138 protein-coding genes and 8 pseudogenes are annotated in these 115,343 nt (G+C 33.9%); 123 read left to right on the top strand and 23 right to left on the bottom strand.

Going from position 1 to position 115,343, the window contains the following annotated elements; genetic code table 11:
• The first annotated feature begins 763 nt into the window (after positions 1-763).
• The 3 genes from HWV59_RS25530 (at position 764) to HWV59_RS25540 (ending at position 3,017) form a co-directional block, all read left to right on the top strand.
• On the top strand, positions 764-1,048 hold the full coding sequence (locus HWV59_RS25530) for a hypothetical protein (RefSeq protein ID WP_102232131.1): 285 nt from the start codon (positions 764-766) through the stop codon (positions 1,046-1,048).
• A gap of 849 nt (positions 1,049-1,897) precedes the next feature.
• Positions 1,898-2,230, top strand: coding sequence for a YolD-like family protein (locus HWV59_RS25535; RefSeq protein WP_102232129.1), 333 nt, complete (start codon positions 1,898-1,900; stop codon positions 2,228-2,230).
• 10 nt (positions 2,231-2,240) lie between these two features.
• Positions 2,241-3,017, top strand: a complete 777-nt coding sequence (locus HWV59_RS25540) for a hypothetical protein (protein ID WP_102232128.1) — start codon at positions 2,241-2,243, stop codon at positions 3,015-3,017.
• A 154-nt stretch (positions 3,018-3,171) separates the two neighbouring features.
• Here the strand turns inward: HWV59_RS25540 and HWV59_RS25545 are convergent, their stop codons facing one another.
• The 3 genes from HWV59_RS25545 to HWV59_RS25555 all read right to left on the bottom strand — a co-directional run bounded on the left by HWV59_RS25545 (position 3,172) and on the right by HWV59_RS25555 (position 5,703).
• On the bottom strand, positions 3,172-3,432 hold the full coding sequence (locus HWV59_RS25545; RefSeq protein ID WP_102232127.1) for a hypothetical protein: 261 nt from the start codon (positions 3,430-3,432) through the stop codon (positions 3,172-3,174).
• Positions 3,433-3,949: 517 nt separating this feature from the next.
• A complete protein-coding gene (locus HWV59_RS25550) occupies positions 3,950-4,330 on the bottom strand; it encodes a hypothetical protein (RefSeq protein ID WP_102232126.1) in 381 nt (126 codons plus the stop codon).
• Between the two features lie 188 nt (positions 4,331-4,518).
• Positions 4,519-5,703: a tyrosine-type recombinase/integrase gene (locus HWV59_RS25555; RefSeq protein WP_175640758.1), complete on the bottom strand. Its 1,185-nt coding sequence runs from the start codon at positions 5,701-5,703 to the stop codon at positions 4,519-4,521.
• 355 nt (positions 5,704-6,058) lie between these two features.
• Here HWV59_RS25555 and HWV59_RS25560 point away from each other — a divergent pair, with 355 nt between their 5' ends.
• From HWV59_RS25560 to HWV59_RS25655, 20 genes are all read left to right on the top strand, one after another.
• Positions 6,059-6,649: a hypothetical protein gene (locus HWV59_RS25560; protein WP_102232124.1), complete on the top strand. Its 591-nt coding sequence runs from the start codon at positions 6,059-6,061 to the stop codon at positions 6,647-6,649.
• A 65-nt stretch (positions 6,650-6,714) separates the two neighbouring features.
• On the top strand, positions 6,715-7,026 hold the full coding sequence (locus tag HWV59_RS25565; protein ID WP_102232123.1) for a hypothetical protein: 312 nt from the start codon (positions 6,715-6,717) through the stop codon (positions 7,024-7,026).
• A 176-nt stretch (positions 7,027-7,202) separates the two neighbouring features.
• Entirely contained in the window at positions 7,203-7,424 is a 222-nt protein-coding gene (locus tag HWV59_RS25570) for a helix-turn-helix domain-containing protein (protein ID WP_102232122.1), read from the top strand.
• Positions 7,425-7,462: 38 nt separating this feature from the next.
• Positions 7,463-8,431, top strand: coding sequence for a DNA adenine methylase (locus HWV59_RS25575; protein ID WP_102232121.1), 969 nt, complete (start codon positions 7,463-7,465; stop codon positions 8,429-8,431).
• 548 nt (positions 8,432-8,979) lie between these two features.
• Positions 8,980-9,192, top strand: a complete 213-nt coding sequence (locus HWV59_RS25580; RefSeq protein WP_102232120.1) for a hypothetical protein — start codon at positions 8,980-8,982, stop codon at positions 9,190-9,192.
• A 52-nt stretch (positions 9,193-9,244) separates the two neighbouring features.
• The gene (locus tag HWV59_RS25585) at positions 9,245-9,544 is read left to right on the top strand and encodes a hypothetical protein (RefSeq protein WP_102232119.1); all 300 of its coding nucleotides are present in this window, start codon (positions 9,245-9,247) and stop codon (positions 9,542-9,544) included.
• Between the two features lie 49 nt (positions 9,545-9,593).
• Positions 9,594-9,797 carry a helix-turn-helix domain-containing protein gene (locus tag HWV59_RS25590; RefSeq protein WP_102232118.1) on the top strand — a complete coding sequence of 68 codons (204 nt, stop codon included), beginning with the start codon at positions 9,594-9,596 and terminating at the stop codon, positions 9,795-9,797.
• Between the two features lie 125 nt (positions 9,798-9,922).
• Positions 9,923-10,072 (top strand): hypothetical protein, encoded by a 150-nt coding sequence (locus tag HWV59_RS25595; RefSeq protein ID WP_175640759.1) that lies wholly within the window; start codon positions 9,923-9,925, stop codon positions 10,070-10,072.
• Positions 10,073-10,172: 100 nt separating this feature from the next.
• Complete coding sequence (locus HWV59_RS25600; protein WP_102232117.1) at positions 10,173-10,406, top strand: hypothetical protein; 234 nt, start codon at positions 10,173-10,175, stop codon at positions 10,404-10,406.
• Positions 10,407-10,673: 267 nt separating this feature from the next.
• Positions 10,674-10,859, top strand: a complete 186-nt coding sequence (locus tag HWV59_RS25605) for a hypothetical protein (RefSeq protein WP_102232116.1) — start codon at positions 10,674-10,676, stop codon at positions 10,857-10,859.
• A 293-nt stretch (positions 10,860-11,152) separates the two neighbouring features.
• On the top strand, positions 11,153-12,193 hold the full coding sequence (locus HWV59_RS25610) for a helix-turn-helix domain-containing protein (RefSeq protein WP_142385647.1): 1,041 nt from the start codon (positions 11,153-11,155) through the stop codon (positions 12,191-12,193).
• A gap of 207 nt (positions 12,194-12,400) precedes the next feature.
• Positions 12,401-12,673, top strand: a complete 273-nt coding sequence (locus HWV59_RS25615; RefSeq protein ID WP_102232114.1) for a hypothetical protein — start codon at positions 12,401-12,403, stop codon at positions 12,671-12,673.
• 14 nt (positions 12,674-12,687) lie between these two features.
• A complete protein-coding gene (hfq, locus tag HWV59_RS25620; protein ID WP_102232113.1) occupies positions 12,688-12,918 on the top strand; it encodes an RNA chaperone Hfq in 231 nt (76 codons plus the stop codon).
• Positions 12,919-13,100: 182 nt separating this feature from the next.
• On the top strand, positions 13,101-14,090 hold the full coding sequence (locus HWV59_RS25625; RefSeq protein WP_102232112.1) for a coiled-coil domain-containing protein: 990 nt from the start codon (positions 13,101-13,103) through the stop codon (positions 14,088-14,090).
• 189 nt (positions 14,091-14,279) lie between these two features.
• Positions 14,280-14,897, top strand: a complete 618-nt coding sequence (recU, locus tag HWV59_RS25630; protein ID WP_268921792.1) for a Holliday junction resolvase RecU — start codon at positions 14,280-14,282, stop codon at positions 14,895-14,897.
• 404 nt (positions 14,898-15,301) lie between these two features.
• Complete coding sequence (locus tag HWV59_RS25635; RefSeq protein WP_175640760.1) at positions 15,302-15,523, top strand: helix-turn-helix domain-containing protein; 222 nt, start codon at positions 15,302-15,304, stop codon at positions 15,521-15,523.
• Between the two features lie 55 nt (positions 15,524-15,578).
• Positions 15,579-15,878, top strand: coding sequence for a hypothetical protein (locus HWV59_RS25640; RefSeq protein ID WP_102232110.1), 300 nt, complete (start codon positions 15,579-15,581; stop codon positions 15,876-15,878).
• A gap of 178 nt (positions 15,879-16,056) precedes the next feature.
• Positions 16,057-16,359, top strand: coding sequence for a hypothetical protein (locus HWV59_RS25645; RefSeq protein ID WP_102232109.1), 303 nt, complete (start codon positions 16,057-16,059; stop codon positions 16,357-16,359).
• A 5-nt stretch (positions 16,360-16,364) separates the two neighbouring features.
• Complete coding sequence (locus HWV59_RS25650; RefSeq protein ID WP_102232108.1) at positions 16,365-17,144, top strand: thermonuclease family protein; 780 nt, start codon at positions 16,365-16,367, stop codon at positions 17,142-17,144.
• Positions 17,145-17,167: 23 nt separating this feature from the next.
• The gene (locus HWV59_RS25655; RefSeq protein WP_102232107.1) at positions 17,168-17,401 is read left to right on the top strand and encodes a hypothetical protein; all 234 of its coding nucleotides are present in this window, start codon (positions 17,168-17,170) and stop codon (positions 17,399-17,401) included.
• Between the two features lie 581 nt (positions 17,402-17,982).
• Here the strand turns inward: HWV59_RS25655 and HWV59_RS25660 are convergent.
• Complete coding sequence (locus HWV59_RS25660; protein WP_102232106.1) at positions 17,983-18,261, bottom strand: AbrB/MazE/SpoVT family DNA-binding domain-containing protein; 279 nt, start codon at positions 18,259-18,261, stop codon at positions 17,983-17,985.
• A gap of 241 nt (positions 18,262-18,502) precedes the next feature.
• The gene (locus HWV59_RS25665; RefSeq protein ID WP_102232105.1) at positions 18,503-18,775 is read right to left on the bottom strand and encodes a hypothetical protein; all 273 of its coding nucleotides are present in this window, start codon (positions 18,773-18,775) and stop codon (positions 18,503-18,505) included.
• Positions 18,776-19,022: 247 nt separating this feature from the next.
• On the opposite strand from HWV59_RS25665, the gene HWV59_RS25670 reads away from it, so the two are divergent.
• The 25 genes from HWV59_RS25670 to HWV59_RS25785 all read left to right on the top strand — a co-directional run bounded on the left by HWV59_RS25670 (position 19,023) and on the right by HWV59_RS25785 (position 35,864).
• A complete protein-coding gene (locus tag HWV59_RS25670) occupies positions 19,023-20,066 on the top strand; it encodes an SMEK domain-containing protein (RefSeq protein WP_102232104.1) in 1,044 nt (347 codons plus the stop codon).
• 130 nt (positions 20,067-20,196) lie between these two features.
• The gene (locus HWV59_RS25675; protein ID WP_102232103.1) at positions 20,197-20,463 is read left to right on the top strand and encodes a hypothetical protein; all 267 of its coding nucleotides are present in this window, start codon (positions 20,197-20,199) and stop codon (positions 20,461-20,463) included.
• A gap of 17 nt (positions 20,464-20,480) precedes the next feature.
• Positions 20,481-20,879 carry a hypothetical protein gene (locus tag HWV59_RS25680; RefSeq protein WP_102232102.1) on the top strand — a complete coding sequence of 133 codons (399 nt, stop codon included), beginning with the start codon at positions 20,481-20,483 and terminating at the stop codon, positions 20,877-20,879.
• 11 nt (positions 20,880-20,890) lie between these two features.
• A complete protein-coding gene (locus HWV59_RS25685) occupies positions 20,891-21,454 on the top strand; it encodes a hypothetical protein (protein WP_102232101.1) in 564 nt (187 codons plus the stop codon).
• 225 nt (positions 21,455-21,679) lie between these two features.
• The gene (locus HWV59_RS25690; protein WP_102232100.1) at positions 21,680-22,024 is read left to right on the top strand and encodes a DUF4257 domain-containing protein; all 345 of its coding nucleotides are present in this window, start codon (positions 21,680-21,682) and stop codon (positions 22,022-22,024) included.
• A gap of 66 nt (positions 22,025-22,090) precedes the next feature.
• Positions 22,091-22,309, top strand: coding sequence for a hypothetical protein (locus HWV59_RS25695; RefSeq protein ID WP_102232099.1), 219 nt, complete (start codon positions 22,091-22,093; stop codon positions 22,307-22,309).
• Between the two features lie 63 nt (positions 22,310-22,372).
• Positions 22,373-22,726 (top strand): hypothetical protein, encoded by a 354-nt coding sequence (locus HWV59_RS25700; protein WP_102232098.1) that lies wholly within the window; start codon positions 22,373-22,375, stop codon positions 22,724-22,726.
• Between the two features lie 69 nt (positions 22,727-22,795).
• The gene (locus tag HWV59_RS27350; protein ID WP_268921793.1) at positions 22,796-22,924 is read left to right on the top strand and encodes a hypothetical protein; all 129 of its coding nucleotides are present in this window, start codon (positions 22,796-22,798) and stop codon (positions 22,922-22,924) included.
• Positions 22,925-23,225: 301 nt separating this feature from the next.
• Positions 23,226-23,387: a hypothetical protein gene (locus HWV59_RS25705; RefSeq protein WP_175640761.1), complete on the top strand. Its 162-nt coding sequence runs from the start codon at positions 23,226-23,228 to the stop codon at positions 23,385-23,387.
• A gap of 359 nt (positions 23,388-23,746) precedes the next feature.
• Positions 23,747-23,887, top strand: coding sequence for a hypothetical protein (locus HWV59_RS25710; protein ID WP_175640762.1), 141 nt, complete (start codon positions 23,747-23,749; stop codon positions 23,885-23,887).
• 1 nt (position 23,888) lies between these two features.
• A complete protein-coding gene (locus HWV59_RS25715; protein WP_102232097.1) occupies positions 23,889-24,287 on the top strand; it encodes a hypothetical protein in 399 nt (132 codons plus the stop codon).
• A complete protein-coding gene (locus tag HWV59_RS25720) occupies positions 24,280-24,519 on the top strand; it encodes a hypothetical protein (protein WP_102232096.1) in 240 nt (79 codons plus the stop codon). The genes HWV59_RS25715 and HWV59_RS25720 overlap by 8 nt, the downstream gene beginning before the upstream one ends.
• A gap of 139 nt (positions 24,520-24,658) precedes the next feature.
• On the top strand, positions 24,659-24,832 hold the full coding sequence (locus tag HWV59_RS25725; RefSeq protein ID WP_175640763.1) for a hypothetical protein: 174 nt from the start codon (positions 24,659-24,661) through the stop codon (positions 24,830-24,832).
• Between the two features lie 142 nt (positions 24,833-24,974).
• Positions 24,975-25,463 (top strand): hypothetical protein, encoded by a 489-nt coding sequence (locus HWV59_RS25730; RefSeq protein ID WP_102232095.1) that lies wholly within the window; start codon positions 24,975-24,977, stop codon positions 25,461-25,463.
• Between the two features lie 77 nt (positions 25,464-25,540).
• Entirely contained in the window at positions 25,541-26,410 is an 870-nt protein-coding gene (locus tag HWV59_RS25735; RefSeq protein WP_102232094.1) for a phosphoadenosine phosphosulfate reductase domain-containing protein, read from the top strand.
• Between the two features lie 12 nt (positions 26,411-26,422).
• Positions 26,423-26,857, top strand: a complete 435-nt coding sequence (locus HWV59_RS25740) for a hypothetical protein (RefSeq protein ID WP_102232093.1) — start codon at positions 26,423-26,425, stop codon at positions 26,855-26,857.
• Positions 26,858-26,882: 25 nt separating this feature from the next.
• Positions 26,883-27,428: a hypothetical protein gene (locus HWV59_RS25745; protein WP_142385646.1), complete on the top strand. Its 546-nt coding sequence runs from the start codon at positions 26,883-26,885 to the stop codon at positions 27,426-27,428.
• An 83-nt stretch (positions 27,429-27,511) separates the two neighbouring features.
• Positions 27,512-27,763, top strand: a complete 252-nt coding sequence (locus HWV59_RS25750; RefSeq protein WP_102232091.1) for a hypothetical protein — start codon at positions 27,512-27,514, stop codon at positions 27,761-27,763.
• A 542-nt stretch (positions 27,764-28,305) separates the two neighbouring features.
• Positions 28,306-29,001, top strand: a complete 696-nt coding sequence (ltrA, locus tag HWV59_RS25755) for a group II intron reverse transcriptase/maturase (RefSeq protein WP_235991908.1) — start codon at positions 28,306-28,308, stop codon at positions 28,999-29,001.
• Between the two features lie 522 nt (positions 29,002-29,523).
• Positions 29,524-30,786 (top strand): group II intron reverse transcriptase/maturase, encoded by a 1,263-nt coding sequence (gene ltrA / locus HWV59_RS25760; RefSeq protein WP_102232090.1) that lies wholly within the window; start codon positions 29,524-29,526, stop codon positions 30,784-30,786.
• A gap of 99 nt (positions 30,787-30,885) precedes the next feature.
• A complete protein-coding gene (locus HWV59_RS25765; RefSeq protein ID WP_235991909.1) occupies positions 30,886-31,446 on the top strand; it encodes a group II intron maturase-specific domain-containing protein in 561 nt (186 codons plus the stop codon).
• 226 nt (positions 31,447-31,672) lie between these two features.
• A complete protein-coding gene (locus HWV59_RS25770) occupies positions 31,673-34,120 on the top strand; it encodes an ATP-dependent DNA helicase (RefSeq protein WP_175640764.1) in 2,448 nt (815 codons plus the stop codon).
• 332 nt (positions 34,121-34,452) lie between these two features.
• Entirely contained in the window at positions 34,453-34,869 is a 417-nt protein-coding gene (locus tag HWV59_RS25775) for a hypothetical protein (RefSeq protein WP_102232088.1), read from the top strand.
• 50 nt (positions 34,870-34,919) lie between these two features.
• The gene (locus tag HWV59_RS25780) at positions 34,920-35,297 is read left to right on the top strand and encodes a hypothetical protein (protein WP_102232087.1); all 378 of its coding nucleotides are present in this window, start codon (positions 34,920-34,922) and stop codon (positions 35,295-35,297) included.
• A gap of 285 nt (positions 35,298-35,582) precedes the next feature.
• The gene (locus HWV59_RS25785; protein WP_102232086.1) at positions 35,583-35,864 is read left to right on the top strand and encodes a PH domain-containing protein; all 282 of its coding nucleotides are present in this window, start codon (positions 35,583-35,585) and stop codon (positions 35,862-35,864) included.
• 88 nt (positions 35,865-35,952) lie between these two features.
• On the opposite strand, the gene HWV59_RS25790 is transcribed toward HWV59_RS25785, so the two are convergent.
• Together HWV59_RS25790 and HWV59_RS25795 are read right to left on the bottom strand one after the other, a co-directional pair.
• Positions 35,953-38,901 (bottom strand): Tn3 family transposase, encoded by a 2,949-nt coding sequence (locus HWV59_RS25790; protein WP_102232085.1) that lies wholly within the window; start codon positions 38,899-38,901, stop codon positions 35,953-35,955.
• A gap of 17 nt (positions 38,902-38,918) precedes the next feature.
• Entirely contained in the window at positions 38,919-39,476 is a 558-nt protein-coding gene (locus HWV59_RS25795) for a recombinase family protein (protein WP_102232084.1), read from the bottom strand.
• A gap of 292 nt (positions 39,477-39,768) precedes the next feature.
• On the opposite strand from HWV59_RS25795, the gene HWV59_RS25800 reads away from it, so the two are divergent.
• The 4 genes from HWV59_RS25800 (at position 39,769) to HWV59_RS27355 (ending at position 41,337) form a co-directional block, all read left to right on the top strand.
• Positions 39,769-39,993, top strand: a complete 225-nt coding sequence (locus tag HWV59_RS25800) for a hypothetical protein (RefSeq protein WP_102232083.1) — start codon at positions 39,769-39,771, stop codon at positions 39,991-39,993.
• A gap of 376 nt (positions 39,994-40,369) precedes the next feature.
• The gene (locus tag HWV59_RS27455) at positions 40,370-40,531 is read left to right on the top strand and encodes a four-helix bundle copper-binding protein (RefSeq protein WP_328824398.1); all 162 of its coding nucleotides are present in this window, start codon (positions 40,370-40,372) and stop codon (positions 40,529-40,531) included.
• A 17-nt stretch (positions 40,532-40,548) separates the two neighbouring features.
• Positions 40,549-40,728: a hypothetical protein gene (locus tag HWV59_RS25810; protein WP_102232081.1), complete on the top strand. Its 180-nt coding sequence runs from the start codon at positions 40,549-40,551 to the stop codon at positions 40,726-40,728.
• Between the two features lie 474 nt (positions 40,729-41,202).
• Positions 41,203-41,337 carry a hypothetical protein gene (locus HWV59_RS27355; RefSeq protein WP_268921794.1) on the top strand — a complete coding sequence of 45 codons (135 nt, stop codon included), beginning with the start codon at positions 41,203-41,205 and terminating at the stop codon, positions 41,335-41,337.
• A 62-nt stretch (positions 41,338-41,399) separates the two neighbouring features.
• Here HWV59_RS27355 and HWV59_RS25815 read toward each other — a convergent pair.
• Positions 41,400-41,531: pseudogene (locus HWV59_RS25815) on the bottom strand (aminoglycoside phosphotransferase family protein); the annotation flags it as partial.
• A 293-nt stretch (positions 41,532-41,824) separates the two neighbouring features.
• On the opposite strand from HWV59_RS25815, the gene HWV59_RS25820 reads away from it, so the two are divergent.
• Positions 41,825-42,553, top strand: a complete 729-nt coding sequence (locus tag HWV59_RS25820) for a YwmB family TATA-box binding protein (protein WP_175640765.1) — start codon at positions 41,825-41,827, stop codon at positions 42,551-42,553.
• Between the two features lie 116 nt (positions 42,554-42,669).
• Here the strand turns inward: HWV59_RS25820 and HWV59_RS25825 are convergent, their stop codons facing one another.
• Positions 42,670-42,825: a hypothetical protein gene (locus HWV59_RS25825; protein WP_175640766.1), complete on the bottom strand. Its 156-nt coding sequence runs from the start codon at positions 42,823-42,825 to the stop codon at positions 42,670-42,672.
• Positions 42,826-42,929: 104 nt separating this feature from the next.
• Entirely contained in the window at positions 42,930-45,338 is a 2,409-nt protein-coding gene (locus HWV59_RS25830) for a heavy metal translocating P-type ATPase (protein WP_102232079.1), read from the bottom strand.
• A gap of 182 nt (positions 45,339-45,520) precedes the next feature.
• Here HWV59_RS25830 and HWV59_RS25835 point away from each other — a divergent pair, with 182 nt between their 5' ends.
• From HWV59_RS25835 to HWV59_RS25935, 21 genes and pseudogenes are all read left to right on the top strand, one after another.
• Positions 45,521-45,763 carry a glutaredoxin family protein gene (locus HWV59_RS25835; protein ID WP_102232078.1) on the top strand — a complete coding sequence of 81 codons (243 nt, stop codon included), beginning with the start codon at positions 45,521-45,523 and terminating at the stop codon, positions 45,761-45,763.
• A 345-nt stretch (positions 45,764-46,108) separates the two neighbouring features.
• Positions 46,109-46,842: pseudogene (locus tag HWV59_RS25840) on the top strand (urease accessory protein UreH domain-containing protein).
• Positions 46,843-46,902: 60 nt separating this feature from the next.
• Complete coding sequence (locus tag HWV59_RS25845) at positions 46,903-47,799, top strand: cytochrome c oxidase assembly protein (RefSeq protein WP_175640767.1); 897 nt, start codon at positions 46,903-46,905, stop codon at positions 47,797-47,799.
• Entirely contained in the window at positions 47,796-48,506 is a 711-nt protein-coding gene (locus tag HWV59_RS25850; RefSeq protein ID WP_235991910.1) for a response regulator transcription factor, read from the top strand. Before HWV59_RS25845 ends, HWV59_RS25850 begins: the two co-directional genes overlap by 4 nt.
• Positions 48,503-49,906 (top strand): sensor histidine kinase, encoded by a 1,404-nt coding sequence (locus HWV59_RS25855; RefSeq protein WP_175640768.1) that lies wholly within the window; start codon positions 48,503-48,505, stop codon positions 49,904-49,906. The genes HWV59_RS25850 and HWV59_RS25855 overlap by 4 nt, the downstream gene beginning before the upstream one ends.
• Positions 49,903-50,100 carry a hypothetical protein gene (locus tag HWV59_RS25860; RefSeq protein WP_102232075.1) on the top strand — a complete coding sequence of 66 codons (198 nt, stop codon included), beginning with the start codon at positions 49,903-49,905 and terminating at the stop codon, positions 50,098-50,100. Before HWV59_RS25855 ends, HWV59_RS25860 begins: the two co-directional genes overlap by 4 nt.
• 3 nt (positions 50,101-50,103) lie before the next feature.
• Positions 50,104-51,294: a F510_1955 family glycosylhydrolase gene (locus tag HWV59_RS25865; protein ID WP_102232074.1), complete on the top strand. Its 1,191-nt coding sequence runs from the start codon at positions 50,104-50,106 to the stop codon at positions 51,292-51,294.
• A 5-nt stretch (positions 51,295-51,299) separates the two neighbouring features.
• Complete coding sequence (locus tag HWV59_RS25870; RefSeq protein ID WP_235991911.1) at positions 51,300-51,506, top strand: SHOCT domain-containing protein; 207 nt, start codon at positions 51,300-51,302, stop codon at positions 51,504-51,506.
• Between the two features lie 267 nt (positions 51,507-51,773).
• Positions 51,774-52,565, top strand: a complete 792-nt coding sequence (gene lgt, locus HWV59_RS25875) for a prolipoprotein diacylglyceryl transferase (RefSeq protein WP_102232073.1) — start codon at positions 51,774-51,776, stop codon at positions 52,563-52,565.
• A gap of 89 nt (positions 52,566-52,654) precedes the next feature.
• On the top strand, positions 52,655-52,876 hold the full coding sequence (locus HWV59_RS25880) for a hypothetical protein (protein WP_175640769.1): 222 nt from the start codon (positions 52,655-52,657) through the stop codon (positions 52,874-52,876).
• Between the two features lie 60 nt (positions 52,877-52,936).
• Complete coding sequence (locus HWV59_RS25885) at positions 52,937-53,191, top strand: DUF2933 domain-containing protein (RefSeq protein ID WP_102232071.1); 255 nt, start codon at positions 52,937-52,939, stop codon at positions 53,189-53,191.
• Positions 53,192-53,253: 62 nt separating this feature from the next.
• A complete protein-coding gene (locus HWV59_RS25890; RefSeq protein WP_175640770.1) occupies positions 53,254-55,155 on the top strand; it encodes a copper resistance CopC/CopD family protein in 1,902 nt (633 codons plus the stop codon).
• 217 nt (positions 55,156-55,372) lie between these two features.
• Positions 55,373-55,741: an ArsR/SmtB family transcription factor gene (locus tag HWV59_RS25895; protein WP_102232069.1), complete on the top strand. Its 369-nt coding sequence runs from the start codon at positions 55,373-55,375 to the stop codon at positions 55,739-55,741.
• The gene (locus tag HWV59_RS25900) at positions 55,734-57,872 is read left to right on the top strand and encodes a heavy metal translocating P-type ATPase (protein ID WP_102232068.1); all 2,139 of its coding nucleotides are present in this window, start codon (positions 55,734-55,736) and stop codon (positions 57,870-57,872) included. The genes HWV59_RS25895 and HWV59_RS25900 overlap by 8 nt, the downstream gene beginning before the upstream one ends.
• Before the next feature lie 764 nt (positions 57,873-58,636).
• A complete protein-coding gene (locus HWV59_RS25905) occupies positions 58,637-60,118 on the top strand; it encodes a DNA/RNA helicase domain-containing protein (RefSeq protein WP_235991912.1) in 1,482 nt (493 codons plus the stop codon).
• Between the two features lie 754 nt (positions 60,119-60,872).
• A complete protein-coding gene (locus HWV59_RS25910; RefSeq protein ID WP_175640771.1) occupies positions 60,873-61,703 on the top strand; it encodes an SET domain-containing protein in 831 nt (276 codons plus the stop codon).
• 364 nt (positions 61,704-62,067) lie between these two features.
• Positions 62,068-63,279, top strand: coding sequence for a DUF4062 domain-containing protein (locus tag HWV59_RS25915; RefSeq protein ID WP_175640772.1), 1,212 nt, complete (start codon positions 62,068-62,070; stop codon positions 63,277-63,279).
• Between the two features lie 2 nt (positions 63,280-63,281).
• On the top strand, positions 63,282-63,560 hold the full coding sequence (locus HWV59_RS25920; protein WP_102232419.1) for a hypothetical protein: 279 nt from the start codon (positions 63,282-63,284) through the stop codon (positions 63,558-63,560).
• Positions 63,561-64,098: 538 nt separating this feature from the next.
• Complete coding sequence (locus HWV59_RS25925) at positions 64,099-65,892, top strand: hypothetical protein (RefSeq protein WP_102232418.1); 1,794 nt, start codon at positions 64,099-64,101, stop codon at positions 65,890-65,892.
• A 174-nt stretch (positions 65,893-66,066) separates the two neighbouring features.
• On the top strand, positions 66,067-66,891 hold the full coding sequence (locus HWV59_RS25930) for a hypothetical protein (RefSeq protein WP_102232417.1): 825 nt from the start codon (positions 66,067-66,069) through the stop codon (positions 66,889-66,891).
• 427 nt (positions 66,892-67,318) lie between these two features.
• Entirely contained in the window at positions 67,319-67,669 is a 351-nt protein-coding gene (locus HWV59_RS25935) for a hypothetical protein (protein ID WP_102232416.1), read from the top strand.
• A 125-nt stretch (positions 67,670-67,794) separates the two neighbouring features.
• On the opposite strand, the pseudogene HWV59_RS27190 reads toward HWV59_RS25935, so the two are convergent.
• The 5 genes and pseudogenes from HWV59_RS27190 to hxlA form a co-directional block, all read right to left on the bottom strand.
• A pseudogene (locus HWV59_RS27190) lies at positions 67,795-68,184 on the bottom strand (IS3 family transposase); the annotation flags it as partial.
• A gap of 346 nt (positions 68,185-68,530) precedes the next feature.
• Positions 68,531-69,298, bottom strand: coding sequence for a hypothetical protein (locus HWV59_RS25945; protein WP_102232414.1), 768 nt, complete (start codon positions 69,296-69,298; stop codon positions 68,531-68,533).
• 275 nt (positions 69,299-69,573) lie between these two features.
• Positions 69,574-70,560 carry a Gfo/Idh/MocA family protein gene (locus HWV59_RS25950; RefSeq protein WP_072526549.1) on the bottom strand — a complete coding sequence of 329 codons (987 nt, stop codon included), beginning with the start codon at positions 70,558-70,560 and terminating at the stop codon, positions 69,574-69,576.
• Between the two features lie 358 nt (positions 70,561-70,918).
• Positions 70,919-71,476 carry a 6-phospho-3-hexuloisomerase gene (hxlB, locus tag HWV59_RS25955; protein WP_031538337.1) on the bottom strand — a complete coding sequence of 186 codons (558 nt, stop codon included), beginning with the start codon at positions 71,474-71,476 and terminating at the stop codon, positions 70,919-70,921.
• A gap of 8 nt (positions 71,477-71,484) precedes the next feature.
• Entirely contained in the window at positions 71,485-72,117 is a 633-nt protein-coding gene (hxlA, locus tag HWV59_RS25960; protein ID WP_031538336.1) for a 3-hexulose-6-phosphate synthase, read from the bottom strand.
• Between the two features lie 203 nt (positions 72,118-72,320).
• Here hxlA and HWV59_RS25965 point away from each other — a divergent pair, with 203 nt between their 5' ends.
• From HWV59_RS25965 to HWV59_RS25990, 6 genes are all read left to right on the top strand, one after another.
• Positions 72,321-72,686, top strand: coding sequence for a winged helix-turn-helix transcriptional regulator (locus tag HWV59_RS25965; protein WP_031538335.1), 366 nt, complete (start codon positions 72,321-72,323; stop codon positions 72,684-72,686).
• A 474-nt stretch (positions 72,687-73,160) separates the two neighbouring features.
• The gene (locus tag HWV59_RS25970; RefSeq protein WP_155986760.1) at positions 73,161-73,325 is read left to right on the top strand and encodes a hypothetical protein; all 165 of its coding nucleotides are present in this window, start codon (positions 73,161-73,163) and stop codon (positions 73,323-73,325) included.
• Positions 73,326-73,421: 96 nt separating this feature from the next.
• A complete protein-coding gene (gene zwf, locus HWV59_RS25975; protein ID WP_072526551.1) occupies positions 73,422-74,894 on the top strand; it encodes a glucose-6-phosphate dehydrogenase in 1,473 nt (490 codons plus the stop codon).
• Positions 74,895-75,092: 198 nt separating this feature from the next.
• Complete coding sequence (gene gnd / locus HWV59_RS25980) at positions 75,093-75,986, top strand: phosphogluconate dehydrogenase (NAD(+)-dependent, decarboxylating) (RefSeq protein ID WP_031538333.1); 894 nt, start codon at positions 75,093-75,095, stop codon at positions 75,984-75,986.
• A 346-nt stretch (positions 75,987-76,332) separates the two neighbouring features.
• The gene (locus tag HWV59_RS25985) at positions 76,333-76,824 is read left to right on the top strand and encodes a hypothetical protein (protein WP_031538332.1); all 492 of its coding nucleotides are present in this window, start codon (positions 76,333-76,335) and stop codon (positions 76,822-76,824) included.
• 240 nt (positions 76,825-77,064) lie between these two features.
• Complete coding sequence (locus HWV59_RS25990) at positions 77,065-78,402, top strand: glucose-6-phosphate isomerase (protein ID WP_031538331.1); 1,338 nt, start codon at positions 77,065-77,067, stop codon at positions 78,400-78,402.
• A gap of 138 nt (positions 78,403-78,540) precedes the next feature.
• Here the strand turns inward: HWV59_RS25990 and HWV59_RS25995 are convergent, their stop codons facing one another.
• From HWV59_RS25995 to HWV59_RS26010, 4 genes and pseudogenes are all read right to left on the bottom strand, one after another.
• Positions 78,541-78,978 (bottom strand): ATP-dependent DNA ligase, encoded by a 438-nt coding sequence (locus HWV59_RS25995; RefSeq protein ID WP_072526550.1) that lies wholly within the window; start codon positions 78,976-78,978, stop codon positions 78,541-78,543.
• An 868-nt stretch (positions 78,979-79,846) separates the two neighbouring features.
• Positions 79,847-81,011 (bottom strand): annotated as a pseudogene (locus HWV59_RS26000) (iron-containing alcohol dehydrogenase).
• Between the two features lie 152 nt (positions 81,012-81,163).
• Positions 81,164-81,655 carry a hypothetical protein gene (locus tag HWV59_RS26005; protein WP_090727733.1) on the bottom strand — a complete coding sequence of 164 codons (492 nt, stop codon included), beginning with the start codon at positions 81,653-81,655 and terminating at the stop codon, positions 81,164-81,166.
• 85 nt (positions 81,656-81,740) lie between these two features.
• Positions 81,741-81,863 (bottom strand): annotated as a pseudogene (locus HWV59_RS26010) (phosphogluconate dehydrogenase (NAD(+)-dependent, decarboxylating)); the annotation flags it as partial.
• A gap of 555 nt (positions 81,864-82,418) precedes the next feature.
• On the opposite strand from HWV59_RS26010, the gene HWV59_RS26015 reads away from it, so the two are divergent.
• Entirely contained in the window at positions 82,419-83,567 is a 1,149-nt protein-coding gene (locus tag HWV59_RS26015; protein WP_090727731.1) for a zinc-dependent alcohol dehydrogenase, read from the top strand.
• A gap of 336 nt (positions 83,568-83,903) precedes the next feature.
• Here HWV59_RS26015 and HWV59_RS26020 read toward each other — a convergent pair.
• A pseudogene (locus HWV59_RS26020) lies at positions 83,904-84,647 on the bottom strand (Tn3 family transposase); the annotation flags it as partial.
• A gap of 85 nt (positions 84,648-84,732) precedes the next feature.
• On the opposite strand from HWV59_RS26020, the gene HWV59_RS26025 reads away from it, so the two are divergent.
• From HWV59_RS26025 to HWV59_RS26040, 4 genes are all read left to right on the top strand, one after another.
• Positions 84,733-85,824, top strand: a complete 1,092-nt coding sequence (locus HWV59_RS26025; RefSeq protein ID WP_061794291.1) for a tyrosine-type recombinase/integrase — start codon at positions 84,733-84,735, stop codon at positions 85,822-85,824.
• Positions 85,824-87,860, top strand: a complete 2,037-nt coding sequence (locus HWV59_RS26030) for a tyrosine-type recombinase/integrase (RefSeq protein ID WP_061794292.1) — start codon at positions 85,824-85,826, stop codon at positions 87,858-87,860. Before HWV59_RS26025 ends, HWV59_RS26030 begins: the two co-directional genes overlap by 1 nt.
• Positions 87,853-88,236: a DUF6262 family protein gene (locus HWV59_RS26035; protein ID WP_061794293.1), complete on the top strand. Its 384-nt coding sequence runs from the start codon at positions 87,853-87,855 to the stop codon at positions 88,234-88,236. Before HWV59_RS26030 ends, HWV59_RS26035 begins: the two co-directional genes overlap by 8 nt.
• A gap of 214 nt (positions 88,237-88,450) precedes the next feature.
• Positions 88,451-88,885 (top strand): YrvL family regulatory protein, encoded by a 435-nt coding sequence (locus HWV59_RS26040; protein ID WP_223254552.1) that lies wholly within the window; start codon positions 88,451-88,453, stop codon positions 88,883-88,885.
• A gap of 193 nt (positions 88,886-89,078) precedes the next feature.
• Here the strand turns inward: HWV59_RS26040 and HWV59_RS26045 are convergent.
• A pseudogene (locus HWV59_RS26045) lies at positions 89,079-91,361 on the bottom strand (Tn3 family transposase); the annotation flags it as partial.
• A 144-nt stretch (positions 91,362-91,505) separates the two neighbouring features.
• Between HWV59_RS26045 and HWV59_RS26050 the strand changes: the two are divergent.
• From HWV59_RS26050 to HWV59_RS26080, 7 genes are all read left to right on the top strand, one after another.
• Entirely contained in the window at positions 91,506-92,081 is a 576-nt protein-coding gene (locus tag HWV59_RS26050; RefSeq protein WP_016204422.1) for a recombinase family protein, read from the top strand.
• Positions 92,082-92,518: 437 nt separating this feature from the next.
• Positions 92,519-93,172, top strand: a complete 654-nt coding sequence (locus HWV59_RS26055; RefSeq protein ID WP_016204421.1) for an ArsR/SmtB family transcription factor — start codon at positions 92,519-92,521, stop codon at positions 93,170-93,172.
• Between the two features lie 19 nt (positions 93,173-93,191).
• Positions 93,192-93,920, top strand: a complete 729-nt coding sequence (locus HWV59_RS26060) for an MBL fold metallo-hydrolase (RefSeq protein WP_016204420.1) — start codon at positions 93,192-93,194, stop codon at positions 93,918-93,920.
• Positions 93,921-93,968: 48 nt separating this feature from the next.
• Positions 93,969-95,186, top strand: a complete 1,218-nt coding sequence (locus HWV59_RS26065; protein ID WP_016204419.1) for an MFS transporter — start codon at positions 93,969-93,971, stop codon at positions 95,184-95,186.
• A 148-nt stretch (positions 95,187-95,334) separates the two neighbouring features.
• The gene (locus HWV59_RS26070) at positions 95,335-95,655 is read left to right on the top strand and encodes a class I SAM-dependent methyltransferase (protein ID WP_016204418.1); all 321 of its coding nucleotides are present in this window, start codon (positions 95,335-95,337) and stop codon (positions 95,653-95,655) included.
• A gap of 85 nt (positions 95,656-95,740) precedes the next feature.
• Complete coding sequence (locus HWV59_RS26075) at positions 95,741-95,914, top strand: hypothetical protein (protein ID WP_016204417.1); 174 nt, start codon at positions 95,741-95,743, stop codon at positions 95,912-95,914.
• A 12-nt stretch (positions 95,915-95,926) separates the two neighbouring features.
• Entirely contained in the window at positions 95,927-96,310 is a 384-nt protein-coding gene (locus tag HWV59_RS26080; protein WP_019380820.1) for a DUF302 domain-containing protein, read from the top strand.
• A gap of 130 nt (positions 96,311-96,440) precedes the next feature.
• On the opposite strand, the gene HWV59_RS26085 is transcribed toward HWV59_RS26080, so the two are convergent.
• Entirely contained in the window at positions 96,441-96,641 is a 201-nt protein-coding gene (locus tag HWV59_RS26085) for a hypothetical protein (RefSeq protein WP_142385654.1), read from the bottom strand.
• Between the two features lie 314 nt (positions 96,642-96,955).
• On the opposite strand from HWV59_RS26085, the gene HWV59_RS26090 reads away from it, so the two are divergent.
• From HWV59_RS26090 to HWV59_RS26120, 7 genes are read left to right on the top strand one after another with little or no spacing between them, the layout of a single operon-like run.
• Positions 96,956-97,276: a rhodanese-like domain-containing protein gene (locus HWV59_RS26090; protein WP_016204414.1), complete on the top strand. Its 321-nt coding sequence runs from the start codon at positions 96,956-96,958 to the stop codon at positions 97,274-97,276.
• A gap of 20 nt (positions 97,277-97,296) precedes the next feature.
• Positions 97,297-97,869: a sulfurtransferase TusA family protein gene (locus tag HWV59_RS26095; RefSeq protein WP_016204413.1), complete on the top strand. Its 573-nt coding sequence runs from the start codon at positions 97,297-97,299 to the stop codon at positions 97,867-97,869.
• A gap of 16 nt (positions 97,870-97,885) precedes the next feature.
• Positions 97,886-98,275 carry a DsrE/DsrF/DrsH-like family protein gene (locus HWV59_RS26100; RefSeq protein WP_016204412.1) on the top strand — a complete coding sequence of 130 codons (390 nt, stop codon included), beginning with the start codon at positions 97,886-97,888 and terminating at the stop codon, positions 98,273-98,275.
• A 14-nt stretch (positions 98,276-98,289) separates the two neighbouring features.
• Positions 98,290-98,526 (top strand): glutaredoxin family protein, encoded by a 237-nt coding sequence (locus HWV59_RS26105; protein WP_016204411.1) that lies wholly within the window; start codon positions 98,290-98,292, stop codon positions 98,524-98,526.
• A gap of 13 nt (positions 98,527-98,539) precedes the next feature.
• Positions 98,540-99,676, top strand: coding sequence for an MBL fold metallo-hydrolase (locus HWV59_RS26110; RefSeq protein ID WP_016204410.1), 1,137 nt, complete (start codon positions 98,540-98,542; stop codon positions 99,674-99,676).
• A gap of 11 nt (positions 99,677-99,687) precedes the next feature.
• Positions 99,688-99,915, top strand: a complete 228-nt coding sequence (locus tag HWV59_RS26115; RefSeq protein WP_016204409.1) for a sulfurtransferase TusA family protein — start codon at positions 99,688-99,690, stop codon at positions 99,913-99,915.
• Positions 99,916-99,975: 60 nt separating this feature from the next.
• A complete protein-coding gene (locus HWV59_RS26120) occupies positions 99,976-100,755 on the top strand; it encodes a sulfite exporter TauE/SafE family protein (RefSeq protein ID WP_019380822.1) in 780 nt (259 codons plus the stop codon).
• On the opposite strand, the gene HWV59_RS27195 is transcribed toward HWV59_RS26120, so the two are convergent.
• The gene (locus HWV59_RS27195; RefSeq protein ID WP_016204406.1) at positions 100,752-100,931 is read right to left on the bottom strand and encodes a hypothetical protein; all 180 of its coding nucleotides are present in this window, start codon (positions 100,929-100,931) and stop codon (positions 100,752-100,754) included. The genes HWV59_RS26120 and HWV59_RS27195 overlap by 4 nt on opposite strands.
• A gap of 111 nt (positions 100,932-101,042) precedes the next feature.
• Between HWV59_RS27195 and HWV59_RS26125 the strand changes: the two genes are divergently transcribed.
• From HWV59_RS26125 to trxB, 24 genes and pseudogenes are all read left to right on the top strand, one after another.
• Positions 101,043-101,444: a DUF2892 domain-containing protein gene (locus HWV59_RS26125; RefSeq protein ID WP_016204405.1), complete on the top strand. Its 402-nt coding sequence runs from the start codon at positions 101,043-101,045 to the stop codon at positions 101,442-101,444.
• A gap of 150 nt (positions 101,445-101,594) precedes the next feature.
• Positions 101,595-102,098 carry a DUF2243 domain-containing protein gene (locus tag HWV59_RS26130; RefSeq protein WP_016204404.1) on the top strand — a complete coding sequence of 168 codons (504 nt, stop codon included), beginning with the start codon at positions 101,595-101,597 and terminating at the stop codon, positions 102,096-102,098.
• Entirely contained in the window at positions 102,079-102,882 is an 804-nt protein-coding gene (locus tag HWV59_RS26135; RefSeq protein WP_019380825.1) for a cytochrome c oxidase assembly protein, read from the top strand. Before HWV59_RS26130 ends, HWV59_RS26135 begins: the two co-directional genes overlap by 20 nt.
• Before the next feature lie 96 nt (positions 102,883-102,978).
• Positions 102,979-103,350: a rhodanese-like domain-containing protein gene (locus tag HWV59_RS26140; protein ID WP_016204402.1), complete on the top strand. Its 372-nt coding sequence runs from the start codon at positions 102,979-102,981 to the stop codon at positions 103,348-103,350.
• 12 nt (positions 103,351-103,362) lie between these two features.
• Positions 103,363-103,626: a metal-sensitive transcriptional regulator gene (locus HWV59_RS26145; protein WP_016204401.1), complete on the top strand. Its 264-nt coding sequence runs from the start codon at positions 103,363-103,365 to the stop codon at positions 103,624-103,626.
• Positions 103,627-103,750: 124 nt separating this feature from the next.
• Positions 103,751-104,230, top strand: coding sequence for a DsrE/DsrF/DrsH-like family protein (locus HWV59_RS26150; protein ID WP_016204400.1), 480 nt, complete (start codon positions 103,751-103,753; stop codon positions 104,228-104,230).
• Between the two features lie 44 nt (positions 104,231-104,274).
• Entirely contained in the window at positions 104,275-104,637 is a 363-nt protein-coding gene (locus tag HWV59_RS26155) for a rhodanese-like domain-containing protein (RefSeq protein WP_016204399.1), read from the top strand.
• 15 nt (positions 104,638-104,652) lie between these two features.
• Positions 104,653-104,949: a rhodanese-like domain-containing protein gene (locus tag HWV59_RS26160; protein WP_016204398.1), complete on the top strand. Its 297-nt coding sequence runs from the start codon at positions 104,653-104,655 to the stop codon at positions 104,947-104,949.
• 60 nt (positions 104,950-105,009) lie between these two features.
• Positions 105,010-105,585 (top strand): sulfurtransferase TusA family protein, encoded by a 576-nt coding sequence (locus HWV59_RS26165; protein WP_016204397.1) that lies wholly within the window; start codon positions 105,010-105,012, stop codon positions 105,583-105,585.
• A gap of 16 nt (positions 105,586-105,601) precedes the next feature.
• The gene (locus HWV59_RS26170) at positions 105,602-105,835 is read left to right on the top strand and encodes a glutaredoxin family protein (protein WP_016204396.1); all 234 of its coding nucleotides are present in this window, start codon (positions 105,602-105,604) and stop codon (positions 105,833-105,835) included.
• A gap of 12 nt (positions 105,836-105,847) precedes the next feature.
• Positions 105,848-106,240, top strand: a complete 393-nt coding sequence (locus tag HWV59_RS26175; protein WP_016204395.1) for a DsrE/DsrF/DrsH-like family protein — start codon at positions 105,848-105,850, stop codon at positions 106,238-106,240.
• 52 nt (positions 106,241-106,292) lie between these two features.
• Positions 106,293-107,420, top strand: a complete 1,128-nt coding sequence (locus HWV59_RS26180; RefSeq protein WP_016204394.1) for an MBL fold metallo-hydrolase — start codon at positions 106,293-106,295, stop codon at positions 107,418-107,420.
• Between the two features lie 26 nt (positions 107,421-107,446).
• A complete protein-coding gene (locus HWV59_RS26185) occupies positions 107,447-107,674 on the top strand; it encodes a sulfurtransferase TusA family protein (protein ID WP_016204393.1) in 228 nt (75 codons plus the stop codon).
• A 52-nt stretch (positions 107,675-107,726) separates the two neighbouring features.
• Positions 107,727-108,503: a sulfite exporter TauE/SafE family protein gene (locus HWV59_RS26190; protein ID WP_016204392.1), complete on the top strand. Its 777-nt coding sequence runs from the start codon at positions 107,727-107,729 to the stop codon at positions 108,501-108,503.
• A gap of 52 nt (positions 108,504-108,555) precedes the next feature.
• Positions 108,556-108,903: a DsrE/DsrF/DrsH-like family protein gene (locus HWV59_RS26195; protein ID WP_016204391.1), complete on the top strand. Its 348-nt coding sequence runs from the start codon at positions 108,556-108,558 to the stop codon at positions 108,901-108,903.
• 14 nt (positions 108,904-108,917) lie between these two features.
• Entirely contained in the window at positions 108,918-109,298 is a 381-nt protein-coding gene (locus HWV59_RS26200; RefSeq protein WP_016204390.1) for a peroxiredoxin family protein, read from the top strand.
• 319 nt (positions 109,299-109,617) lie between these two features.
• Complete coding sequence (locus HWV59_RS26205) at positions 109,618-110,010, top strand: rhodanese-like domain-containing protein (protein ID WP_019380827.1); 393 nt, start codon at positions 109,618-109,620, stop codon at positions 110,008-110,010.
• A gap of 225 nt (positions 110,011-110,235) precedes the next feature.
• On the top strand, positions 110,236-110,898 hold the full coding sequence (locus HWV59_RS26210) for a hypothetical protein (RefSeq protein ID WP_016204387.1): 663 nt from the start codon (positions 110,236-110,238) through the stop codon (positions 110,896-110,898).
• 19 nt (positions 110,899-110,917) lie between these two features.
• Positions 110,918-111,643, top strand: coding sequence for a cytochrome c biogenesis CcdA family protein (locus HWV59_RS26215; RefSeq protein WP_019380828.1), 726 nt, complete (start codon positions 110,918-110,920; stop codon positions 111,641-111,643).
• Complete coding sequence (locus HWV59_RS26220; protein WP_016204386.1) at positions 111,640-112,206, top strand: peroxiredoxin family protein; 567 nt, start codon at positions 111,640-111,642, stop codon at positions 112,204-112,206. Before HWV59_RS26215 ends, HWV59_RS26220 begins: the two co-directional genes overlap by 4 nt.
• 26 nt (positions 112,207-112,232) lie before the next feature.
• Positions 112,233-112,832 carry a class I SAM-dependent methyltransferase gene (locus HWV59_RS26225; RefSeq protein ID WP_016204385.1) on the top strand — a complete coding sequence of 200 codons (600 nt, stop codon included), beginning with the start codon at positions 112,233-112,235 and terminating at the stop codon, positions 112,830-112,832.
• Positions 112,833-112,879: 47 nt separating this feature from the next.
• Positions 112,880-113,029, top strand: a complete 150-nt coding sequence (locus tag HWV59_RS26230; RefSeq protein WP_019380829.1) for an SHOCT domain-containing protein — start codon at positions 112,880-112,882, stop codon at positions 113,027-113,029.
• A gap of 22 nt (positions 113,030-113,051) precedes the next feature.
• Positions 113,052-114,224 carry an MFS transporter gene (locus HWV59_RS26235; protein ID WP_235991913.1) on the top strand — a complete coding sequence of 391 codons (1,173 nt, stop codon included), beginning with the start codon at positions 113,052-113,054 and terminating at the stop codon, positions 114,222-114,224.
• Between the two features lie 124 nt (positions 114,225-114,348).
• Positions 114,349-115,300 (top strand): annotated as a pseudogene (gene trxB, locus HWV59_RS26240) (thioredoxin-disulfide reductase).
• Positions 115,301-115,343 lie beyond the last annotated feature (43 nt).

Below are 115,343 nucleotides of genomic sequence, written 5' to 3' on the forward strand. Positions count from 1 at the left end.
TCGTATCAAGGAGAGAGTTATCGCTTAACGAATGCATTATCTAAAAGAAAATAAAGAAAAGTAATTCGGGTGACAAACCTCTGTACTTTTCTTTGCATTTTTCTGCACTTTTCTATTGCAAAATACAACAAGCAAGCTAATAAATAAATGTGATGAAAAAGGAGTTGAATTTACAGACATTGAAGTATCGGCTATTTCAAGAGTTGGTCATGCAGAATCAATAAAAGATTTGTCTTGGTTAGTTATTGATCAAATAGAACGCATTTTTGATAAATATAAAATTCGTTAATACATAATTCGCTTAGAGAATCGAAGAAAATATCGACATAAAGGAGTTATTATTTTGAGTGGATTTATAAATAAATTCTTTAGTTTATCAAAAGAAATGTTTTATCCTGATTCCTTTTCTAATAGTTATAGGGGTTGCGATTTCCGTAGTTATTCTGATTATGGTCTTAAAATATTTCACAAACAATCGCATAGCTTACATATTATTTATAATAGTTTTTAGGAGTGGTAAGTGGTATAGCTGCTATAGGATTAAATATATAAACAAATTTTGACTATGCTGATTAATTCTTAATTTGCTTTTCGCTTAAAAGGAGTTGCTTAATTTGGATGGAAAAGAAGTGGTTATTCTAGTTTCGGCATTTGTTTTATTTAACTTATTATTTTTTTGTTTTTTAGATTTATTGGGATATGTTTAATAAAATTATTTTCTTAATACGAAGTTCGCATAAAGAATTTAGAAAGAGGTAGAAAAATGTTTAGGAATTATAAAGATTCAATATTTTCATTAATATTAGTACCACTAGCGCTCGCGTTAACAGTAGTTTTTATATATCTTATAATACATGTTGATACACAACATGTAACAATACCAGATTGGTACAAGCCACAACTTCTTGAACCTGCACCAATAGATGATTTCATTCAATATTGGAAAGATAAGTCTTTCAGGTATGGAGTTAATACATTTGCAATCACATTTGGTTTTATACTACCGATTTATTTTATTAAAAGAAAGATAAAAATAAAAGTAAAGTAAGTTCGTAGTATGTTCTTTTATGTTATGGATCTTTATTGCAGGTTCGATTTTTCAGTTGGTTTGGTACACGACGATTAAGAAAAAGAAAATAGAGTTAAAATTACAAACTAGAGGTGTATTAAATGAAGATTTTCATTAACAAAGTGCATGGAATTGACAAAAGATGAATTGGCCGTTTGTTTTAGGTTCGATAGGTTTAGTTATATTGTTTATTTATTACAGATTTTATTCTGGTGCTATTGACCGACAAGTTGAGACTATTTATGAATACTTTAACGAACGTAATATAGAAGTTCTATATGTTGATTTTAATCCTCTTAAAAATAGAAGTTTAACCAAAACATATAGTGTACTCACTAGAGATGGTGAATATTTAATTATTATAAAAAGGCTTCAAATACTTATAGTTCAAAGTGGAAATAGTCGGTGAGAATCTTCTTTTATAGCCTATATTGGCTTAATGACAAGGTTCTTGCTGTAGACCGCAAAGTAAAGTATCCAAGAGCACTCTATAGTTATGGTAAAAGTATTTGGTAATACTTTTGGACATCTGTTTTGGTAATTATAGAATTCAATAACAATCATTCAATTGCTAAATGGACTAAGTAGTTACAAAAACCGTGGTTATTGGTAATAGCCCAAACTTTTACTTTGCTCTTGGTTACAAGTACGCCTGGTATTAGTATTAGTTCAAGGAAGTACTTTGCGGTTCGTAGCAGCAACCCTGTCACTAAGCCTATATTAAAAGAGTCTCTTTATAACAGAACTAACGTTCTGTTATAATTATTATGACGATTACTCATTTTTGTCCTGGCATAGTCAGGACTTTTTTATAGGGGGAGCAGCAATATGTTAAGAGACAGAGGTAAACAAAAGAAATGGCAAGGCTTCTTTATGACAGAGCATACATCAATGCTTAAAGAGTTAGAACATGATCTTCTTAAGCAACCACGCCCTCAAATTGATGAAACACAGATAGAAGAGTTTGAAAATTTGATACAGCAGAGTATAGAATATAAGAAACTATTATTGGTAACAATTTGGAAAGATGGTTATATAAATAAAAGAGCTGGGATTGTAAAAAAGATAAATCCTATTGCAAAGTCTATCTTATTTGAGGATGAATTAGGTAGTAGATTTAACGTTGATTTTTATTCAATTATTAATGTAGAGATTGTTTAAGGGGGATATTATGGTTAATCAAAACCAAGAGACTAGAGAAATGCATATCGCAAGAAAAAGAAACATACTTGTTTTTTCAGCATCAATAATAGAATGCATATTAATAGCTATCTTTGGTATCATTTTTTTACCAATCATAACTTACTTTATTCCAGCATGGTATCTAATCATTCCGCTAATTAGTTATGTAATTTATAGGTTATTTCAAATTAATAAAACATACTTCATAGAGTCAATAACTCAAGAAAAATATAAGGAAATTAGAGATAGGAAATTGATACACTATACAAATAAAATTACAGATAAAGATTATCAATCCTACTTAGAAACTGGACTGATAAAATTAACAGGTTCTAATAGAGCTGCGTCTAACTATGTAATGAGATTTAAAGATAAAAAACAAAAATTTGTTTGGTTCCATTTGGAAGATAGACAAAATACACATGAACCGGAGTTTTTATCGTTTATATTCTCCCATGGTCATGAGTCAACCAAACGTAAATACAAGGTCATCGTAGATCCAAAAGAAATAGATATTAATAGAATATTTTTTAGAAGGGATAATGGAAATATTATCGTAAAAGATGATTTGGAAATCCCCGCAAAGATAGAAACCGTTTTTCGTTGGTATGATGATAAGTTATACATAAAACATCTTATTGCGGGTGTAATATTAACACCGTTCAGAGTATATACATACTGTTATTCATTTCATCAACTTATAGGTAAGGTTATTGACCTCATGTTAGAAAGTCGAGATTTGATATATAGAAGAAGATTAAGATGATACAGTAATTTAATAGTTAATTCCATCTTTAAAACTACTTTGGGAGTAATTACTGCATCCTCTATTTCTTTTGGTGTTTCTTTAGGTTTGGGATTGTTGAATATCACCGTACTAAGAATATTGAATAGATAAACTCACTTATGGTCTAATTATTTTAATTAGTATACTGTCTAAATAACTCCTCGGATTCGCTAGATCTTATAAACTCCAGTATTTTTGACAATTCCCAATTGGAATTGTCTATCTTACCTTGCTCCTTAAATGTGTAATACATTTCTTCTAACATTTGAATACTAAAATTACTAGTGAATATAGTTAATTTACCTACTCGTTTGTTTAAGACTTCTAATAAATATCCTATTTCTCTATGTGTCGTTCCTAAGTCATCTAAAACAAGACAGTCAACCCTCTCCATATATTCTCTTAGCTCTCCACTCATAGGAGTAGCTGTTGTTTTAAAATAAAGTTTGGTCGTTTATAAGAAAGTTGCACCGTTTTGAAAAAAGATTGATCAAAATAAGGGATTAATTACTCGTGAAATGCTGATTTAACAATGTTTATAGTATTTTTTGATCAAACTTTCTTATAAAAACTGACTTGCTCCATTAAGGAGTGAAGAGTGTTTTGATCGATCTTTTTTATAAAATGCAATGTGCCTTTAATCTTCCTAATTCTTCAAACCAACTTTTATCATTGGTTTCTAATGCTAAAAGTTGAAGATTATGAATTGCATCATTTTCTAACTGAAATTTAACTGGAGATATGTCGTCTTTTGTGTAAACCTTACTGTTTCTGTAACCAAATTTAACCTTTATAGATGTTTCAGTATGGTTTTTATAAACGATAAAACCGACTTGATTTTTAGCTAAAACTCATTCGCCAATGTTCATGATTATCCCTCCTACACAAATATGAAAAATGATCAATCTTTTTTATAAAGAAACAGTAGCTGGTGTATAAATATATAAAGCAGACTTATCTTGTTCCAAATAATAATTACATGCAGCTGAAGCTAGAAATGATTTACCAGTACTTAAATTTCCATGAAGGTAAATCCAATTGTTATTATCCATAGCATCATAGAGTTTACCCGCTGCACGTACCCTAGAAAAATCATCAGTTCTTAAATAAAAGTCATCTAATTTTGCCTTTCTTAAATCATCATTGATATTACTGTATTTAGAATATATTTCTCTAGGTTGAATCACCTTTAGATTCAGTTCTCTTTTAATTGTTTTTAATAAATGTGACCCAAAAGTTTCATCTGACTTTGCACGTTCAGCACACTCAATTGCAACGTTAGAAAATTCCAAATCTTCAAACTCATGATAACTTATTATGAATAAGGTATATCTCCTCAATCTTAGCGAGGACATAGTCCGTAAGCTTTGGATTAGGATATTCCGTATGTAATAAGTAGTTTTTCAACCCCAAAGGAAGGTTTAAATTTTCTATATTCATCTCTACACCTCAATTTTATAATAGTAAGTATACATCAGTGCTAGATATATTCTGCAAGATCACCTTTATCCCACATATGAGTAGCGTGATTATCTTTTTCGAATTCCTTCTGCAGATAGATTTTTGTTGTTTCAATTGATTCATGGCCAAGAGATCTCATTATTTTGTATATATCAGCACCACTATTATAAGAAATGATTGAAAATGCATGACGATAGGTATGAGGACCGATTGGGTTTGATCTTTTCTTTATAAATTCAAGACTGGTTCTTGTAATTGCCTTATTTAAGTATTGGGACAAGTAAGAAGGTGTATATGCTTTTAAACTAGATGTAACAAATAAAGAATTTTTATCAGATGAATCAAGATTAGTTTCCAATCCTCTCATTCTTCTAAATTCTACAATACTTTGAAAAACTTTAGGTTTGATAGGTACTGTTCTTTTCTTATTTCCCTTACCATCTACTAGTAGATAATATTCAGATCGCCCTTGATCATAAGTTAAGTCACATATCCTCGCTTTGCAAAACTCACTATTTCTTATTCCTGTTGTAACAAGTACATGTATGATCCCATATATAATAGGATGTTTTTCATCTTTGAAAAACTTAAGGATTTGAATTACTTCATTTGCACCCAGGTCTTTGTTTGGTCTCTCATCAATACTCACTGTAGCTGTTCCCATCTCAGTATGGATAGGTTCAATTAGATATCTCTTTTCATATAAAAAAGATAGAAAATCTTTTATAATCGCATTTTTTCGAGAGATAGTTGCTGGTGAATATGACTCTTTTCCAACTAATTTTGGAGCTTTCTTGACCATCCATACTTGATAAAGGCTCAAATGCCTTGGTTCCAAGCTTTTAAATAGCGACCCTTCATAAATTTCATTAATATCTATTCCAATATCAGCTGCATATTGGGCAATATTCTTTGCAAAATGTAAAAGCTCTCTTAAATATTCTTTTCGTGTATTATCTTTACGATTTTTGTTTTCGTCTATATTTTTTTGCTCATGTACATAATAGTAGAGAATTTCATAATCATTGAAATCGTGAAATTTTTCCTCCTTATTCTTTTCTGCTAGATGGATCTTTTTTCTTAGAAGAGGATAGAATGATTTATCCTTCATCTGAAGGACTAACTCTGATATGGTTTTTGCATTTGAGTTTAAAAAAATATTAGTTTTATCTTCATTTATTAAAACTGAATTACCTCGAACCAATCTATTAACACCCCACTTAGTCATTATCTATTATATTCAAACATCTTTACAACTAACTCTATTATCGAAGTTATAACTATAAATACCAATATTTATCTATTTATTTTAATTTTATCTTTTTGATTTTTACAAGACAACTAAAAAAATAGAATATTTGTTTATATACATAATATAAACTAAAATATTTTTAAATTATAACTATATGTACATGAAGTTATAATTATATTGTAATTTTATATATGTATAGTTATAATTAGACTATAAGTTATAAATTCGCTTTTGAACGAGTTGTTCGTGAAGGGTGTTTTTATAATAAAAAACTTTTAGAGTAACTTTTAGAAAGGGTGTTCTACTAATGTCAACAAAAACAGTTTCATTAACACTATCACCAATCCAAGTAAAGGTAAGTACTAATAGTAAAATGTCAGATCATGATATTTTAGAACTTGCTAAAAAAGAAGCATTGAAACAAATGAAAGAAAAATTCCCAAAGATAACTTACTCAATTGCAGATGGAAATGTATTGAGCTTGGAAACAGCAAAGATCGGTCAGATTATCTTACATAATGAGAATTTAGGTGTTATCACTAATATCAAATCTCGTAATAAATACCCAATTAACATCGCACTTGAAAATAACGAGAGGTTAAAGGTTATCCCTATAGCAATTAGTAAAGTTGATGATGAATCAGCGATAAATAAAATTATGAACCCTCAACCAGAATGGCAAAAAGCAGACAATCTTTGGTATGAAGGTGATTGCGCATATTTAGTTGCAAAAGATCAGATTATACCAGTTGTTTATGGAGGAGCTAAAAAAACGAAATATAGATTTTACATAGTTAGCACACAGGCTCAATCACACTATTATGACTTAACACAAGCACAACTACGATTGGTATTTGATACAAAGGAAGAAGCTGAATTGTCACTAAATAGTAAGTAGTGATAGAGAATGGCTTAGAGTTCTAAGCCATTCCATTCATCTAAAATTAGATGTAGGAGGATGTTATGAGGAAGCTACATATAAGTGAAATGGAAGAAGGTAAGATATATATAATTAAATCGTATGGTAGTTCAGAATATTCTCTAGTGAAAAAGCAGGAAGAAGAGATCGAGGTTATCTACTGCGGAGGAGAATTTAATCAACCTCAGACAGTCAAGTTCAAAATAGAGGTTATTCACCTCATTGAAGGTTATGAGTCTTTAACACTAGAGGAATTAACTATTGATATGTTAGATGAAGTTTCTGTTTCTATTTATAATATCTACATGTCAAATAATGTATCAAGTGATTTATCAGGAAAAATTAGCGTTATATAAAAAGAGAAATTTCTAAGAAAAGATATATATTAGTTTAATTGATGATGATGAGATAAAGATAAAGAGATAACAGTGAAATAGCTAATTGCATGAAGTTATTTTATATAAATTTAAAAGTTATAAGTTACTATATGTAGGTTTGAATAAACGATATAATTATAAAAGGAGAAATTCACATGCATTTAAACATAATAGGAAAAGATTTGAAATTATTTAGAGAAGAAAATAATTTAACCATTAAAGAGTTTGCCAAAATTACAAATTTAGATTTCAAAAAGTATAAGAGGATTGAAGGGAGTATTAAGAAGGTTGACTTAATTACCTTAAGCCATATTTTAAGCACATTTAAAATAGAAGGAAAAAGTTTATCAAGATTAGCTACCAATAATAATCATTAGGAGTATTAACTTATGCTTGTGCAGAGTGGGGGGAGAATATGTTTAATTGCCAATTTTGTGGTTTGGTTGATAACTGTTATATTCAATTAGATAAGTATAAACGAGGATTTTGGTGTGAGATATGCGATGGATACTCCTACTTGGAAGCAGATTCCGAGAAACATAGATTCACACTTATCTTAGAAGATAAATATAGAGAAAAGAAATCATATAATCCCCCAGCTGTAAAGTTGAGTAAGAGATTATCTCCTTATAGGTATCCAGGTGGGAAATCGAAAATAATAAATTTTCTTTTTATGCATCTACGAGAAGCGAAGACAAGCGAACTTATTTCTCCATTTACTGGTGGAGGTAGTTTTGAATTAGCAATGTTGGATGCAGGGGTTGTTGAGAAGCTTCACCTTAATGACATAGACACTGGAGTCTATTCACTTTGGTGGGTATTAAAACATATGCCCTATGTTCTAATTGACCGAATAAAGTCAATACAACCTAACCATAAAGATTATTTTAATGCACAATCCATAATTAAATCAGATTATATCGGTGTTGATCTGATTGAAGCAGCCTGGTCCTCATTATTAGTAAATAGATTAGCGTACAGTGGAGTAGCAAAGGCAAACCCACTTGGTGGTAAAAACGGAAAAACGCATGATTTACTGTCCAGATGGAATCCTGTTGAGCTTATTAGAAGAATCGAGAAGATACATTCAATGAGTGATCGAATTGAGATAACCCGAGAAAATGCAGTGGAATTAATTGAAGAATCATATTGGAATGATACGGCCACCATTTTTATCGATCCGCCTTATGTCATAAAGGGCAAAGACTTGTACCATTGTTATTACACAGAAAAGGATCACATAGAATTATCCTTTCTTTTAGATACACTTCATTTTGGATTCCCCGGAGCCGATATTCTAGTAACCTATGATTACAATGACTTAATAAACAATATATATACATATCCCGATAAAGAGATTATAGGTAGAACGTATTCAGCATAAATCCACTGAGGTTCTGGTCATTAAAGATTATATATTAAAGCTTTTGAAAGGCGAACTTATGTTAGACATAGCAACATGAAAAGAAGGTGAAATTATAGACATTTTATTATTGATATTTTCTTTATTTATATTTTCTATAGTAGTTATGATTTTTACTTTAGTGCTGTATTTGAGAACCAGGGAGATAAGTAATATAGAGCTATTTCGCTTTATTGGTGCAATTATCTGTTTCTGCACTACAGGTATATGGTTGATCATGAAGGAAACTGTTGAAACCACCTTTAATAATGGTATTTCTTTACTTAATAACATTTTGGGAATTTCTTTAAATCAACTTATTACTTGGATTTTGTTTTTTATTATCGTTCTAGTATTTATGAGAGTTTTTAAAAGATAATTAGTTTTTCACTTTGAGAAGTAAGCATAAAAAGGCATATAAAGAGATTTTCATAATGATTATTAACATTACTATTCTGTAGTTATGGTTTTGTTTAATGGAATTGATGTGAAATAAGTATCGACGAATAGCGAAGTAAAGAGGTGTCCTTATGGAGATACCAAAGTACATTCAAGACAGTCTTGAAAAATCTTCAAAAGCATTTGAGAAGGCGAGAAAACACGAAAAAATAGTTAGAGATTGGCTTGTTGATAAAGGCTTTGAAAATGATGAATCGGTTAACGATAGTTGGATTGATAACATTGAATATGGTCATGGACTTCATAAAAATTTTATTGAGTTTTTAAAGCATCATAGTTCGTAATTCGCTAAGAGTATCGAACAAATAGCGACACAAAGAAAGGGAGTGGATTTAGTTGAAAAAACGTCAAAAGAAAAAGAATAAGAAAAAGTATTTACCTATCATTGCAGATGAATTTAATTTAACAACAATGACAAGAGAAGAACTTGAACAAGCAAATAAAGATTACCAAGAATATAGAGAACGCTATGCCTTTCGTAAGAAATACAAGGATTTAAACGAAGGAAAATCACTATATCATTCTTTTCCAGTAGGACAAAAAGTTACTAATACTCTTAAAGAATTATCTTCTATTGCTAGAAGTGCAAGAAAAAGCTCTACAGTTACTCAAAGTATTGATGATTTCAAAAGTTAATGCGTAGTTCATATACAGACCTAAAAATTAATACAAGGAGGATTTTAAAATGATTAATGTTAAAGGTTATAATTTAAGGAATTTTAGGAAGAACAAAAACCTAACTATTCAAGAATTCGCAAATGAGATCGGCATAGAGGTTACTAAATATATCTCTTTTGAAGAAGGTTTAAAAAGAGTTGATGAAGATACATTAAGTAAGATTTATTCTACTTTTAACGTAAATGAAGATGAATTGATGAAAGAATCATAAGAAATTTTGTATAAAAAGAATCGTGAAGATGTCGCATTGTGTTACTGGTGCAATAAAAAACGTGAAAAAGCATTAAAAGTTAATGCATAGTTCGCTTTAAATAGAAAGGGAAGGAGAGTTATGTAATGGGAGGAGAAGTTATGTCTTTTTATGAAGTTTTGGCTCTTACAGTAATTTCTTTAATTATTTTTTGTGGAATTGGATATTTCTGTTACTTTTTTAGACTTGTTGATTTTGGGCTTGTTGTAATTGAGCTAGAGAAGCTTTTAAATTAATTCGTTGTTCAAGACCTAAAAACGAACATTATTTGGCGCTATTGAATTAAATTTGATACAAATTTGATGAAAAATGCGAATTAAAAAGGAGAGAGTTAAAATGTTTCCGGTTGATAAGAATAATATACAGGTCAAAAGGTATCGAGAACATTTAAAAGAACAAGTAGAGAGATACAGAAATATAGGGAAAACAGAAGACGACATTATATATTGGATAGAAAATGTATTAGATAAAGAAAAAGGAATGAGTGTGTCGAATAATTTTGATTCAACGCACGAATTAGCAAACTTTTTGAATCTACCTGTTTCAAAGTTTAATGTTTTTTGGATGTGAAAAATTAACTAAGTACTTCGCTTTTCGCAAAAAAATTGATGGAAATAGAGAAGTAAGGAGGGAGATAGATGTTCCCGATGTTTGTAGGCGATAAAAGAGTAATGGTATTAAGTTATAAACCTACTGTCAACGATCTGATTAGGGATGATGATACTTATAAATGGTATAAAGTTTTGAAAATTGATGGCAGGAAAGTTTATTCTCGCAGAACAATAGACCCAAGATTCTTAGGATTATAAGGATGGATATTCCGAAGGAGGAAAAGTGATGAAACAGATTATTAATTCTTTAAATAAAAATGATAAAGTTTCGATAGTATATGGAGAAAATGAAGATATTTTTGAAGGTTATGTAGATTCAATTACAGATGATTATCTAATAATTCATGAATATGTTTCTGTTATTTATAGAACGTTGAATCAAGATCAGATAATAGAGATACAAAAGATTTAATGCGTATTTCAAGGAAACTGTGCATTTGATGGAAATTGTGAATTAAGAAGAAGGTAGTCATAAAATATCACCTCCTTTAATTATATGTTGTTGATCTTCAGAAACAAATAGTGATCGAAAAATCAGTAGTTTTGAGATGAAAATCATAATTGACTCTTATAGTTCATGAAATCTATATAGACTTAGTAAAAGTCTGGAATGAAAGAGAATTAGATATGTTAAAAGCAATCTACTAAACAAAGGTGTGAAAAATTGTGAAAAGATGTATCGGTTGCCACAATGAATTCGAATATATGGCAGATAAAGAAGCTCAATTATGTGAGTCATGCGCAGACAAGGCTTTGCAAAGTAATAATGAGACACAAAATGGTTATGTTTCTACCAGCGATGCTGCCAAAATATTAGGTGTATCAACCCAAACTATATATAAGTATGAAAAAGAAAACAAACTAACATCATTATATGATCATAAATGGCGGATGAGGAAGACAAAGCTTTTTAAGTTAGATGAAGTAGAACAACTTAAAAAGGAATTTAATAAGCCGGGATTAACCACTGGAGAAGCAGCTGAACGTGTCGGTGTTACTTCGGCTACAATTCTAACTTATATAAAAGAAGGGAAGATACCTGCAACAATTGAACGCTATAAAGGTAAAGACCTGTATTTTATTACTGAAGAGGATATTGAAGATTTTATTTCGTCTAAAGAATTTCAATCTCAAGAAAGAAAAAAAGAACGAAAACAATTTTACGATAAAGATACAGGTCATATACTATTTCAATCTTTTACTTTTAATGATGGACAATTCGGAAGAATACTTGAATTAAAAGGAGAATACAGCAAGGTTGTAACAAAAGATGGTGAAGCCTTTACTCTTCGAGAAGCAATAGAGCTAGGAGCTACTCCAAATTATAAAATAGATGAAAAACCTTATAGCACAAAAAGAGGTTATGCTAAATTTAGATTTATAAAACCTCATAGTGTGCAATCAGATATATATGAAATTATAGAGAATTTTTATAAATATGCTGGTCCTCAAAATATTCGTCTAACTTTAGAGGATGAATATATACAAATGGAAGTGAAACCTGTAGCTTTACCATTTTCACCTCAATCTCACCAGTCCGTTATAAATCTAATTGATCACTATTTAATAGAAGGGAAGATCCTTTCTGATATAGACAGCATATTTATAGAGAGTGATTTAGAGCCATTCATAATCCATATACCTTCTGAATTGAAAGAGTTTATACGAAAGGAAGCGTCATCCAGAAAAGTATCGATGGAAGAACTTGCAATTGAGGTATTTCGTGAATATTGGAAGTTAAACTAAAAAAATTTGTAAATTATGAGAGTCACAATGGCTTTAAAGAGAAAAAAATATAGGAATAGGTAAAGTTACAATGACCATTGTTAAAAGATGTGAATCTTGTAGGACAATAGAAAATCCCTTTGTTATATTGAAAAATTTGATGAGCTTAAAGATCACGAATTATTGTAATTATTACATTAAAGGTGAGACCTAAGAGAGGGGAAAACGATGACTCAAATTACTTTTTTTGATCCTCAAGTAGAGCCTGATAATAGGCTAGTTAAAGAGCAAAATAAACCTTTGAAACTAAATCAGCTGGTACAAGTAAAATTACCCATTGAGAGCAACACTAACCTTGAGGATTATTATTATATATTGCAATTTAAAAGCAAAAAAGGAAATATCTCATATATACATAACGGTAAGGTATTATCCTACAGTGTTTTGTTCGAAGGAAATAAAGAAGGTATCTTTTACCATGATGACTTAATATCTTTATAGAAGGGAGAATAGTGGTGAGAAATAAAAAAGTTAATATTCAAGATAGATTCTTAAATGAAATAAGGAAACATAAGGTACCAACAACTATTTATCTGCAAAGTGGCGTTCCAATAGAAGGAATAATTACTAATTATGATGGGTTTACAGTGACATTAGAGTCTAAGGGTAAACAACAACTTATATATAAGCACGCTATTTCTACATTTACCCCTTCTAAAAGAATAGATATTAATTTAAGTATTTAATACATTAGAACACCCAGCATTTCTTTTGCTGGGTGTAATTTTATTCATGTAATACGCATAATAAAATGTATTACATATAATATCCCCTCTTAATTAATGTTTTTTCATTATTTTAAAGAAGGATATAATTAAATAGTATAGAATTTAAGTAATACATAGTCAAAAACAAAGGGTGAAATGTAATGCAAAATGATGATTTAAATAAACAATCAGAAGAATCAGGTATTACACCAGAAAAAAGCAGTGACGAGACAAGAAATCGTAGTATTCGTTGGTCCGATGGTGTATATGAGGAAACGAGGAATGCTGCACAAACATCTGGTAAGTCATTAGAGGAATTTCAAAAGGAATTATTGGCCATGAGAGCAAGGATCTCATTAGAAGCAGATCAAGAATTTGGTTCTCAAATTAATATTGTAAATGAATTATTAACTCAACTTGGAGAACGGTTTTCATCCATTGTTACGCACGCTAATAGTAAAATCCAAATACAGGCTACAAATTATGAAAAATTAAAAGTTCGAAGTGATAGTCAAATTAATGAATTAAGTGATAAAATTGATGAACTTAATAAGAGTATTACTTCTCTTGAAAAAGAGAAAGAAAAGTTAGAAGAAGAGTCAAGAGCCGCAAGGATAGATAAATGGAGAACCGAAGAATCTTTAAAAAAACAACAAACTGACTATGATGAACGGATTAAGGAGTTAAAGGACTCTATCCACGACAAAGACACTAAAATAGCAGATAAAAACGAAAAAATTGATCAACTAGAAAATGAAATAAAATCAATGAGAAAATCAATTTCTTTAAACGAAGAACTTAGAAGTACTGTAGAATCTCTTCAACAAGAAATCCAACTCCAAAAAGAATCTCATAAACGTACTCTCAAAGATTTAAAAAGAGATCATGAAATTTCACTTAAAAATAAAGAATTAGAAATTCAAACATCCCTTCAAGATGCATTTAGACAAACATTAGAAGATAAATTAGAAGAATATGACCAAAAACGAGAAGTTTTAAGAACAGAGCTTCGCAAGACTTACGAGCAAGAATTGGAAAAAGAGCGTCAAAAAAGGGTTGAATTAGAACAAGAAATTAAATTGTTAAAAGAGGAAAATGAAAAACAAAACGGAAAACAAAATCCTAAAAATCAAAATGAACAAAATACTTAATCATTATAAATTTTTCTTAGTAAAAAGATCTTTGCTGTTATGCAAAGATCTTTTTTTGTGGAAGTAATATCTAGCACATTATTTAACCTTATAAATTCTTATATCCATATGACAATATAATTATGCACAAATCGTTCTATGAAAATAAATTCAGCATAATCATATACAAAAAAGGGGGAGGGATCTAAGTTGATAAAATATCCCACAGGAAAAAAATATACATCTCCAACTAGTTCCATCAAGAATAAGGTTTCCACTACGAGAAAAGAAAAGTTAAATTTCGGAAATCGAGGGATGGGATTGGAAGAAATTCTAAACCGAACTAATAATTATTATAATAATGTTGCAAAATGCGCTGTTATTCATAAAAAACCGACTCCTATTCAAATTGTTAAAGTGGACTATCCAGTTAGAAGTGCAGCTACAATCCGCGAAGCTTATTTTAAACAAGCCTCAACAACTGATTATAATGGTGTTTATAAAGGTAAATATATAGATTTTGAGGCGAAAGAAACTAAAAATAAAACTTCATTTCCGCTCTCTAACTTTCACGAGCACCAAGTGGAACATATGCGCCAGGTAAAAAGTCAAGGAGGTATTACATTTATTATTGTACAATTTACTGCAATTAAAGAATATTTTCTACTCGATGCAAAACATGTTATTTCGTATTGGGATGACCAATGTTATGGTGGACGAAAATCAATACCAAAGAGTTTTTTTGATGAAAAGGGCCATGAAGTTCTTCTAAAGATTACACCAGAACTAGATTACCTATCAGTGATCAACGATGTATATTTAGACTAATAATTAAAAATTAAATATTATAGTTAACCCGAATGGAGGTACGCACAATCTTTAAAGTGTGTACCTTTTTAATTCAAAGAAACTCAATAAAATGTAATCCACCCTGCAAACACTTAGCATAAAGTCTTTGCGAAGTGTTTGCAAAACTATATGCAGCTCTACACATAATAAGAACGTTCACCAAACACTTAGAATGAACGAGAAAAAACAACAAAATTTTATATAGGATTGCTATGAATCTATGAATCTCAGGACTTTTAAAACGCCCATCGTTATTCTTACGAGGAATAATAATATTCATGCTAGGAATAAAATTTTTTATGGTGCTTTTGATAAGTTAGTTTAAAAGTCTTTTCCTCTGTCCAAACTGATTACAAAAAATAAAGTTTGGGAGAGTGAGTTGGGTGTTTGGTTTAACTTCCACTAAAAAAACTAAATTTGGAAGATATCTAGATCGAAATGGTATAAAGCAAAGTTGGTTAGCTCAAAAAGCGAAGGTTTCTCAAGGATATATTAGTAAGCTAGCTAATGATCAAGAATTATATCCATCTATTCCTGTTGCAAAAAGAATCATTAAAGTATTAAAACAAAAAGATAGCTATATAGAATTCGATAAATTTTGGTAATAATCTTTGTGGTTCATTCATATATAGTATTAATACTATGAAGCGGGGGAAGACAATGTTTATTACTAGTCCAGTTGTTCTTAGTGACCGTATTTACAATAAAGAGGTCCCTTCAAGCCAAGTAAGAGAATTAGTAATTGAGGCAATATTTCATCCATTAGAAACGTATCAAGCTAAGATGTGTATCTATAAAAATATGGCTTTAAATGAAGAATGGAAAGTTAAATATCTAGCGATATATGTTCCTGAGAGTAATGGGTATCAAGAGATTACCTCCTTATATTCAGAATCAGTTATTAATGATATTATTCAATCTACATTGTTACAATTAGAAGAACTATCGGAAGTCGCATAAATAAAGAAAAAGCTAATATTCCCCTATAAGTATGTGCTATAATAATCTATGTTACAGGCAATAATACAATTTAGTACAATTTAAATATATGAATGGGAGCACCCCACAAGAATAATGGAAGATCTTTATCTTTCAATATTCCTGTGGGTTTTTTTATTTACAAAGGAGTTGATTTTTATTGAATAACATTGAAAAAGAAGTCCTTCTAAAGAAGAGAAAAGAAAAGATTGATAAAGTGATAAATCATAGAGTAGAAGGAGAAGGTTTTATAAATGAACCTTCTTCTATGTGGAAAGAAATCATTTTGTATAACTATAACAAAGTCTGCAGAGACGAGATCTCTATAGATCAGCTTATAAATATGATGGAAAACAAAGGCGTTACTTTCAACCAAGATAAATCCTTAATTCGATATCCTGTTATCCAGTGTATTGAATACATTTCTAAATTATCTAATACAAAATTCACTTTGAAAGGGTAGGTTATATGAGGAAATTAAAGTACTTTTTAGTCATAACTTCCTTAGCAACAACGTTAATCGCCTGTAGTCCTAATAAGACCACTCCACCTGACATTTCTACGAACAATATTACACTAAAAGAAGGAATTATAGGGAATAGCTTAGAGTCGGTTAAAGCAACCGTAAAGGATACATATGATGGAGATACAATTGAAGCTATAACAGAAAATGGTGAAGTCATTAAAGTTAGGTACCTCTTAATAGATACACCGGAGTCTGTAGGCTCACGAGCACCTATGGCTTACGGAAAAGAGAGTTCTGATTTTAATAAAAAATTAGTTGAAGGTAAGGAAGTTACTTTGATATACGACAAGGGTGATAAAACAGACAAGTATGGTCGTCACCTTTGCTATGTTATGCTAGATAATAAATTGGTACAAGAATTAATTTTAGAAGAAGGTTATGGAATCATTCAATATGTTAACCCGCCAAATACTACATTCTTAAGTTATCTTAAAGAGTTTGAGAAATCAGCAAGAGTAGCACACAAGAATGTATGGTCCATTCCAAATTACGCAACCGCTTCGGGATATAACAATGAAGCGGTGGAGGGACAGATATTTCAAGATCAGCTCACAGGTGATGCTATTAATGGTTCGGGTGAAGTAGCCAAGGAAGTAATTGAAACTTATATAGAAAAAGAATTAGGAGGAGTAGCTGGTGAGGTATATGACCATTTTCTAGAAGATGAAGTAGAAGATCAGATTGATGAGGGCGTTAAGAAAGTTCTTGAAATCTTCAAATGAAATTCTGACTAGGAGGGATTTAAATGATTAAGAAGTTTATCGTGGTGAAATGTACAGCTGAAAAAGATTACTTACACTCTATCATTAAAGCAAATAACATTAACGAAGCTGCAGAAAAATTGTCAGAAGAAATTGAAAAAGGAATAGTTTATCGCTTGTATCCGTTAGTAAATTTTTATTTTGACGATAAAGGGAGAATAGTCTTGCCTGAAGGGACAAAATCCCAAATGATTATGTCTTTAGAAATAAATAACTGACAATTACATATTTTATAGGTGGATCTCTATTTTTTTACGATGGTAATTTCATTTTAATATTTATTTTTGTATATGGTCTATATATAAAACCGTCTCTTAACATTATCTTAAATAGTTTTTATAATACTCAATTGTTTGGTATAAATATCTGGTACTTATTGCTGAATGGAGTATTATATTTATTCTTTACTACCATATTACTGTTCTAGTTGTACTAATAAACTGCATTATTTTAAATCTGAATAAGAAATCTCAAAGTAATTAAAAATATTTAGAAACTCATTTTTAAAGAAGTAAAAAATCGACTGAAAGATTTTTTCTGGTTATGCTGCAGGAGGATAACTTAAATTGTCGTAGATTGTAGCGTGGTCATCCGTTAAAAAGTTGGGTAACTTTGTCAGTCGGATATCAAGCTTTCCAAGTGGTTTTTACCCTATGATAAATCTATTAAATACTTTTGTGCTACTCCTCGAGACAGTTCCTGAAACTAGAGCATAAACGATTATCAATTCAAAAGAAATAACAGTAAGAGAGCAAAACCTTTGGATCTTTAGGTTTGGCTCTTAGTTTAATCGTATTTTTTAGTTCTCAAGATATTCTTTTATATCATTTATTAGCAGTTCAACTGCTTCAGGACTTAAATGGATTTTCCCATTTAATAAGGATATGTTTTGGTCTGATATTTCTCCTGTTACAAGGCACTCTTTCTCTGTTTGATAGGTTTTTAAGATAATTTGATCTTCATCTACGAAAATAGCCAGAGCATCACCCACTCCAATCTTCATTCCTCTACGAACTTCCTTAGGAATCACTATCCTTCCAATTGGATCAGTTTTTCTTACAATACTAGTTGATCTCATTGATATCTCTCCTTATCCATCACTCTATTTAAAAATTATTCCAAATGTTGATTTGAAATAAAGTTTGATCGTTTATAAAAAAGATGTACCGTTTTGAAAAAAGATTGATCAAAAATACTGCTGAATTGAAAGTAAAACTTTAATCTATCAGGATTTTAGATTTATTTTGATCAAACTTTCTTATAAAAAATAGGCTGATTCTATAAGATATAAAATAGGTTTTAATCAATCATTTTTATAATTAGCCAATACAATTATTTACGTGTTCTTCTATTTTAATTTTAATTAAATGGTTATCTGTAAGGTTCTTTATTTCTTCTAATAAGAGAATACTGGTTATGAAATCATGATGTGATTTCACTAGACCTTCAGTAATCTCAGGACTATTCGTAATAGCTATATCGACTCCATTTTCATTAAAAATCTTTTTATCAATACCACTTATTTTAGATAAATTTGTTTCTTTTAGATATTGTCTAAAATCATTAAATTCATTGTTTGGACTGACTTGCATAAAAACACTCCCCTAGTTAATTTTGATCAATTTTTTTAAAAATCTACAACGAAGCGAGATTGCCTTTAGAATACCAAAATAAATATTTCTATTAAACTATAATCCACTAATTATTTTAAATACTTTAATACTTTCACTTATTATTCAACTATTCAGATGTTATCCTTACTTTAATATATTATTTTTATAAATCACCAATAAAAATATGCTAATCCTTTAATAATTAGAATGAAAGAAGGAGATTGTTTTGATCAAAAGACTTAAACAAATTGAGGAAATAATGGAAGGTTTGTCTCTACTTCAATACTATGTAAAATTCAGTTCAAATAAACTCGGCTTACATGATATTAATAAGGTGTGTGAACCATTTTTTTGTGAATTATTTAATTTGATGTGGGATCTTAAATTTAAGAGGTTGGAATATGAAGAAGGAAAAAATTTCCCAGGTATAGACTTAGGAGATAAGAAAAATAAAAAGTCCATGCAAATTACATCCGATGGCAGCAATAAAAAGCTTTGGGACACTATAGAACAATTTGAAAAGCATAATCAATACGTTAAATATGATGACTTATACCACTTTGTTATAGGGGAGAAGCATTTCAAACCTAAAAGTAAGCACGAAATAGAATTCGAAAAAAAAATACATAATATTTATCTCGCCACTAGAAACATTGACGGTTTTGAGTATCAGATTCACATAATAGATCTACTAGATTTAATACTGATAATAGATTCACAGGAAACTAGCACTGTAATTTCAGAAATTCATGAATATATTACTAATAACATAATTAAACCTATTGGTGTATTTAAGGGTGAATTATATAAGTTAGAACCTGACGAATTGATTCAATTTACAGCAACTTCATTCATCGAATATTGTTCCGTAGAAGAAGATTATCAAGAACAATTCCTTGAAGATTTAACGGAAATGGCAAAAAGGATCAATACCTTAGATAGGAATACTACTCGTACATTCTTATATACTGCTTTGGAAAAATACAAAAACAAGAAGAAATCATATTATCCAACCGATATTGAGGTTGATCATATGTTAGTTTCAGGACACCTTGGAATTGGCGATGAAACAACATATCGAAGTATGAGAATACTTTTTGGGGAAGAATTAGCGGATCTAGATTCCTTTGAGTATGATGGTGTCCTAAAGTTAAAATACTCGGATTCGGAAGGAGAGGATTTATTAAGAAGAGTATTTGAATTCTGTCTTGAAACTGAAAGATCCTTAAAAGAACTAATTTTAGAGGTGGACTTTTCTGTTCTAGACTAGATTAAATATTTGTGTTTGTTTTAAATAAGGAAAATAAATTAGGGTAAATAAAATCACTTTCTAGTCATATTAAATATATCTAAGCCATATAGTTTTAGTAATTAGTCTGACAGTTAAGGGGGCAATGATTGTGATTGAAAAAAGAGAACGAAAAAGTGTGAGTTTCAATGTAAACGATCCTATTGAAAAGGAGTTATTCAAATTTTCCCTTTCTCAAAGAGATGAAAAGGGAAAAGAGAATTTTTCAGGATATGTCAAAAATCTTATAATTGCAGATAAAACCCTAAAAGAACAACGATCAAAGCAAAAAATAATAAAGTTGCAGTCAACCGGAAGTATTTCTATAAGTGCAGAACAATTTGAAGATATCTTTACAGTTAAAAAAAGTAACAAATAGAGAGGTGGTTTGTTTGTATGAGTAGTACTTTCACCCCCATGTTTGATAAAAGGGCATCTAAGCCTAACAATTTCAATCACGAAAAAAAGCCAAGAAAACCAAGAAACGATAAAAAGATTCAAATTAAGGTTCCAGTAACATTAGATGAAAAAAGGTTGATTGGTAAATTGAGTTTAGAAAATGGTTACCAGGGTGAAATTCATCCGTATCTAGATATGATTTTTTCTACCGCAACTGAAAGGAATTTCACAAAATATGCAAAGCAATATGTTTATAATGATACCAGTCTTTATGTTTCAACTAAGATCACAAATGAAGTACACCAGAAGATTGTAAGCTTAAAGGTTGAATGGGGCCTTCGTAGTATTCGCCAAGCAGCACATAGGATTTTAATGAATGAGATACATGTTAGCTAGGAGGTTTGCATTTGCTAAAACAGTACAGCCAATATAATTTAATAATGAAAGAAATGGCACTTTTAGAAGAAAAGAATCCGTTTAAGAAGATACTTGACTCTGTACTAAGATCAAGTATGCTGTCCTTTAAAGTGACCGTACCTAATGACTTATATTTAAGATCAGACACCCTATGTGATGATATAACTCGTCTATATGATGAAGATATAGATTATAGTCAATGTGATCTTATCGTTCATATCTTTGAGGACTTTATTGAACAAATACGTCGTCATGATACAAATGTTGGCAGTATTTATAATCGTTTGATTGTAAGAAGACAGCAATTTCCCTTAATAAATAATCAACCACTACTCCCTAATAAGAGTTCAAATATAGTACATACTAAAATCCCCCGCGAATACGTTTATAGAGCAGAGGTTTTATTAAGCGATCTAGCCAGATTTACTCCTAATCATTCACTCCAAGTTGAAGATCTCGTTGAAATAGTTTATTTGGATTTCTTATTAGAATACCAAAATGGTAGAAGAACGAATGTGATAACCGAGATTTTAGAAATACTAGATGAAGATTAAAAGAAAAATTAACCATAACTAATTCTACTATGGTAAAATTTTTATGTACTATTTTTTCTTTTATCTTTTTTATGCAACTCATTATCGAGTTAGCTGTTACTTAACAAACTACTGCGATCTTTGGGTCGACTCTATGAAACACACAATCTTTGTGTTTTCATTTATGAGACGTCCTAAAGGTCGCTTTTTTGTTTTGTGCGATTTTATTTTAGGAGAGTGATATAAGTGTTCACATTAACAAATGTATTGTTAGCGGGAGTCATAGGTGGAGTTACTGGTTTAGTAGCACACTTAATAAGAAACAATAAAGTACTTGTACTACCAAAGAGAAGACAACGTCCTTTTGGCTTGTATTTTGGCTTCATAGCGGACTTCTTCATTGGAGCTCTTGCAGCTATTTTTGCTACTACGTACCTCTTTAATCCAAGTGATATTCGCGAGTTGCTTGGAATTTCTATTATGGCAGGGATGGCAGCAGAAAATGTTCTTCTTAATCGAGAACTCAATGCAGAAAAGACTAAATCTGAAGAGTTAGATAAACTTCAACAACGATTAATCGGTAAGAAGTAATTGTCTATCTCTTCTCCTTTTTGGAGGAAAATAATTTAATAAAACTACATAAAGAGAGGGAAAAAAATGAGAGGGTTAACCGAACTAGATATTAAAAAGATTGATGTCTTAAGAGAAAAAATGATTCAAGCAACAAATGAAGTTGAAGTAAAACATTACTCGTCTCAAATTCACGAAATACTTGATCAAGTAGACAGAAGGTTAGAATCAGTACAAAAAGCAGAGTCTTTCATTAAATTAGTTAATAAAAAGAAATGGCGATTAAGTATTCCTATGAGGGCTTAATTGCCTTTTTTTACGCAATTGATTGTAAAGCAAGATTAAAAATAAACAAGGGAGAGTTGAAAAATGAGTTATAAAGCAGTTGAGTCCCTATCAAGGAAATATGACGGCATAGATTGTCTTTTTATATTTCCAAATGAAGAAGCATACAATGAGTTTGATGTACCATTTCCTACATTAAAACCAAATGATCGAGTATCGATAACTGGTTGTAAAAAAGTTTGGACGGTACGGAATGTAAATGAACATAGTGTATTTAAGAAACCTGATGGTTCAATTTGGGCATTAGGAACAGTGACCATCTCTGACGAAAAAGGGTATTATGCTTCAATACATCGTTCAGATATATCAGAAGTATTGCATACAAAAGAGGAAGAAGAAATATTTAAAAACAAAGGACAATTAACCTTTTCATTTTAATCAATTCTTACTATAACAAGGTTAATCGTGACTCGTTTATTAAGTGATAAGAAAATAGAAGAGTAAAGGATGACGAAATTGATGAATAAAAATGAACGTGAAGAACATCTCGAATTACTTGCAGAATATGGTTTAAGTGAAGACGAAGATGATGCCTTAACTGACATCATGCACAGTCATGATTTCGATGGATGGTAAGTTAATCGTGTAATAAACTGAAAAATATAATAAACAGAACATATAATTGTTGCTGCTGTAGAGGGATAGTCTGTAAATAACTAGACGTCCCTTCCTTTTTATCTTTAAAAGTACCTCATACAATTATCTCTAATCTCCAGATTAAAGCCTATTTTTTATATTCATTTCTCTTTATACCTAGTTCAACCCTTTATTACAATAACTCTCAATTGTTTTTCTTTTATGAAAAATGGTATATTAAAAGTGGTATTTATTCCCTCTACTACATATACTATTATAAATCGTAAGGGGTGGAGAAGTTATGAAAAAAATATGGGACTTAATGAACCAAGAGCAAAGAAACAAATACGAATCCATAAATTCAGCGATGATGGATGCTGTTACAGCAGATGAAGTACGTTATTATGCAAATCAGCTCCATGAATTACTCGACCAGATCGATATAGAAAAAGTTAATTCTTAAAATACACTAGGCTTAAAACTAGTCATTTGATATACTTAACTATATAAGTTTTTTCTTTTTTATTTTCTTTGCGACCAGTTATTCCGGTCAGCAGTTACTTATTAAACAACAAGGCAACCTTTGGGTGCGTTTTTCATACGCTAGGCGTATGTCTACCAAACCCTTTGGTTGCTTTTTTTGTTTATATTAAACTTTTAGGAGAGTGTATTTATGATTAGAAAAAACAGATGTAGGATTTACCAATACTTCTGAAGGAGACAATTACTTAAAACTAAATATGATGAGTAAAGGAACGATTGCTACCTACTTATAGGACATCGTTCTTTTTTTATTTAAAAAACTTTTAGGAGAGGTTGATCATGATGTTATTGAAGACTAAAGGATTCTATCACTGTAAATTATCAACTACTAAACAAATGGAACTAAGCACAAATTTAATCGAGGAATTCGGATATTTTCTTCAATTAGATGACATCAATTGTTCCCAGGAGGATAAATAATATGAAACCATTTAAAGGGAGATCAGTTGAGTTGGGGATGCTAGTCGATGTGTACAGAAATTTACACCAAGAAGGCTATAGTATCCGAGATTCAAGAAAAGGTGTTGTCTTGGCCCATTGTGATTCAGTTAGATTAATCTCAGCTTCATTTAAGGTATCCGAAAGTGGGAGACTTAAAACAGTTCATGAGAAGCGCAGAAGGGTTCACGCATTCATTCGAGGAACATTAGTAGGTATTGATGAGCCAATGGGTGAAGGATTTAGCAAGGTATACTACAATCCATTTCACACAGAGAAGTTTATAGATACCGCTACAGAAACAAACATTGATTCTGCAGAAGAGGTTTATTGTACTGGAAAATTCGCCTTTGCAAAAAGGAGGATTTTCTCGTATGAATAATTATGAAATTATGAGTGGAAATTGGTCTATTTCTATTGTGGTAAAGGATTGTATTCTGCCAGATAAGGTAGAAAGCCTTGTCCAAGAGCATTTTGATCAAGTTTTGAAAGTAAAAGGAAGATTCGTGTTAGCGAATGAAAAGTTTGTTTCTTTTCTTAATCAAAAGCTTGGTCATGAATCCGCTACATATGCACCAGCGTCCGTTTCTAGTAGCTTTACTATATTTTTGTAATAAGACACTACTAGAAAAGAAATCTATTAAATATGAGAGATATAAGCAATCTTCTAACACAACTTGTTGAAGATTGCTTTTTTTATTAAAGAGGAGGTCTTTAAATGAGAGATCAAAATATAAAACAGGATTATAACCTATGAGCGAATCTGTTCAGTTGATGCTTGATTGGTCAGAGGTTACAGAAGAAAAAACATATGGAAAATGGATTGTTACTCATAAGGGAGACCAGAGTTGCCCTATGCTTGCGGATAAACATTACTCAAGGCAAAGATTGGTTCACCACTCTTTACAAGACCAGGAGAAAATTTGATTCTTAGGACAGCAGATGGATCAGCTGTATGGGTATCTTGGCGATCAAAATATAAACGGAAAGATGGTTATGGTTATTGTATTGAGAACACTATTTTCCGTAATGAATCAACCCATTTAAGTAGTGATTTAATCAAAATGCCATGTATGCTACTACACAAGAATGGGGAGAGTTCTATGATGGTTTCTTAACCTACGTTGATCCTAAATCTGTTCAATCTAAGAATGCCGGTTACTGTTTCGAGAAAGCTGGATTTCGTAGGCAAAAGAAACGAAGTACAAGAGGTTATATTCCATATTTAAAAGATCAAGAATCTTTAAACCTTGTACTAGAAGAAATGGGAGCTGTTAGATTCTTAGAGTGCTGCCATGAACAAATCATCCTTGCATTACATAGTGGGGAGCACATGGAAGCCTATGAGTTGCAAGAAATGGCAAGAGAACAATTATCTTTTTTAGATTCCTTAAAAGAAAGAATGAAACGTCAAGGATTAAAAGCTTGGAGTCAATATGAACTTCCTTTAACAGCGGAAGACCTAGACCTGCTAACTGACACTGATTTAGGTTGGATGTTAGATAAGGAGTATCTTCAAAGAAAAGGTTTTTCTAATGAAATAGATGATTTAATCTGAGAAAAAAATCAACATAACATAAGGAGGATAGCCCTTTAACACTATGGCTACCAGCCAAGTGTTATGGGGATCTTAATATGAATAAAGAAAAATTAATAGAATTAGCAGAGAGATTAGCCATTAAACTTCCGAAGGGTATGCCTTCTTTCGATAACTATGATGAATTACACTTCAATATGAGCGGTGGAAACGACAGCATTGCTTTAGCACTTTTAATGATATATGGATATAAAGTGCCGAAAAAGAAAGCAAAACTAGTCCACATGAGAGTTGATGGAAATTTAGATCAACCTGCCTATTTTGACTATCCCGAAACAGATCAACATTTGCAGTATTGTAGTCAAATGCTAGATCTTAAATTAGTTACAATTGCTTCAGATAAGGGGTTAAAACAAAGGATTGAAGAAAGAGGAAAATGGCCTTCAGCTTCTACGCAGTTCTGTACCTCTTATCAAAAACGTGACGTTTACGCTAAATGGGTTAGATCAAAAGGACCAGGAAGGTACCTATGTCTTTCAGGAGAAAGAGCGGAAGAAAGTTCACGTAGAGCTAAAAATCTAGCAAAGGTGAATTTCCGTGAATACAAGGCAGCGAATGCACCAACGAAGCAAAGGTTCGTTGATTGGTACCGACCCATTCACCATCTAAGTAGCATTGACGTGAGATTACTAATGGAGTATGCAGGAATAAAACAACATCCTTGCTACACAAAGTATAACGTTTCTAGATGTTCATGTAAGTTCTGTATTTTCCTTTCTCCTCAGGAGATGAGCAACATAAAAGAGGCATTTCCAGAGCAGTTTAATGAACTAGTCCAATTAGAAGAACGAATAGGTCACACCATGAAATACGAAAAAGGACAAAATCTAACACTTAGTGATTTCGTTAAAAGAGCAGAGAGTAAATCTAACCAATTACAATTAGAGCTTCCTTGTCTAGATTGGTGAGGGATCTAATTTATGGGATATAAAAATAAAGCGACTATGAAAGAATTAAGAAAAAAAGAGAAATACCTTATTAAGAAACTAAAAAGTGAAGGGTTTGTTATTCAGAAATATTCGAGCATTACTACTAATAGTATTTATCTAAAATTAGATTACGGTGTTTCTAATAGCATTAGAATAAGTGATCATAAAGGAAAAGCTCACTTATCATATAAATTCAATTTACTTTCCTGCTGTCCATACAATATAACCTCTGTTACTAAAGATGGTTTTTATAGACACTATTATCCTTTAGATGAAATCGATGAGATGATACAAGCTATCGTTTCATCTAGGAATGAAAAAATTCATCAATATGGGGAACAGAGTTATAAAAAATGGATGCAGATAAATTTTAATGAAAATAAGGATAAGAAGAAAGGGTTTTGGCAATCTAGTGTTACTGTATAACGCCAAAATGTCCGGTGATCTTACAATGGATACTAAAGCAAATAGATCAGGTTTTACATTAAAAGGGTTTTCTAAGAGTGGTTTTGGCTGCTGCGGGCACCATAATGTGTGTTCAATGGGGAAACTAGACTGTTTTTACGAACATACTGATCCCGAAGTAATGAAGTATTGTGCGTGTTATCAACGTAATCACAATACTTCATTACAAACAGATACCAAAAATAAAGAAGAAAACGAAAAGAGTCTACAATCCGATTCTAAAGAGTCTTTGTATATTTTTGACAGTGAGAACAGTAGATTGATAGGGCAATCCTTGGTCAATTCATATAATTTAAGGCTAGGAGATCAATATATTCTACGACCTACTAACAGCAATTCAGGCACTCATTTTTTCGTTAATCGAATTAGTGATAATGAATGGTTAGGATCCTACAAAGTTTCTGATTTTAAAATCGTTAAGGGATTTTGTTCTGAAGATTTGAATGAAAATAATCATTTACATTCAATTGAAAAACCGACTGTTGAAGAGGAAAAACCTTTTGTGAGTATGGAACAATTAAGCTTGTTTTAATGAAAATTATTCAGAGATTTTGAAAAACAAATAAATGTTAAATAGCCATGACACTAGTTGCTATTTAAGGAGGATATTAATAAATGGAAAACCCTAATTGGATAGAAGATGATTTTAATAATTACTTTAGTCATCACATTTTAACTGCTCACCGAGGAGAAAAGATACCCACGTATCACGTTTTACAGAATCCTGATGGAGATGGTTGGGTAATAGGCATCTATTTCCCTTTTATTCGTGAATACGCACCATTAGAAGAGGAAGACGAAGAACGATTGACGTTTGAATCTTCTGAGGAAGCAAAAAAATATGTAGATGATGTCCTAAATAATTAATAAATCGTAAGAAGTTGCAGTATTCCGCAACTTCTTTTTTTTTTAGTGTGCCAGGCATGGCAACTATCTAGGTGGTGAAAGTCCACTGTGGGGGTACACATCGTCAACCACTAAGGAAGCGCAAGGTACTTATCGTGAGGTAAGGGCTGGAGGAAGCGTGGAATAAAATCTTGGCTCGACGTACAGAAATCTGATACTAAGGCTTTATAAAGGGATGAGGCTCCTAGACAAGTCAAAGTCCAAAAGATGTGCGTAACTTTATACAGTAAATCAGGCGAGTAAAAGAGGAAAGATAGTTGTCTTACCCTGGGAGGTCTTGCGGATGTACAGAAGTACAGTCGAAAAAGGTTTGTCGCAAGAAGTCAGCAGAAGCCATAGTAATGAGTAAAATCATGAAGGGCTGAACAATTTGTAGTGTTTCAACACCACGAATGCGTAAGTGAAATACTCCGAATGTGTTAATGGTGAAAGTATGGGCGTATCCCAAAGGATAACCAAAATGGAGCTATCACTTACTACGTGAAAGGCTAGGAGAAACGAGTGTGAAACTTTTAGAACAAATTTTAAGTAATCAAAACATGAATGAAGCCTACTTACGTGTCTATAAAAACAAAGGTGCGAGTGGTATCGATGGGGTAACAGTCGATGAACTAAAGCAATATCTGAAAGAGCACAAGGAGGAGCTGCGTCAGCGCATCAGAACTAGAAAATACCAACCACAAGCTGCCTTAAGAGTGGAGATCCCAAAAGAAAATGGCAAGATGCGCAAATTGGGAATACCAACAGTAGTGGATAGGGTAGTTCAACAAGCCATTCATCAAATACTCAGTCCGATATTTGAAAAGCAGTTCAGTGATTTCAGTTACGGATTTAGACCAAAAAGAAGTTGTGAGATGGCAATAATTAAAAGTCTAGAATTTCTGAATGATGGACAGGATTGGGTAGTGGACATTGACCTCGAAAGATTCTTCGATACAGTCCATCACGATAAACTCATGCGAATTATATCTAACACAATAGATGATGGAGATGTCATCTCGCTAATCAGGAAATACTTGGTCAGTGGGGTTATGGTGAAAGGAAAATATGAAGAAACACCAGTCGGGACTCCGCAAGGAGGTAACCTTAGCCCACTATTGAGTAATATTATGTTAAACGAACTCGATATGGAACTATCAAGTAGAGGACTACGATTCGTAAGGTACGCTGATGACTGTGCGCCACGAAAGTGTGCGTGAGTAGCGAGACTACTCAAAGCAGCTATGCTGTACAAATGATGACGGTGGGCCCGTCGGAATCGCCATACAGGTGGAGATTTCAAACTACCTTAAGGTGCTGTAGTCAAAAGCTATGGTATTGAGCGTTAAGGAAAAGGCAGTCAAGAACTGTCAAGTGCGTGTTATGGAGATGAACGAACATGTGAACCACTTACGGAAATGTCGAAAGCGTAGAGATTCCATCAAAACTAGGGGGTAGTCGTTAACCTAGGACGAGCTTAGAGGAAACCTGTTTACTGACTAAGTGATGGGCGGCATAGAGGTGGCATGAACATAACACAGGCGTTTGTACGGAACGTGGGAACCTACGGGCTGATGTTAAGGGAGTATTTCAAGTGGAAGACCCACGAGAAAAGAGTACCGATGCAGTCATAGGGGCAGATTGGGTTGTAGTAGTGTTGAAACTTCTGTAATTGAAGAGGAGCGAAGAACCCAAATTATTCAGTTTTAAGGATAGGTCAACTTTGAAAGGAGGAGGAACCTATGCAAGAAACAAAACCGTTTAGTATTTCAAAGAATGCAGTAATGGGTGCATTTGAGCGAGTAAAAGCTAATAAAGGGACATACGGGATTGATAAACAGTCTATTGAAAGTTTTGAACTAGATTTGAAGAATAATCTGTACAAACTATGGAATCGTATGTCCTCAGGAAGTTATTTTCCAAAACCAGTAAAAGCAGTAGCTATTCCCAAACAGAATGGTGAGACAAGAACACTTGGAATACCTACAGTCGAAGACCGAGTGGCACAGATGGTTGTGAAACTATATTTTGAACCAACAGTGGAAAAATTGTTCTATGAAGATTCTTACGGATATCGACCAAACAAATCGGCAATTCAAGCTATCGAGGCTACAAGGAAAAGATGTTGGAAGAAAGACTGGGTGTTGGAGTTCGATATTAAGGGACTGTTTGATAATATCCGACATGACTATCTCATTGAAATGGTAAAACGTCATACAAATCAAGAATGGGTCATCTTATATATAAAAAGATGGCTAACTGCACCTTTTCAAATGAAAGATGGAACGAAAACAGAGCGAACATCTGGAACTCCGCAAGGAGGTGTTATCAGTCCAGTTCTTGCGAACCTGTTTCTTCATTATACGTTTGATGATTTTATGACGAAAGAATTTCCAAGTATTCCTTGGGCAAGATACGCCGATGATGGAATAGCACATTGTGCTTCATTGAAACAAGCTAAATTTCTTCAACGAAGACTGGAAGAAAGGTTTCAACTATTTGGATTGGAGCTAAACTTGGAGAAAACGAAAATTGTTTACTGTAAAGACGATGACAGACAATTGAACTATCCGACTATCTCTTTCGATTTTCTAGGATACACTTTTCGACCAAGACAATCAAAGAATAAATACGGGAAATTTTTCACAAACTTCTTACCAGCTATTGCCGATAAGGCAAAGAAAGCAATCAGAAAAGAAGTGAGAAACTGGCGCTTACAGCTCAAAGCAGATAAAACCCTGCAGGATATTTCCAACATGTTTAATAAGAAAATCCAAGGATGGATCAATTATTATGGACATTTCTATAAATCAGAAATGTATAGTGTATTGCGTTACATCAATAGTTGCTTGGTGAAATGGGTTCGCCGAAAATACAAGAAGCGAAAACATCGAAGAAGGGCAGAATATTGGTTAGGAGCTATAGCACAGCGAGAACGCAAGTTATTTGCACATTGGAAATATGGAATAATACCGGCTATGAATAATGGGAGCCGTATGAGCTGAGAGGTTCACGTACGGTTCTGAGAGAGACTGAGGGGGAGGTTCCCTCGGTCTACTCACTCCCTCATTTTTGTGAAAAGCGAGAAAGCAGCGAACAGAGTGATGAAAACAATCGTTAGATTTATAGAAGAGAAATTAGGATTACTAGTCAACGTAGAAAAGAGCAAAATCTCCCGCCCAAAAGAAATAAAATTCTTAGGATTTGGGTATTACTACGACTTCAAAAACAAGAGGTACCAAGTGAAACCTCACCCAAATTCAGTACAGAAATTTCAAAGGAAACTTCGACAACTGACAAAGCGAAATTGGAGTGTCCGGCTAGACTTTCGAATTTTAAAACTAAAGCAAGTCATACTTGGGTGGGTTAATTACTTTAGAATCTCCAATATGAAAAAAGCAATGACTGAGATAGATAAGAAGCTTCGCTCCAGAATTAGAGTCATCATCTGGAAGCAATGGAAGGTATCGAAGAAACAAATCAAATCGCTTATTCAATTAGGGATTCCTGAGGAAGAAGCGAAGGGATTAACCTACTGTCGAAAAGGTTACCGTTACATTGGATTATCAAAAGTCGTACAAAAAGCAATTTCAAACAAAAGATTAAAGCAGAGGGGACTCCCCTCTGCTTTAGAACATTATCTAAAAGTACACACTGTAATATAAATTGAACCGCCGTATACGGAACCGTACGTACGGTGGTGTGAGAGGGGCGAAAATAATTAACTTATTTTCCCTCTACTCGATTATATTCTTTATGCCCTCATTTTTGCGAATCTCGATCACTTTTTTAAATTCCTCACGATATACCAAATAAAGTATAATAGAATTAGAGAAATCTTACATGAAAGGAATTGAGTATTTGGCTACAAAAGAGGATATTATTTTTGATTTGTTTGAAAATAAAATTACTGCATATTATGGAGCACCTACAGTAAGGCAACAACAAATTCAAATGGCTTTTGACATAGCTCATTTTCTACAAGAAGGAAATAAACGCATACTATTAGTTGAAGCACCAGTTGGAACAGGAAAGTCTTTAGGTATCTTAGTTCCTGCATTAGTTGATATACATCAAGATATATTTAACACTAACAAAAGGATTCTTTATGCCACGTCAACAATCAGTCTTCAAGGGCAGCTTATGAGTAGTGAAGTGCCTCTACTTAAGAGTACAAAATTAGTGAAAAATCCACTATTGGCAATTGGTAAAACACACTATTACTGCCACCATAGATTAAGCAAGTTGAATGCTAGTAATAAGTTCTCTCCATTGATATCAGATAAATTAGAGGAATTCTTTAATTTCTCTAAGACTGGTCAACGTAGTGAATTAGAAGAAGCATATGATCTAGATTTAGAAGATAAAGATTGGAGTAAGATAGAACTTCTTGCTACACCGTACGAATGTGATAACTGCCCTTTTTCATTGTCCTGTCCAACAAGATTACACAGAAAACAGTTTAGAAGCAGTAAAAATGATCTAACTATCACAAATCATGATCAATTAATTGTATCTTTACTGGGTGCAATGGAGGAAGGAAGAAGCCAAGTTCTCAATATTGATCCTGGCATAATAGTCATAGACGAGGCCCATCACTTTTTAGAAAATTTCTTAGGAAGAATAGAAGAGAACAAGAGATTAAGAAACATAAAGGTTATGAGCAAGTTTATTCGTAACACCGACAAAAAGACCTTAGATAATAATGTAAGGGCATTAGAAAATTGGATAGAGACGATAAAGCAAGACAAAAAGGAATCGGATAAAGGAAGAAGTTCTATTCCTTCACATATAAAAGATAAATTACGTCAGATAAAAAAAATTATTGACGACAATCTAATCAGTGCTGATTATGCTGCTGAAGATGCATTGGATGATATCTCGCTCTTTTTAGATAAAATAAACAGGGAAGAGTATGTAGGTTGGTTTGATTTTGAAGATGACAAATTTTGTTTAATCCCGAGAAACTTTAAAGAAAAGTTTACACGATTAATTGACACAATGAAAAGATACAACAGAGTAATTTTCACATCCGGAACGATAACAGTTAATGGTGATTTTACATCAATTTTAAAACAATGGGGATTAGAAAGATCAGATGTATTAACTTTGGCATTTGGGACACCATTTGACTATAAAAATCAGTCATTAATTTACATCCCTGACACATTAGTTAAACCTGATCACGTCCAGTTTATAACTACTGCTAACAATGAAATTCATAGATTACTAAAATTAACAGATGGTAGGACACTAATATTAAATACATCAAAAGTACATATGTTGGCTTTTTATCAAGGGATAGAATCATATCTTAATGAATCTAATATTCCTTTATACCTCCAAGGGAAGATGGGGGTAGATAGACTAACAAAGAAGTTCAAAGAGAATGAGAATAGTGTCTTAATTGGTTCCGGTAGCTTCTTCTCTGGATTTTCTGTAACAGGTATGGCTTTAACCTCAGTTATCTTAAATAGATTACCATTCCCTGTTAAAGATGATCCAATATATGAACTATTGAGTCAAGGTTTAACCGAACAAGAAACTTTTTCCTATGTTACTTTCCCTACTATGATTAATAAATTAGATCAGGCTGTAGGAAGATTAATTCGTAGCATTGAGGACTTTGGAATTTTTACATTATTAGATACGCGAGTATTTGAATTTGACTATGGAAAATCAGTCAGAGTTTTATTAGAAGAACAAGGTTATACGATAACAAGAACCTGGGAAGATGTAGAAAAATTTTATCAAAGAAAAGTCAAATTAGGAGCTGAAGCTACGTACGAACAATATAAACGAGAAAAAATAAATGTACACCCGTCCCTAATTAAAGAGTTAAAAGAAAAACGAACAGCTCCAATTGTAAAAGCAGCTAAAGCCGTAAATCAGCCAAAGAAAAACGGTCTGACTAGAAAGCAGAGGGAATTTTTGAAGGAAATTAGTGAAAAAGAAGGGATTAAATTAAAATTTAAAAAAAGCACATCAGATTCCTATAACGATATGTTTCAAGAACTTTATTATAGTTGGAAAGATACACAGCATTTAATAGACCATTTTCCTTACAGAGATGAGGAAGAAAGAAATGCTCTAAGTGAAATTACAGGGGTAAAGAGAAGAACATTTTTCCCTAAATGTACTCGTTTTGGTTGTAGCGGCAATTGTAAAGAAGAAGAGCATGACAAAATCGTTGACCACCTTTATAAAGAGTATGGCGCTACGGTAATTAATTTTATTAAAAACAGAGGATTCTCACTTATTGAAATAAATCCTGTAAGTCTTTTAGAGACATATCCATTTAAACCAGAAGAATCACAATTAGTTTTGACTAGCCGATGAGGATTGGATTCGGCAGACAGTCATAAAACATACTTCTATATTTATTCTTCTTAAGAAAATAATTTACCACTTTCTAAAAAAGGTATGCTATATTATATATATAACTATTTTCCTTTTTTATTTTTTTGCGACCATATTGGTCAGCTGTTCACTTATTAAATTTATAGAGCCTTTGGGTCCATGTCGGAGTTTACTCCTTATGAGTCCAGGGCTCTTTTTGCATTTTTTGGACCTTTACTAAACCATATGTGTGTATCTAGACGATTAACAAAGATTTTTCTTTGATAATCGTCTTTTTTATTATAAAAAACTTTTTGAAAGGGTGTTTCCAAATGGAACTATTACAAAACAAATCAAATGAAAAAAATGAGGGGAAGGTTGCTGAAGCGCAAGAATTAGCAAGTAAGTTAGTAAATCAAACGCAAATTCCAAACCAGTACTTCGAGTATGGCACTATCTTACTCATTAATAACTCGTACACTGAGGATAGCTTACAGGAGTATAGCTTTTATAAGAAAGATGATATTACAGAGCATTATTATAAATTTGAAAGCATCACTGTAAGTTGGTGTACAGTGGAAAAGCTTAAAGAATGGTTATTAGAGTACGATCAAACTCCTGTTGAGAAAATGAAGTCAATTTCTGGTCAACCTTTAAGAGAGTCAAATCGGAGTATTGATCATAAAATTTCATTCGAAAAGTTTGAATTGTATAAAAATGCGTTTACTGATTTTGCAGCTGCATACTAAACCCAATTTATTTAATATAAGCTATTACATTAAAAAGGAGATAAATTAATATGACTAAAGAATACTCATTAGCACAGGTAATTACAGCAATTGTAGGTGTATTTGCTTTTATAACAATTTTGTCTATCTTTTCATTAAGCTACTTTAACCAAGAGTTAGTTATTGAAGAAGATTATGTTCATGTTATAGGAGTTCCTAATGCGGGTCGAGCAGAGGTAATTTACAACGATGAAAGATATGATGTCATTCTACCGATTGATCATTATACAGAAGAAATGAACAGATTTGCTCATTCATTATTAAATAATGGTGGTATTTATCTGAGAAATTTTACAATTTCTAAAGATAAACATGAACTATATCCTTCAGAAGTGACAATTGATGGAGAGAATGTTGTTCAGTTACTTTTAGATACTGATAATTATTAAACCTAGTATTGATTTATGACAACACAATTGACAAAGGACTAAATGATTTGCGTGTAGACCTATATAGTACCTTACAATATAAGTTGTCATAAATTCCAAAGTAAGGGGATAGTGAAATTGATATTTAAAGAATGTAGCGTTTGTAGAAAGTTTTACTTTGAGAAGAGATTTACAAATAAGTGTAAGGATTGCAGAGATAAAACTAAGAAGACAAACAATGCGTAATTTAAGGTGTATTTCGAACAATCATTGAACAAAAAGTGACATAGAAAAGGATGATATTGAGTGAGTGGATATGTAATTAGAGGCAAAGACGGAACAGGTGGTGCTGATGGTGAATTATTATTACAATTCCCCTTCGCATCGACAGATACTTCTGCCTTTTTAAACAGTAGAAAATCAAATAAACAAAGACAAGTATTTCTGAAAAATGGTGTTAGGATAAAAGCTCCAGAAGAGATGAGTACTATTGATATCATCCGTCAAAACTTAAAGTTTTTAATGAATTTAGAGTCATTCTACGAACAACAACAAATAGATCTATTTGATTGTATGGATATTGCTTAGAGTTACCTCCTAAAGGGGTTCAGCCGAGATACGTGTAAAAATGGGTCATAGGCTTACTTTTATTTCCAGTCTATGACCCATTTTATGTTTATACCGGTATATTCTCCTCTACTGGTTGAGGGATGTTTTGTAAATCGATGACATAATCACCAAAACGTTTAATGTGCCTTGTAAGGTATGGACTCAGCATAACAAGATCTTCTCGCGAAAACTTATACCCTTCCTTTATGAGAGACCATAAAATTAGCGTTATATCAACAACATTCTGAAAAATAACAGCATTAGCAACGAGATCATTATATTTAATACGTTTTTCTTGTTCTTCCGGATCATTTTCAGAAATAACCCCATCTCCACCGAAAAAAAGCCATTTTGAAAAGCCGTTATATGCCTCAACTTTATTTGTACTAGCTGTTATTTGTTCCCGTAATTTAATGTCGGAAATATATTTTAGGAGAAAGACAGTTCTTACAACGCGACCTAGTTCTCTAAATGCTTTATAAAGTCGATTTTTTTTACTATCGTTACTGAGCTTTCTGAGCAAGGTTGAAGGTAAAATTTTTCCGGATTTAATGGATAAGACAACCTGCAGTAAATCTTGCCAGTGAGTTTCGAGTAAATCCCAATCGATTACATCACCAAATAAAGGATCGATATGATTGTAACAAGCATCCCTATCTGGTCGAAAGAACGTTAGATCTTTCCAGTTACGAATTCGAGGCATTAAGTTGATTCCTAACAAATAGGAAAGAGCGAAAACTGGTGTAGATTGACCCTGTGTGTCTGCATGCAAAGTATCCGGCTGGATTTCAGATTTATTTTTAAGTAATCCATCAATAATATATACAGCTTCCCAAACACCACAGGGTATAAAATGGCTAAACAATGCAATATACGTATCGGAAACATGATGATAGGCAATCCCACCGTAACCACCATAACGAATATGGTATTCCGAGAGTAAGTTTTCTTCGTATAAATCATATTTCGTGCCATCTGCAGCAGCTGATTTACCACTTCCCCACAATTTAGGAAGACTAAAAAGATTATAATGGTTAAGAATATCTCGAATAGCATCATCAAGTTTTTGAACATTTATATGTCGTCGATTGACAAAAGAAATCATATGTGGCGTCACTGTATTTCGCATATGTTTAGAAGTTTGTGTCGATCCCAAATTACAACCATATCCAAATGAAGTAACGATGTAACGTTCAATCGGATTTTCAAGCTTGGGATCAGAACCGGATAAGGGACCAAAATGCCTGGTCCAATGAGTCCAGTGTTCAACATTGCAAAGTATATCAAGAACATTTCTTTCAGGTAAGCGCTGAATTATGATATTTTCCAATGCTTTACTGCTTCTTGAAGGCTCCTTGCGTACTAAACGTTTAAGAGTTGGTTCTCCATTTTGGTTTATCATAACCTGTCCATTTTCAGGATAATGTCGATCTATCGTTTCTGCAGTCTGCGTTAACCATTCTTTTAATTGAGTTACAAACCCAGTTGAAGAGGAATTAAATCCCAACTCATTGCAGTAATCAGCAACCATAGGTTTGCATTCTTCCCATGAAAGCAATTGTTCTCGGTAATCAGCATATTCCTCAGAACCTTTTATACCAATATCCCCCGTTTTTAATTCTGTAGCCAGACAAGAAAATATACAGATTTCAAGACGTTTACGATAGAACAGGTCAGTATTTTTTCCAACACGAATGGTGTTTTTCCATTGCTCGTTTGCAAATGATAGATCTATATTAGCCGGTACGTGTTCGACCTTTCGGTTTTCATTTTCTAATAGAATTTGCAATGCATTTACAAGTGAGCGATCTTGGGTAGTGGAGTCAATTTCCAACAATCTGACCAATTGATACAAAGCTTTTCGATGCCCTCTATAGAATTTCTCCAGTAGAGGTAAATAATTATTTCCATTGTATGAAGAAATAGATTCACAATCACTTTTTAAAGCCATAACGCCACCGTTAGCGATGAATAATTCCCTTACTTTTTTACCAACCGATGTATCGTTATCACCCATATCTGTAGCCTCTAAAACCTCTTGTAATACGGAGATAAGGTTTTCAGTCATGGATCGATGCTTTTCTCTAAGAAGTGCCAATTCCTCTTTTCCTTTTTTGTGGATTTTACCCATTCTTTTTAGGAACATTCCCACGAGATTATCTCTGGTTGTAACCTGTGATCGGTGAATCATACATAGTACTAATGTATATCTTTTCGGAGCAGCGAAGTCTTTCATTTCGGCAGCATCTAATACTTTGGCTTCAGCTGCGAAATGCTTAATTTTGGAATTAGGCACTCCTTCTAATAATTGGTCAATGATTGGGATAAAGGTTGTTAACCATGATAATCTGCTTTGTAAATCTTTCATATGAGAAATAGAAGGGCTTTTTGGTAAATCTTTGAGATAATTATAATCAGATTTTTGTAGTTGCATTGAAGTATTCAGCAATTGATCAAGTTTGCCTCGCTCCTCGGTAGACAAACGGTTAAGGATTGTATTAAAAAATCGATAGTTTACAACAGTTCTAACACGGCGTGCTAATCTATCCAACGTACTGAACGCTGGTAATTCACAGCGTTCTTTAATTAATTCTGCAATAGCAACGTTAATAAGATCAGCTGGGTTATCCATAACTTGAGCTGCTTTATATATAGCAGTCGTAGCAATATCTAGAGGAATCTTTCCAAATGGTGTAACCTTCAAGTATTCGCGTATTGCTTTTTGATGCCGGTAAAGTGCTTTGGTTTGAAAATTTGGTTCAGTATCGTTTGGTAAATGCAAACAGGTACGAACATGACTGATAACTGTAGCTGGAATATCCTTTGGCCGTGGAAAATAGCCCAAACGTTGAAAGCACTTCATCATAATTAAAAAACTAAGAACAGGAATAGATCCACGCGCCATGCTATGTGCAAACTGGTTTTCCTCAGTGGTAATGGTATAGATTTCTCTGAGTTCTCTACGAGTTAAATTTTTCTTGAATCTTGGATAGGCTGTTCGTTCGATTGCTGCCATGTCTGTCTCCCTTTATTTTATTTGCCGTCTATTTGATTCAAATAACGGTATAGTGTTGTCTTACCTAGTCCCGTTGCTTCTGTAATTTCTTTAATACTGTACTCTTTACTGCCATACATCTTCAGTGCCATCTGTACTTTATCTGTTTTTTTTGAAGGCCTTCCCCCTTTTTTCCCCCTAGCTCTCGCAGCTTTTAATCCTGATTTCGTCCGTTCACTTATAATATCTCGCTCTAATTCTGCAATACTTGCCATTGTACGAAAGAAAAATTTCCCCATTGCCGTTGACGTATCGATGTTGTCATGAATAGAGACAAAGTCGACGCTCATTTCATTAAAAAGTTCACTTAATTCAATAAGATGTTTTGTTGAACGAGAAATTCGGTCTAACTTGTATACGACAACTTTATCTCCTTTGCGCAATACCTTTAACAACTCCTCAAGCTGTTGACGGTCTTTTCTTGTTCCTGTCATTTTTTCCTGGTATATTTTCTCTGCACCATACTGATGCAAAGAATCAATTTGCATATCCAAATTTTGTTCTTCTGTACTTACACGAGCATATCCAAAGATCAAATAAATCCCTCCATATCAATTCAGTTACAAAAATAGTACCAAAAAGGGGGTATAGTAACAATAAGTAAACTTTGTTTTAGGGAATGAGTTTTGGAGCGTAAAAGAAATAGATTTTAGTAGTTTTGTAGATTCCAATCTAAAAGTTCCGTAAACGTTCGTTTTAGGGAAATCTTATTTATTGAATTATATACAAACGTGGGAAAAGTGATAAATGGTTGAGCTACCCCCTTACATAAGGGGAACGCCTAAGTTTAATATTACATAAATATATATACTATGTGTGGTTAATCTAATGGAGGTGAGTGTATGCACCAATGCCGTTGTTGTCACGGTGCAGGATGTTGTCGTTATTGTGGTGGAGCTGGTATGTGCTGTTGTTGTAGTGGGCGTGGATGTCACCACTGTCAGGGAAGTGGATGTTGCCCTTGTTGTCACGGTGGCAAAAGATGTGGTTGTTGTGGTGGATCAGGTGTTCAACCAATGTAAAGCTTTATTAAGACGGGAGCTTAGAACTTAGCTCCCGTTTCTTGTAGATACACATGAATTTAACCTGTTTTATGGAATCCATTTTGTAGGATGATGAGTGAATTACAACATAGATTATAGTGTTTTCTATCTTGGTTCGTCCTTAAAATTAAATTTCTGGACACTCAGAAATGAATAAAAAAAGTAAAAAACAAAAAACATATACTTGAAAGGAGGTGTTGAAAATGCCAGTCGCAAATCCTTCTGTCCATCAATATCAATCCTGTATTGATGCATGTAACGATTGCTTAGTAGCTTGTGAAGATTGCCTAACGCTCTGTTTACAGGAATCGGATGTACAAGCCCGTGTCACATGCATAAATTTGTTGCGTGATTGTAACGACATTTGTTCTTTAGCTGCTCGATATATGTCTCGCGGAAGTACATATGCAAAGCAACTTTGCAATTTGTGTGCAACCATCTGTGATGCCTGCGCATTAGAATGTGCAAAGTTCCAGGATCCACATTGTCAACAATGTGCTGAAGCTTGCCGTAAGTGTGCTGAGGAATGCCACAAAATGGCGAGCTGATAAAAAGGAGTAAAAATATGTGTCCATGTATGATGCTAAAGAATATGGATAGTTCAATGGTAGCCATAATGGCGTTATCCCTTGGACTTGGACTTGCTCTTGGATTAGCTTCATTAGTAGGAACCTTTTACTTAATCTGGCGTTTCATACGAGCCATTGAAAAGCGTGATGCAAAGCCAAAAGAGGATTTACACTAACGTGATTAATACTTTTTTTGCTACAAAAAAGGTGAGTCTTAACATAAGAAAGCCGGTATCCCTTAGCGTATAGGAAACTGGCTTTCTTTTCCGAAACTATCCAAACGAAAGATTCCTTACGGAAACATGTCCCCAAGGAATGTATCTTATCTTAATTATTGAGTTGTACTGTAATTAGTTTTAAAAGGAGAAGAATAAATATATTGGTTCTTACCAAAAACACCTCATAAACCAACATTTTACGATAAATAAAAAGAATCCATTTTAAAAAAAGATCTGATCAAAATGAATTTAAGTTTGGGTTTTATAAAAAAGATTGATCTTTTTTTGCCTGTGTTGCTCCACAATCGCGCACTTTCTTGAATAAGTTACTATATAAATTTTTGCGAAAAGTTCATTATTTGTATATAAAAAATGTTGTTTTAATCCATTTCATATTGGCAAATACTAAGCAAAAAGCTAAGGTGTGGTTTTATGAGTGATGCTTGGTGGTATGTTGAGAATTTCCTATTAGGTGCAGTACCTACAACTGTTGTTATTATTGTCGTTATGAAGGTGTTTGTATTTCTCTGTCAAAAATTCTCTGACAATCCAAAATATAAAGATTAACGTCGCTCTTTGTGTCAATATGAATTTCGAAATCTTTGTTAAGGAAATGCGCCCTTTATTTGATAAAGACGGAGCATTTTCGCTATTTCTATTAAGACATCATTAGACCATATGTATTTTTTAAAAGGATAATTACCAGCTTCTCCTTCAATAAATGATAATATCTCTCTTCCTTTTTTATCAATACCTAAAAAGTTTCCAGTTTCCACAGTTCCATAATCCACCTTTCAATTCAGATGTTCTATTCCTTTCACTATAAAACACCCTTTTAACTAAATCCAAAGAGGGGAAAATGGTGCAACTTTTTTGCGAACGGTATAACTTTCTTTAAAACGGTAAGTCTTTGCTTCAAATTTACATAAAGGATTAACATATTGGAATTTGACTATTAATTTCATAAGAGATTCATAGATTAGGACATTTTCTAGTGTTCTATGTATATATCTTTGCTAATTGGTTAATGCTTTTCCTGAAGGGGGAGAGATTAATGTTTAAAAAAATTATGACCATATTGGTTTGTCTATTTATAATAATCTTTTTTTCTACAAATCATGTTGAGGGAAGTAATGAGTTGGAATTAGAAAAAATGATGGATATTGCTCATAAAAATAATATAATAATTACTTCGTGGCAGGGGTATATTAAAACCAATTTAGGACAGGCAAGGGATATCGAGGAAGTTTATAGAATAGTAGAAAGCACTAAATTGAGATTTCCTTTTGTGAAAGAATGGACAGGTTTTGATCAGAAAAGCCACCACTTTACAGTTGAAGGTTACATAAACAATACTTCAAGTCAATTATTCAATAAAATTCAAATTTATGCTTACAAAAATGATGATAAATATCATTTATTTTTAACTTTAGAAGTAATTGGAGAAAAGGGGGATGAAAAGTTATACGACAGTATATTAAAGGAAATAGAATCCTACATTGAAGTTGATAAGGAATATTATACAGTAAAGGGTTTTGTAACGAATAAACTAGACATGGAATACATGGCGAAACAATTTTTGAATGATTTTCAGGCTGATTACATTGAGGGTCTTAAAGAAGAAGAGTTTCTTTCAGTTTCTGCATATAATCCTAAATGGAAAAGTAGCATTCCATCTAAGAATAATAAAAATATAAATCTACAGTTTGGATTACGTTATAATCCAAATGTGAACGAAACGAATATAACGATTGGTACACCAATAATAGTAAATGAGTACTAACCATGTTGAAAAACCTATGTTTAATTGATTACATATTCAATTTGGCCAAGAGGCTTTAAATATCCTATTTTTAAGCCTAAAAAGACCACCTATAATAAAATAGGTGGTTATGAAGATTATAACATGCTACGGCACTCATTGATGCACTCTTGCAAGTCTCTTGAAGCGTGTTGTAAACGTTCATTGTTCATCTTGGTCATAGCGTTGTTTAAGTGTCTTAGCGCACTTTCACACTCATTAATACATTCTTGGAGTTGTTGTTTGTTATCCATGGATAATCCCTCCTTTCCAAATATTTATTGTTAACGCTAAGTAAGAAATTATTCGTTTGCACTATTTCCGTTTTAGTTATAGTGACACGTATATTATGCTGTGGTTAGATTTTTACATTTTTTAATCTAAGAGCATTTGTAACAACAGTAACAGAGCTAAATGCCATTGCAGCTCCTGCAACCCAAGGAGCTAACAAGCCAAATGCAGCAATAGGCACTCCTACTGAATTATAAAAGAAAGCCCAAAAAAGATTTTGTTTGATATTTCGCATTGTTTTTCTACTTAGATTAATGGCTTGTGGAAGATGTTTCAGGTCGCCACCAACTAAAGTTACATCTGCTGTTTCAATCGCAATATCTGTACCTGTACCAATTGCAATCCCGATGTCCGCCAACGCCAGTGCGGGTGCATCGTTGATACCGTCACCGACCATTGCTACTTGTTTTCCTTCACTTTTCAATTTTTTAACCATTTCTGCTTTGTCTTCAGGTAATACCTCAGCGAAAACTTGATCAACTCCAACTAAATTAGCGATAGCTTTTGCTGTTCTTTCGTTATCACCTGTAATCATATAAACTTCAATTCCCTTGGACTTTAATTCGTTTATGGCTTCCTTTGATGATTCTTTAACTGTATCAGCTACTGCAATGATTCCTTTTAACTTATTATTTACAGCTATCAGCATGGCAGTTTTGCCTTGTTGTTCTAATTCAGCCATTTTGTTTTCATGTTCTTCAAAAGTAATCGAATGCTCCTTCATTAATTTCCTAGTTCCGATAAGAACTTTTGAATCATCTATAGTTGCTTCAATGCCATGTCCAGGAATTGCTTGAAAATCAGTTGCTTCAGGACTTATTACTTGCTTATCTTTTCCATAATTAACAATAGCCTCTGCAAGAGGGTGTTCAGATGATTTTTCAGCTGAAATGACATATTCTAATAGCTTTTTTTCATCGTTATCTTCAAAGACAAGAAAATCTGTCACTTCCGGTTTCCCTTTTGTAATTGTACCTGTCTTATCAAGTAAAATAGCATCGATTTTATGGGTTTCTTCTAGGTATTCTCCACCTTTAAATAAAACACCATTTTTTGCTCCTTTTCCTGTGCCGACCATAATAGACGTAGGGGTAGCGAGTCCAAGTGCACATGGGCAAGCAATCACTAAAACAGCGATAGAAGCTTCCAATGCTTCAGCGATATTTCCTGGGTCTGCAAAGAAATACCAAGCAATAAATGTAACGATAGCAATGACGACAACAATGGGAACGAAAATACCGGATATAATATCCGCCATCCTTTGAATAGGGGCTTTGGATCCTTGTGCTTCTTCCACAATTTTTATGATCCCTGCTAGAGCTGTATCTTTTCCTACTTTTTCAGCTTTTATTGTTAAGGTACCATTTTTATTTATCGTTGAACCTATAACAGGGTCATCTTCATTTTTTTCAACTGGAATCGATTCACCTGTTATCATCGATTCATCAACTGCTGATTTTCCTTTGGTCACTTTTCCATCGACCGGAATTTTTTCACCAGGCTTTACAATAAGTGTTTCACCTACTTCAACCTGTTCAATCGGAACTTTCATTTCTTCACCATTTCTAATAACCGTTGCTTCTTTTGCTTGAAGGTTCAATAGTTGCTTAATGGCTTCTGTCGTTCTTCCTTTTGATAGATGCTCAAATAGTTTCCCAAGTAAAATAAGTGTGATAATGATGGCGCTTGTTTCGTAATATAGTTCTGGCATGTACCCAGGAATTATTTGAGTTATTATTGTTTCATACAAACTATAAAAGTAAGCAGCAGACGTACCAAGTGCAACTAGAACGTCCATGTTTGCACTTTTATTTCGTAAAGCACGATATGCCCCATTATAAAAAGGAGCACCAATATAAAACTGGACTGGTGTTGCCAAGGCGAACTGAAACCATGGATTCATAAAAATATGAGGAACTGGTATTCCAAAGTCCCAAGGAATATGTGCAACCATCGTATATAAAAGTGGCAGGGAAAGGATAGTTGAAAGGATTATGTTTCTTTTTTTTCTTTTTAATTCAACTTCTTTATGATCCTTGCTCTCCTCTTGATCCTTTTTTAAAACTGCCTCATACCCCAAATTCTTTACCTTTTTCATAATATCTTGTATTGAAACGAGACCAGGATTGTATTCAATCGTAGCCTTTTCAGAAGCTAGATTAACAGTAGCCTTTTCGATTCCTTCCGTTTTGTTTAGTACTTTTTCAATCCTAGAAACACATGATGCACAAGTCATTCCATGAATATCTAATTCCACTTTTTCTTTGGGTACATTATATCCTAATGTTTCAATTTCTTTTATGATTTGATTTAGTGCTACTTCACTTTCATCATAGGATATTTTCACGCTTTCTGTTGCTAAATTCACATTGGCATGAACACTTTTCATTTTATTTAATACTTTTTCAATTCTGTTTGCACAAGAAGCGCATGTCATACCAGTAATTGAAAGAGAAAGTTCTTTTGATTGACTCATTTATTTCACCGACTTTCCTGAACTTTAATCTTTACTTTTATTTATCCGCCATTTAATTAGTTTTAAACAACTTATACTAATAGTAATTAGAAGTTTTGAAAAAAATATGGAAAATATCAAAAAGATGTTATCGTTTCAAATTAACTATTTTGGGAAGTAATAAAATAAGGAGGAGAGTTGAAATGGAAAATCAAAAAGTTGAAATATATACAACCAAAACTTGTCCAGATTGCAAAGCAGCGAAAGAGTTTCTCTCAAGTCATTCTATTTCATATATAGAAAACGATATAGAAGATGATTCAAAAAATATGGACAACCTTATTGCATTGACTGGTAAACATATTGTACCTACTATAAAATTTGGTGATGAAGTGTTTATTGGTTTTTCAATTAATCGTGAAAAAATTGAGTCTTTGCTAACATAATAATGAAATTTTAAAAATGGAGTCAGTATCTGATTCCTTTTTTAATTGTCTAATTATGATAATGGAAAGATTAATAATAGTAACTAATGTTAAAAATGACCTCCTAAATTTCATTTTAGTTTTTTACGTTTGTTTTGGCTGTATCTCCATATGTTCCATACTCCAAAAAGACCAACGAGAAGTGCAATTAAATATAATAATTCATCCAATGCATACACCCCCCAATAAATTAATAATTATGGTAATTTTATCTTCCCCGATAGTTAAGATTTTATCTCCATATTTTCTTCAAACTTTTTAAATAGAATCATTCACAGTAATATTTTAAGAAAATGGTGATAAAAGATGTATGAATTTTTCAATCAAATAAGTAATGTTATGATTCAACCTTTTTAAACCTTGCGCGGAGCTTTGAAAGCATACCTATCTTATTTGCGTTTTTACTTGGGATTGTTGGTGCTATGGCTCCATGCCAATTCACAGGAAATATTGGTGCAATTACTCTTTATGGAAATAAATCACTTCAAAAAGAACTTGCATGGGTTGATGTTTTCTTCTTCACCCTAGGAAAAATTTTTGTATTTACAGGTTTAGGACTTCTTGTTTGGTTTTTGGGAAGAGAATTTGAATCTCAACTTACATTATATTTTCCATGGTTTAGGAAAGTAATTGGTCCGATGTTTATTATTGTCGGTATATTCATGCTCGGCTTTATTAAGATGAAACGGACGTTAACACTATTGGAATTACCGAAGAGATTTTTTCAAAAGGGAAAAATGGGTTCATTTTTAATGGGAGTTAGTTTTTCACTGGGTTTCTGTCCAACCATGTTTGTTTTATTTTTTGTTACATTAATGCCAATTGTTTTTTCAACGTCGTACGGGGTTGTTTTGCCTAGTTTGTTCGCAATTGGCACATCCTTACCTTTATTTCTAGCTATGTTCTTAATTTGGTATTTCGGAGCTAGTGGTGCAGTGATGAAAAAGGGAAGAAAGATTGGTCTATATATTCAAAGAGTTGCTGGTGTGATCTTGGTTGTATTAGGGGTATTGGATACAATTACCTACTGGACAATATAGACTCTCCATATTTTCTTCAAAAATATTTGGGAAAATTATAGTGTAGAAGAGGGAAAAATGATGAAACAAATTAGGGTATTTATTGGAGTATTATTATTTTCTATATTTAATCTAACAAAAAGTGTTTTAGCTCATAATGGCGTTGATGAACAAAGCAGCACAACTGACATATTTGATCAATGGAATTTTATATTAGCTGGAGCTTTGGTCGTTATTTTAGCAATTTTTATCTATCAATTTAAAAAAGATCGAGAATTTTTAAAGAAGTTTTTCTTTTTCTTTTTTGCTCTAGTCGTCTTTTATCTTGCAATGGGTAGCCCTTTACACCTATTAGGAGACCATTATTTATTTAGTGCTCACATGTTAGAGCAATCTTTAATTTATACGGCCTTACCACCATTGCTTTTGTTAGGCTTTCCAAATCGTTTTCTTGAACCAATTATCCATTTTGGATTGGAGTACAAAATACTAAGTTTTTTAAAGTATCCATTGATTCCATTACTATTATTTAATGTGTTGTTTTCTTTTTATCACATCCCATTAATATTTAATGCGGTAATTTCAAATAATATCTTGCATAATCTAACACATATTATTTTGACTATTACTGCTTTGTTTATGTGGGTCCCACTTATCCCAATGGTTAAGGAATTAGATAGATTAACGGATGTTCAGAAAATTGGTTATATCTTTGCAGCTGGCATTTTGTTGACTCCTGCTTGTGCCCTCATCATTTTTTCAGACCAAGCGTTTTATCCTGTATATTCAGGAGCACCACAACTATTTGGTATCCTCCCACCATTAGAAGATCAAAGAACAGGTGGAATCATAATGAAAGTGGTACAGGAAATCGTGTATGGAACAATGATCGGCTATATTTTCTTTAAATGGGCAAGGAAAGAAAGGTTAAAAGATGTCATTCCAGTTAAATCCGTTACAGAGGTTGTGAAACAGTGAAAAAAAAGGAAAGCGTCTTAGTGATCGATGATGAATGGAATATGAGGAATTTACTTAAAATTCATTTATCTACCCACTTTGAAGTCGAAGAAGCTTCAAGTGGGGTAGAAGCGTTTAGTGTACTAAAAAAAAAGAAAGTAGACTTAATAATACTGGATTTAATGATGCCTGAAGTGGATGGTTGGGAAGTTTGTAAGAAAATAAGAGAAACAAGTCAAGTCCCAATCCTTATGCTTACAGCACGTGGAGAAATAAAGGACAAAGTTCAAGGATTTACTGTTGGCGCAGATGATTACCTTGTTAAGCCTTTTAACACAGAAGAATTACTTGTAAGAGCTAAAGCTCTTATTAGACGTTCAACGTTATCATCAGAATCTAATTTAATCTCTGATGGAGTAATTCAAATATCAGATTTGAAAATAGATCAAAAAGAAAGGCAAGTTTATATAAAAAATAACGCTTTAGAGTTAACTCCTAAGGAATATGATCTTGTTCAACTTCTCGTGTTAAATCCAAAAACAATCTTTACACGAGATATGCTTATGGATCACATTTGGGGGATTCATGACGTTCTTGATATTCGTACAGTTGACTCTCATGTTAAAAATGTACGGGAAAAGTTTCGGAAACATGATCTTTCGTTCAATCCAATAAAAACAGTTTGGGGAAAGGGGTATAAATTTCAAGCCCCTGATGAAGGACAATGAAGTGGAATAGTATTGTTGTAAAATTAGGTGCAAGTATCTTACTTCTAGTTTTAGCTATTTTACTCCCACTAGGTTTTATTATGAATCAGATCTTTTCTGGTTTTTATTTTAGCAAAGTACAGGAACAAATTGATCATTTATCAGATCGTTATGCAGATTCGATAAACTCATTAGATGAACAACACCTTAAAATGTTCGAATTGCTTGCAACCATGATCGATCAAGAAATCGTAATCGTTGATGACATGGGAATCGTTGTTGCAAATTCGGGAGTACCAAGTTTACCAAAGGGTGAAAAAATAAATTCGGATAAGTTTGACTCGCTGGCTAATAACGCTGCTTCTCAAAACGAGTATTACGATGACATAAATAATAAACGTTATTTAAGTATTGGAAAGCCAATTTATTCTGATAAGGTGTTCATCGGCGGGATCTTCGTTTTAGCTTCAATCGAAAACATGTATAAATCAGTGGATATGATAGAAAAGTCAGTGATTTTAGCAGGAATAGGTGCTATTTTCTTAGCACTCGGTTTTACCTTTATCTTATCACGTAAATTATCAAACCCACTTTTGGAAATGGAGAAAGCAACGCGTAAAATCGCAAAAGGTGATTTAAATACTAGAGTTTCTAAACGCACAAAAGATGAAATCGGCTCATTGGCAACTGGTATAAATGATTTAGCTGTTGAATTACACCGATACCGGTCGAATAGAAGGGAATTTCTCGCAAACATTTCGCACGAGTTAAGAACTCCAATTACGTATTTAGAGGGTTATGCAAATGCATTAGAAAATAATCTATATCAATCTGAAGAAGAAAAAAAGCAATATCTTCAAATCATACAACAAGAAGCAGTCAGAATGTCTAAATTAGTTAATGATTTGTTTGAGTTATCTAAAATGGAGGAAGGAAAGGTTGAATTACTTTTTGAGGATGTAGATTTAGTAGAAGTAGTTGAAAATGCACTTTTAAAGACAAAAATGAAAGCTAAAAGAAAAGGATTACAATTAGATTTTACTAGATTGGCCGGTATTCCTAGTATATATGCTGATGGTTTAAGAATGGAACAAATCGTTATTAATTTAATTGAAAATGCCATCCGATATACGGAAGATGGTTTGATTAAAGTTACATTATCAAGTGATTCAAATACTGTAAGGTTGACGGTTGAAGATACTGGTATTGGTATCCCAGAAGAAGATGTCCCCTTTTTATTTGAGAGATTTTATCGAGTTGAGAAATCAAGATCAAGAGAATCCGGGGGAACAGGGCTTGGTTTGGCGATTGTTAAACATCTCGTCGAACTTCAAGGCGGGACTATTTCGGTGAAAAGCAAGGTGGGAAAAGGGACATGTTTTGAGCTTACATTCCCAATCGATAAGGGGGATGCTCAGTGAAAAGAATTGAAGTGGTTTTATCCATTTTGTTAATTGCAGCTGGACTGATCTGTTTAACAATGTCTGGTTCATTAATGTTTAAGCAGGGAATAGATGTTTATTTAAAAACGTTTGTTCAAATCTGTTTATGGATGGGAATCCCCATTATTTTGGTGGGAGTATTCTACTTAATGTATGGAAAAAAGAGGAGATAAATTATGAAGTTAAAATCACTATTTACATTTTTGATCGTATCTTTATTTACTATTCCGGTCGGTGTATTTGCACATGGTACCGAGGAAGAACATCGACAAGAAGTTGTTGCTAATACATTTTTAACCTCTGGCATTGTTATTTCAGCCATTTTATTAGCTATAGGGGTATTTGTATTATTTACAGTAAAGAATCGTTTAAAGACTGTTAATGTAAAAAAACAAGAAGGAAGAATCAAAAGAGATAAGTTAAACAAATGGTTAAAAATCAGCCAATGGGTTTCCCTTATATCCCTATTATCCTTTATTGTTACAGGTGCTTTTGTAATATTAAACGATAATACAAATGATGATAAAGTTGAATTTATGCATATTCATGGTTTAGGTATCACGAATGATGGATCTGAAGTTTATATACCTGCACATGATGGCTTAAAAGTTTTTAAAAACGGTATGTGGGGTAATGCAGAGGGTGAAAAACATGACTATATGGGCTTTTCTATGGTAGATGATGGTTTTTACAGTAGTGGACATCCAGGTGAAGGTTCTTCATTAAAAAATCCATTTGGTGTTATTAAAACGAATGACATGGGTAAAAACCTGAAGATGTTAGACTTGTACGGGGAAATTGATTTTCATGGAATGGCAGTAGGGTATCAATCACATGCGATATATGTAGTAAATCCGCAAGGAAATTCAAGAATGGATGATACTGGATTATATTACTCAACAGATGATACTAAAACTTGGACAAAAAGTGAAATGGAAGGTCTAAGTGGTCAAATCTCAACAATAGCAGTACACCCAACAAATGAAGCCATTGTTGCTTTAGGAACGAATGAAGGCCTTTTTGTATCACAGGACTACGGTCAATCATTTGATTCAATTTCAGATTCTCCAATAACAGCCGTTTCGTTTTCTTTAACAGGAGAATTATTTGCTGGAAGTGTTTCTAATGAGTTTACTCTTTCTAAGTTTAATATTGAAACAAATGAAGAAACAACATTATCAATCCCATCATTGAGTGGTGAAAATGCAATAGCCTATATTGCAGTTAATCCAAAAGATGAAAAACAGGTCATTTTTACAACATTTGAAAAAGATATTTATATGACAAAAGATCTCGGTGGAAGTTGGAATCAAATAGCTGAAAAGGGTGAGGGGATTAATCTTAAGTCAGATACAGAAGAGGAGTGATTATTATGATGATGGGTTATGGAATGATGTTAAATATGTTATTTTGGATCGTTTTAATTGGATTTGCTATATACGGGTTTATATTACTAATTATGAAGCCATTTGAAAAAAATAACTCTAACAATGCTCTTACTATCTTAAAAGAACGCTTTGCACGTGGAGAGATTGATCCAGAGGAATATAACGAAAGGAAAAGTCTCTTGAAAGATTGATTGTAACCTTCATATTAAACAAAATTAAGTTAGCTAACGTTGTAAGTTAATAGTCTTACAAAAATTAAATAAAACTATAGTAAATAGGACTAAAAAGGGAGAATTTGTTTCTCTCTTTTTTTCTTCCTGAAAATAAAAATTCAAAGTTAGACAGACCAGAGATTGTTAGTTCTTACCTTTATTTTTAATCAGCATTTCTTCCATATTTTCTCCATACTTTTTATGTACTCTCTAAAATAAAGAATAAAACATAGGAGGTCATCTAAGATGGGCACAATTCAACCAATTGATCGGATAGCATTCGAAATTGGACCTATAACAGTCTATTGGTATGGCATCATTATCGCATTTGGTGTTTTTCTAGGGCTTTATTTAGCCACAAAAGAGGCAAAGCGTGTAGGGCTAGATAAAGATATTATTGTAGATTTAATCATGTGGGCTATTCCAATTGCACTTATTAGTGCAAGAGTGTATTACGTCATTTTTAAATGGGAGTATTATTCTAAGAATCCTACAGAGATCATTGCAATTTGGGAAGGTGGCATTGCCATCCATGGTGCACTTATTGGTGCGACTATTACTGCTATTGTATTTGCTAAAAAAAGAGGAGTGTCATTTTGGAAATTAGCTGATATTATAGCTCCAAGCATTATTTTAGGGCAAGCAATAGGTCGGTGGGGAAACTTTATGAATCAAGAAGCACATGGTGGACCTGTAACTAAAGAATTTCTTGTTAACTTACAGTTACCTGATTTCATTATTAATCAAATGTTTATTAACGGGCAATATTACCATCCAACCTTTTTATATGAATCAATTTGGAATATAGCCGGATTTATTGTTCTAATAATGTTGCGGAGAATCAACCTTCGTCAAGGTGAGTTATTTTTAAGTTATATAACCTGGTATTCTATTGGGCGTTTCATTATTGAAGGGATGCGAACAGATAGTCTGATGTTAACGGAAACACTAAGAATGGCGCAATTTATTTCTATTGTGTTAGTTATTTGTAGTTTACTGATCTTAGTTTATCGAAGAAAAGCAGTGCATACTCAATAAAAATAAGACATTTTAAGGTGTGTTCTCCATACTTTCTTCAAACTTATTATCTATTATTTCTTTGAATAAACAAAAAGGAGGTAATCTTGATGAAAAAGAAAATTGCATTCGTTTCATCTTTTGCATTAGCAACATTGCTTGTAGCAGGTCAGTTTACTTATGCAGAAAAACCAGACGGTATGATGAACGGTAACGGTATGTCGAAGATGATGGAAGCTATGAATTCTCCTGAAGGGCAAAAAATGATGAAAGCTTGCGAGAAATTTATGGAAACTAGTGATGATAGTGAAGTGAAAGACACATCATTGTAAAGACTAAAAGACCTTCTACTGAAGGTCTTTTCAACTAATTAGTAAAGGGGATAAAAAACTATGGAATGGTTACTATATTTGTTATGTCCTTTAATGATGTTGTTCTGCATGAAGGGAATGTTTACTGGAAGTAAAAAGGATTGTCATTCAAAACAAGTAAACAACTCAACAGACGACATGAAGTCATTGCAAATGCAAGTTCAAAATTTACAGGAGCAAAATATGAAACTCATGGATGAGATGAAATCATTTAAACAAGCAAATATAATCTCTATTTCTAATAATAAGGATACTAATCAAAAAATCACATCCTAATTGCAACCGAAATCTGGTTGCTTTTTCATATTTAACCCCTTAACGTTTAAGGAGGAAGTTTTTTGTTGGCCTTTCGTAATTTTTTTACTTTATTAATATTTGCATTTTTAATTCAGTTTCTGATATCAGGATCATTAGGGTTTGCTCATTCTACCTTGCAACAAACATATCCAATAAAAGGGGACAAGCTATCTGAAAGCCCATCTTCGATTGAAGTGTGGTTTCAGGATCCTGTTGTTATACATCCCGAGTCCATTCAGTTAGAGGATGCATCTGGAAATCATATTGATTTAGAAAAAACAGTGGTTGATCCCGACAATAAATCTCATATAATTGCTAACCTAACTGAAAAATTACCAGCTGGTCATTATGTTGCAAGAATAAACGTAATCGCATTAGATGGTTTTGTCCTTCAAGAAGAATTGAATTTCCAGGTGGTAAAACAAAAGAATGAACAAAAGAAAGAGGAATTAAAAATACTTAAATATTCACCAGACGATGGTGAGATTGTCGAGGGTTCTCCTCAGAAAATGGATCTTTGGTTTAATCAGCCAACTGAAATAACTGCTATTGGTGTCTTTGATGACAACCAGCAATCAATTAGTACAAAAGAACCTTTCGTAGATCCTAATGACCCTAATCATATAATTATAGAGTTTGCTGAAGAGTTACAACAAGGAACATACCAAGTAACATGGTATGCACGTCCGAGCACTTTAGATGGTAAAAATCAACCAGATAATCTTGATGTTTTTTACTTTGCTGTAAATGAGTTTACACCAATAAAACAACTAAATGTAGGCGAACCAACAAAATCCTTTTGGTTTGAGAGTATAGGATTTAAACAATTAGGTTACTGGTTACAATTTATAGGAATTACCATTCTATTTGGTAGTACATTCTTTCATTCAGTAATATTGAAAAAATACAATTCATTAAAATGGAATAAGCTTTCTTCTGTTTTATTGCTTTTTGTAATATTTGGTATCTCTATTATTTTTATAGAACAAAAGGGGGAATTAGAAAGCCTCTCATTAACACAATTTTTATCATTAAAGTTTGTATGGATACCTATATTGCAAATTGTCCTATTGTTAACTGGACTACTGTTTAAAAAAGCTAAATTATTTCTTTATGGAATTGCACTATTATTAATGACATTTATAACCGGGCATGCTGCTTATCCTCGTTATGGTGGTAATTTATCAGTCATTGTTAATGCAGTACATTTATTAGCAGCATCGATTTGGATTGGAGGATTATTTGCAATCATCACCGTTCCCAAAAAAGAAGAAATAAAGGAATTACTAAAAGATGCTCTTCCGAATTACTCGAAATGGGCACTTATAAGTCTAGTGGTCATTATTGTTACTGGATTATATATGACAAATCAATATGTCCCTTCTTTTTCAATTAGTAGTTTCATCAAAAGTGAGTGGGGAAAGGCAATCGCGGTAAAGATTTTAGCAACTCTTATCATACTGATTGTTGGATTTTTTCAAAGAAAGAAGATAAAAAAATTAACAACAAAAGCTTTAAATACAGTTATTAATCGAGCAAGAGTAGAACTTGTTTATGCAGCACTTATTATATTGTTTGCATCCTTATTAGTTGTTTCAACACCAGGAGCAGCTGAGCAAGGTGTTTATCCTTCTTCAATAGAAAAAGAAAATATCGAGTTAAATGTAAACTTTACTCCTTTGCATCCTGGATTAAATGTTTTATCAATGAATTTCAGTGGTGAAGAGGTGGAGAACGTTGAAGTTACATTGTCGATGCTGCCAAATTACAATGTAACCTACAAGGCATTCAAAATAGAAGATGGAGTATTTAAAATCACAGGGAATCTTCTCCATGCTGCTGGAACAATGGGTATGAATGTAAAAGCAATAAATGCGAATGGAGAAGAAATAGAGTTTCCTTTTGAAATTGTTATCCCAGGGGAAACGAGATTTAATGAATAATGGAAAGAAAGTTCAATTTTATGACGATGGTTTCGCCTCGACTATAAAACGCCCAGGGATACTTGGAGCGTTTTTATTTTTGTTCAATTAGGGTTTTTAGAATTGGATAATTCCAATTCTTTTTTATTCACTTCATTCAAATAAATATTTGAATGAAGTGAGGGAAAGGGGTATACTATATTCAAATGGATATTTGAATGAAAATGGAGTGATGATAATGAGCAATAAAGATACTTGTGATATTTATTGTTATGACGAAGAAAAAGTCAATCGAATACAAGGTGAACTACAAAAAGAAGACCTTTCTAGTGTTGCTCAACTATTTAAAGCAATTGCAGACGAAAACAGGGCAAAAATTACCTATGCCTTATGTCAGGATGGGGAGTTATGCGTATGTGATGTTGCCAATATCATTGGTTCTTCTATTGCAACAGCATCCCACCACTTACGAACCCTTCATAAACAAGGGGTTGTGAAATACCGAAAAGAAGGAAAGCTCGCATTTTATTCTTTAGATGATGAACACATTAAGCAATTAATCTTAATCGCATTAGCACATAAAAAAGAGGTGAAAATTAATGTCTGATCAACAAACAAGACTATCTGAACAAGAAATGAAAATCTATCGTGTTCAAGGATTTACTTGTGCAAACTGTGCAGCGAAATTTGAAAACAACGTTAAACAATTACCCGGTGTTCAGGAAGCAAAAGTAAATTTTGGAGCATCTAAAATTACGGTTCAAGGAAATACAACGATTGAGGAATTAGAGAAAGCTGGGGCTTTTGAAAATTTAAAGATTCGTGATGAAAATGAACAAAGAATTGAGCGTGTTCCTTTCTGGAAGCAAAAAGAAAACATTAAAGTCTATATTTCGGCTATTTTACTTGTCATTAGTTGGTTTTTAGGAAACCAATACGGAGAAGAACATATTCTTCCTACGATTGGATATGCAGCAGCCATTTTAATTGGCGGGTATTCACTATTCATTAAAGGTTTGAAAAACCTACTTCGCTTCAACTTCGATATGAATACACTTATGACTGTTGCGATTTTAGGTGCGGCTGCCATTGGTGAATGGGGCGAAGGAGCAACGGTTGTGATCTTGTTTGCAATTAGTGAAGCATTAGAGCGTTATTCGATGGATAAAGCTCGTCAATCCATTGAATCATTGATGGATATTGCTCCAAAAGAGGCATTAATTCGTCGTGGAAATGAAGAAATGATGGTACACGTTGAAGATATTCAAATCGGGGATATTATGATCGTGAAGCCTGGGCAGAAATTAGCAATGGATGGGAAAGTTGTTAAAGGAACATCAACTTTAAATCAAGCTGCCATTACAGGTGAGAGCGTACCAGTAACGAGAACGATTGATGATGAAGTTTTTGCAGGAACATTAAATGAAGAAGGGTTGCTAGAAGTTAAAGTAACAAAGCGTGTCGAAGATACGACGTTATCTAAAATCATTCACCTTGTTGAAGAAGCCCAAGCAGAGCGAGCGCCATCTCAGGCGTTTGTGGACCGTTTCGCAAAATACTACACACCAGGCATTATTATTTTGGCTCTTTTATTAGCTGTAATCCCACCATTATTTATGGGGGCAGATTGGAGTGAATGGATTTACCGCGGTTTAGCTGTATTAGTGGTCGGCTGTCCTTGTGCATTGGTCATTTCAACACCTGTATCGATTGTTACAGCGATTGGAAATGCTGCGAGAAACGGTGTCTTGATTAAAGGTGGAATCCATTTAGAAGAAACAGGAACTTTAAAAGTTATTGCTTTTGATAAAACAGGTACGCTTACAAAAGGTGTTCCAGCTGTAACAGATGTAGTGACATATGGTGGTAATGAAAATGAGTTGATGACCATTACAGCAGCCATCGAAAAAGGCTCACAGCATCCACTTGCTTCAGCAATTATGAGAAAAGCAGAAGAAAACGGATTGAAATTTAATGATGTGTCTGTTGAAGAATTCCAATCCATTACAGGTAAAGGTGTAAAAGCAAGAATAAATAATGAAATGTACTATGTAGGCAGTCCAAACCTATTTGAAGAAATTTTATTAAATGGTATTAAAACAGAAATTAAAGGACAAATTACAACCCTCCAAACACAAGGAAAAACAGTAATGGTTTTAGGAACAGAAAACGAGATCTTATCTTTAATTGCTGTAGCTGATGAAATGAGGGAATCATCAAAAGAGGTTATTCGTAAACTTCATCAAGTTGGAATTGAAAAAACGGTTATGCTAACAGGAGATAACCAACGAACAGCAGAAGCGATAGGAAAAGAAGTTGGCGTTTCCAATATTAAAGCCGATTTACTTCCAGAAGATAAATTGAATTTTATAAAAGAACTTCGTGGTAAGCATCAAAGTGTGGCAATGGTCGGGGATGGAGTAAACGATGCACCAGCACTTGCAGCTTCGACGGTTGGTGTTGCGATGGGTGGTGCTGGAACCGACACAGCATTAGAAACGGCTGATATTGCTTTAATGTCCGATGATTTAAGCAAATTACCATATACAATTAAATTAAGTCGTAAGGCTTTGGCGATCATCAAGCAAAACATTACCTTTTCTTTAGCTATTAAGGCAGTTGCTTTATTACTCATTGTTCCTGGATGGTTAACTTTATGGTTAGCGATTTTTGCAGACATGGGAGCAACATTAATAGTTACTCTAAATAGCTTACGACTATTGAAAGTTAAAGAATAAAATGTTTAAGCCGATTTCTCTTAACGTAAGGAAAATCGGCTTTTTCTATGTAAAAAATCGCTTAGCGTACAAAATTCGCGTTAATTGCTCTGGACCCCATATAGTCCCATCCTCAAAAAAATGGCTTTTACATAAGTACATTTTTGTAAAATTATATTTGAACAACATTGACTTTTCTGAATATTTGTGGATAATAATTATAGTTAAATAGTTTGTATGTTGAGCACTTACGAGTGTAACTGCAGCTCCATCTATACCAGTAGCAATAATCTTACTCCTGTTAGCAATTTTATTAAGAATTATCAGCATAAAAATATTGACGGGAGAGATGTCTATGAAAAAATTACCAAGTCTTCTATACGTAAAATTCCTTATATCTGTTGTAACGGAAACAGTTTGGACAGGATTAGCTGGTATCGCTGTAAGTGCTGAGTATATGAGCGAATAAGTTTTAAAAAGTCGTCATTTGACCACTTTTTTTGTTTCCATTTTTAGAAGCGCATTATCTAAGGAAAAGGGTTTGTTATTAAAGTAAAAGATTGCAAGGAAAAGATGAAGGGTATCTTTGTCAAGGCATATACTTAAACATTCGGATGTTTTGGTTGAAGAAAAGCTTTCTCTTTTAGGAAAGCTTTTCTTATTATCCACAAGATTTAGTTCGAAAAAGTGTACTTTTCCAACGCTTTAATATAAATTACATGAGCCACACTATTAATTTTATAGTTATATGGTAATATATACTAAAAAAGCAAAAAAATGCGTGGGTGAGATTTTTGAAAAAACCAATGGATTTAAACTCTTTAGTAAGCAGTTATAACTTTTTATCAAAAGAGACTTTTGATGAACTACTGAGATTTTTCGATTTTGATTTAAGAAAAGATGAAATTGAACAAATTTCAAAGTTTATAGATAACTTAACAATTGAAAATAAATATTTTGGGTACTTTTATTTGGGTTACAAGATACCTCAAATAGACAAAGAATTTGATTTACTTAGATTTGGAGAAAACTATATCTTAAATGTTGAAATAAAATCTATCTTAAAAGTAGATGCTGCAAAGGAACAACTAATTAAGAATAGGTATTATTTAGCTTCCTTAGGCAAGAAAATAAAGTCATTTACTTATGTCGCAGAACATAACAGTCTTTATCAACTAGATGATGATGAAAACTTTCAACAAATAGAATTTGATGTATTTGAAAAACTTTTGACTAGTCAAAAATTGGAGCACCATTCAAATTTAGATGACTTATTTGATCCATCTGATTATCTAGTATCCCCCTTCAATGATAGTGAAAGGTTCAATAGTGGTTCTTACTTTTTGACTAAACAACAACAGGAGTTTAAAGATGCTATATTAAATAGTTCCGCAAAATTTACAATTATAGAGGGTCTACCAGGAACCGGAAAGACATTAATGCTCTACGATTTAGCAAAAGAATTTAATAAGAATCATGATATTGTAGTTATTCACACGGGCACCTTAAATACGGGGCATTTGATATTGAATCAACAATATAAATGGAACATCATTCCTATTAAAGCGTGTAAAGGGATTGAGCAAATAAAACCACAATTTATTTTTGTTGATGAGACTCAAAGAATGAGACCTTCACAACTTGACTATCTTATTAGATATGTAATAGAAAATGATATATTCTGCATTTTCTCGATTGATCCAAGGCAAATTCTCTCTCTTCAAGAATGGAATTACGATAATAAACGTACACTCATGACCTTGGAAGATAGTGAAGTATATAAATTAAGTAAAAAGATTAGAACAAATAAAGAGCTTGGAGCTTTTATTAAAGGTTTATTTAACTTAAATCATATGAAGTATTGCAATAACACCGATAATATATCTATTCACTACTTTGATGATATTAATCGAGCTAGAGGATTTGCAGAAGGATTGGAAATAGAAGGATGGCAGGTTATCGACTATACAGGAGAAAATTGGAATGGGCATTTAATCGAAAAGATGAGACTATACAGAGGATTAAATGCGCATGGTGTTCTGGGGCAAGAGTTTGATAAGGTTCTTGTTTTAGTAGGATCTACTTTTTACTTTGGTGAAGATGGTGGTCTTGCTGTAAGAGGAAAAAATTATTATGATCCGGAACGTATGTTTTATCAATCAGTTACCCGTGCAAGAAAACAAATCATGTTGCTTATTGTAAATAATCCAGAATTCATGACTAAGCTCATTAATGCACTGAATAACAAGAAAAAGCAAATGTCTTAATAAAAATTACAGAGTTTTCTTCAACTAAAGGTTAGCTTTAGTCTAAGATTAACCTTCAACAATCTAAGCGCGAGTGTTGAAGGTCTAATTAAAATTCTAAATTGAAACTTTAGCAGTTGAATATAATAGTAATCAGTTTTTAAAAAAAGAGGGAGGAAACTCCCTATTTTCCTCAGAATATAACTTCGTGTAAAATCTCTGTTTTATGAATTGAACATTTTAACGCCAAACCATGAAGAATCCTGTGTTTCTTAGTGGGGGAAATGGAAACTACCAGCAAAACTCAAATGCAAATAGCCTAGAAAAAATATATCTAATGCTAAAGATTTTATAGAAAATAAAAAGATATAGTTAAGACCCATAACTTAGATTTAGCAGGTTATCAGGAATTTAAGCAGAGAGACCAAGATTTAAAAATTGGAGACAACATTTACGACCATCTTGACAAAATCTCATTTTTTATTTGTAGGTTCAAGTATTGGAACAATGAGATTGTTCTTGAGGAATGGATTAGAAGGCAAATAAGGTTATTAAGAATTGATTTAAACAATGTACTCGAGAAAAAATGGTAGTATTTGGATTGTTGGTGAGGTAAATGAAAAAAAGGAAAAAGGTTTTATCTAAAGCCTTATACTTATAATAGGGATAAATATACTGATAACTAAGAGATCCTTTTGAACTAACAGGTGCGTTAGTTGAATGAAAAACAATTGGCTCTTTATAATATGATTTATTTCAAGGGGAGAGAGTGCTTTTGAATGAAGAAAAAAGAAAAAATCTAAAAGAAACTGGCAAAGGACTTACTCTAGAAACCGCTTTAAGTGTTGGTAGTGATACTGCAGCTGAAATTGCTAAAAATTCTATAACAAGTGTGATAGGAGATATCTTGGTAGATACAGCAGGTTCACTTATCCCTGGCGTTTCAGGTGCGGTTCAAAATTATAAACGTAATCGCTTTGAAAGAAACATAACAACTTTTACTGAGTATTTATACACCAAGATAGAAGACATACGTGTTAATTTAGAGCATAAATCAGATGAACAAAAAGAAAAGATTGATCAACTCTTTCATTATGTAATGGACTATGTCATTGATGAGCAACAAGAAGACAAAATTGAGTACATGGTCAATGGATTTGTAAACATCACAGATCACGAACAAGTGTCGGATGATTTTATCCTAACGTATTATGATGTGCTTAAAGAGCTCAGAATGGTTGATATTTCCGTTTTAAGGCTTATGTACTCCTCACGGTTTATGTTTGACCAAGAAACCCGGGAAACGTTTCATGATGTAATGGAAATGCATGGTATAAGTTACGAACAATATGAATCGGTCAGAAGAAATTTATTAAGGGTTGGGCTACTAACAACAAAAACAGATTTAAGCATTACAGATGATCTTAATGAAATCGCGAAGAGGTTTAAAGAATTATACACATACCTTGATAAGTTAACAAACCCAAGACATAAAGGATCATTACCTAAGTTAAAAGAACCAAAAATGAAGTCAAAAGAAAATTTCGAGATGTCCAAGTTTGGGCGAGATTTTGTTGAGTTTTTCTTAGGTTTGGATAAAGAATAAGTCATCTTAGCTCCTCATAGGACAAGCTTATCACCTCATACATTGCCATGAATTGATTTAGAATTGGCAAAGCAACTAAAATTCGTCTATCACCCAAGCAGTATTGGATGAGGAGAAAGTAAAACAGTTATAACAAAAGATCCTCAATAACAATGGCCACTGATCCTATGCAGAAGGAACAGTGGCCATTATTGTTGAAGTAAAGGAGCAGTAATGTGGAATAAGCAAGTCGTAGATGCGTAGAAGACCCTTACTGTGCAATATACAATTTCTTTTTTAGAGGACTTCGAGAAGGGTTACAAAAAATGAATGGAAAAATTAAGAAAAATGGTATAATTGAATTTGGAATCGTTATATTCAGGGGGTGTTACGACTGATTAATAAAACAAGAATCTTTATTAGTTCTGCATATGAAAATGATTTAAAGGAACCTCGGAAAATAATTAAGAAACAATTAGAGGAAAACGGTCATGAAGTCCCTATATTTGAAGATGGTGATTTTGGAACCTGGGAGAAGGACACGCTAAAACAATGTTTGGATGTAGTAAGTGAATGTGACATCTTTGTACTGTTAATCAATAACAAGTCAGGTGCCAGCTCTCGACTTTTAGATGGCAATGTCACTCCAACATATCTAGAGTATAAAGCCGCTTTGCAACATAATAAACATATACTTGTTTTTGTGTCCCCGTTTGTTAAGCATAATTTTACTCTTTTAAGGAAAGAATTTGACAAACTGTACAAATCCTATCAAGAAACACACCATAGGATACCAAGTTCCCCATTTGACCCTCTGTCTGATTGGATAAATAGCGAGTTAAGTCAGGAAGGGACCTTTAAAGACCTGTTGGCTTTAACCGACCCATTTGTTTGGGCTTTCCTTTACGAAGTCTACCGAAATGGAAATTGGGTTTATGACTTTAATGTTGCAAGAGCAGAAGAACAAGCAAAAAATATATCTTCAATGCTAAGTACAACTCTACGATCTGTAGTAGGTTTAGTTTCTGAAAGAGAACAAATAGAGGAATTAAAAGGACAAGCATCTTACTTATTAGCTTATGCTGATTATACTTTGCAATTATTAGAAATAAGAAATGATATCTCTGAAAATGGAGTGAAAACATGGTCCTATTTCCTTGAACAAGGTATTCGCTTTTTAAGAGGACCATTAGAGATTATCCAGGCTAGAGATATAAATCCTATGGCAGTAAATTCAAGTAATGGATGTTTTGCTGCTTCACTGTACACTATAGATAAAGATTCAGACAGAATGTTATCTTTAGTAGGTTCAACCGATGAAATAGATCCAGATCATTTTTACAAGTTAGATGAAAAAGACGTTTATGTTGTAGAAGCATATAATAACCAAGTAAGGTTAATAACATTCCGTGAAGAAAAACAAATGTTATACGTCACCGAACCTCTAGGGAATTTTGTTTTGTGTCTTCATTTTAAGTTAAATGTACCTTGGAATGTGAATCAGGTTAAGGCTTACGAAGATGAGATCCAATATGCTATAATAGACCAACACGAATACTTCTTTGATTATTTCAAAGGGTTAATTTTAGGAGGGTGAACATGAAAAAAGAATTTGTAAATTATAAGAGTGATGACACAATAATTATCAAGCGTTCCCCTGTTCTAAGTGCAAAAACTAAAGCTACACGGATGACAGGGGGAATTAAAGTATCACCTGCTTCTTCAGTATTAAATGGAACTGTAAGATCAAACTTTAAAGCTGGAAAGAGCTTACGAAATTCCATAAGTGAAAACATTAATTCTCTTGATAAAGTCTTAGTGGAATCAAACAAGATACTACCATATAGAAAAAAGGTTAAAGTTGTAGGAACTAATTAAAGAATATGTAAAAGGGATTTGAAACAATTCAAATCTCTTTTTTATTTTATGTGGGAGTTCGTTTTTATATTTGTTTACTTACTTAAATTTATAAATGAAAACTACTCTTGCTATAACCCATATAGAAAAAGGACAATCTAAAAAATCAATCATACTTATATAACCCAACGAGGGCTAATAAAGAATTAGAAAAACAATCCTATTAAATTTATTTGCATCACAGTACAACAATACTACGCAATTGAAAAATGCTATTCATCAAATAATTGTCCGGTTGGAAATAACAGTGAAAAGACTTTTAAAAACAGAAGAGGGAGGAAACTCTCGCTTAATTTTCAAAATAAACTTCGTGTAAAATCTCTCTTTTACGAATAGTTAAATATAGATAAGAAAACAAATGTTTGGTATAATTAAACGAGAAAAGGAACTTGGGCAGGCATTTATGCTCAGCACCAAGTTCCTTCAAATTCTCTTTTTATATTAGTATAAACAAATAATAACAGAACATTTTTGACTTTGCAAGCCAAGGAGTTGTCAAATGAAAGCTAAACTCAATAACTCATTACTAATGGAACATTATAATTTAGAAACTGAAGGTCAATGTTTATTTGTACAAAAATGGAGTGAAATGTTTTTTTTCAAAACCATAAATACTTATCAATTTAGACTAAGGAATGCTCATACAATATTAATTGAAACAAAGCAAGTACTAACGATGGTAAAAGAACAATTAATATCTCCTTCAAACCTAAAAGACCTAATTCAAGAGTGTAAAAAGCATTTAGAAAGAGATTTATGTCTCAGGATGTATTACACAGATCTTTTACCTACCCTTATCAAGGGATTAAAAGTAAGTTCGAATTTTGCAGAGAATAAAAGCGACATTCTACAGCTTGAATATCGACTTAATAACGCTTTACAAATAATTTCAAGTACATATAGTAATAATTTAATTGCTCAACTCGAAAAATCCATTGCTCAAAATCATCAAGAAGAAATTGAACACTTTTCTGAATTGTTAGCCAGCGAACTAGTTTATTTTGGTTGGGCTCCAAGAAGTTTATCTCGCCTTGTAAATCTACATTTTTTGCCTAGATTTAATAAGACTTCTACATTCAATGAGAAATGGAACCAATTTATATCTGCAATTACTCAAAGTACAGGAATTTTCCATTGTTACTTCAAATTAGATAATTCTGAACAAGAATATATAACAAGCCTAATTGCTTCAGATATTACTGTTGTTAGTGGTGAGGAAATACTAAGAACATTCGCAGGTATAAATACACTTATACAGGAAGATAGCAAATATATAATGGAAAGAACGGAAGCATTTAAAGATGATTTACATACTGCTGTAGAAAATTGTTTATATCAACTGTCTACAAAACAGTCTGTTTTATCATATTTCAATATAGATCTAGAGAATTTTATTAATACTCTTGTTGTGTTCCCTAATGAGGATAAAATTACTAATTACTCAATTGAACAGGAAACAAACCTTGAAGTAGAGCCAAACGATGAAAATATTCAATCAGTATTTAATTTACTCAGAAGAGAACTATTTCAACCAGAAGACAAAAGAAGGTTAATCAACTTCTTTAGGCAATATGATTTATCTATTAATGCTATATCAATTGAAACCACCTACTCAAATTTATGGAGTTCTGTTGAATCATTACTTGTTACTGGACACTATGGTTCCAATATTGAACACATTAAAAAAATTATACCTTCAATAATGTGTACTAGATATGTGCAGAGGTTACTTAAGAATTTTTTAGAAGATTGCTATCGAGCAAATTTAATACCTGTTTTTGACGGAACTCCTATTAGCAAGGATGATCGGAACTCAATTAAGTCATTATTTATTATCTTTAATTATGAAGAAGAATTGTTTAATAGTTATCTAGAGACATTAAATGACTATTCTCTTCTTAAGCAGCGTGCAGTAGAGATTTACAAAATCTTAGCAAATAGTCAAACTTTAAGGGATTTAATGAATAATCATTATAATACCATTACTTGGCAGGTTCAAAGGCTATATAGGGTTAGAAACAATTTAGTTCATTCTGCTTCTGCTGAAAAAGATATTAACTTACTAATTGATCACTTACATTTTTATATTCGTTCAACCATACACGAGCTACTATTTAGATTAGAAAGCAATGAATTTAAAAGTCTGGGTGATTTATTCCTAGCGATTGAAGATAATTACTATACATTGATGGAAATCCTTAAGAAGAATATTAGTGATTCTCCTAAAGGAAAAATAAAAAAATATGATCCAGATTTAGTATTCAAGGGTCCTATTTTTGGTTTTACAAATTAATATATAAAATACTTCAGGTTATAGAAACAAATTCTTTAGTGGTTAAGAAGATGATGGAACAACGGATATAATAGTGAACAGTTTTTAAAAACTTTGTGTAAAATCAATGAGCTTTTTCAATTACATTGAAGCCAAAAGGACTTTTGTGTCACTAAGCTTTAACGGAGGGTTAGTATGCTAATAAATAAAGGCAGTAGTTTCGGATGGGCACCTGAACAATTAGAGAAATCAAAAGACGCATTGGGATTAACGTTAATAAGTGTTTTAACTTCAATTCGTAAGTCCTGGAATATAGAACCTTCTGTGAAAGAGGGTGATGATACTGTTTCACCTAAAAATAAAGGTCTAATTATTGAAGCTTTTGAAGCGATGTATCATGATTTACATGGGTTAAGTATTCAAATTGATATGATTAAACATTTTTTCGATCACAAAAATGGAATTACAAGACATAGAGACTTTCTTTTTGTTACAGAGGTAATTGAAAAGTACTTTGCAAATATGCGTTCCATATATGACTTTATGTCAAAATTACTTATGTTGTCGGTAGATCAAAAATTACTTGGACAAATTAACTTTGATTCACTTAATAGTTTAATCACCTCTGTTGAGAAAGGTAAAACTAAGGGAAAATTAACATCAGACTTAGAAAAAGCACTTTTAGAAATTAAACCGTCTTTCCATGCATTACGAGACATTCGAGATTTTATTATTCATAACGGAAAACAACTTAAAATTATGACGGATGAAAATGAATATTTAATAGAAAACTTCATGAAGAAAGAAAAATCCGACGATTACGTTCCATTGCTACCTTACCTATCTCATATCACAAAAGAAATGCTAATATTTGGAGAAGTAATTGCACATATCATTTATGAACAATATACAAAAAGATATGGTGAGGTCCCCTATTTTCTTGTAGCACTTGAGGGTGTTTGTATCCCATCATTTATTGATTTTCTTGGATTATTTGAAAGTGAGACAGAAAGTAGTTAAGAAGTTTCCTTATTAATTATCGTTGGCCCTGCTGGATTTGGTTTAATTGTCACTCATTTACATCGTTCATTTTTGGATTTCTATAGAATATTTATAAGTCATTTGAATAACTTTAAAAGTTTTAAACCTAATATGATTACTTGGGCTTCTAGTGATATTATCTACTTTGATGAAAAATAGACTACATTCTTCTATTACCCTAGTAATCTGAAATACTCGTAAAAATTGTATTTTACACGTTTGGCATTCAATATAGCGTTTTACCTCTATTTATATTAGGTCCTATATTTATAATATTTTTATTTACTATTGGGCTATTTCACTTTTTAATTACCTATTTTATAGGTAAGAACTTATATTATTCAATTCAGCAAACATTAAAGTGAATTAACCTTTTCTAGCTACCTAATCTTGAGATGAGAATGAAGTGAACAAAGATATAATTGATCTTACAGAATTATTTATTGAGAACGCTGTAATACAGGGGGAATCAACTATTAATGGTGATTCTAAAAGGGGCAATAAAGCCAGTGATAATCTATACAAAATTTCTATTGTAATGAAAGAGGATAGAGAGTTAGCCGAAGAAATGCTTGATATACTTTTGTGTCATACAAAGCCGAATGTGATTATTTGGGCTTGTGGAATAGCTTTGGATATAGACTATCAGGCAAATGAAGCTGAAATTATATTAAAAGAAATATCTAATACAACTGAATTAGGTATTCTGAGTTTTAATGCTGAAATGAGTTTGAAAGTGCGTAAAGGTGAGTTATAGCTTATTTAACTGGGTGCTTTAGTTTAGATCAATCTTCAGCAATCAAGCGCTTATCTTGAATAAAGATAAGTATGCCATGTTAAGTGCTAGTTTAAGATTAATTAGAAAGAAATGGAGATTGTGAAGGAATGTGGCTTGAATTGTGCTAGAGTATAGGAAGACACTAGGCCTTGTGCTTTCATTATTCGTCCGATTCGACGTCTAGAAACAACCTTCCCACGTTTTGCTAGTTCCTTTTTAATTTTACGAGTGCCATAGTTTTGAAAAATCTCAACAATATCTGAACTGAAGTCATCTTCAGCCTGACGCTCTTTTGCTTCATAGTAATAAGTACTTCTAGGTATTTGTAGGGCTTTGCACATTGCTGATATCGAGTATTTGTGCCTTAATCACATTTACTGTCGTCCTAGTATCAGCGCGGCTTGCTTTAAAATGTCATTCTCCATTTCTAATTGCTTATTTCGCTTTCTAAGTTCAGCTAGTTCCTTTTGTTCAGCTGTTAAATTGTCCTTTGACATGCTCACTTTGATAGACGAGATTTGTAACAAACTCGCCTTTAACACCGACCCACAAAAGTTATTTCCCCGTTGGCGTATCGTCATCTATATAAATGTCGGTTCGTAAAGTATGCATTCCAAGTTCAACGGTTGCAGTACTCTCCTTCAACATTTCTACAATGTAATTGTTGCTTTCCTACGTAGCATCTTCTGTGAAGTTGCTTGTATTTTCATAATGCCTCGATGTCTTCAAGTTGCTGAATACGTTGTTTCATTGTTTTATTTTCTAACATGAGATTCTCTCCACTTCGTATAGTCATATATGATGACTAACCTTTATTGCCATTATTCTCTAATTATAAAATTAAAAATTTAAAAATTTAAACGAAGGTAAAGTTAACTCATGAAAGTGAGTGAATAGAAACTGACTCTCTAAATGACCGTGGTATAATTCAAGTGCCGTCATTGCCTCGCTTTCTATTGCCTTAATTCTACTGATTTCATAAAGAATATCGGCTTTTAAAAGACCTTCATAGTCATTATCCAAAAGATCCAAAGCATTGTAAAATAGAGAAAGGGCTTTATTGGTATCATTCAATAGGTTTTTATAAAATTTTCCTTCTAAGTAAAAGTTTCTAGAGCGAATTAATTTACAGTCTATATCAATTAGAATAGTTTTTGATTTATTAATTAATTTTTTGATAAATTGAATATCAGGGCTGTTTTCTAATAAAACATAGATTCCTAATTGGTCTATGGATAAAATAGTTTCTTTAAATTCATCCATTTGAAAAACCATTTCAGCATCAATCCAAAATGTTTCTTTTAATTTAGTAACTAATTCTGCTTCTGGATAAGAAGTCATAATAGTATAAATAGTTAAAGCCCAGCCTCTAAAAATTCCCTCTTTATCGTTCTTTAGATGAAGTTTTTCTCTTAATAAGAGCAATTCTTCTCTAATATCCCCAATTTTTATATTCTCTAGATACCTAATAGGGGTACGACCGAGGTACTTGTAAAAAAGGGTCATAGCATGGATTTTTTTTACATTTACAACCCTTTTTACTCTGTAGGGTAGGGTGGGGTCAGAAAAGTGCGGTTGTTGGTAGGATCCTAATAGGGGTAGTGTCATTGTCGCTACTCCTATTAAGGAATACTTAAACTAAATCACAAATTAAAGAAGAAACACATCTTAAAAAATGAGCATTGAACCTTTGCATAATAAGCAAAAGTCCTTTAAAATTTGTTAGCCGGGTAGAAAATGCTATAATGCTCTTATAAAAAAGAATGGATGCAAAATAGTTTAGGTAAGTTCTAAAACGATTTCTTTTATTCTTCGACAAACAGGCCAGATTCGTAATTTCTCAAGAGAATAATACAAGTCGCTGTAGGGGTTTTTGTGTTTTTTCACTTATGATCACTTTGATATACAAGACCTATTTCATCTCTCACTTTATCCAACACTTGTATCGTGGTGTATGAATTTTTATATGAGTTAGTATCAGACTCTGTTTTTCCTCGGTTGATTAATTCAATAAATTCTTTCACTTCGTAATACATAGCTGGATGAGATTGGTCGACTGTTAATTGTTCAACCGTGCCGTCAGTGTAGTGAATTTCTACTTTTTCAGCCGTATGAATCTTATCAATCATGATACTTCCTTTTTCGCCTTGAATTTCGCTTGGTAAATAAGAGTTCGTTATTTTGGAATACATCACAATCGCATCTTTATCATCATATTTTAAGATGACGCTACCTTCACCATCCACACCCGAATCAAGCATAATGCCAGTTGCCTTCACTTCTTTTGGTTCACCAAATAATGTAATAAGTGGATACAAACAATAGACACCAAGGTCCATTAATGAACCGTTCGCAAACTCTGGATTGAAGGCATTAAGGACAATTCCTTCTTTGTATTTATCATAACGAGATGAATACTGACAATAGCTTGCAAAGTATCTACGGATAGGACCAATTTTATGTAAATTATCTTGAATGACCTTGAAGTTTGGAAGTAATGTTGATTTCATTGCTTCCATTAATAGGGCGTTATGATCTTTTGCGGCTTGAATCATCCTCGCTACTTCGGTTGCATTAACAGCCAGTGGCTTTTCACATAACACATGTTTGCCATTTTGCAAAAATAAAATAGCTTGTTCTGCGTGATATGAATTGGGAGTAGCAATGTACACCGCGTCAATTTCTTGACTAACTGCCATTTCTTTTAGGTTTGTAAATATTTTTGTTACTCCATATTTACTTGCAAATTCTTCTGCTCTACTAATCGTGCGAGAATAAACAGCAGTTAGTTTAAAATCTTCTACATCATTTGCTGCTTCAAGTAATCTTTCTGTAATCCAATTAGTACCGATTACGCCGAATCGAACCATTTATTCAACCTCATTCCTTTGTTTTATAAAACGAAGAGTTTTGTTTACTACACTTATGAAGCGTTTTTCATCGCCAATAGGATTTTATTTTCCCATAAAAAAACTTATATAGACATGGGGCCTACCAGTGAAATATTGGTGATAACCCAAATAGGGCTCATACTGTGAGTGATGGCTAAATTCTTGGCTGTGCCCCACCCAATAATGATCTCTGATCCGGCCATAGAAGGGACTGAATCAGGGGCTATTTTTTCTTTCCTGTATGGACTGTGTTATTTGTAATATGCAGTAAAGACCGCAATTCATAAAAGAAATAAATGCGGTCTTTACGATGTTTCCATATTTTTTAAAGTGTACTCTATTCGAGATTGGCATGTTTGCCGTACATTTTAGTAGAGTCTAAGCCTTTTTTTTCCATAAAACGCAAGATCAATGCATCATAAAATAATAACATCGTTTGCTCAAAAAGTGACCCCATTGGTTGTATGGTCTTATATTCACTTTCAGATTGATCTTTCGGTGATCCAGGCAATTTAATGATAATATCAGCTAATTTTCCAATCGTGGAGTCAGGGGAAATCGTTACAGCTGCGACCGTCCCACCTAAACTTTTTGCTTTTTCAGCGATTGAAACCAAGGTTTTCGTTTCACCTGAACCTGAACCGATGATCAACAAATCACCTTTTTCTAAATTTGCTGTTACAGTTTCACCGACTACATAAGCATCGATCCCCATGTGCATCATTCTCATCACGAAAGATTTGCCCATAAATCCAGATCTGCCCGCACCTGCAACAAAGATTTTTTTGGATTCCAGAATCTTATTAACCAACTTCTCTGCTTCTTCGTCAGAGATTAAGTCGACTGTCCGACTTAATTCTTGAACGACTTCAGCTAAATATTGAGTAGTTTTCATAGTTATAATTAACCTTGTTTAATTAATTCTTGCATTTTAGCTGCAACTGCTTTTTTATCGTCTTTGCTTGTGATACCGCCACCTACGATGACAAGATCTGGTTGTACTTTAATCACATCTGGAAGTGTTTCTAATTTGATTCCGCCTGCAATAGCAGTTTTCGCATTTTTTACAACGCTCTTAATGGTTGCAAGGTCTTCGAAAGAATTTTTTCCTACAGCTTGAAGGTCATAACCTGTGTGAACGCAGATATAATCTACTCCTAGTTCATCCAGTTCTTTCGCACGACCTTCAATGTCTTTAACTGCGATCATATCAGCAAGGATTTGTTTACCTTGTTTTTTTGCTTCTTCTACAGCACCTTTAATGGACTCGTCTTCAGCTGTACCAAGAATGGTGATGATGTCAGCGCCTGCTGCAGATGCTTGGCTAACTTCATATCCAGCTGCATCCATGATTTTAAGGTCAGCTAATACAGTTAAGTTAGGGAAGGCAGCTTTCACTTCCTTTACTGCTTTAAGGCCTTCATTAATCACAACCGGCGTGCCGATTTCTACAACATCTATATGATTTTCTACTTCTTTCACCAATTCAATGGCTCCTGGAATATCTACAAGATCTAATGCTAATTGTAATTTCATTTATTACTCGCTCCTTATATAATAGTATATTGTGCCGTATAGCTTTCTTTTGCACAGTGTTATTGTATCCAATTGATAGCTATTTACTAACGGTATGATACTCAGTATACTGGGTATGTTACTAAATTAAAAGTATGCACTTTTTTATCATATAGTAACAAAAAGTATACTATTGGACATAATAAGGGTTGGAGGTGAAATGAATGCCGAATCTTGGGGAAAAAGTGTTTAATTGTGAAAAAGAATTGACTCTTTCGATTATTGGTGGAAAATGGAAAATGTTGGTATTGTGGCATCTAGGAAAAGAAGGAACCAAACGTTTTGGTGAACTAAAGGCCCTCATGCCGGGTATCACTCAAAGAATGCTTGTTAATCAATTGCGCGAACTTGAAGACCATTTGATTGTTCATCGTGAAGTCTATCCTGTCGTTCCACCAAAAGTTGAATACTCACTCACTGAGTATGGAAGAAGTCTGATGCCTATTCTGGATGCTATGTATGACTGGGGTAAAGATTATATTGAGAATGTATTGGAAAAAGAAACAGAAAACAAATCGTCTATTCAGTAGAAAAAAGAGTTTCTCCTAGGGGTTCGAAAAAGTGTAAAAAAGTTCATATACTAACAAACCACGGTTAGCTATCTTAATAAAGATGCTGTCCGTGTTTTTTTATATCTCTACGTATTTAAAAGGTTGAAAAAACACAACATTTAAACACAACATTTAATAAAAGAATCAGTTACTAAAAAGCCAAGGGCAGCGAATCTTGTATAATCGCTGTCCTCGGCTTTTCACTCTTGGTATTGGATTCAAGTTTATAGTATTATTTTTAACACTATGTTATACAAATGTATCTATATGTTAATAAAGTGCGTACTTTCAAAAGTATAACATACGTAATATACTGATTTTGCTCAAGTAATAGCGAGCTTAAAGAATACTACCAAACCTTAAGGGAATACTGCTACAAGCATGGTGAGATGAAGTGAAACTTCATTTAATAATTTATACATGTTGTTGCTTTTTACGAAAGGAGAGATCCGCATGGAAAGGTTCAAAACTAAGCAGCGAAAAGTTTGTGAAAGATGTCTAATCATCACCATAAATAATGAAACCTGTCCAAAATGTGGACATTCTCAATTAAGAGATATCATTATTACCGGACAAGCTGGGAGAAATAAACGAAACTTACATCCAAAAGTAGGATAACGCAATAGCGAAAATCCTTGTTGTTTTGTAGGGGAAACGAAGAAAATCAGACATTTTTCTATTTGAAAATGCTTTGAAAAAGTGGAGGAATGAAAAGTGGATTCTATGACGTTTGTCTTATTTGGGGCAACTGGGGATTTAGCTAAGCGAAAAATCTACCCTGCCTTGTTTAATTTATATTTGAATCAAAAATTACCAGATTCTTTTTTGATCATTGGTGTAGGAATAGACGAAATGTCTGATGTTGATTTTCAAAACCATGTAACAGACTCGCTATACACTTTTTCTAGACACTTGATAAATGATAAATCCGAAAAACAAGAGTTTGTAAAGGCATTTCGTTATTGCCAGTTAGATTTCACGAATGCTGAAGGGTATAAGAAGTTAGTTGAAGTCGTTCAACAAAATGAAAAAGACCAGAGTATTGAAGAGAATCGAATGTTTTATCTTTCTGTTGCTCCTGAATTCTTTGATGTAATTGCTTTGAACATCAAGGAGAGTGGATTAGGCTCGACAAAAGGATGGAAACGATTAATGATCGAAAAACCATTTGGGCGTGATTTAAAATCTGCTCAAGATTTAAATGAAAAACTAAGCAAAGCTTTTGAAGAAGACGAAATTTTCAGGATTGACCATTATCTTGGAAAACCGATGGTTCAAAACCTTGAAGCTTTAGAATTTGCCAACCCTGTGCTGCAATCACTATGGAACAATCGGTATATTGCCAATGTGCAAATAACGGCTAGTGAAACGGTTGGTGTAGAAGAGAGAGCTAGTTATTATGAAAAAGCAGGGGCTATTCGTGATATGGTCCAAAATCATATGATGCAGCTGTTGATGATGACGGCCATGCATCAGCCAAAACAGATGAGCACGAACGATATCCGTACAGTGAAAAGAAAAGTTATGGACTCTCTTCGGCCTGTACAGAAAGATACTGTAGGTATCCACGTTGTTCGTGGTCAATATGGACCGGGGGAAATAAAGGGTAAACCTGTAGTCGGATATTTAGAAGAACCTGGAGTGAATGCTTCTTCCACAAACGATACATTTGTGGCTGCTCGTTTATGGATTGATAGTTCATTCTGGGATGGGGTGCCATTTTATATCCGGACAGGAAAAAGAATGAAGGAAAAGTCGACGCGGATTGTGATTGAATTCAAGAATCCAACGAAAAATGTGTATACTAACGAGAATCAATTTGCAGAACCCAATCTATTAGTTATCAAAGTAAGTCCAAATGAGGGTGTGTCGATGCAATTAAATAGCAAAAATTTAACAAATGGAAATTTGGAGCCGATAATTGTTGACTTCTCAGCAAGTACAAGAGACATACCAGAAGCTTATGAACTCTTAATATTCGATGCTCTGCGTGGGGACTCTACCTTCTTTGCTCATTGGGACGAAGTTGAATTATCTTGGAAATGGGTACAGCCCGTTTTAGAGGCGTTTGAGGAAAATGCCCTTCCACTCCACCTATATCAAGCCGGTTCGATGGGGCCACAAGCTGCTTCGCAATTATTGGAGGAGGATGGTTTTAAATGGTGGGAAACTAGGGGGGGAGTTTAATCCGCACCTCCCTGGAAGGCTATTGGTATGAAGAGAGCAAACCGAGGTTGGATTTGACAGATAATTGTTACGCGATTTACCCAAGGAACTTAAAGTATTTGTTGAATCCTTATGGTTCCATAAGGAGACCATGAAGAACAACAAATGGGTAGCATAATAATACAGGCTATTTTTTGTAATTTAAAGGAGGAAACTCAAGTGAAAGTAGGATTAATTGGATTAGGGAAAATGGGTATGAACTTAGGAAAAAACTTAATTGACAATAAACACCGTGTAATGGCGTTTGATCTAAATACAAATACTATTGAAGAAATTAAAAAATACGGAGTTGAAGGAGCATCCAGTTTACAAGATCTTGTTCAATCATTAGAAAAGCCACGAGTTGTTTGGATAATGGTCCCACACTCCGTCGTTGATTCAGTTATTAGTGAAATCACACCATTTCTAAGTGAAGGAGATATCGTCATTGAAGCTGGTAATTCGCATTATAAGGAATCCATTCGTCGTTACGAACAGTTGAAGAAAGTTGGAGTGAGCTTTATGGATGCCGGTACTTCTGGGGGGATGGAAGGTGCTCGCTATGGTGCTTGTTATATGATTGGTGGAGATCCTGAAGCATGGAGCATTGTCGAGCCGATTTTTAGAGATACAGCTGTAGATAATGGGTATTTATATGCTGGGAAATCTGGTAGTGGCCACTTCTTAAAAATGGTCCACAATGGAATAGAATACGGAATGATGGCCGCCATTGGTGAAGGATTCGAAGTCCTGGAAAAAAGCGATTTCGATTTTGACTATGAAAAAGTGGCACGGGTGTGGAATAACGGTTCTGTCATCCGCTCATGGCTCATGGAATTGACAGAACGCGCATTTTCTAAAGATGCAAAATTAGATGAAATTAAGGGCATTATGCATTCTTCTGGGGAAGGGAAATGGACAGTTGAAACCGCTTTGGATCTTCAAACAGCTACCCCTGTTATCGCTATGTCTTTACTAATGCGTTACCGTTCATTAGACAATGATACATTTACAGGTAAAGTGGTAGCTTCCCTTCGTAATGAATTTGGCGGACATGCTGTGGAAAAATCATAAAGTCATCTGCTGTATATGTCTTTCGTTAAAATGAGCCGGAAATTCATTGGATTTTTAGTTTGGTATATCCCAAAAATTGGTAGATTTACTTAAGTCGTTGATAGTGCTAACTATGTTGATTGAAGCGGAAGGAGCGAGACTCCTCGAAAATGCATTCACATTTTCTCGTGCGGTGCCTATTCACGGATGATGATTCAACGTCCTGTGGGAAAAACAGGACAAGGGAGACCCCGCAGCCGCACAGCGCCGAGGAGGCTCCCGGCTCGCCCGCGGAAAGCGAGCACCTGGAGCCAACAGACAAGTTTAACAGAGCCAAAAAAATAAAACAATATTGAGGTGTGACATCATGAACGTATTGGATGCAAAAATCATTAACACACAATATGGTTTAGAAACCTATTTAGACATGGTGAAGAATATCGAAGTAAAAGAACTCCATTCTCCATCAGATAATGAGCCCTTTTATGAAATAGTATTAGGGATAGAGTATTTTCTTCTAAGGGACGGAAAATATTATGATAGTGAAAGGAATTATTTTCGGATTCAAATGAGCGAAGATTTTAATTCAATCACGTTAAGAGAGACAGATACCGAAAGTTTATTTGCTGTCAAAACCGAACACGAGAGAGACTCAACTAAGCTACTGGTTGGAGAATGGCTTATAAAAACCAATGCTTTCAAGCAAGTAATAAGTGAACTGATCCAACAAAAGAAAATGGAGAATGTTCAAAATGAGGGAGACACTCGAAAAGTATTAGGAACGATAAGATTCTTGGAAATATTACTTGAAATCAAAACAGAAGACATACTAAGTGCCGATGTAGAGAGGGACCATTGAGTTTTCTTAATACTAACTATCTTTTAATGTACGCTATTGATAATTACACGGTCCCACTAAGGATTTTTCAAAATTGAAAAGGGGGAGTTTAAATGTGTTTTTAAAAACTTCCCTTATATACTGTAGAAAAGGAGAATGCACTAACATGAAACGTTTTACTATGCCGAGAGATCTTTTTTACGGAGAAGGATCTCCGATTGAAGCAGCTAAGCTAAATTTGATTGAAAGGGGAAGTAATGTATGACTATTTCGTTTGATTACTCCAATGCATTAGCATTTATGAAAAAGAGTGAAGTAGATAATCTAAGTGAATTTGTAAAAGTGGCTCATAAAATGCTACATGAAAAAACAGGCCCCGGCTCTGATTATCTTGGTTGGGTCGATTTGCCACTAAACTATGATAAGAGTGAATTTGAAAGAATTAAACAAGCTGCTGAAAGAATCAAGAAACATTCAGACGCAATGGTTGTAATTGGTATTGGTGGTTCGTACCTGGGGGCAAGATCGGCTATAGAATCTCTGTCCCATAGCTTTCATAACCAGATGAACAATAAGACACATGTTTATTTTGCCGGTCAGAATATCAGTTCTACTTATATATCTCATTTATTTGAACTATTAGAGGGGAAAGATATCTCTGTTAACGTCATTTCTAAATCAGGAACAACGACAGAGCCAGCCCTTGCTTTCCGTATTTTCCGTGACTATATGGAGAAAAAATACGGAAAAGAAGAGGCGAGAAAACGTATTTTTGCTACTACAGATCAGAAAAAAGGCGCATTAAAAAAGCTTGCGGACGAAGAAGGATATGAAACGTTCGTTATTCCGGATGATGTTGGTGGAAGGTATTCTGTGCTAACAGCAGTTGGTCTCTTACCAATTGCCGTAGCAGGACTTGATATTGATCATATGATGGAAGGGGCAGCAGCAGCAGCCCGTAAATACAACAATCCTGATTTATTGACAAATGAGAGCTATCAGTATGCTGCGGTCCGAAATGTACTCTACAATAAGGGAAAAGCAATTGAAGTGCTTGTTAACTATGAGCCCTCCCTTCACTACGTATCGGAATGGTGGAAGCAGCTGTTTGGGGAAAGTGAAGGAAAAGATCAAAAGGGGCTATTCCCTGCTTCCGTTGATTTTTCAACGGATTTGCATTCCATGGGGCAATATGTACAAGAAGGTCGACGAAACCTTTTAGAAACGGTTTTACAGATTAAGAAACCTCGAATTGAAGTGACTATTCAGGAGGATCCAGAAAATATTGATGGATTAAACTTCCTGGCAGGTAAGACGATGGATGAAGTCAACAAAAGTGCATTTCAGGGTACCCTTATGGCCCATATAGATGGAGAAGTACCTAATCTCGTGATTGAACTGGATGAAATGAATGAATACACTTACGGTGAGATGGTTTACTTTTTTGAGAAGGCATGTGGGATTAGTGGCCATCTATTAGGAGTTAACCCATTTGACCAGCCTGGAGTCGAAGCATACAAGAAGAATATGTTTGCTTTACTTGACAAACCTGGTTTTGAAGCAGAAAAAGCTACTCTCATGGAGCGTTTATCAAAATAATTATATCTGATTGGTTTTGTATTAATAAAAAGATTGTTACCAAAAACCATAAAAAGTTGTGTTTTTACTTTCAGTAAGGTTTTCGCGCAGGTTAAAATTCAAAGAAAAAGCGCTGTAGGAAAATTTCAGCGCTTTTTATCAAGTGGTCCATTTCTCGAATGAGGGGATGCGTAAATAACCTTTTTTCGTTAGGTTCCGATATTTTACAATGCCTTTTAGTTTAGGATCTAAATAAATAAAATCATCGGTTTCTGTCCGGATGAATTTTTTGTATTCTGCATACAATTTCTTCCGATCAGAGGGTTTCATAAATTCCATTAAGCCAGCTGGTGATCCATCTTCAAAGGAAAGCAGCACGCCAAATTCCTTTTTACGTAAGCCGGTAATCAGGACATTTTCATACTGATAATTAATGACTTTGAGCCAATTTTCGGAGCGAGTGCCAGGGCGATAGATAGAGTCTGCTTTCTTTAAGACAATGCCTTCAAGTCCTTGTTCCTTAATTAACTCAAAGTATTCGCTGCCGTGGCCTTCTATATGCTGTACGTAACATTTTTTGTCAACAAAAAGTTGCATACTAATAAGACGTAGTCTTATATTGCAATCCCCTTCTTTTGTTTATTTTGGGTAGACTCTATGAGAACAAATGAAAGTATTGTGAATTTTAATTTTATTTTGCGCAGTTTTTAAGCATTAATTTGCGCCATAGAAACATAAGAGGCTCATGATTATCTCGGTGGTAATCATGAGCCTCTTTCTTACTTATTCAATTATTGTTCGACAGTAGATAGGAACAGTGTATTTGGCATTTAACTGATGTACCAAATAGCAGTATATTTATTCGTTATTAATAAAATTTATTCATTCTGATTTTGTCGCTTGACATGGAGCCTCTGCGGACAGATTTTTTTGAAAAGACCAGAGCAACAAGCTTTTCTGGGCAATTAGCCTAACCCATCCGCCACTCCATGTAAAGCGCAGCGTATTCAAAAAATATACTGCCACGAACAGCATTTTTTAAGTGCCACAAACAGAACAGTGCATCCTTTATACAGTATAGGTTTTCAACACGTTGATCCTCCGTTTGAGTCATGATTTTCCTCATCCTTTCAAGATAAGCTTCAGCATATGTGCCTGATAAAAAGCTTAATGCAGCACTTTTCTAAAGGTGTGCGACGGGTTTCAATAAGGTTTCCAAGTATGTTTTTCACTTATGTGTTAAGTTCGGTGAATAAAAGTGAATGCCCTTTTACTAAATTTGTCTTTTCTTTTTTGGTGTATTTTCTCTTCGCATATCTTGTAGATAAGTACACTTTTACGCAAGATTTGTTATGAGAGCCAAACACCTTACTGAAAGATTAATAAAGCTTAGATTTAAGAGAGGTTTTAAAATGATTGAAACGAACAAAAACGGAACTGCCCGGGCAGTTCCGTTTTGATTCCATCAAAAAGTTACTTTTTCACCTTTAAATGCAGCAATATAAAGTTTTTTCATTTCTTCTACAGATACTTCCCGGGGATTGGATGATGTACACGGATCTTCAATCGCTCCCGCTGCCATTCGATCCAGCTGTTTTTCAAATTCACTCTCATTTACACCGAATTCCTGCAGCGATAACGGAAGGTTTAGCGATTTATTTAAACGGCGAAGCAAATCCGTTAAGGAATCGATTAACTCGTCTTCTGTGTTTCCAGAAAGGTCAAGCATCTTAGCGATATCAGCAAACCGGGAACCGTCCGCCTTTTTATTAAAATCAATCACGTATGGCAAATAAAGAGCATTCGCAAGGCCGTGCGGAATGTTAAAAATCGCGCCACTCTTATGTGATAGGCTGTGTACAATACCAAAACCCGTTCGAGAAAGCCATTCCCGCAATAGCCTGGGCATAATGCATCTCTGCTCTCGCTGCTTTATCTCCAACTACTGATTTTTCAATATTATCCACTGCCATTTTAACCGATTGTATCGCCAACGGATCACTAAATGCGTTATGCATCGTTGATACGTAGGCCTCGATTCCGTGCGTTAATGCGTCCATTCCCGTATAGGCGACAATGTCAGCCGGCATCGAATATGTCAGCTCCGGATCGATAATGGCAATATCCGGCGTGATCTCATAACCAAATACCGGATATTTCGTTCCTGTTTCATGATCCGTGATAACAGAAAAAGGTGATACGTCAGTACCTGTGCCACTCGTTGTAGGAATCGCCGCAAAGCGTGCTTTTTTCCGTAAAGCCGGTAGTGGGTTCGGTGCTTTAACTTTATCAAATGCGAGCTCCGGATTCTCATAAAAAATCCACATTAATTTAGCTGCGTCGATCGGTGAACCGCCGCCTGCGGAAATGATCCAATCCGGTTGAAATTCCTCCATCTTTTTTGCACCCTCTAAAGCGGTTTTTGCAGATGGGTCATTTTCAACACCATCAATGAGCTGTGTTTCAAATCCAGATTCACGTAAATAAGCATCTATTTTATCAAGATAGCCTGATTTTTTAATGGACTGGCCTCCGATAACAATAGTTGCCTTTTTCCCTTCAAGGGTTTTCAAAACTTCTAAAGATCCTTCTCCATAATAAACATCCCTCGGAATAGTAAAACGGTTCATGTGTGTAAATTCTCCTTTTCTGCATTAAAGTAGGCAAGCGTTCAAAAAACATTCAGTGTAAATTTCCCTTATCAATTTTTTTAAAACATTAGTGGAACCATGTAACGTTATCAATAGTATTTTATTAAAAAGGTAGTTATTATTAAGAAACCTCAGTTATCCCTCTCTACAACGGCACTTAATATCTCTTCTGTTTTAATCTTAAGTAATTTTTCCAAGAACCTTGTCGTTCCTAAAACTATTTGAATGTCTTCCTCTGTTTGAACGTTTTCCATTTTCTTTTTTTGAATCAGTTCATTTATAACTTCTTTGAAAGCATTTGTTTTTATAAGCCATTCTCCAACTAGTTCCTTAGTTGCGTCTCTCTCGTATTCGTTTTTGACAGCAAATAAGCTTTTCGTTTTTGTTTCTCTCAGTATTATTGAACTAAATTCAGAATTCATACGAATGCGAAAATAATTCTTTTGACTGTCATAATATTTTTCTTCCCTTAGCAAAAAATACTCTATCCCTAAAATTATTTCGTAATAAGGGTCTATCTCTGTAGGATAATGAAGCTTTTTTACGTCAAGATTTTTCACAAAGTCTAAATAGGTTTCCAATCCATAATGAGTATTAATTATTTTTGCATCCATTACATTCATGATTTCACTCCCTTTTCACCATCCGGAAATTGTTATGATATCGGATACATTTACCGAATTCACACAAATTAGCCTAGTTGCTTTTTTACACTGCATGTCCACCAAACTCGTTCCGAAGGATAGCTATGACTTTACCGGTAAAGGTATCCCTATCTAAAGACCGGTACCGCATAAAAAGAGACATGGCGATGACTTGAGTAGTACTTTGTTCTTTTTTCAGAACTTGCACGAGTAATGATTTGTGCTACTCTCAGTTTACTGGTGATACGTTAGTATAATAAGTATATTCCAATATTGAAAGTTCACACTTTAATTTCACCTAGTAACAAAAAAGGAATATAGTATCAAATTGTATACTATTAAAACCTAAAGGAATAAGTCCTTGATAGTAGGATCCTGCGGACCAACAAACTAAGTAAGGAAATTATGTTGCATTTGATCAATAGCGAAAAAACAAGTGCCATCTTCATTTTTTTATTCCAACGTCTAGAATTTACAAATTTTAAAAGCGCAGATTTTTAGATTTATTTTAACTGTTCTCTCAAAGATTGTGGCTATTGCGCACGATTTAGGTAGTTGAAAAGGCGTACATCTGATAACAGATTAGTACGCTTTTTCCATCTCATTTTTAATGTCAAATCGGGAGTTGAACTGGAGTAAACGCCCTATTTAGTTAAATAGAACTAAAAATAAAAAAAAGTATATTAATTTCTTCAATGGGTATTATAAGAGTTATATGAATTTATAATAGGAGGTTTTACTTGTGAAAGCAGTTACTTTTCAAGGTTCCAAGGATATGCAGGTGAAAGAAGTTCCAGATGCGAAGCTTCAACAAAAAGACGATATTGTTGTGCGCATTACATCAACAGCGATATGTGGGTCTGATTTACATATTTATCAAGGTGCCTTGCCAGCTGAAAAAGATTATGTAGTTGGCCACGAGCCCATGGGTATTGTAGAAGAGGTCGGACCAGAGGTAACAAAAGTGAAAAAAGGGGATAGAGTGGTCATCCCATTTAACATTTCATGTGGAAGCTGTTACTATTGCCAGCATGATTTGGAGAGCCAATGTGATAATTCTAACCCAAATCCAGAAGTTGATACAGGCGGATATTTTGGATTTACGGAGCGTTACGGGAATCATCCGGGTGGACAGGCTGAATATTTGCGTGTTCCCTATGGAAATTTTATGCCTTTCGTGATTCCTGAATCTGTTGAACTTGAAGATGAAGCATTACTGTTTATGTCTGATGTACTGCCAACTGCTTATTGGAGCATTGAAAGTGCAGGAGTGAAAAAAGGGGATACAGTTGCCGTGCTCGGCTGTGGACCCATTGGTTTGATGGCGCAAAAGTTTGCCTGGATGAAAGGCGCAAAAAGAGTCATTGCCGTCGATAATCTTCCCTATAGGCTTGAACGTGCCAAAAAAATGAACAATGTTGAGATTTTTAATTTTGATGAATTTGATGATATGATTTCTATGGGTTCCCATATTAAAGAAATTACAAGTGGCGGTGTAGATGCCGTCATTGATTGCGTAGGGATGGATGGGAAAAAAACACCAATCGAAGCTGTCGAACAAAAGATGAAGCTTATTGGCGGAACCATCAGCCCGATCGAAATCGGTATGAGTGCTGTGAGAAAATTTGGAACGCTGCAGCTGACGGGGGTCTACGGCTCTAAATATAACCAGTTCCCTTTAGGAAACATATTTGAAAGAAATGTAAAAATAAAAATGGGTCAGGCACCAGTCATCCATTACATGCCAATGCTCTTTAAAATGATTACGGAAGGAGAACTGGATCCAACAGAAATCGTCTCTCATAAATTGCGTCTAGACCAGGCGAGTGAAGCCTATCAAATCTTTAATGATCACGAAGATGGGTGTGTCAAAGTTGTTCTCAAACCCTGACCTTCCCAAAAAGTTATAACCATGTTTTTAACAATGAAGAACATTAAAAGCCCCGTTGGTAAAAGTGTAATTTTACGAACGGGGCTTTTTTATGCAAAAACAGCTATTTTAACTTTCGTTTAAGTCTAAAATCATTTTACGGATTCTCTAATTAGGGAATCGATTTTTTTAATTAGGGGTACAGCCAACATTTCGCATAAAACATACGTTAAGCACATTTCGACATAGAAAAAACTCATTTTCTATACGCTAAGCCCATCAAGGGGAACCGTCAGGAAAATGCGGATTTACAACGCTAAGCACATTTTCGGGATGATTCCCCCATTTTTAACAACGTTAAGAAAGTTTCAATGGTCTTAAAGAATCTAACGAGATCATTTTCTCTGAATTAAAATGGTATTCTCCTAGCAAATTAATATGTTCCCACCCTAGAGGCGACATATGGTGTAATAAATCTTCATTAAAACTAGCAGACTGTTTTTGATATTCAACTGCTTTTGTTAGATGTAAGGTATTCCAGATACTGATGCCATTGATGATTATATTTAAAGCACTGGCCCTTTGCAATTGATGCTGTATGGTTCTTTCCCTAAGTTCACCTTGTTTTCCAAAGAAAATAGCTCTTGCTAATCCATTCATGGCTTCTCCTTTATTCAAACCTCTTTGTATTTTTCTTCTTAATGATTCATCCGATATATAATTCAAAATAAAAATCGTTTTTTCTATTCGGCCCATCTCACGTAAAGCAGTAGCTAAGCTATTTTGTCTTGAATAAGAACCTAGTTTCCCCATAATAAGGGATGCTGAAACTGTTCCCTCCCTTATAGAATGAGCTAATCGCAAAACATCCTCATAATTTTCTTTAATGACCTTTGTATTTATTTGCCCACGTAAAATGGCTTCTAATTTTGGATACTCACTTGCTTTATCTATTGTAAATAATTTTGAATCTGATAAATCTCTTATTCTTGGAGCAAATTTAAATCCTAATAAATGAGTCAGTCCGAATATTTGGTCTGTGTAACCAGCTTTAATTGTACTAGTATTAGAAGTAGTTATTAACGTATCTTGCGATAGTAACTACTTCTTTTATATTTCATTAAAGAATTATTATTTGTACTATTAAATTTATGAATATATAGTATCTTACGAATTAGGGGGTGGAATGTTGAAAGTACAAGAAGTTCTCATTCAAGAGAAGAAAAGATATCTGTTAATTGATAAGAGAGGCTATCCGGTCATACCGGTTGCAAAGTATATAAAGTATTTAGATAACATTGGAAAAGCTGAAAATACACTAAAGTCATACTGTTACCATCTAAAGCTTTATTTTCAATTCCTAGAGGAAAGTCGGTTAAGATATCAAGAAGTGAACCTTGATATCTTGGCTCAATTCATCGGTTGGCTGAGAATTCCCGATCAATCTACAAAAGTCATTTACTTTGAAGAAACCTTAGCTAAACGATCAGAAAGAACAGTCAATACCATCATAACTTGTGTCATAGGATTCTATGACTATTTGACTCGTAATGAGGATTACGTGGGAAATGTAAATAATCAATTAAAAAAGCAGGCCCCAGGGCGTTTTAGGACGTTTAAACCCTTCCTCCATCACATTACAAAAGGGAATTCTTATGATAAAAACATTTTAAAAGTTAAGGAGCCAAAGCGTACAGTTAAAACGTTAAATAAAAACCAATTACAAGTAATTCATAATGCTTGCAGCAATATACGGGATGAATTATTGTTCCGTATTTTATATGAAGGTGGATTACGTATTGGAGAGGCCCTTTCTCTGTGGGTAGAGGATTTTGATATTGGTAAAAATGCTATTTCGGTTAGGAGATCCAAAACATCCGATGGAGAAAAACGAAAAGTCTATGTATCTATTGAGACTATGAATCTCTTTCAAGATTATCTAATAGACTTTCATTCTTACGAAATTGATAGCAATTATGTGTTTATCACCTTAACTGGACCAAATCGTGGTAAACCAATGACTGATGGTTCTGTACGTTCTTTAATTAAACGGATGAAGAAAAAAACAGGAATAGATTTTACCCCTCATATGCTTCGGCATACATATGCCACAGAGTTACATGAAGCAGGAGTAGATATTGCCATCATACAGAGATTATTAGGGCATGCACACGTTCAAACAACGATACAGACTTATATCCATGCATCCGATGAAACCATACGTGGAAGCTGGGAACAAGCTCAATCAAACAAAAAAATAGGAAGAAGAGATAAATAATGACACAGAGTACATTGAAAATAAAACCCCTTCCCCACCATCTGGAACAGATAAATGAACCATTACATGGATATTGGGCAAATGATGTATGGAATGTACAAGAATGTCCCATCCTGGATAAACATTATGATTGGAATAGAAAATTGATTTTTGATAAGGTACACAATCTTAGATTGAAAAATGAATTAAAATACTATTTTTATAAGGGATTAAAGGAGACAAGGATTTCGATTACCTATGCTTTCATGCATTATTCTCCATGTCTTAAAATTTTTACAGAATTCATCTCTCGATACTATGCCAATTTAGATTCTATTATTGATATACAGAAGGAAAAGTTTCTAACAGAATATCGAACATTTCTTGTAGAGAATGGAAAATCAGTTGAAATTGTACACCGGAAAAAGTCATCACCATGGTTGTCACCAACAGTTCAACCATCTTTGTATATTAGACTCTTTCTTCAAGTTTATGAATTTTATTATCAGCTTTATGATGAACGTGATGAAACAGACAAGGATTGTTGGGATGTACGAAAATTGAATATTAATTATAACAATACAATTAGTAGATATTCATTAGACTTTTCGAAGGTTCCACAACCTTATAGACAATTATTTAAAAAATATATAAAGACTCGCCTAGTTGTTCAGCAATCCATTAGCTTTTCTACAGCAATATGTTATTTAAATAGACTTTCGTTTTTCTTCACCTTTTTGAAGGGTAAACATCCTGAGTGGAAAGAATTAAACCAGCTATCCAGAATGGATATTGAGGAGTACATTGAATACTTGCGACATTCCACTATTAAAAAGGGAAAATATTTAATTAATCCAGATCACAATTATGTAAATCGTTTTTTAATAGACCTTAAAACGTTTATCTCATACATACAGAAATTCGAATGGGAAGAAGCTCCGACAAAGTCAGTAATTTCACTATTGTCAATTGAAGATATCCCTAAAAAGAAAAGAGCAAAAGCTGATGAAATTAAATATATCCCGGATGAAGTATGGGAACAGTTAATTTACCATATTAACCAACTTTCCTCAGATCATATACCTATAATTCTTCTAATGGAAGCTACAGGTTTTCGAATAAGTGACGTTTTATCACTTAAAATTGACTGCTTAGTAAATCAAGAAGATGGCTGGTGGATTATCGGAGATCAAAGAAAAGTAAGTTATAAAAATCATAAAGTTCCTATTTCAGAGGAAATTGCAAATGTGGTCCTAGCGCAGCAAGAACTTACAAAAAAGAGATCAACTTTGGACACGAACCCTAAGAAATATTTGTTTCCAACACTTAAAGGGAAAAGGATGGGTAATCCCATATCGCAAGATTCCATTAAGTTGAACCTTAATAAACTAGCTAACAGATGTAATATTAAGGACAAAGATGGAGAAATTTATTGGTTTAAAAATCATGCGTTCCGACACCGTTACGGTGTTAATTTGATTAATAACGGAATGAATATTCTTCATGTTCAAAAACTGATGGCTCATGCCAGTCCTGAAATGACGTTAGTCTATGCCCAAATTCATGATCAAACACTCCGTGATGAATGGGAAAAGGCTCGCGATATTGGCGCAGTAAGACTAGATACACATGGAGAAGTTATTGTCGCTAATTTAGCTCAACAGGCTGAAGAAAACGGAGTTGAACTGGAATGGATACGTCATAACATGGACTCCATTCGTTTAGATCATGGGTTTTGTGTAAAAAGCCCTAAACTTCATTGTGATTTTCTTGAACAGACATTAGAACCACCCTGTATTAAAAACAACTGCCGAAGTTTTCACGTTGACAAGACGTTTCTCGACTATTACCAAGAACAGATATCTAAAATGGAAGCTGATATTGGAGTATACAAAAAATCCGGAAGGTTACGTTCCGTTGAGTTAATTGAGCCCAAATTAAAAAGATATAAAGAATTAGCAAATGGTTTACTACATACTGGTGGTATCTTTGGTTTAGATAAAACCAGGCGTGAGTATGTTGGAGATGAACGTGAGAAGGTGATGCAAAATGTCTAATGAAAACCCAAATACCGAAGGTATTATAAAACATGCAAAGTTAAAAACGGAAAAGACCATTCAAAAAGTTGAAGAAGCGATCAAAAAGATGATAAAAAAACAAATAAAAATCAATTTTAACTCTGTTTCTGCAGAATCAGGGGTTTCAAAAGCATTTCTATACAGAAATACAGAACTCCGAGAACGAATCGAAACACTTCGCAATCAACAAGAAGGTCTCCCTTCAATAAAACAAGCTAAAAGAAATATGAGTGACGCATCTAAAGATGTAATTATTTCTTCCTTACGGAAGAGAATCAAAGATTTAGAGAAGGAAAATAAAGAAATTAAAGAACAAATGAAAATTAAATTTGGGAAGATTTATGAGGGAATTTAAGATCTACGATTTTCCCTCCCTGTTTGATTTTCTGTGTAATATGACAATGCCGTTAAAAGATAAGTTGTATTCAGCAATCGGGCCATTTTCTGGAACAATAGCTTTAAAGAAAATTGAATATAATGATAAAATTTAAGAGAGGTTGTGAAGCGTTGTACTTAAATTAACGGGCAAATTTAGGAAGGAGTCGTTTAAGATAAATAAAATTAAAACAATAGTTATCTGTACATCTATCGTACTAATAATTTTGTTTGGTATTACCTTTTTTGAATACATATTTTTAAGGTTACTCGGATTACAATATAATTCAATCAGTGCTTTAGTATTTTTCTTTGTTATGTATGTATTCCTTGAAATACCTCTCTCACTCATTACAAATGCGATACCAAAAGCTTTGAGATCTGTTGGTATTATTCAATCAAGCAACGGCTGGTTGTCATTTATTTTGAATACAGGTCTCACTTTTGTGTTAATGGAGTTACTCGATACATTTATGGTGAATATTGAGATTGCTTCGCAAGGTTCACTCATATTTGCATTGATTTCTGGATTTTTTAATTGGACATTAAGAGAAAATGATAAAGAACCACCAGATATTGATAGCAAAGACTTCAAGGAAATAGAGAATAAATTTGGCTCTCAAAAGTAAAGGAAGCGTTAGTAATAACTAAAGATTAATTTTGAAGCTTTATTATTTTTTAAAATCTTCCACAATCGAGCGCGATTGTGAAAGATAATGGCTAACGACTTTAAATCGTTAGTCATTTTTAAATCTTTCGTTAAGTACATGTCTACAATGAAAGAACACATAATAATTTTAATTTTTTTACAAAAAGGTATTGATAACCGGCTGTGTCTGTATAATGCTCTTCTATATTTAGATCCGTCTCATGGTGCAACAATCCATCCAAAACATGAATCGCATCCCTTGAGTTTGTATGAATAATCTTTGTGTAGTAAGAAGAGAATTGATCACTAGTAAAACGATAAATGGTGGCTCCTTTTCCAGTTCCATAATGTGGATTTGCATCTGCATGTAGTGATGAAACACCTAGCTGCATTCTCATACCGTCTGACGAGGATGTTGTACCGTCGCCCCAATGGGAGGACAATTGCAATTTATGATGAAAATTTACTAATATGGCTTGGGCTTTATTCATTGCATCTTCATACATGCGCCATTGAGATACATTGGCTAGTTGCTTATATGTAAGTCCGGGTGTGGCTTCGGCCATCTTGCTCAAGCCAATATTCATTCCCATTCCTAAAAGGGCAGCCATGATAATGATTGTTTCTTCCTTATCAGGTTTTCGATTATTAGAAGCATGAGTGAATTGCTCATGAAATCCAGTTATATGAGCAACATCCATGAGTAAATCGGTTAATTTTACTCTTGGTAGCATCTGATAAAGGCTTGCACTAAACTTTTTTGCCTCTTCTGGAACATCTTTTTCTAAGCGTGCGAGTGATAGCTTTCCTTTTTCAAGAGAAACTCCATCCAACTTGTTGGAATTGGAAGCTAACCACTTTAACCTTTCATTAAGGCTGCTGGTTCTCTCCGTTATATAATCTTCGAATGATAAACTAACTGATAATCTCGTATTGTCCCTCGTTTGATTCCATGTATCTTCCGAAAACAAATATTCCTCAAAATCTCTATATTGTCTGCTGCCAATAATGGAAACATCTCCTGCCCGAACATGCTCCCGAAGTTCTGTTAAAACAGCCATTTCATAGTAATGACGATTGATTGTTGTACCATCATCCTCGTATAAATGCTTTTTCCACCGTTTTGAAATAAAATCCACAGGTGAGTCATCAGGCACTTTTCGTTTTCCGGATTCGTTCATTCCTCGGATAATCTCAACAGCCTTTAAAAGTGGCTCATTTGCCTTTGTGGAATGGAATTCCAATACTCTTAATAGCGTTGGCGTATATTTTCTTAGTGAATAAAACCGTTTTTGCAGTAAGTCTAAATAATCATAGTCGGCAGGACGTGCAAGTTCCTGAGCTTCTTCGACTGAAGAGACAAAAGAATTCCATTCGATAACGGATTCTAAAACCTCAAAAACGTCTAATTTTTCCTGTTTTGCTTTGATCAAAGCTTGTCCAATGTTCGTAAAGTGTATAACTTTCTCATTCAGCTTTTTACCGTTTTGTTTCTGAATTTCCTCTTGAGCCTTACGGCCTTTTGATAACAGACTGAGTATTTGTCTGTCATGGATTTCAAAAGCTTTATCAGTTAACTCCTGAGTAAGATTTAATAAATAGACGGTTAATATCGAATAGCGTTTATCTTCTTGAAAGTCACGGAATGCATAAGGCTCATATCTTGAACCTAAACGAGATAGCTGTAATAGACGATTGCGATGCAAATGACTAATGCTAACTGTTTCTAATCCTATGCCTCGTATGTATTCAAGTCGTTCTATCACTTTCAGGAATGTTTCAGGTGAAGGATGACCCGGTTGTTCCTTTAACCAACCCAATATTGTTTTATTGGATTCGGATGGATGCTGCAAAGTTATGATCTCTTCAAGTTTTTCTTTTTGCTCATTTGTTAGAGACTGACTAACCGTATTAAATAGCTTCTTTTCAGCCATTGCTCTTGCCTCCCACACGATTCTTTCAAGTGTGGTGATAGCAGGCAGTATGATTTTGTTTTTTCTTAGAAAATCTATGCATTCATGCAGTAGATGAATAGCATCACCATTTTCCAAAGCTAATTGATGAAGGTGCTTAAATGTCATTCGATATTCTCTCAGGGTAAAAGTTATAAAGTCGTATTCACTTCGAATTTCTTTCAAATGATCCCAAAGTGTATTTTCCCTTTGAGGATAATGACTAAGCGAAGATGGACTAGCACCGATCTGTTTCGATATATATTGTAAGACCGAATTTGAGATGCTTTTGATATGAGTGTATGGCCAACCGGGATACCGAAGAACAGCTAATTGAACGGCAAATCCTAAACGGTTTTCCTCCCTCCTTCGCTTATTAACTATTTCTAAATCCCGTTTGGAAAAAGTGAAGTAGGTCCCCAGTATCCATTCATCTTCAGGGATTTGCATTAAAGCCTGTCTCTGTTCCGTTGTAAGCAATTCTCTACCTCTCGCAATTTTCATTCAGTATCACCCATTTCTGTATTTTCAATTAATTAGTTCAATTATATATCAATAGAGTGTACTCTATTGATACAAGTATAGTAGACTGATAAAATCATAGTTAAGAGTGTCTCATAAGACTTGTCTCAAAAACGAGGTGAAATTTTGCAGAAAATCGGTTATATACGCGTCAGTTCGACTAGCCAAAATCCTTCAAGGCAATTTCAGCAATTGAACGAAATTGGAATGGATATTATTTATGAAGAAAAAATTTCAGGAGCCACAAAGGATCGTGAACAACTTCAAAAAATGTTAGAGGATTTACAGGAAGGTGACGTTATTTATGTTACAGATTTAACTCGGATCACTCGAAGTACGCAAGATTTATTTGAATTGATTGATTTAATACGAAATAAAAAGGCAAGCTTAAAATCACTTAAGGATACATGGCTAGATTTATCAGAAGATAATCCATACAGCCAATTCTTAATTACGGTAATGGCTGGTGTTAACCAATTAGAGCGAGACCTTATTCGTTTGCGTCAGCGTGAAGGAATTGAGCTCGCAAAGAAAGAAGGGAAGTTTAAAGGACGGTTAAAGAAATATCATAAAAATCACGCAGGAATGAATTATGCAGTAAAGCTATATAAAGAAGGAAATATGACTGTAAATCAAATTTGTGAAATTACAAATGTATCTAGGGCTTCATTATATAGAAAGCTGTCAGAAGTGAACAATTAGTCACTCCTTATTCCATATAAGGCCCCGATTGTGGAGTATCTCTAATTACGTAGTAGACTAAATACTGCGCAATAAATAATGTCTTAAATTAAGTTATTGCAAGAAAGATAGCAGAAATAAAAAGAGATAAACAGCTATCCATTATTAATGGTTTTTCTTTTTCCACCGTGGTTTGCGGTGTTTTTTTATAAATAAAAAGACCCTATACCTCTTCGGAAAATCTAACGATTGCAGCAAACATTTTGGCTAAAGCATATCCTTCCTAGTTTCATTATTAACTTTATATATCATTTAATCTTCTCAGCTTGGTTAATAATAAAATACATTAAATTTTTCAAACTATATTTTTCCACTTAGCAAACCACTTTACAAATTAAATCATATATTATACAATTCAACTATTCAATCAATAAGTTGAATAGATTAGAGGTGATTATATGGAACCTAGAGAATTTAAAGATCTTGTTTACAGTCAATTTGCTCGAATTAGTAAAGCTCTATCTAGTCCTAAGCGCTTTGAGTTATTAGATTATTTATCTCAAGGACCAAAAACAGTGGAGAGGTTATCCAAAGAAGCAAAGATGTCTGTAGCAAATACATCAAAACACCTTCAGGCACTACTAGAGGCTAGATTAGTTAAATTTAGTAAGGATAAAAACTTTGTATTCTACTCTTTAACAGATGATAACGTAATTGAACTCCTGCATTCGATTAAAAATTTAGCCGAAATGCAGTTTAGTGATATTACACACGTAAGAAAAGGTTATATAGGAAGAGATGAAAGGATTAAAATGGTTCATCTTAAAGATATGTTGAAAGAGATACAAAATGGTGAGGCTGTTCTAATTGATGTTAGACCAGAAGATGAATATAAAAATCAACATATTACGGGAGCTCTATCGATACCTGTTGAAGATCTAGAGGAGCATATTTCTTCTCTTCCAAAAGATAAAAAAATAATTGCTTATTGTCGTGGACCTTATTGTGCTTTTGCAACACAAGCAGTAGAAACATTAAACTCCCTTGGATACGAAGCTTATCGCATGGAAGAAGGGGTTCATGAGTGGAAACAATCTGATTATATTCATTAATTTTAAGGAGGAATTAAAAATGTTATTTCGTCAATATTTACACACTAATCCAGTAGCAGCATCATATTTTTTTGGGTGTGGAAGTCAATCACAAGGAGTGGTGGTAGACCCACTAGAAGATCAAGTTGATTTTTATGTAGAAGAAGCTGAAAAGTTAGGCATGAATATTGTTTATGTAATTGATACACATCTTCATGCTGACCATGTATCAGGTGCAAGAAAATTAGCTGAGAAAACAGGTGCAAAATATGTCCTTCATTCTTCAGCAGAAACAAGCTTTAACTTTACTCCAGTAGAAGACGGGGATGAATTATTAGCTGGAAATACACTATTAAAGTTCTTGCATACCCCAGGTCATACACCAGAGCACATTTCTATCGTGGTTTCTGATAAACGTCGAGCTGATGAACCTTGGTTTGTCTTAACAGGTCATACGTTAATGGTTGGAGATGCAGGTAGAACTGAATTGGCTGTATCTATTGAAGAAGGGGCAAAAGATTTGTATCAAAGCTTAAAAAAGATCACTCAATTAGAAGACCATGTTGAAATTTATCCTGGAGCGTTTTCAGGATCAGTTTGTGGACGTGGTTTAAGTGGGAAACCTTCTTCAACCATTGGATTTGAAAAACGTCACAATGAAGCAATGAGATTTGATAACGAGAAGGAATTTGTTGATTTTATGACAACGAACGTACCACCACAACCAGAAGGTTTTAAAGAGATGAGAAAAACAAATCAAGGAAAATAATAAAGTGGAGAACCTCTATTTGGTTCTCCCTTTTTGGAGGTGAATGGTTTGAGTAAAGTACAAATTGGAATTAAAGAAAATTTAATAAATTTCATACTTCTAGTTGTTACGAACTTCTTTGTTGGTTCAATGGTTGGTTTAGAAAGAACCATTCTCCCGATTATTGGTGAAGAAGATTTTGGTTTGGCATCGGCTAGTGCGGCATTATCTTTTATTATTAGTTTTGGATTTTCAAAGGCTATTGTGAATTATTTTGCAGGTGCTATCGCAGACCGATTAGGAAGAAAGAAAGTCCTTCTTATCGGTTGGAGTATCGGCTTATTAGTTCCTTTGCTGGTTATATTTGCGACCTCATGGTGGATGATTGTAGTTGCAAATATTTTCTTAGGTATCAACCAAGGATTATCTTGGTCCATGACCGTAAATATGAAAATTGATTTATCGAAACCTACTCAAAGAGGTTTTGCTGTAGGGTTAAATGAATTTGCAGGGTATATAGGAGTAGCTGTAATGGCTGGTGTCTCTGGTTTTGTTGCAACAAATTTTTCTAACCGCCCCGAACCATTTTATTTAGGTATTATTATTGTGGTAATCGGTTTTATCTTATCATTACTTGTAAGAGATACAGAAGAACATATAAAGCTTCAAACAAAATCATCCAATAATGGTCCGACTTTATCTGCAAAAGAAGTGTTCAAAATAACTACGTTTAAGAATAAAAGTTTATCTAGCATCACTTTTGCAGGATTAAGCACAAACCTTAAAGATGGTATGGCTTGGGGACTCTTCCCATTATTCTTTACAGGTGTTGGCTTAACCGTATCAGAAATTGGAGTGTTAGTTGCGATTTATCCAGCTTCATGGGGATTTTTCCAACTGTTTACCGGAGCGTTAAGTGATAAGATCGGACGAAAGTGGTTCATTGTTGGTGGAATGTGGCTTCAAGCTCTTTCTCTGTGGATGATTTTATTTGTAAACGAATATAGCCTATGGTTCATAGCAGCTATTCTTCTAGGACTAGGAACCGCAATGGTATATCCAACCTTACAAGCTTCAATTAGTGATATAGCACAACCAGAATGGAGAGCCTCATCAATGGGAGTTTATCGTTTTTGGAGAGATAGTGGATATGCATTTGGAGCATTATTTGCAGGATTTATTGCAGATATGCTTAATATTAGTTGGGCAATTGGTTTAGTTGCTCTATTACCTCTAATTGCAGGAATCATAACAGCAGTTCGAATGAATGAAACATTAATAAGGTAGGAACAGAGTATTGAATCAATATAAAAGATTTATTGAAAAATCCTACTCAATGTACGACAAAGACCAAACTTAAGGCTTGTAGTATCTTATTACTCATTTTATAATTAATATATACCATTACGGGTATACGTATATAATGGAAGGGGGGATGATTCTGTCTCATCGAACTGATCCAAATAGAGCATATAGGCTCTTTGATCCAAAGAGAAAAAAGCTTATAACACCCAATAAGGCATTGGAATTATTAGAACTTGAAGAGTTTGAAAATGTCGCTGATCTAGGTGCGGGTAACGGCTATTTTACACTTTCACTAACGAAAAAATCTAAGATGGTTTATGCTGTAGATATTGAACCCAGGATGTTGAAATTATTAATGGAACGTGCAGAAAAGGAGAACATAAGTAATATCAGGTATGTTGAAAGTAATCTTGAGGATATAAAATTGGAAAAGAATATTGTAGATAGATAAAGCGTTAATAGCTTTTGTCATACATGAAGTGCCTGATATAAAAGCTGCACTCGGAGAAATTCGTAGGATTATAAAGCCAGGTGGAATGTTTGTATTGTTAGAATGGGAAGCGGTGGAATCAGAGATAGGACCTTCAATAGAACAGAAAGTACCGTCTATAACCATGAAAAAGTTATTAGAACAAAACGGCTTTCATCCAAAACTTGTGCATTTAAATCAATCAATTTATGCAATAATTGCTAAAAACATTAAATTTTAAGGAGGATAAAAAATGTTTGACTATACCGTTGAAACAAAAAAGAGTATTAATGAAGCAGTAACAAGTTTAGAAACTAATTTGAAAGAAGAGAAGTTTGGCGTTTTGTGGATGTTTGATATCAAAGACAAACTTCAAGAGAAGGGACTAGATTTTAATCAGGAATATAAGGTCTTAGAAGTCTGTAATCCACATGAAGCTCAGAGAGTTTTAAATGAAAACTTATTAGTGGGGTATTTTTTACCATGTAAAATTGTTGTTTACAGTGACAATGGGCAAACTAAGATAGGGATGCCTAGACCAACAGCACTTATTAAGCTTGTGAATAATGATGAAATCATAAAGCTTGCAAAAGATATTGAGGATCGTTTAATTAATTGTATTAATAAAAGTATATAGAAACTGTGAATTTGCCAGTCAAGAAATAAATATTTTATAACTACTTTGAAAAAAACGGGCGACGATAAAAAACTATCGCCGTCCTTTTTTTTATTTTTCGTTTACTATTTTATTTATCGTATCTATCATTTCAGGACTTTGAAATATTTCTATCATGCCATCTTGCATTTCCGGTACTGCCATCATGTCCAGCATACATATTTGGGCTTATGCCACCAGAGTACATCATATGATCGATGCCACCATATCCGGCAAGAAGGAGTAAGGCTAAAACGGCAACGACACGTTGATTTGTTTTTATTTTCATTTGTTTTCCTCCTTGTTTAGACATTCACTTTTACTGCTTTCCCGAATAAATGTCTTTTATAGCCCTAAGGTTAATCCACCTAATATTTCAAACAAAATTAAACTCCACCTAAAACTCCACCTACTATTATTATTTTTTTATTCATTTTAATCACTCCAGTTCAACTTTATACCCCTGTTAGTATTGTGATATTAACATTACTAAAATCAATTAGTGTGATAAAAGTTACAATTAGAAGCTTATTTTGGATTTATATGGACGTGGCAAATAAACATATTTAACCGATAAAAGAGAATTCTAAGTATGACTTGTATTACTTCAACATAAGGAGTGACGAAATGAATACTAAGTCAAAAGTTGCTGAGATTTTACCAAAAGAAGTATCTGAAAAAGTAAGGCAAGGAAAAGCACAAAGTATTATCGATGTTCGTGAACATGAAGAAGTTGCACAAGGGAGAATCCCAGGTGCTTACCATATTCCTTTAGGAGAGCTTGAAAATCGATTACATGAAATTGACAAAGACAAGGAGCATTTTATGGTATGCCAATCGGGGAATCGGAGTGGAATGGCTGCTGAATTTTTGCAAGATAAGGGGTATAAAGTGAAAAATATGGTTGGTGGAATGCTTAATTGGGAAGATGAAGTCGAAAAACCGTAACCCAAGAAGGAGGAATCTCAATGGAAGTTACAGTTAATAGGGTGTTAGATGCAAAGGGACTGGCTTGCCCGATGCCAATTGTAAAAACAAAAAAAGAAATGAACACCCTTGAACCAGGTGAAGTGATGGAAATTCAAGCTACCGATAAAGGTTCAACAGCTGATTTAAAGGCTTGGGCTTCTAGTACCGGTCATCAGTATTTAGGAACTGTAGAAGAGGGAGAGACCTTAAAACATTATCTTCGAAAAGTTCGTTCAGAAGAAGAAAAACCTGAAGCAAAACATCCGGATGTGGTTCATTTAGATGAATTATTAAAGAAATTAGATGGAAATGAAAAAATAACTGTTTTAGATGTGAGAGAACCGGCTGAATATGCATTCGGTCATGTACCGGGTGCTATTAATATCCCACTTGGTGAATTAGAAAATCGGTTTGAGGAACTTAACAATGTAGACAATCTACATGTCATTTGTAGAACGGGTAGTCGTAGTGATTTTGCTGCACAAAAGTTAACCGAAAAAGGCTTTAACAACGTTAAAAATGTAGTTCCTGGAATGAAAGACTGGACAGGACCTATCGATAAAAATCATTAAACAAGGAGGAATAATAATGAAAGTAGCTATCATTGCCTCAAACGGTGGGATGTTTGATGCCTATAAAGTATTCAATATTGCAACGGCTGCAGCTGCTACTGATGCTGAAGTGGGAATCTTTTTTACATTTGAAGGCTTAAATCTCATTCATAAAGAAGGTCATAAAAATTTGCCAATGCCTACAGGAACAGAACATTATCAAGAAGGATTTAAAAAAGCGAATGTTCCACCAGTTGAAGAGCTTGTTGCAATGGCGAGTGAGATGGGTGTGAAAATGATTGCGTGCCAAATGACAATGGATGTTATGAGTTTAGAAAAAGAGCATTTTGTAGAAGGGATTGATGTTGGCGGTGCAGTTACCTTTTTAGCGTTTGCTAAAGATGCTGACGTAACGCTAACGTTCTAAAGGAGTGAAGAATGATGAATAAGAATGTTACTGTCTATACCACAAACACTTGTCCCTATTGTGTAATGGTAAAAAACTTTTTAAATGAGCAAGGTGTCGCATTTAAAGAAGTAAATGTGCAAGAAGATCCTGCAGCAGGAGATAAATTGGTTGAAACAACAGGTCAGATGGGAGTCCCTCAAATTGAAATTAGTGGTGAGTGGGTTTTAGGGTATGATCCGGAAACGATTACTCAACTTTTAGAAAAGTAAAAGGAGGAGACACATGGGAACAACAACAGCTCTGAAAACAATATCTGTTAAAGATTTAGCCCAGAAAGTCATTAATCATGAAGACCTTTTCATCCTTGATACCCGTAATACCAGCGATTTTGACGATTGGAAAATAGAAGGGCGCAATATAGAGGTAATCAATTCTCCTTACGTTGAATTATTAGAAGGAGTCGATTCAATATTAGATAAACTACCAAAGAGCAAAGAAATTTATGTCATTTGTGCTAAAGGTGGTGCATCAGAATTTGTCGCCGAACAAATAATGGAACAGGGGTTTACAGATGTTTACTCAGTAGAAGGCGGAATGAAGGCTTGGAGTGAACACCTTGAGCCAATAAAGATTGGTGATTTGAAAAATGGAGGAAGCATCTTTCAATTTGTACGGATTGGAAAAGGCTGCCTTTCCTATTTAATTGAGTCTGACGGAAAAGGGGCAATAATTGATACTAACAGAATGTTGTCTCCATATGAAGAGATGATAAAGGAACATAATATTACGTTAACACACGTTTTAGATACTCATTTGCATGCTGACCATATTTCTGGTGGTAGAGAACTTGCTGAAAAACATGGTGCAACCTATTATTTACCACCAAAGGATGCTAAAGAAGTCACATTTAACTACTCACAAATTAATGACGGCGATGAATACAAGGTTGGACAGACAACCATAAAAGCCATTTACTCTCCTGGGCATACCATTGGTAGTACATCTTTTGTCGTTGATGATCAATATTTGTTAACAGGTGACATTTTATTTATTGATTCCATTGGTCGCCCTGATCTAGCTGGTAAAGCTGAAGACTGGGTAGGAGATTTAAGAAATACCCTTTATCAACGTTACAAAGAGCTAGCTGATAATCTTCTAGTCTTACCTGCCCATTACATGGGAATTAACGAAATGAATGATGATGGAAGTATTTCAGAAAAACTTGGTGTACTTTATCAACAAAATCATGGATTAAATATTAATGATGAAGCTGAATTCAGAAAAACGGTGACAGAAAATCTTCCGCCACAGCCGAATTCATACCAAGAAATTCGTGAGACAAATATGGGTAAAATCAAACCAGAAGAAGAACAACAAAGGGAAATGGAAATTGGACCAAATCGCTGTGCAGTGAGATAGGAGGAAAAGAGATGGAAGCAACAAAAGTATTAGATGCAAAAGGGCTAGCTTGTCCAATGCCAATTGTAAAAACAAAAAAGGAAATGGATTCATTAAGTTCAGGAGAGATCCTTGAGATTCATGCAACAGATAAAGGGGCAAAAAATGACTTGACTGCATGGGCACAATCGGGTGGACACGAATTGCTAAAAGATGAAGAAGAAAATGGTGTTTATAAGTTCTGGTTAAAAAAAGGATAGAATTTAGGGGAAGGTACCTTTAAACGGTTACCCTCCCCCTTTGATTGGAGGAAAAAGAAAGTGGATATTGGATTTATCGTGGTTATATTCCTTATCGGTTTTATTGGATCCTTCATATCCGGAATGGTAGGAATTGGTGGATCGATTATTAAATATCCCATGCTTTTATACATTCCACCACTGTTTGGATTAGCTGCATTTAGTGCACATGAGGTATCTGGAATTAGCGCCGTACAAGTTTTTTTCGCCACAATAGGGGGAGTATGGGCTTATAGAAAAGGAGGGTACTTGAATAAAACGTTAATTATATACATGGGTGTTGCCATATTAATTGGTAGTTTTATTGGTGGATATGGCTCAAAGCTCATGACCGAAAGTGGAATTAACATTGTATATGGAATTCTAGCTTTAATCGCCGTTGTGATGATGTTCTTACCTAAAAAAGGAATCGATGAGATCCCACATGATCAGGTGAAGTTTAATAAATGGCTCGCAGCTGTTCTTGCATTAATTGTTGGGGTGGGTGCGGGAATTGTTGGTGCTGCTGGTGCGTTCATTTTAGTTCCTATCATGCTCGTAGTGCTGAAAATTCCAACTAGAATGACGATAGCGACCTCTTTAGCTATTACGTTTATCTCGTCTATTGGTGCAACTGTTGGGAAAATTACAACAGGTCAAGTCGAATATTATCCAGCGTTAATCATGGTTGTAGCAAGCCTAATCGCTTCGCCACTTGGTGCTAATTTTGGTAAAAAAATAAATACCAAAATCCTACAATGGATTTTGGCATTACTCATATTAGCTACTTCAATTAAAATTTGGTCTGATATTTTATTTTAAGAGACCTTATTACTTTCAACGTATGTCTCAAGTGCAGGATGATATTCCTTTTGAAAATGATTATCTGGACATGATTTGATTACAATTGAGAGTAATGAGTTCGTTTTATCGCTGACTAAATTTTTATTACAAGTAGGGCATTTTTCATTGAAAAAAGATTTGAAAAAACGTTTCATATTAGGTTCCTCCTATACCCATTAATTCCTATTGTTATACTAGGTATTGTAGAAGATTTATTTAAAAAACTCAATGGGTTTATATACCAATCAACGAGAGGATGGGAATGTATGAGAGATCTATTTCCACCAACTACGACTAAAGTAAAGTTAAACACAGATGATAGAATCAATAATGATATAGAACGAAAAACTGCACATAATATCAACAATTACTACGGGAAAACTGAAAAAGAAATAGATAAACGTATTAAAGAATTAAATTATGAATGGGATACCGAAAGAGTTTTAGAACTTAACTTTGCATCAATTGTATTGATATCATCTTTACTTGGATTATTAAGCAATAAAAAATGGATGGCATTGTCAGGAATAACAAGTGTATTTATGATCCAACATTCTTTACAGGGGTGGTGTCCTCCATTACCACTGATAAGGAGACTTGGCGTTAGGACTGCAACAGAAATATTTGAAGAGAAGGAAGCATTAAAGAAGATACTAAATAAAAGCTGATATTGGGTTATTTTTTATAGAACACTCGTGACTTTATGAGTGTTCTTTTATTATGAAAACAGAATCAAAATCCTTCTTCATCACCTATTGTTTAAAAGTAATGGTTGAATGGACAAAATAATTAAATATGAACATATAGGAGGGAAATGGATGAATATTATTAAAAACTCAAAACAAAAGTTTATTTTTGCGAATCGCAATTTATTTGGTGGCTTTTTATTTGGGCTTGGTCTTGTAGCTTTTATTGATGAAACGGTTTTTCATCAACTACTACACTGGCATCACTTCTATGATAAATCAACAACTGATATTGGACTAGTTTCGGATGGTCTGTTTCATGCTTTTAGTTGGTTTGCGACCATCTTTTCAGCTTTTATGTTTGCAGACCTTCGCCGCAGAAATGCTTTTTGGCTTGCAAGATGGTGGGGAGGAATATTGCTTGGGGCTGGAGGCTTTAATTTGTATGATGGTATCATCCAACACAAGTTCATGAGAATACATCAGATTCGTTACAATGTAGAAATACTTCCTTACGACTTAGTGTGGAATTTAGTTGCTGTAGCACTCATTATTGTTGGGGTGATTCTCGTATTTCGCACAAGAAAGCAATTATCCCAAGGGGAGGAAATTCTTAGTGGATCACAATCACATTGATAGTTCCGGTTATAGTTATTTAGATTATTTCTTCATTTTGGTATTTGTGTTAATGATTATTCTTTATATAATGGGAGTTGTTTTATCCAATCGAAAGCATAAAAAATGGTCGCCATACCGAACGTTATCTTGGCTTTTAGGGGTTCTGTTTGTAGCACTTGCTGTAGTGGGACCGGTAGCTGAACAAGCCCATATGGATCTTAAAATACACATGCTAGGTCATTTATTTCTTGGGATGTTAGGACCTCTACTTATTGCGCTTTCTGCACCGATGACGCTTTTTTTAAGAACTCTGTCTGTGAAATTAGCACGACGGTTTACACAGATATTAAAAAGTTACCCGGTCCGCATTGTAAGTGATCCTTTTATCGCATCGCTTCTAAATATTGGAGGACTATGGGTACTCTATACAACGGACTTATACGCACAAATGCACGGGAATTTATATCTTTATGTCTTTATACACGTTCATGTATTCATAGCAGGATACCTTTTTACAGTATCCATGATCTATATTGATCCAGTTGCCCATAGAACAAGTTTCCTCTATCGTTCTATTGTTTTAATAATCGCCTCAGGCATCCACGGTATTCTATCAAAGTATATTTATGCCCATCCCCCAAAGAGTGTACCAATTTCCCAAGCCGAGATGGGTGGAGTGCTAATGTATTATGGTGGAGATGTGATCGATATATTTCTAATCTTCATTTTTTGTTATCAATGGTATATATCCACAAATAAAAGAAGGGTATCTGATACATCAAAATTATTCTTACAAAGTTAAAAAGAAATAAATTTAAAGGTATTGACAATATACCCTAATGGGTATAATATAAACGTTGTAAGACATTCCTTTTTTTATTAGTAAAGGAGACAGCATATGATAGTTGCTATAATAATGAGTGCCATTATTGTTGCTCTTTTTAAAAGACATTTTCCCGTTTTTAGGGTTGAAAATATAACTAATCACGTTGATATGGGAACATCAATAGTCGTAGATGTAAGAGATTATATTGAGTCTCATAACAGCCCAATAGAAAGAGCCATCAATGTTCCAGTGGCATACCTTAATAGGTTTTATTCAGAAATCCCAAAAAGTGACTTGATTGTAGTGGCATCAAACCGCCTTGAAAGGAATCTAGCGATTCGTTTCTTACGCAAAAGAGATTTTAAGGTCGTTGGCTATTTAATTACAAATCAAACACAAACAGTATTAAAGGAAAATCAATTAAATAAAGAAAGTTATTGTTAAGGGGGAAAACAGATGGAATACAACGACCAAATGAAAAACAGAGTAAAGCGCATTGAAGGACAACTTAGAGGAATTTTGAGAATGATGGAAGAAAATAAAGACTGCAAAGATGTTATTACTCAGTTGTCTGCAGCAAGAACAGCGATTGATCGGACGATTGGAGTTGTCGTCAGTTCAAATTTAGTGGAATGTGTTCGTAACGCCGAAGAAATTGGTGAGAAAAATACAGAAGAACTATTAAAAGAAGCTGTCAATCTGCTTGTAAGAAGTAGATAGAAATAAAGGGGTTGACACTCTCTTTTATTTTTAATAATATTATACCCATAGGGGTAAAGGTAAAAGGAAAATTTTTTATACAGAAAAATACCCTAATGGGTAAACAACAAGAGGAGGAACAAACATGACAGAAACAAAAAAAACAACAATCGTATTATTTAGTGGTGATTATGATAAAGCAATGGCTGCTTATATTATTGCAAACGGGGCAGCTGCCTATGATCATGAAGTAACTATTTTCCACACATTTTGGGGATTAAATGCTCTACGTAAGGATGAAGATATTGAAGTGAAAAAAGGTTTCATGGAAAAGATGTTTGGCAAAATGATGCCAAGAGGTGCTGAAAAAATGGGTCTGTCAAAAATGCACTTTGCAGGTTTCGGTCCTAAAATGATTAAAGATGTAATGAAAAAGCATAATGCAATGCCACTTTCAGACTTAATTGAAATGGCAAAAGAACAAGATGTTAAGCTCGTTGCTTGTACGATGACAATGGATTTATTAGGACTTCAAAAAGAAGAACTTTTAGATAATATCGAGTATGCAGGTGTAGCTGCATATTTAGCTGATGCAGAAGATGGAAATGTAAACCTATTTATCTAAACACGTTAGGGGGATTATCCCCTACATAAAAGGAGGGAGTAAGTTTGGAATATCTAAATTATTTAATCATTGGACTCTTTCTGTTATTTATCATTAAACGAATCATCCCGGCTAAAGGTGTTAGACAGATTTCAACAACAGATTTAAAGAATGAATTAAAAGATAGGAATAAACAATTTGTTGATGTACGTACTCCTGGGGAGTTTAAGGGAAGAAACATTAAAGGATTTAAAAATCTCCCACTCCAACAACTTGCGCAAAAAGCGGAGAAGGAACTATCAAAAGACAAAGAAGTAGTTGTTATTTGTCAAAGTGGAATGAGAAGTCAAAATGCTACTAAAATATTAAAAAAATTAGGATTTACGAACGTGACAAATGTAAAAGGTGGTATGAGTGCCTGGAGATAAAAAGGAGGAGAGAAAATGAAACAACTAACAGCAAAAGAAGTGGAAACATCGTTAGTAGAAGGTCAACCATTAAACTTGATTGATGTTCGTGAAGTGGATGAAGTTGAAACTGGGAAAATCCCAGGAGCGATCCACATTCCACTAGGGTTATTAGAATTCCGTATGCATGAATTAGATAAGTCTCAAGACTATATCATGGTTTGTCGTTCTGGTGCACGTAGTGGTCGCGCCTGTCAATTTCTTGAAAGTCATGGGTTTAAGGTAACCAACATGACAGGCGGAATGCTTGCGTGGGAAGGCGAAACAAAATAAGGTGATTTTTTTTAGAAGTCAATATACTCGTAAGGGTAATAAACAGGAGGTTTTTATATTATGAATTCATTAAAAACAGATCTTTTATTAGATGCAAAGGGCCTAGCTTGCCCAATGCCTATCGTCAAAACAAAAAAGGCAATGAATGAGTTACAATCTGGTCAAGTCTTAGAGGTTCAAGCAACAGATAAAGGGTCAAAAGCTGACCTTGAAGCATGGGCAAAAAGCGCTGGACATCAGTATCTAGGCACAATTGAACAAGGAGATGTGTTAAAGCATTACCTTAGAAAATCTTCCAATGATGGAACAATTGAAAGAAAACATCCTAACATCACAAGCAATGAAGAGTTGGAGAAAAAACTAGATGTTAACGAGAATATTGTTGTTCTCGATGTTAGAGAAGCAGCGGAGTACGCATTCAACCATATTCCAAACGCCATCTCTATTCCGTTAGGAGAGTTAGAGGATCGTCTTTCAGAGCTTAATACAGCTGATGAGATTTATGTGGTGTGTCGAACTGGAAACCGTAGTGATCTCGCAGCTCAAAAATTAGCTGAAAAAGGTTTTGCAAATGTGATTAATGTTGTGCCAGGGATGAGTGCTTGGTCAGGCAAAACCAATAGTTTAAATAAATAAGGAGGGGAAATTTGATATGAGCACAGTAACGGTATACACAACCACACGCTGTCCGTATTGTGTTATGCTAAAGAACTTTTTGGCAGATCAAACTATACCTTTTAAAGAGGTAAATGTTGAAGAAAACCCAGAGATTATGAACCAACTAGTCGCAAAGACCGGACAACTGGGTGTGCCTCAAACAGAGGTAAATGGCAAGTGGGTTGTTGGTTATGATCCAAATAATATAATGCTAGCATTAAGAAACTAGGAGGAATTAAGAATGAGTAAAGTAGCAATTATAGCAAGTAATGGTGGATTATTTGATGCATATAAAGTTTTTAATATCGCAACAGCTGCAGCAGCATCTGATCAGGAAGTTGCCATATTCTTTACATTTGAAGGATTAAACTTAATTCATAAAGAGGCATACACACAACTACCAATGCCAGAGGGGAAAGAGCATTTTGCTGAAGGGTTTGCAAAAGCAAACGTACCAGCTATACCTGAGTTAGTGGCAATGGCACAAGAAATGGGTGTCAAATTCATTGGTTGCCAAATGACAATGGATGTGATGGGATTAGAAAAGGAAGCATTTGTGGATGGAATTGAAGTGGGTGGAGCTGTAACCTTTTTAGAATTTGCAAAAGATGCAGATGTAACTCTTACGTTTTAATAAAAATTAATTATTTTTTTGAATTTAAATATACCATAGGGGGTAAAATGATATGACTGTAAAGGCTATGACTTCAAAAGAAGTAACAAAAAAAGTATTTAATAAAGAACCATTATTTATTCTAGACGTTCGTAATGAAAGTGACTTTCAAGATTGGAAAATTGAAGGAGAAAACTTCGACTATTATAATATTCCGTATTTCGAGTTACTGGATGGAGTGGAAGGAATCTTAGATAAAATCCCGGCTAATCAAGAAGTTTTAGTCGTTTGTGCAAAAGAAGGATCTTCATTAATGGTGGCAGAGATGTTATCAGAACAAGGATTAACGGCTTCTTACCTGCAAGGTGGGATGAAAGCGTGGAGTGAGTACTTAGAGCCTGTGAAGGTCGGGGACTTAAACGATGGAGGTGAAGTGTATCAGTTCGTTCGTATCGGTAAGGGCTGCCTATCTTACATGGTCGTCTCAAATGGGGAAGCAGCTATCATCGATGCAACTCGTATGACTGATATTTATCTTGATTTTGCAAAAGAAATTGGTGCAAAAATTACGCATGTATTTGATACGCATCTTCATGCTGACCACATTTCTGGTGGAAGAGTCATTGCTGAGAGAACAGGTGCTACGTATTGGTTACCACCAAAGGATGCAACAGAAGTCACATTTGAGTATAAGCCTTTAGAAGATGGAAATGTGGTAACAATCGGAAATACTGCCATCGATATTCATGCCCTGTATTCTCCAGGTCACACAATTGGTTCTACATCGTTTGTTGTGGATTCTCAGTTCTTATTATCAGGTGATATCCTATTCATCGATTCAATCGGCAGACCAGACTTAGCTGGGATGGCAGAAGACTGGGTAGCAGATTTAAGAGAAAGTTTGTACATCCGTTACAGAGAGCTTTCAGAAGAACTAGTTGTTCTACCAGCGCACTTTATGATCATTGATGAATTGAATGACGATGGTAGTGTATCAGAAAAATTAGGGACACTATTTGCAAAAAATCATGGTCTAAACATCGAGGACGAAAATGAATTCAGAAAATTAGTAACAGAAAACCTACCACCACAACCAAATGCGTATCAAGAAATTCGTGAAACTAACATGGGGAAAATTAACCCAGATGATGAAAAACAACGTGAAATGGAAATTGGACCAAACCGTTGTGCGGTTCGATAAAAACTTATTTTAGGAGGAATAACGAAATGGAAGCAACTAAAGTATTAGACGCAAAAGGATTAGCATGTCCAATGCCAATTGTAAAAACAAAAAAGGCAATCAATGAATTAGCATCAGGTGAAATTCTAGAAATTCATGCTACTGATAAAGGTGCTAAAAACGACCTAACAGCTTGGGCAAAATCTGGTGGTCATGAACTAATTAAGCATGAAGAAGAAAATGATGTATTTAAATTTTGGATTAAAAAAGGTTAAAAAATAAGGGGAGCCTATGTAGGGTTCCCTTTTTTCAAAAGGAGGTAACACCATGGATTTTGGATTCATCATTACGATTTTCTTAATAGGATTTATTGGATCATATGTTTCAGGAATGTTAGGAATCGGCGGGTCTATTATTAAATACCCAATGTTATTATATATTCCACCGTTATTTGGCTTAGCAGCATTTACTGCACATGAAGTTTCAGGCATAAGTGCGATTCAAGTATTCTTTGCAACTATTGGTGGAGTTTGGGCTTACCGAAAAGGTGGATATTTAAATAAAACGTTAATTATGTATATGGGTGCTAGTATTTTAGTGGGTAGTTTTGTTGGAGGATTTGGATCAAAGTTAATGTCTGAAGGAGGCATTAATTTAATTTATGGGATATTAGCCTTAATTGCAGCAGTGATGATGTTTATTCCGAAAAAGGGAATAGACGACATTCCATTAGATCAGGTGAAATTTAACAAATGGCTTGCAGCACTATTAGCCCTTATTGTAGGGGTGGGGGCTGGGATCGTTGGAGCAGCAGGAGCCTTTTTATTAGTGCCAATCATGTTAGTGGTATTAAAAATTCCAACAAGAATGACGATCGCTTCTTCTCTAGCGATTACGTTTATTTCATCAATCGGAGCGACAGTAGGTAAAATTACGACCGGACAAATTGACTACTTCCCAGCTTTTATTATGATCGTTGCAAGTTTAATTGCTTCCCCATTGGGTGCAATGGCTGGAAAAAAAGTAAATACCAAAGTGTTGCAAGTCATTTTAGCGTTATTAATTGGAGCTACTGCCGTTAAGATTTGGTTAGATATTTTGTAAAAACAGGGGAAAATAAAGTGTATTCATAGTAGGTTTGAAAGAAGGGGTTATAATGACGAACAAGAAATTTGTTTATTTTGTATCGTTAAGCTCAAATGTTCCCTATGTGTTGAAGAAATCAATCGAAATGGTTGAACAAAAAAATGAAGTCGCCATATTTTTTGATCTTGATGGAGCGCGTGTTTTAGATAAACGTTATTTAAAAAGAATGACGAGAACACATGGAGTAGATCTATCCTTACTTTTTAACTTGGCTTTAAATGCGGGAATTAAATTGTATGGTTGTCAAATGAATGTGTTAATTGCTGATGGTTTGGAATTAATAGAAGGGGCAGAACTCGCGGGCGTTGTTACCTTTTTAGAAACAGCCTACCAAGCTGATGCTGTTTTAAGTTTTTAAGAGGGGGACTAAACATGAATACGAAAAAAGTTGTCGTTTTAGCACTTCATGATGAATTAGAGTCTGCTTACCCACCTTTAAATGTTGCTGTTGGAGCTGCTTCATCCGGGGCTGATGTGATCTTAGCCTTCTCACGAAAAGGAGTAAACATTTTAGATCAAAAATACATTCCTATTCCATCGGATGGAATTGAATACTTGTCTAATGCTCTAGCTGATTTTAACGCACCTTCAATTAACGATTTACTTGAGATAGCTGTTGAATCTGGCGTTAAATTTTATGTGGTGGACTTAGATATAAAGGACCATACGCAATTTAAGTACCCAGCTGAGCAAGTCCCCATTAAATGGGTTTTAAATGAGGCAGTTTCAGCGGATTTGTTTGTACATTTTTAAATATTGAGGAGGAATAACGTTGATTAAAATTACAGATGCTGCGATATCAAAAATAAAACAAGAAGTTAAAGATGTAAAAAAACCATTTATTCGTCTTGCAATGGGCATTGGTTGAGGGGGACCTCAGCTTCGTCTGGCTCTGGAAGAGTCAGCTTTAGAAAATGATGAGATTATTGAACAAGATGGCATAAGTTTTTTAGTACATGAAACAAGTAAACCATATTTTAATAATGTCAAAATTGATTATACCAAGACCATATTGGGTGGCGGGCAATTTATTGTCCTTACACTATAAGTACATCTGAAAGCAGGAGTTTCCTTGAAGATTAAAACAATAGCATTATATCTACCCCTTGTCATTTTAGTATTATATTTTGGCTATACCCAGTTTGAAAATAATAGCATTAAAACAATTTCAATTAATGAGTTGGAGCAAAAATTACAGGATCCCAAATCAAGTAACATAATCTTTGTTGATGTGCGTGAACCCCATGAATATGAAGCAGGTCATATTAAAGGGATGAAAAACATTCCACTAAGCACATTAAAATCCGATTATAAAGGTCTTTCTAAAGATGCGGAAATCGTTCTATTGTGCAGAAGTGGGAAACGAAGTCTTCAAGCTGCAAACATTTTAAAAGACTATGGTTATGGTAATGTTGTAAGTGTAAGTGGCGGTATTCAAGAATGGCAGGGAGAAATTATAAAATAAGTAATGGAGTAGGCTGATAATATGAATAAAGATCATAACAACTGTGGCAAAGGTAGTTGAGGAATTCCTAACAAAAAATCACGGTCATTTTTCCCACCCATATGACCAGGGATTTTAGTCTGGCTCCTGGTAGGAGTCATCGTCTTGTTTCAAAGAATCTTTTAAGAAGAGGGGCTAAACAGCCCCTTTTTGTGTAAACATCAAGCAATTTTTTTGGAGGTACCCATGGATATCATTCAAATCGGTTCATTTACGATTCTCCTTAAATGGTTTCTTCTTGGAGTGGCAATTCTATTTGGAATAGTTTTTATAAAAGTATTGCTCCTACGCTTACCGAATAGGGAACATAATAAGGCAGTATTTGACTTATTAACTAATAGCGTGTTTTTAGGCTTTTTTATTTGGAAAGGTAGCTTACTTCTTACGGAACCTTCATTAGTAATAAAAAGTCCTTTGTCGTTGTTGTATTTTACAGGAGGAAGAAGTGGCTTAATTTTAGCTATTATTTTTTCAATCTACTACTTTATTTATAAAGCAAGGAAATTAGATATTTCAATGCTAGTTACTTTGAAATACGGCTTACTATTTAGTTTTTCAGTGCTGTCTGTCTATCACTTTTTATCCGCCACCTTTGTAGAGGATAATTTCATTTATCATGTTCTTTTTGGCATTTATTCGTTGACTAATTTGATACTCATTCTAGTTCAAAAAATTCTATCCTCATATAAATCATTTTTTTCTGTCATCGTCTTATTTTCATTCTACAAAATAATACTCTCATTGGTTCTAATCAATGAAAATACGATTTTTATTTTCTCGATGGAGCAGTGGTTTTTTGTAGGATTAATAATCTTGTCTCTTTACCTTTGGGATAGAAAACTACAGTAGAAAGATAGGTGGGTAAGAATTGGAAAATATCACAATATTTTTTGCATTAACTGCAGGGGTACTTTCATTTTTTTCACCTTGTGTGTTTCCATTAATTCCTGCATATGTTGCTCATTTAACCGATGGTTCAGTAAAAGATGGAAAAGTAAATACCCAGAAGAGTGTCCTGTTTTCTCGTTCAATAAGTTTTATCTTTGGATTTAGTATTGTATTTGTGTTACTAGGAGCTTCAGCAAGTGTTGTAGGACAAATATTTTTAGATAATAAGAAATTAATTCAAATGATAGGGGGATTCCTCATCATTATTTTTGGGTTACAGATGCTTGGTGTGTTTAAAATAAAGTTTTTAATGACTGAAAAACGGTTTGATTATAATAGGAAGTCCAAAGCTAGTTCTCTAAAATCATTTATCCTTGGTTTAGCATTTGGATCAGGATGGACACCTTGTGTAGGACTTGCTTTATCGTCCATTTTATTACTGGCTAGTTCAACTGAAACGATTTATTCTGGCATGTTTTTATTATGGATATACGCCTTAGGTCTAGGCATTCCTTTTCTCATGTTATCTTTTCTTGTGACATACTCTTTAAATGTGATTAAAAGAATCAATAAGGTTTTACCAAAGCTTTCGTTAGTTAATGGAGTAATCCTTATCATAATGGGATTGTTATTATTCACTGGTCAAATGGAAAAGATCAGTGCTTATCTCTCTACATTCACGATTTTTGAAGGAGTGGGATTATGAACAAACAAATACTCGTCTTAGTAGGTTTGATTGGTCTTTTAGGTTGGGGAGTATATGACTATGCATTTTCAGAAAAAGACAATATGGATGAAACCTCCCTTAACAATCGAATAGAAAATAATGATTTAATTAGTGGAATAAAAGAAGGAAATTTGGCACCTGAATTTCAACTCCAGACTTTAGAAGGAAGAGAAGTAAAACTGTCTGACTATAAAGGAAAGAAAGTCATTTTAAATTTTTGGGCTACTTGGTGTCCTCCTTGTAAAGCTGAAATGCCTCATATGCAAGAATTTTATCTAGATCAACAAAATGAAAATGTAGAAATTTTAGCAGTTAATTTAACTACTGCAGAAAAGAACACAAATGATATTGGAAAATTTGTAAAAGATTATGGATTAACTTTTCCAATACTGCTTGATACTAAAGGCGATACAGGAGAAACATATCAAGCTTTTACGATCCCAACAAGTTATATAATTGATTCGCAGGGGATTGTTCGAAAGAAAATTGTCGGACCGATGGATAAGGAAATGATGGAGCAATTAATAAAAAGTATTGACTAAAAAATTAAATCAAAGGAGAACAAGCTATGAATTCCTGGAATGATCGATTTAAAAATGAGAATTATGTTTATGGAACTAATCCAAACGTATTTCTTGCGGATGTCCATAAAAAATTAAACCTATCAGGAGATGCATTGGCTATTGCTGAAGGAGAAGGTAGAAATGCAGTCTACTTGGCGCAACAAGGAATGAATGTAACTGCATGGGATTATGCGCAATCCGGACTGGCTAAAACAGAAAAGCTTGCCAAGGATAGAAATGTAACAGTTCAAACAAAGCTTGTAGACTTAAATGAAGCTAACTGGGATAAAGAGCAGTGGGATGAATTGATTTGTATTTTTGGTCACTTTCCAGAGGCATTACGTACAAAAACACTTGAAGGTGTTAAAGATGCAGTTAAACCAGGTGGTTATTTTATTTCAGAGGTGTATTCGGTTTATCAGCTACCATACAAAAGTGGAGGACCACAAAACGTAGAACTACTTTATAAACCAGAAGAGTTTTTAAGCGTTTTTTTTGATTGGCGGATTGTTCACTTTTTTATGGGCGAGGTTGTAAGGAATGAAGGAGAACTTCATAATGGTTTGTCACATGTTATTCAGTTTGTGGCGCAAAAAAGAGAATAAAATAACTTTGGAGTTGCCTTCAGCAACTCTTTTGGTGGTGAATACAAGTGGAAAATACAATGGAGAATATAATGTTTTATGGTATGGGTGGATTAATTATGACCATTTTTTGGGTAGTTATTTTTGTTGGTGGAGGCTATTTTGTATACACATTCATGAAAAATAAAGAAAACGGACATGAAGATAACACAAAATAGTCGTGAAATGAGTGAATTGATAATGAAAAATCCTATTTTTATTGTTTTATTTATGAATACCGTCTTCTCAGGTGTGTTAGCTTTTTCAAACTTATATATAAACATTTTTTTATGGAATCAAGGAGCAAGTCTTTCTACTATAGGAGTATACAATGCCTCGGTTTTTGTATCTGTGTTCATAGGAACAATGATAGGGGCATATACGATGAGGTGGATGAATAGTCGAATGACGTTTGTTTTATCTTCTTCCTTTCTACTAGCGGTGTTCGGATTACTCATAAGTAAAGAAGAGAATGTAATAGGATATATTATCATTTTAGGTACTTTATATGGTACAGCTGTAGGATTGTATTATTCTGGATTTAATCTTTATTCAATATTATTAACCAACCCTGAAAATAGGCAACTTTTTATGGGGATGGAGCAAGGTATGAACCGGATCACCGCAGTCTTAACACCATTAATATTTTCTTATTTAATTCTTTATTATGATTATAATGAAACATTTCGATTAATATTTGTTATGTTGATTATTCAAGTGATTATAAGTTTATTTACACCAAAATATAAAAGCAACTTCAATATTTCATCCTTACGGTATAAAGATATATGGAAGGAGTATAAAGCTGTTCTCGTTTCTATAGTGGCTTTTGGTTTCTTTCAAAGTATAATTCAACTCGCATCCAGCATTCTCTTATTTCAATATGTTCAGAAGGAAACGATTGTTGGATGGTTAAACACATTATTTGCAATTACAGGAATCTTAACACTTGTTTTCATAAGCCGTCCACGACTTGTAAAAAGTAGAATGAAGGTAACGTATGTAGGTGCTATATTAGCGACCGTCATGACTATTTTTTTATTTTTCCCGAGTTTTTCAACATTGATTATTTTTAATGTATTGGCAGCAATTGCTTTACCTCTAATATGGATCCCGGTTAGTGTTATTCATTATACAAAGATTAAGGAGCTAGCTTGCGAGTCAGAGGTGGATTGTGATATTGGATTAACGGCTCACTATCTGTTAATTAGGGAGTTTATGCTCAATGTGGGGCGTACTTCCTTTTATTTATTCCTTATTATGGGGCTAGATTTTACACAGGGATATCATTACATACCAATCTTTTTATTTTCTTTGGTTATTCCACTAGTAATATATATATGTAATAAAGGTCTGTTTAGAGAACTAGGTTAATTGTTATGGAATTGCTAGTGTAGTAACTCTTCCTACCTTTTAGTTTTATTTTACTCCTTGGGTAAATAAAGAAAAGATGGGATAAGATAATCGTAAAATATTAAAATCAGTGGAGGATATAATCGTGGAAAAAGTCGTTATTTTAGGAACGGGTCCTGCAGGTTTAACAGCTGCTATTTATTTAGCAAGAGCAAATATGAAACCAATTGTTATAGAAGGAGATCAACCAGGCGGCCAATTAACACTAACAACTGAAGTTGAAAACTTTCCTGGTTTTATTAATGGCATTATGGGACCAGAACTCATGGATAATATGAGAAAACAAGCAGAACGTTTTGGAGCTGAGTTTAAAAGAGGATGGGTAACTAACGTTGATTTTTCGAAAAAACCGTATACCTTACAAGTAAACGGAAAAGCAGAAATTGTAACAGAGTCTCTCATCCTTTCAACAGGTGCTTCAGCTAAACTTTTAAATATTCCTGGAGAGAAGGAAAACATCGGGCGAGGAGTGAGTACCTGTGCAACCTGCGATGGATTCTTCTTTAGAGGAAAAAAGGTAATTATTGTAGGCGGTGGGGACTCTGCGATGGAGGAAGCAAGTTTTTTAACTAAATTTGCAAATGAAGTCATTATCGTGCATAGAAGGACTGAACTCCGAGCCTCAAAAATTATGCAGGACCGCGCAAGAGAAAATACAAAGATTACTTGGGAATTAAATAAAACACCTATCGAAGTTTTGGCAGGAGGGAATGGCGTTACAGGTTTAAAAGTGAAGAATAATGAGTCTGGAGAAGATGAAGTGATACAAACAGATGGGATATTTGTAGCGATTGGACATACACCTAATACCGGTTTTTTAAATGGTCAAATTGAAACCGATGAAACGGGTTATATCAATGTTAAGTCTGGAACAACAGAAACGAATATTCCTGGAGTTTTTGCATGTGGGGATGTTCAAGATAAAAAATACCGGCAAGCCATTACAGCCGCAGGTACAGGTTGTATGGCAGAATCTAGATGCAGAAAGGTACGTAGAAGGTAGTGCTGTTCACGACTGGAGTAAAACATTTAGTTGAGTGGATAGTAAAAAACATTACAAAAAGTAGAAAAAACGAGATT

Origin of the sequence: Metabacillus schmidteae (genome assembly GCF_903166545.1) — a bacterium.
GTDB lineage: Bacteria > Bacillota > Bacilli > Bacillales > Bacillaceae > Metabacillus > Metabacillus schmidteae.

Excerpts from the sequence above, each read along its gene's own strand:
- HWV59_RS26235 (WP_235991913.1), top strand. The coding sequence starts at position 113,052 with ATGAAAAATCCTATTTTTATTGTTTTATTTATGAATACCGTCTTCTCA.
- HWV59_RS25610 (WP_142385647.1), top strand. The coding sequence starts at position 11,153 with ATGGCAGATAAAGAAGCTCAATTATGTGAGTCATGCGCAGACAAGGCT.
- HWV59_RS26025 (WP_061794291.1), top strand. The coding sequence starts at position 84,733 with ATGTTGAAAGTACAAGAAGTTCTCATTCAAGAGAAGAAAAGATATCTG.
- HWV59_RS26090 (WP_016204414.1), top strand. The coding sequence starts at position 96,956 with ATGAATACTAAGTCAAAAGTTGCTGAGATTTTACCAAAAGAAGTATCT.
- HWV59_RS26105 (WP_016204411.1), top strand. The coding sequence starts at position 98,290 with ATGAATAAGAATGTTACTGTCTATACCACAAACACTTGTCCCTATTGT.
- HWV59_RS26175 (WP_016204395.1), top strand. The coding sequence starts at position 105,848 with ATGAGTAAAGTAGCAATTATAGCAAGTAATGGTGGATTATTTGATGCA.
- HWV59_RS25575 (WP_102232121.1), top strand. The coding sequence starts at position 7,463 with ATGTTTAATTGCCAATTTTGTGGTTTGGTTGATAACTGTTATATTCAA.
- HWV59_RS25615 (WP_102232114.1), top strand. The coding sequence starts at position 12,401 with ATGACTCAAATTACTTTTTTTGATCCTCAAGTAGAGCCTGATAATAGG.
- HWV59_RS26060 (WP_016204420.1), top strand. The coding sequence starts at position 93,192 with ATGTTATTTCGTCAATATTTACACACTAATCCAGTAGCAGCATCATAT.
- HWV59_RS26150 (WP_016204400.1), top strand. The coding sequence starts at position 103,751 with ATGACAGAAACAAAAAAAACAACAATCGTATTATTTAGTGGTGATTAT.
- HWV59_RS25735 (WP_102232094.1), top strand. The coding sequence starts at position 25,541 with ATGAATAAAGAAAAATTAATAGAATTAGCAGAGAGATTAGCCATTAAA.
- HWV59_RS26210 (WP_016204387.1), top strand. The coding sequence starts at position 110,236 with ATGGATATCATTCAAATCGGTTCATTTACGATTCTCCTTAAATGGTTT.
- HWV59_RS25590 (WP_102232118.1), top strand. The coding sequence starts at position 9,594 with ATGATTAATGTTAAAGGTTATAATTTAAGGAATTTTAGGAAGAACAAA.
- HWV59_RS26170 (WP_016204396.1), top strand. The coding sequence starts at position 105,602 with ATGAGCACAGTAACGGTATACACAACCACACGCTGTCCGTATTGTGTT.
- HWV59_RS26075 (WP_016204417.1), top strand. The coding sequence starts at position 95,741 with ATGTTTGTATTGTTAGAATGGGAAGCGGTGGAATCAGAGATAGGACCT.
- HWV59_RS26130 (WP_016204404.1), top strand. The coding sequence starts at position 101,595 with ATGAATATTATTAAAAACTCAAAACAAAAGTTTATTTTTGCGAATCGC.
- HWV59_RS25970 (WP_155986760.1), top strand. The coding sequence starts at position 73,161 with ATGGAAAGGTTCAAAACTAAGCAGCGAAAAGTTTGTGAAAGATGTCTA.
- HWV59_RS25835 (WP_102232078.1), top strand. The coding sequence starts at position 45,521 with ATGGAAAATCAAAAAGTTGAAATATATACAACCAAAACTTGTCCAGAT.
- HWV59_RS27350 (WP_268921793.1), top strand. The coding sequence starts at position 22,796 with ATGACGAAATTGATGAATAAAAATGAACGTGAAGAACATCTCGAATTA.
- HWV59_RS25540 (WP_102232128.1), top strand. The coding sequence starts at position 2,241 with ATGGTTAATCAAAACCAAGAGACTAGAGAAATGCATATCGCAAGAAAA.
- HWV59_RS25545 (WP_102232127.1), bottom strand. The coding sequence starts at position 3,432 with ATGGAGAGGGTTGACTGTCTTGTTTTAGATGACTTAGGAACGACACAT.
- hxlA (WP_031538336.1), bottom strand. The coding sequence starts at position 72,117 with ATGAAATTACAATTAGCATTAGATCTTGTAGATATTCCAGGAGCCATT.
- HWV59_RS25790 (WP_102232085.1), bottom strand. The coding sequence starts at position 38,901 with ATGGCAGCAATCGAACGAACAGCCTATCCAAGATTCAAGAAAAATTTA.
- HWV59_RS25715 (WP_102232097.1), top strand. The coding sequence starts at position 23,889 with ATGAAACCATTTAAAGGGAGATCAGTTGAGTTGGGGATGCTAGTCGAT.
- HWV59_RS25640 (WP_102232110.1), top strand. The coding sequence starts at position 15,579 with ATGTTTATTACTAGTCCAGTTGTTCTTAGTGACCGTATTTACAATAAA.
- HWV59_RS25750 (WP_102232091.1), top strand. The coding sequence starts at position 27,512 with ATGGAAAACCCTAATTGGATAGAAGATGATTTTAATAATTACTTTAGT.
- HWV59_RS25570 (WP_102232122.1), top strand. The coding sequence starts at position 7,203 with ATGCATTTAAACATAATAGGAAAAGATTTGAAATTATTTAGAGAAGAA.
- HWV59_RS25820 (WP_175640765.1), top strand. The coding sequence starts at position 41,825 with ATGTTTAAAAAAATTATGACCATATTGGTTTGTCTATTTATAATAATC.
- HWV59_RS26160 (WP_016204398.1), top strand. The coding sequence starts at position 104,653 with ATGAAACAACTAACAGCAAAAGAAGTGGAAACATCGTTAGTAGAAGGT.
- HWV59_RS26070 (WP_016204418.1), top strand. The coding sequence starts at position 95,335 with ATGATTCTGTCTCATCGAACTGATCCAAATAGAGCATATAGGCTCTTT.
- HWV59_RS25700 (WP_102232098.1), top strand. The coding sequence starts at position 22,373 with ATGAGTTATAAAGCAGTTGAGTCCCTATCAAGGAAATATGACGGCATA.
- HWV59_RS25765 (WP_235991909.1), top strand. The coding sequence starts at position 30,886 with ATGAAAACAATCGTTAGATTTATAGAAGAGAAATTAGGATTACTAGTC.
- HWV59_RS25625 (WP_102232112.1), top strand. The coding sequence starts at position 13,101 with ATGCAAAATGATGATTTAAATAAACAATCAGAAGAATCAGGTATTACA.
- HWV59_RS25925 (WP_102232418.1), top strand. The coding sequence starts at position 64,099 with ATGAAAGCTAAACTCAATAACTCATTACTAATGGAACATTATAATTTA.
- HWV59_RS25895 (WP_102232069.1), top strand. The coding sequence starts at position 55,373 with ATGAGCAATAAAGATACTTGTGATATTTATTGTTATGACGAAGAAAAA.
- HWV59_RS26085 (WP_142385654.1), bottom strand. The coding sequence starts at position 96,641 with ATGTCTAAACAAGGAGGAAAACAAATGAAAATAAAAACAAATCAACGT.
- HWV59_RS25800 (WP_102232083.1), top strand. The coding sequence starts at position 39,769 with ATGGAGGTGAGTGTATGCACCAATGCCGTTGTTGTCACGGTGCAGGAT.
- HWV59_RS26220 (WP_016204386.1), top strand. The coding sequence starts at position 111,640 with ATGAACAAACAAATACTCGTCTTAGTAGGTTTGATTGGTCTTTTAGGT.
- HWV59_RS25605 (WP_102232116.1), top strand. The coding sequence starts at position 10,674 with ATGAAACAGATTATTAATTCTTTAAATAAAAATGATAAAGTTTCGATA.
- HWV59_RS25535 (WP_102232129.1), top strand. The coding sequence starts at position 1,898 with ATGTTAAGAGACAGAGGTAAACAAAAGAAATGGCAAGGCTTCTTTATG.
- HWV59_RS26035 (WP_061794293.1), top strand. The coding sequence starts at position 87,853 with ATGTCTAATGAAAACCCAAATACCGAAGGTATTATAAAACATGCAAAG.
- HWV59_RS26125 (WP_016204405.1), top strand. The coding sequence starts at position 101,043 with ATGAGAGATCTATTTCCACCAACTACGACTAAAGTAAAGTTAAACACA.
- HWV59_RS25595 (WP_175640759.1), top strand. The coding sequence starts at position 9,923 with ATGGGAGGAGAAGTTATGTCTTTTTATGAAGTTTTGGCTCTTACAGTA.
- HWV59_RS25580 (WP_102232120.1), top strand. The coding sequence starts at position 8,980 with ATGGAGATACCAAAGTACATTCAAGACAGTCTTGAAAAATCTTCAAAA.
- HWV59_RS26115 (WP_016204409.1), top strand. The coding sequence starts at position 99,688 with ATGGAAGCAACAAAAGTATTAGATGCAAAAGGGCTAGCTTGTCCAATG.
- HWV59_RS25985 (WP_031538332.1), top strand. The coding sequence starts at position 76,333 with ATGAACGTATTGGATGCAAAAATCATTAACACACAATATGGTTTAGAA.
- HWV59_RS25710 (WP_175640762.1), top strand. The coding sequence starts at position 23,747 with ATGATGTTATTGAAGACTAAAGGATTCTATCACTGTAAATTATCAACT.
- HWV59_RS26225 (WP_016204385.1), top strand. The coding sequence starts at position 112,233 with ATGAATTCCTGGAATGATCGATTTAAAAATGAGAATTATGTTTATGGA.
- HWV59_RS25730 (WP_102232095.1), top strand. The coding sequence starts at position 24,975 with ATGTATGCTACTACACAAGAATGGGGAGAGTTCTATGATGGTTTCTTA.
- HWV59_RS25775 (WP_102232088.1), top strand. The coding sequence starts at position 34,453 with ATGGAACTATTACAAAACAAATCAAATGAAAAAAATGAGGGGAAGGTT.
- HWV59_RS25830 (WP_102232079.1), bottom strand. The coding sequence starts at position 45,338 with ATGAGTCAATCAAAAGAACTTTCTCTTTCAATTACTGGTATGACATGC.
- HWV59_RS26185 (WP_016204393.1), top strand. The coding sequence starts at position 107,447 with ATGGAAGCAACTAAAGTATTAGACGCAAAAGGATTAGCATGTCCAATG.
- HWV59_RS25810 (WP_102232081.1), top strand. The coding sequence starts at position 40,549 with ATGTGTCCATGTATGATGCTAAAGAATATGGATAGTTCAATGGTAGCC.
- HWV59_RS26005 (WP_090727733.1), bottom strand. The coding sequence starts at position 81,655 with ATGAATGTAATGGATGCAAAAATAATTAATACTCATTATGGATTGGAA.
- HWV59_RS25880 (WP_175640769.1), top strand. The coding sequence starts at position 52,655 with ATGAAAAAGAAAATTGCATTCGTTTCATCTTTTGCATTAGCAACATTG.
- HWV59_RS25780 (WP_102232087.1), top strand. The coding sequence starts at position 34,920 with ATGACTAAAGAATACTCATTAGCACAGGTAATTACAGCAATTGTAGGT.
- HWV59_RS25655 (WP_102232107.1), top strand. The coding sequence starts at position 17,168 with ATGATTAAGAAGTTTATCGTGGTGAAATGTACAGCTGAAAAAGATTAC.
- HWV59_RS25530 (WP_102232131.1), top strand. The coding sequence starts at position 764 with ATGTTTAGGAATTATAAAGATTCAATATTTTCATTAATATTAGTACCA.
- HWV59_RS25560 (WP_102232124.1), top strand. The coding sequence starts at position 6,059 with ATGTCAACAAAAACAGTTTCATTAACACTATCACCAATCCAAGTAAAG.
- HWV59_RS26145 (WP_016204401.1), top strand. The coding sequence starts at position 103,363 with ATGGAATACAACGACCAAATGAAAAACAGAGTAAAGCGCATTGAAGGA.
- HWV59_RS25845 (WP_175640767.1), top strand. The coding sequence starts at position 46,903 with ATGAAACAAATTAGGGTATTTATTGGAGTATTATTATTTTCTATATTT.
- HWV59_RS26180 (WP_016204394.1), top strand. The coding sequence starts at position 106,293 with ATGACTGTAAAGGCTATGACTTCAAAAGAAGTAACAAAAAAAGTATTT.
- ltrA (WP_102232090.1), top strand. The coding sequence starts at position 29,524 with ATGCAAGAAACAAAACCGTTTAGTATTTCAAAGAATGCAGTAATGGGT.
- HWV59_RS25945 (WP_102232414.1), bottom strand. The coding sequence starts at position 69,298 with ATGACACTACCCCTATTAGGATCCTACCAACAACCGCACTTTTCTGAC.
- HWV59_RS26110 (WP_016204410.1), top strand. The coding sequence starts at position 98,540 with ATGGGAACAACAACAGCTCTGAAAACAATATCTGTTAAAGATTTAGCC.
- HWV59_RS25565 (WP_102232123.1), top strand. The coding sequence starts at position 6,715 with ATGAGGAAGCTACATATAAGTGAAATGGAAGAAGGTAAGATATATATA.
- HWV59_RS26030 (WP_061794292.1), top strand. The coding sequence starts at position 85,824 with ATGACACAGAGTACATTGAAAATAAAACCCCTTCCCCACCATCTGGAA.
- hxlB (WP_031538337.1), bottom strand. The coding sequence starts at position 71,476 with ATGAAAACTACTCAATATTTAGCTGAAGTCGTTCAAGAATTAAGTCGG.
- HWV59_RS25885 (WP_102232071.1), top strand. The coding sequence starts at position 52,937 with ATGGAATGGTTACTATATTTGTTATGTCCTTTAATGATGTTGTTCTGC.
- HWV59_RS25900 (WP_102232068.1), top strand. The coding sequence starts at position 55,734 with ATGTCTGATCAACAAACAAGACTATCTGAACAAGAAATGAAAATCTAT.
- HWV59_RS25920 (WP_102232419.1), top strand. The coding sequence starts at position 63,282 with ATGAAAAAAGAATTTGTAAATTATAAGAGTGATGACACAATAATTATC.
- HWV59_RS26055 (WP_016204421.1), top strand. The coding sequence starts at position 92,519 with ATGGAACCTAGAGAATTTAAAGATCTTGTTTACAGTCAATTTGCTCGA.
- HWV59_RS25650 (WP_102232108.1), top strand. The coding sequence starts at position 16,365 with ATGAGGAAATTAAAGTACTTTTTAGTCATAACTTCCTTAGCAACAACG.
- HWV59_RS26080 (WP_019380820.1), top strand. The coding sequence starts at position 95,927 with ATGTTTGACTATACCGTTGAAACAAAAAAGAGTATTAATGAAGCAGTA.
- HWV59_RS25950 (WP_072526549.1), bottom strand. The coding sequence starts at position 70,560 with ATGGTTCGATTCGGCGTAATCGGTACTAATTGGATTACAGAAAGATTA.
- HWV59_RS25725 (WP_175640763.1), top strand. The coding sequence starts at position 24,659 with ATGAGCGAATCTGTTCAGTTGATGCTTGATTGGTCAGAGGTTACAGAA.
- HWV59_RS25855 (WP_175640768.1), top strand. The coding sequence starts at position 48,503 with ATGAAGTGGAATAGTATTGTTGTAAAATTAGGTGCAAGTATCTTACTT.
- HWV59_RS25825 (WP_175640766.1), bottom strand. The coding sequence starts at position 42,825 with ATGGATAACAAACAACAACTCCAAGAATGTATTAATGAGTGTGAAAGT.
- HWV59_RS26100 (WP_016204412.1), top strand. The coding sequence starts at position 97,886 with ATGAAAGTAGCTATCATTGCCTCAAACGGTGGGATGTTTGATGCCTAT.
- HWV59_RS26095 (WP_016204413.1), top strand. The coding sequence starts at position 97,297 with ATGGAAGTTACAGTTAATAGGGTGTTAGATGCAAAGGGACTGGCTTGC.
- HWV59_RS25740 (WP_102232093.1), top strand. The coding sequence starts at position 26,423 with ATGGGATATAAAAATAAAGCGACTATGAAAGAATTAAGAAAAAAAGAG.
- HWV59_RS26140 (WP_016204402.1), top strand. The coding sequence starts at position 102,979 with ATGATAGTTGCTATAATAATGAGTGCCATTATTGTTGCTCTTTTTAAA.
- HWV59_RS25930 (WP_102232417.1), top strand. The coding sequence starts at position 66,067 with ATGCTAATAAATAAAGGCAGTAGTTTCGGATGGGCACCTGAACAATTA.
- HWV59_RS25995 (WP_072526550.1), bottom strand. The coding sequence starts at position 78,978 with ATGCAACTTTTTGTTGACAAAAAATGTTACGTACAGCATATAGAAGGC.
- HWV59_RS25680 (WP_102232102.1), top strand. The coding sequence starts at position 20,481 with ATGAGTAGTACTTTCACCCCCATGTTTGATAAAAGGGCATCTAAGCCT.
- HWV59_RS25600 (WP_102232117.1), top strand. The coding sequence starts at position 10,173 with ATGTTTCCGGTTGATAAGAATAATATACAGGTCAAAAGGTATCGAGAA.
- HWV59_RS27195 (WP_016204406.1), bottom strand. The coding sequence starts at position 100,931 with ATGAAACGTTTTTTCAAATCTTTTTTCAATGAAAAATGCCCTACTTGT.
- HWV59_RS25660 (WP_102232106.1), bottom strand. The coding sequence starts at position 18,261 with ATGAGATCAACTAGTATTGTAAGAAAAACTGATCCAATTGGAAGGATA.
- HWV59_RS25665 (WP_102232105.1), bottom strand. The coding sequence starts at position 18,775 with ATGCAAGTCAGTCCAAACAATGAATTTAATGATTTTAGACAATATCTA.
- HWV59_RS26190 (WP_016204392.1), top strand. The coding sequence starts at position 107,727 with ATGGATTTTGGATTCATCATTACGATTTTCTTAATAGGATTTATTGGA.
- HWV59_RS25705 (WP_175640761.1), top strand. The coding sequence starts at position 23,226 with ATGAAAAAAATATGGGACTTAATGAACCAAGAGCAAAGAAACAAATAC.
- HWV59_RS27455 (WP_328824398.1), top strand. The coding sequence starts at position 40,370 with ATGTCTCGCGGAAGTACATATGCAAAGCAACTTTGCAATTTGTGTGCA.
- HWV59_RS26200 (WP_016204390.1), top strand. The coding sequence starts at position 108,918 with ATGAATACGAAAAAAGTTGTCGTTTTAGCACTTCATGATGAATTAGAG.
- HWV59_RS25965 (WP_031538335.1), top strand. The coding sequence starts at position 72,321 with ATGCCGAATCTTGGGGAAAAAGTGTTTAATTGTGAAAAAGAATTGACT.
- HWV59_RS25745 (WP_142385646.1), top strand. The coding sequence starts at position 26,883 with ATGGATACTAAAGCAAATAGATCAGGTTTTACATTAAAAGGGTTTTCT.
- HWV59_RS26195 (WP_016204391.1), top strand. The coding sequence starts at position 108,556 with ATGACGAACAAGAAATTTGTTTATTTTGTATCGTTAAGCTCAAATGTT.
- HWV59_RS25865 (WP_102232074.1), top strand. The coding sequence starts at position 50,104 with ATGAAGTTAAAATCACTATTTACATTTTTGATCGTATCTTTATTTACT.
- HWV59_RS25695 (WP_102232099.1), top strand. The coding sequence starts at position 22,091 with ATGAGAGGGTTAACCGAACTAGATATTAAAAAGATTGATGTCTTAAGA.
- HWV59_RS27355 (WP_268921794.1), top strand. The coding sequence starts at position 41,203 with ATGAGTGATGCTTGGTGGTATGTTGAGAATTTCCTATTAGGTGCAGTA.
- HWV59_RS26165 (WP_016204397.1), top strand. The coding sequence starts at position 105,010 with ATGAATTCATTAAAAACAGATCTTTTATTAGATGCAAAGGGCCTAGCT.
- HWV59_RS25720 (WP_102232096.1), top strand. The coding sequence starts at position 24,280 with ATGAATAATTATGAAATTATGAGTGGAAATTGGTCTATTTCTATTGTG.
- HWV59_RS25990 (WP_031538331.1), top strand. The coding sequence starts at position 77,065 with ATGACTATTTCGTTTGATTACTCCAATGCATTAGCATTTATGAAAAAG.
- lgt (WP_102232073.1), top strand. The coding sequence starts at position 51,774 with ATGGGCACAATTCAACCAATTGATCGGATAGCATTCGAAATTGGACCT.
- HWV59_RS25870 (WP_235991911.1), top strand. The coding sequence starts at position 51,300 with ATGATGATGGGTTATGGAATGATGTTAAATATGTTATTTTGGATCGTT.